At 41.6% G+C, this 115,343-nt stretch carries 108 protein-coding genes, 2 tRNA genes, 1 other RNA gene, 3 pseudogenes and 3 other annotated features (2 of these 117 running past the window's edge); of the genes and pseudogenes, 105 read left to right on the plus strand and 9 right to left on the minus strand.

The window, feature by feature from the left end:
* Positions 1–2,310, plus strand: the 3' portion of a protein-coding gene (gene pheT / locus HLI_RS17850) for a phenylalanine--tRNA ligase subunit beta (RefSeq protein ID WP_128526262.1). It extends 117 nt beyond the left edge of the window; 2,310 of the gene's 2,427 nt are visible here — the last part of the coding sequence; its start codon lies off the left edge, out of view; the stop codon is at positions 2,308–2,310.
* Between the two features lie 326 nt (positions 2,311–2,636).
* Here the strand turns inward: pheT and rnhC are convergent, their stop codons facing one another.
* Positions 2,637–3,575 (minus strand): ribonuclease HIII, encoded by a 939-nt coding sequence (rnhC, locus tag HLI_RS17855; protein ID WP_128526263.1) that lies wholly within the window; start codon positions 3,573–3,575, stop codon positions 2,637–2,639.
* A 150-nt stretch (positions 3,576–3,725) separates the two neighbouring features.
* Here rnhC and zapA point away from each other — a divergent pair, with 150 nt between their 5' ends.
* The 12 genes from zapA to uvrC all read left to right on the plus strand — a co-directional run bounded on the left by zapA (position 3,726) and on the right by uvrC (position 16,845).
* Positions 3,726–4,007: a cell division protein ZapA gene (zapA, locus tag HLI_RS17860; RefSeq protein WP_128526264.1), complete on the plus strand. Its 282-nt coding sequence runs from the start codon at positions 3,726–3,728 to the stop codon at positions 4,005–4,007.
* A gap of 4 nt (positions 4,008–4,011) precedes the next feature.
* Positions 4,012–4,554 (plus strand): CvpA family protein, encoded by a 543-nt coding sequence (locus HLI_RS17865; RefSeq protein WP_128526265.1) that lies wholly within the window; start codon positions 4,012–4,014, stop codon positions 4,552–4,554.
* Between the two features lie 185 nt (positions 4,555–4,739).
* A complete protein-coding gene (gene polX, locus HLI_RS17870; protein WP_128526266.1) occupies positions 4,740–6,455 on the plus strand; it encodes a DNA polymerase/3'-5' exonuclease PolX in 1,716 nt (571 codons plus the stop codon).
* Positions 6,456–6,480: 25 nt separating this feature from the next.
* Positions 6,481–8,823 (plus strand): endonuclease MutS2, encoded by a 2,343-nt coding sequence (locus tag HLI_RS17875; protein WP_128526267.1) that lies wholly within the window; start codon positions 6,481–6,483, stop codon positions 8,821–8,823.
* A gap of 28 nt (positions 8,824–8,851) precedes the next feature.
* Positions 8,852–9,259, plus strand: coding sequence for a DUF350 domain-containing protein (locus HLI_RS17880; protein ID WP_128526268.1), 408 nt, complete (start codon positions 8,852–8,854; stop codon positions 9,257–9,259).
* Positions 9,260–9,496: 237 nt separating this feature from the next.
* Positions 9,497–11,200 carry a long-chain-fatty-acid--CoA ligase gene (locus HLI_RS17885; protein WP_128526269.1) on the plus strand — a complete coding sequence of 568 codons (1,704 nt, stop codon included), beginning with the start codon at positions 9,497–9,499 and terminating at the stop codon, positions 11,198–11,200.
* Positions 11,201–11,300: 100 nt separating this feature from the next.
* Positions 11,301–11,891: a fatty acid metabolism transcriptional regulator FadR gene (locus HLI_RS17890; RefSeq protein WP_128526270.1), complete on the plus strand. Its 591-nt coding sequence runs from the start codon at positions 11,301–11,303 to the stop codon at positions 11,889–11,891.
* A gap of 15 nt (positions 11,892–11,906) precedes the next feature.
* Positions 11,907–12,680, plus strand: coding sequence for an enoyl-CoA hydratase (locus HLI_RS17895; protein WP_128526271.1), 774 nt, complete (start codon positions 11,907–11,909; stop codon positions 12,678–12,680).
* Positions 12,681–12,697: 17 nt separating this feature from the next.
* The gene (locus tag HLI_RS17900; protein WP_128526272.1) at positions 12,698–13,471 is read left to right on the plus strand and encodes an electron transfer flavoprotein subunit beta/FixA family protein; all 774 of its coding nucleotides are present in this window, start codon (positions 12,698–12,700) and stop codon (positions 13,469–13,471) included.
* Between the two features lie 26 nt (positions 13,472–13,497).
* Entirely contained in the window at positions 13,498–14,478 is a 981-nt protein-coding gene (locus HLI_RS17905; RefSeq protein WP_128526273.1) for an electron transfer flavoprotein subunit alpha/FixB family protein, read from the plus strand.
* Between the two features lie 138 nt (positions 14,479–14,616).
* A complete protein-coding gene (trxA, locus tag HLI_RS17910; RefSeq protein WP_128526274.1) occupies positions 14,617–14,931 on the plus strand; it encodes a thioredoxin in 315 nt (104 codons plus the stop codon).
* Positions 14,932–15,051: 120 nt separating this feature from the next.
* The gene (gene uvrC, locus HLI_RS17915; protein WP_128526275.1) at positions 15,052–16,845 is read left to right on the plus strand and encodes an excinuclease ABC subunit UvrC; all 1,794 of its coding nucleotides are present in this window, start codon (positions 15,052–15,054) and stop codon (positions 16,843–16,845) included.
* A gap of 69 nt (positions 16,846–16,914) precedes the next feature.
* On the opposite strand, the gene HLI_RS17920 is transcribed toward uvrC, so the two are convergent.
* A complete protein-coding gene (locus HLI_RS17920; protein WP_128526276.1) occupies positions 16,915–17,358 on the minus strand; it encodes a YslB family protein in 444 nt (147 codons plus the stop codon).
* Positions 17,359–17,639: 281 nt separating this feature from the next.
* Between HLI_RS17920 and HLI_RS17925 the strand changes: the two genes are divergently transcribed.
* The 16 genes from HLI_RS17925 to HLI_RS21795 all read left to right on the plus strand — a co-directional run bounded on the left by HLI_RS17925 (position 17,640) and on the right by HLI_RS21795 (position 31,223).
* A complete protein-coding gene (locus HLI_RS17925) occupies positions 17,640–18,260 on the plus strand; it encodes a succinate dehydrogenase cytochrome b558 subunit (protein ID WP_128526277.1) in 621 nt (206 codons plus the stop codon).
* Positions 18,261–18,327: 67 nt separating this feature from the next.
* Positions 18,328–20,079: a succinate dehydrogenase flavoprotein subunit gene (gene sdhA, locus HLI_RS17930; protein WP_128526278.1), complete on the plus strand. Its 1,752-nt coding sequence runs from the start codon at positions 18,328–18,330 to the stop codon at positions 20,077–20,079.
* 15 nt (positions 20,080–20,094) lie between these two features.
* Positions 20,095–20,859 (plus strand): succinate dehydrogenase iron-sulfur subunit, encoded by a 765-nt coding sequence (gene sdhB / locus HLI_RS17935; RefSeq protein ID WP_128526279.1) that lies wholly within the window; start codon positions 20,095–20,097, stop codon positions 20,857–20,859.
* Between the two features lie 276 nt (positions 20,860–21,135).
* Entirely contained in the window at positions 21,136–23,460 is a 2,325-nt protein-coding gene (locus tag HLI_RS17940; RefSeq protein WP_128526280.1) for an ATP-binding protein, read from the plus strand.
* Entirely contained in the window at positions 23,457–24,107 is a 651-nt protein-coding gene (locus HLI_RS17945) for a response regulator transcription factor (protein ID WP_128526281.1), read from the plus strand. Before HLI_RS17940 ends, HLI_RS17945 begins: the two co-directional genes overlap by 4 nt.
* A 94-nt stretch (positions 24,108–24,201) precedes the next feature.
* Positions 24,202–24,426 carry a helix-turn-helix domain-containing protein gene (locus HLI_RS17950; protein ID WP_008635211.1) on the plus strand — a complete coding sequence of 75 codons (225 nt, stop codon included), beginning with the start codon at positions 24,202–24,204 and terminating at the stop codon, positions 24,424–24,426.
* Between the two features lie 197 nt (positions 24,427–24,623).
* Positions 24,624–25,061: a MarR family winged helix-turn-helix transcriptional regulator gene (locus tag HLI_RS17955; protein WP_128526932.1), complete on the plus strand. Its 438-nt coding sequence runs from the start codon at positions 24,624–24,626 to the stop codon at positions 25,059–25,061.
* Between the two features lie 21 nt (positions 25,062–25,082).
* Positions 25,083–25,904 carry a glutamate racemase gene (gene racE, locus HLI_RS17960; RefSeq protein ID WP_128526282.1) on the plus strand — a complete coding sequence of 274 codons (822 nt, stop codon included), beginning with the start codon at positions 25,083–25,085 and terminating at the stop codon, positions 25,902–25,904.
* A 230-nt stretch (positions 25,905–26,134) separates the two neighbouring features.
* The gene (locus HLI_RS17965; protein WP_128526283.1) at positions 26,135–27,232 is read left to right on the plus strand and encodes a GerMN domain-containing protein; all 1,098 of its coding nucleotides are present in this window, start codon (positions 26,135–26,137) and stop codon (positions 27,230–27,232) included.
* A 150-nt stretch (positions 27,233–27,382) separates the two neighbouring features.
* Positions 27,383–28,141 (plus strand): ribonuclease PH, encoded by a 759-nt coding sequence (gene rph, locus HLI_RS17970; protein ID WP_128526284.1) that lies wholly within the window; start codon positions 27,383–27,385, stop codon positions 28,139–28,141.
* Between the two features lie 3 nt (positions 28,142–28,144).
* The gene (locus tag HLI_RS17975) at positions 28,145–28,738 is read left to right on the plus strand and encodes an XTP/dITP diphosphatase (RefSeq protein WP_128526285.1); all 594 of its coding nucleotides are present in this window, start codon (positions 28,145–28,147) and stop codon (positions 28,736–28,738) included.
* Between the two features lie 15 nt (positions 28,739–28,753).
* The gene (locus HLI_RS17980; protein WP_128526286.1) at positions 28,754–29,278 is read left to right on the plus strand and encodes a metallophosphoesterase; all 525 of its coding nucleotides are present in this window, start codon (positions 28,754–28,756) and stop codon (positions 29,276–29,278) included.
* A 116-nt stretch (positions 29,279–29,394) separates the two neighbouring features.
* Positions 29,395–29,468, plus strand: a tRNA-Gly gene (locus HLI_RS17985).
* 89 nt (positions 29,469–29,557) lie between these two features.
* Positions 29,558–29,631 (plus strand) — tRNA-Arg (locus HLI_RS17990).
* Positions 29,632–30,244: 613 nt separating this feature from the next.
* A complete protein-coding gene (locus HLI_RS22290) occupies positions 30,245–30,361 on the plus strand; it encodes a Spo0E family sporulation regulatory protein-aspartic acid phosphatase (protein WP_206659622.1) in 117 nt (38 codons plus the stop codon).
* Between the two features lie 697 nt (positions 30,362–31,058).
* Positions 31,059–31,223: a hypothetical protein gene (locus HLI_RS21795; RefSeq protein WP_164908598.1), complete on the plus strand. Its 165-nt coding sequence runs from the start codon at positions 31,059–31,061 to the stop codon at positions 31,221–31,223.
* A gap of 90 nt (positions 31,224–31,313) precedes the next feature.
* Here the strand turns inward: HLI_RS21795 and sda are convergent, their stop codons facing one another.
* A complete protein-coding gene (sda, locus tag HLI_RS18000; RefSeq protein WP_241655884.1) occupies positions 31,314–31,448 on the minus strand; it encodes a sporulation histidine kinase inhibitor Sda in 135 nt (44 codons plus the stop codon).
* A gap of 354 nt (positions 31,449–31,802) precedes the next feature.
* Here sda and HLI_RS18005 point away from each other — a divergent pair, with 354 nt between their 5' ends.
* The 8 genes from HLI_RS18005 (at position 31,803) to HLI_RS18040 (ending at position 41,655) form a co-directional block, all read left to right on the plus strand.
* A complete protein-coding gene (locus tag HLI_RS18005) occupies positions 31,803–32,783 on the plus strand; it encodes a tetratricopeptide repeat protein (protein ID WP_128526289.1) in 981 nt (326 codons plus the stop codon).
* Between the two features lie 149 nt (positions 32,784–32,932).
* Positions 32,933–34,219 (plus strand): trigger factor, encoded by a 1,287-nt coding sequence (gene tig / locus HLI_RS18010; protein ID WP_128526290.1) that lies wholly within the window; start codon positions 32,933–32,935, stop codon positions 34,217–34,219.
* A 326-nt stretch (positions 34,220–34,545) separates the two neighbouring features.
* The gene (gene clpX, locus HLI_RS18015; protein WP_128526291.1) at positions 34,546–35,823 is read left to right on the plus strand and encodes an ATP-dependent protease ATP-binding subunit ClpX; all 1,278 of its coding nucleotides are present in this window, start codon (positions 34,546–34,548) and stop codon (positions 35,821–35,823) included.
* Between the two features lie 279 nt (positions 35,824–36,102).
* Entirely contained in the window at positions 36,103–38,433 is a 2,331-nt protein-coding gene (gene lon / locus HLI_RS18020; protein WP_128526292.1) for an endopeptidase La, read from the plus strand.
* Entirely contained in the window at positions 38,423–39,010 is a 588-nt protein-coding gene (yihA, locus tag HLI_RS18025; protein ID WP_128526293.1) for a ribosome biogenesis GTP-binding protein YihA/YsxC, read from the plus strand. The genes lon and yihA overlap by 11 nt, the downstream gene beginning before the upstream one ends.
* 316 nt (positions 39,011–39,326) lie before the next feature.
* Positions 39,327–40,154: a transporter substrate-binding domain-containing protein gene (locus HLI_RS18030; protein WP_128526294.1), complete on the plus strand. Its 828-nt coding sequence runs from the start codon at positions 39,327–39,329 to the stop codon at positions 40,152–40,154.
* 155 nt (positions 40,155–40,309) lie between these two features.
* The gene (locus tag HLI_RS18035) at positions 40,310–40,903 is read left to right on the plus strand and encodes an amino acid ABC transporter permease (protein WP_241656018.1); all 594 of its coding nucleotides are present in this window, start codon (positions 40,310–40,312) and stop codon (positions 40,901–40,903) included.
* Positions 40,904–40,932: 29 nt separating this feature from the next.
* A complete protein-coding gene (locus HLI_RS18040; RefSeq protein ID WP_164908638.1) occupies positions 40,933–41,655 on the plus strand; it encodes an amino acid ABC transporter ATP-binding protein in 723 nt (240 codons plus the stop codon).
* An 81-nt stretch (positions 41,656–41,736) separates the two neighbouring features.
* Here the strand turns inward: HLI_RS18040 and HLI_RS18045 are convergent, their stop codons facing one another.
* Complete coding sequence (locus HLI_RS18045; protein WP_128526296.1) at positions 41,737–42,216, minus strand: LiaI-LiaF-like domain-containing protein; 480 nt, start codon at positions 42,214–42,216, stop codon at positions 41,737–41,739.
* Positions 42,217–42,468: 252 nt separating this feature from the next.
* Here HLI_RS18045 and hemA point away from each other — a divergent pair, with 252 nt between their 5' ends.
* The 7 genes from hemA (at position 42,469) to spoVID (ending at position 49,840) form a co-directional block, all read left to right on the plus strand.
* Positions 42,469–43,842 carry a glutamyl-tRNA reductase gene (gene hemA / locus HLI_RS18050; RefSeq protein ID WP_128526297.1) on the plus strand — a complete coding sequence of 458 codons (1,374 nt, stop codon included), beginning with the start codon at positions 42,469–42,471 and terminating at the stop codon, positions 43,840–43,842.
* A 14-nt stretch (positions 43,843–43,856) separates the two neighbouring features.
* On the plus strand, positions 43,857–44,675 hold the full coding sequence (locus HLI_RS18055; protein WP_128526298.1) for a cytochrome c biogenesis protein: 819 nt from the start codon (positions 43,857–43,859) through the stop codon (positions 44,673–44,675).
* 19 nt (positions 44,676–44,694) lie between these two features.
* A complete protein-coding gene (gene hemC, locus HLI_RS18060) occupies positions 44,695–45,624 on the plus strand; it encodes a hydroxymethylbilane synthase (RefSeq protein ID WP_128526299.1) in 930 nt (309 codons plus the stop codon).
* Positions 45,624–46,397, plus strand: a complete 774-nt coding sequence (locus HLI_RS18065; RefSeq protein ID WP_128526300.1) for a uroporphyrinogen-III synthase — start codon at positions 45,624–45,626, stop codon at positions 46,395–46,397. Before hemC ends, HLI_RS18065 begins: the two co-directional genes overlap by 1 nt.
* Positions 46,398–46,399: 2 nt before the next feature.
* Positions 46,400–47,377 (plus strand): porphobilinogen synthase, encoded by a 978-nt coding sequence (gene hemB, locus HLI_RS18070; RefSeq protein WP_128526301.1) that lies wholly within the window; start codon positions 46,400–46,402, stop codon positions 47,375–47,377.
* 33 nt (positions 47,378–47,410) lie between these two features.
* On the plus strand, positions 47,411–48,697 hold the full coding sequence (hemL, locus tag HLI_RS18075; protein ID WP_128526302.1) for a glutamate-1-semialdehyde 2,1-aminomutase: 1,287 nt from the start codon (positions 47,411–47,413) through the stop codon (positions 48,695–48,697).
* A gap of 135 nt (positions 48,698–48,832) precedes the next feature.
* On the plus strand, positions 48,833–49,840 hold the full coding sequence (gene spoVID / locus HLI_RS18080) for a stage VI sporulation protein D (RefSeq protein WP_128526303.1): 1,008 nt from the start codon (positions 48,833–48,835) through the stop codon (positions 49,838–49,840).
* Here spoVID and HLI_RS18085 read toward each other — a convergent pair.
* Positions 49,837–50,025: a hypothetical protein gene (locus HLI_RS18085; RefSeq protein ID WP_128526304.1), complete on the minus strand. Its 189-nt coding sequence runs from the start codon at positions 50,023–50,025 to the stop codon at positions 49,837–49,839. The genes spoVID and HLI_RS18085 overlap by 4 nt on opposite strands.
* A gap of 133 nt (positions 50,026–50,158) precedes the next feature.
* Positions 50,159–50,384: a binding site (T-box leader), on the plus strand.
* 53 nt (positions 50,385–50,437) lie between these two features.
* Between HLI_RS18085 and HLI_RS18090 the strand changes: the two genes are divergently transcribed.
* From HLI_RS18090 to yajC, 49 genes and pseudogenes are all read left to right on the plus strand, one after another.
* Positions 50,438–53,080 (plus strand): valine--tRNA ligase, encoded by a 2,643-nt coding sequence (locus HLI_RS18090; protein ID WP_128526305.1) that lies wholly within the window; start codon positions 50,438–50,440, stop codon positions 53,078–53,080.
* Between the two features lie 59 nt (positions 53,081–53,139).
* On the plus strand, positions 53,140–54,435 hold the full coding sequence (locus HLI_RS18095) for a bifunctional folylpolyglutamate synthase/dihydrofolate synthase (RefSeq protein WP_128526306.1): 1,296 nt from the start codon (positions 53,140–53,142) through the stop codon (positions 54,433–54,435).
* Positions 54,436–54,534: 99 nt separating this feature from the next.
* A complete protein-coding gene (locus HLI_RS18100) occupies positions 54,535–56,247 on the plus strand; it encodes a sensor domain-containing diguanylate cyclase (protein ID WP_128526307.1) in 1,713 nt (570 codons plus the stop codon).
* A 118-nt stretch (positions 56,248–56,365) separates the two neighbouring features.
* A complete protein-coding gene (locus HLI_RS18105) occupies positions 56,366–56,773 on the plus strand; it encodes a PulJ/GspJ family protein (RefSeq protein ID WP_128526308.1) in 408 nt (135 codons plus the stop codon).
* Positions 56,770–57,270, plus strand: a complete 501-nt coding sequence (locus HLI_RS18110; RefSeq protein ID WP_128526309.1) for a prepilin-type N-terminal cleavage/methylation domain-containing protein — start codon at positions 56,770–56,772, stop codon at positions 57,268–57,270. The genes HLI_RS18105 and HLI_RS18110 overlap by 4 nt, the downstream gene beginning before the upstream one ends.
* 96 nt (positions 57,271–57,366) lie before the next feature.
* The gene (locus tag HLI_RS18115; RefSeq protein ID WP_128526310.1) at positions 57,367–58,920 is read left to right on the plus strand and encodes a bactofilin family protein; all 1,554 of its coding nucleotides are present in this window, start codon (positions 57,367–57,369) and stop codon (positions 58,918–58,920) included.
* 16 nt (positions 58,921–58,936) lie between these two features.
* Entirely contained in the window at positions 58,937–60,430 is a 1,494-nt protein-coding gene (locus HLI_RS18120) for a hypothetical protein (RefSeq protein WP_128526311.1), read from the plus strand.
* 21 nt (positions 60,431–60,451) lie between these two features.
* Positions 60,452–61,192 (plus strand): PRC-barrel domain-containing protein, encoded by a 741-nt coding sequence (locus HLI_RS18125; RefSeq protein WP_128526312.1) that lies wholly within the window; start codon positions 60,452–60,454, stop codon positions 61,190–61,192.
* Positions 61,193–61,221: 29 nt separating this feature from the next.
* Complete coding sequence (locus tag HLI_RS18130) at positions 61,222–62,544, plus strand: VanW family protein (RefSeq protein WP_128526313.1); 1,323 nt, start codon at positions 61,222–61,224, stop codon at positions 62,542–62,544.
* A gap of 24 nt (positions 62,545–62,568) precedes the next feature.
* The gene (locus tag HLI_RS18135) at positions 62,569–64,191 is read left to right on the plus strand and encodes a GspE/PulE family protein (protein WP_206659623.1); all 1,623 of its coding nucleotides are present in this window, start codon (positions 62,569–62,571) and stop codon (positions 64,189–64,191) included.
* Positions 64,192–64,206: 15 nt separating this feature from the next.
* A complete protein-coding gene (locus tag HLI_RS18140) occupies positions 64,207–65,247 on the plus strand; it encodes a type IV pilus twitching motility protein PilT (protein WP_128526315.1) in 1,041 nt (346 codons plus the stop codon).
* Between the two features lie 3 nt (positions 65,248–65,250).
* On the plus strand, positions 65,251–66,459 hold the full coding sequence (locus HLI_RS18145) for a type II secretion system F family protein (protein ID WP_128526316.1): 1,209 nt from the start codon (positions 65,251–65,253) through the stop codon (positions 66,457–66,459).
* Positions 66,460–66,597: 138 nt separating this feature from the next.
* Entirely contained in the window at positions 66,598–67,047 is a 450-nt protein-coding gene (locus HLI_RS18150) for a prepilin-type N-terminal cleavage/methylation domain-containing protein (protein ID WP_128526317.1), read from the plus strand.
* Positions 67,048–67,118: 71 nt separating this feature from the next.
* Complete coding sequence (locus tag HLI_RS18155; RefSeq protein ID WP_128526318.1) at positions 67,119–67,877, plus strand: prepilin peptidase; 759 nt, start codon at positions 67,119–67,121, stop codon at positions 67,875–67,877.
* 12 nt (positions 67,878–67,889) lie between these two features.
* The gene (gene pilM / locus HLI_RS18160; protein WP_164908599.1) at positions 67,890–68,855 is read left to right on the plus strand and encodes a type IV pilus biogenesis protein PilM; all 966 of its coding nucleotides are present in this window, start codon (positions 67,890–67,892) and stop codon (positions 68,853–68,855) included.
* A 20-nt stretch (positions 68,856–68,875) separates the two neighbouring features.
* The gene (locus tag HLI_RS18165) at positions 68,876–69,454 is read left to right on the plus strand and encodes a hypothetical protein (RefSeq protein WP_128526320.1); all 579 of its coding nucleotides are present in this window, start codon (positions 68,876–68,878) and stop codon (positions 69,452–69,454) included.
* Complete coding sequence (locus HLI_RS18170; protein WP_128526321.1) at positions 69,451–70,284, plus strand: hypothetical protein; 834 nt, start codon at positions 69,451–69,453, stop codon at positions 70,282–70,284. The genes HLI_RS18165 and HLI_RS18170 overlap by 4 nt, the downstream gene beginning before the upstream one ends.
* A 94-nt stretch (positions 70,285–70,378) precedes the next feature.
* A complete protein-coding gene (locus HLI_RS18175) occupies positions 70,379–71,185 on the plus strand; it encodes an SPOR domain-containing protein (RefSeq protein WP_128526322.1) in 807 nt (268 codons plus the stop codon).
* A 162-nt stretch (positions 71,186–71,347) separates the two neighbouring features.
* The gene (locus tag HLI_RS18180) at positions 71,348–71,914 is read left to right on the plus strand and encodes a Maf family protein (RefSeq protein ID WP_128526323.1); all 567 of its coding nucleotides are present in this window, start codon (positions 71,348–71,350) and stop codon (positions 71,912–71,914) included.
* A gap of 61 nt (positions 71,915–71,975) precedes the next feature.
* A pseudogene (radC, locus tag HLI_RS18185) lies at positions 71,976–72,449 on the plus strand (RadC family protein); the annotation flags it as partial.
* Positions 72,450–73,010: 561 nt separating this feature from the next.
* Positions 73,011–74,822, plus strand: coding sequence for a group II intron reverse transcriptase/maturase (gene ltrA, locus HLI_RS18190; protein WP_128526324.1), 1,812 nt, complete (start codon positions 73,011–73,013; stop codon positions 74,820–74,822).
* 103 nt (positions 74,823–74,925) lie between these two features.
* Positions 74,926–75,129 (plus strand): annotated as a pseudogene (locus HLI_RS18195) (JAB domain-containing protein); the annotation flags it as partial.
* Positions 75,130–75,724: 595 nt separating this feature from the next.
* Positions 75,725–76,765: a rod shape-determining protein gene (locus HLI_RS18200; RefSeq protein WP_277750296.1), complete on the plus strand. Its 1,041-nt coding sequence runs from the start codon at positions 75,725–75,727 to the stop codon at positions 76,763–76,765.
* 11 nt (positions 76,766–76,776) lie between these two features.
* Positions 76,777–77,655, plus strand: a complete 879-nt coding sequence (mreC, locus tag HLI_RS18205; protein ID WP_128526325.1) for a rod shape-determining protein MreC — start codon at positions 76,777–76,779, stop codon at positions 77,653–77,655.
* Complete coding sequence (gene mreD / locus HLI_RS18210; protein ID WP_128526326.1) at positions 77,655–78,182, plus strand: rod shape-determining protein MreD; 528 nt, start codon at positions 77,655–77,657, stop codon at positions 78,180–78,182. Before mreC ends, mreD begins: the two co-directional genes overlap by 1 nt.
* A gap of 36 nt (positions 78,183–78,218) precedes the next feature.
* Positions 78,219–78,905, plus strand: a complete 687-nt coding sequence (gene minC / locus HLI_RS18215; RefSeq protein WP_128526327.1) for a septum site-determining protein MinC — start codon at positions 78,219–78,221, stop codon at positions 78,903–78,905.
* Entirely contained in the window at positions 78,898–79,695 is a 798-nt protein-coding gene (minD, locus tag HLI_RS18220) for a septum site-determining protein MinD (protein ID WP_128526328.1), read from the plus strand. The genes minC and minD overlap by 8 nt, the downstream gene beginning before the upstream one ends.
* Positions 79,696–79,893: 198 nt before the next feature.
* Positions 79,894–80,661 (plus strand): M23 family metallopeptidase, encoded by a 768-nt coding sequence (locus tag HLI_RS18225; protein ID WP_128526329.1) that lies wholly within the window; start codon positions 79,894–79,896, stop codon positions 80,659–80,661.
* Complete coding sequence (locus HLI_RS18230) at positions 80,648–81,505, plus strand: site-2 protease family protein (RefSeq protein ID WP_128526330.1); 858 nt, start codon at positions 80,648–80,650, stop codon at positions 81,503–81,505. Before HLI_RS18225 ends, HLI_RS18230 begins: the two co-directional genes overlap by 14 nt.
* An 11-nt stretch (positions 81,506–81,516) precedes the next feature.
* A complete protein-coding gene (locus HLI_RS18235) occupies positions 81,517–82,947 on the plus strand; it encodes a ribonuclease E/G (RefSeq protein WP_164908600.1) in 1,431 nt (476 codons plus the stop codon).
* A gap of 36 nt (positions 82,948–82,983) precedes the next feature.
* Positions 82,984–83,056, plus strand: a sequence feature (ribosomal protein L21 leader region).
* A gap of 13 nt (positions 83,057–83,069) precedes the next feature.
* Positions 83,070–83,378 (plus strand): 50S ribosomal protein L21, encoded by a 309-nt coding sequence (gene rplU, locus HLI_RS18240; RefSeq protein WP_128526332.1) that lies wholly within the window; start codon positions 83,070–83,072, stop codon positions 83,376–83,378.
* A gap of 12 nt (positions 83,379–83,390) precedes the next feature.
* Positions 83,391–83,720 carry a ribosomal-processing cysteine protease Prp gene (locus HLI_RS18245; protein WP_128526333.1) on the plus strand — a complete coding sequence of 110 codons (330 nt, stop codon included), beginning with the start codon at positions 83,391–83,393 and terminating at the stop codon, positions 83,718–83,720.
* Positions 83,721–83,734: 14 nt separating this feature from the next.
* The gene (gene rpmA, locus HLI_RS18250) at positions 83,735–84,025 is read left to right on the plus strand and encodes a 50S ribosomal protein L27 (RefSeq protein WP_035546444.1); all 291 of its coding nucleotides are present in this window, start codon (positions 83,735–83,737) and stop codon (positions 84,023–84,025) included.
* 259 nt (positions 84,026–84,284) lie between these two features.
* Positions 84,285–84,800: a Spo0B domain-containing protein gene (locus HLI_RS18255; protein WP_128526334.1), complete on the plus strand. Its 516-nt coding sequence runs from the start codon at positions 84,285–84,287 to the stop codon at positions 84,798–84,800.
* Positions 84,801–84,814: 14 nt separating this feature from the next.
* Positions 84,815–86,098 (plus strand): GTPase ObgE, encoded by a 1,284-nt coding sequence (obgE, locus tag HLI_RS18260; RefSeq protein WP_128526335.1) that lies wholly within the window; start codon positions 84,815–84,817, stop codon positions 86,096–86,098.
* A gap of 17 nt (positions 86,099–86,115) precedes the next feature.
* Positions 86,116–86,565, plus strand: a complete 450-nt coding sequence (locus tag HLI_RS18265; RefSeq protein WP_128526336.1) for an ACT domain-containing protein — start codon at positions 86,116–86,118, stop codon at positions 86,563–86,565.
* 14 nt (positions 86,566–86,579) lie between these two features.
* Entirely contained in the window at positions 86,580–87,455 is an 876-nt protein-coding gene (pheA, locus tag HLI_RS18270) for a prephenate dehydratase (RefSeq protein ID WP_128526337.1), read from the plus strand.
* A gap of 169 nt (positions 87,456–87,624) precedes the next feature.
* A pseudogene (safA, locus tag HLI_RS22295) lies at positions 87,625–87,772 on the plus strand (SafA/ExsA family spore coat assembly protein); the annotation flags it as partial.
* Between the two features lie 1,074 nt (positions 87,773–88,846).
* The gene (locus HLI_RS18280) at positions 88,847–89,806 is read left to right on the plus strand and encodes a phosphotransferase (protein WP_128526339.1); all 960 of its coding nucleotides are present in this window, start codon (positions 88,847–88,849) and stop codon (positions 89,804–89,806) included.
* Positions 89,807–89,841: 35 nt separating this feature from the next.
* On the plus strand, positions 89,842–90,579 hold the full coding sequence (gene nadE, locus HLI_RS18285; protein WP_128526340.1) for an NAD(+) synthase: 738 nt from the start codon (positions 89,842–89,844) through the stop codon (positions 90,577–90,579).
* A 70-nt stretch (positions 90,580–90,649) separates the two neighbouring features.
* Positions 90,650–91,207, plus strand: a complete 558-nt coding sequence (locus tag HLI_RS18290) for a YhcN/YlaJ family sporulation lipoprotein (RefSeq protein WP_128526341.1) — start codon at positions 90,650–90,652, stop codon at positions 91,205–91,207.
* Between the two features lie 78 nt (positions 91,208–91,285).
* Complete coding sequence (locus tag HLI_RS18295) at positions 91,286–92,038, plus strand: YebC/PmpR family DNA-binding transcriptional regulator (RefSeq protein ID WP_128526342.1); 753 nt, start codon at positions 91,286–91,288, stop codon at positions 92,036–92,038.
* A gap of 77 nt (positions 92,039–92,115) precedes the next feature.
* Positions 92,116–92,694: a BofC C-terminal domain-containing protein gene (locus HLI_RS18300; protein ID WP_241655885.1), complete on the plus strand. Its 579-nt coding sequence runs from the start codon at positions 92,116–92,118 to the stop codon at positions 92,692–92,694.
* A gap of 164 nt (positions 92,695–92,858) precedes the next feature.
* Entirely contained in the window at positions 92,859–93,476 is a 618-nt protein-coding gene (gene ruvA / locus HLI_RS18305; RefSeq protein WP_128526343.1) for a Holliday junction branch migration protein RuvA, read from the plus strand.
* An 18-nt stretch (positions 93,477–93,494) separates the two neighbouring features.
* A complete protein-coding gene (gene ruvB / locus HLI_RS18310; RefSeq protein WP_128526344.1) occupies positions 93,495–94,496 on the plus strand; it encodes a Holliday junction branch migration DNA helicase RuvB in 1,002 nt (333 codons plus the stop codon).
* Entirely contained in the window at positions 94,493–94,690 is a 198-nt protein-coding gene (locus HLI_RS18315; RefSeq protein ID WP_128526345.1) for a DUF2905 domain-containing protein, read from the plus strand. Before ruvB ends, HLI_RS18315 begins: the two co-directional genes overlap by 4 nt.
* A 197-nt stretch (positions 94,691–94,887) precedes the next feature.
* Positions 94,888–95,913 (plus strand): tRNA preQ1(34) S-adenosylmethionine ribosyltransferase-isomerase QueA, encoded by a 1,026-nt coding sequence (gene queA / locus HLI_RS18320; protein WP_128526346.1) that lies wholly within the window; start codon positions 94,888–94,890, stop codon positions 95,911–95,913.
* Positions 95,914–95,947: 34 nt separating this feature from the next.
* Positions 95,948–97,084 carry a tRNA guanosine(34) transglycosylase Tgt gene (tgt, locus tag HLI_RS18325; RefSeq protein WP_128526347.1) on the plus strand — a complete coding sequence of 379 codons (1,137 nt, stop codon included), beginning with the start codon at positions 95,948–95,950 and terminating at the stop codon, positions 97,082–97,084.
* 15 nt (positions 97,085–97,099) lie between these two features.
* Positions 97,100–97,363 carry a preprotein translocase subunit YajC gene (gene yajC, locus HLI_RS18330; protein WP_128526348.1) on the plus strand — a complete coding sequence of 88 codons (264 nt, stop codon included), beginning with the start codon at positions 97,100–97,102 and terminating at the stop codon, positions 97,361–97,363.
* Between the two features lie 46 nt (positions 97,364–97,409).
* On the opposite strand, the gene HLI_RS18335 is transcribed toward yajC, so the two are convergent.
* Positions 97,410–97,793, minus strand: a complete 384-nt coding sequence (locus HLI_RS18335; protein WP_128526349.1) for a TIGR04086 family membrane protein — start codon at positions 97,791–97,793, stop codon at positions 97,410–97,412.
* Positions 97,794–97,915: 122 nt separating this feature from the next.
* Here HLI_RS18335 and HLI_RS18340 point away from each other — a divergent pair, with 122 nt between their 5' ends.
* A complete protein-coding gene (locus HLI_RS18340; RefSeq protein WP_128526350.1) occupies positions 97,916–99,202 on the plus strand; it encodes an ArsB/NhaD family transporter in 1,287 nt (428 codons plus the stop codon).
* Positions 99,203–99,259: 57 nt separating this feature from the next.
* Positions 99,260–99,916, plus strand: coding sequence for a DUF421 domain-containing protein (locus HLI_RS18345; protein ID WP_128526351.1), 657 nt, complete (start codon positions 99,260–99,262; stop codon positions 99,914–99,916).
* Between the two features lie 20 nt (positions 99,917–99,936).
* Here HLI_RS18345 and spoVB read toward each other — a convergent pair whose 3' ends face one another.
* Complete coding sequence (spoVB, locus tag HLI_RS18350; RefSeq protein WP_128526352.1) at positions 99,937–101,493, minus strand: stage V sporulation protein B; 1,557 nt, start codon at positions 101,491–101,493, stop codon at positions 99,937–99,939.
* 115 nt (positions 101,494–101,608) lie between these two features.
* On the opposite strand from spoVB, the gene HLI_RS18355 reads away from it, so the two are divergent.
* The 10 genes from HLI_RS18355 (at position 101,609) to ssrS (ending at position 114,352) form a co-directional block, all read left to right on the plus strand.
* Entirely contained in the window at positions 101,609–101,899 is a 291-nt protein-coding gene (locus tag HLI_RS18355) for a post-transcriptional regulator (protein WP_128526353.1), read from the plus strand.
* A 177-nt stretch (positions 101,900–102,076) separates the two neighbouring features.
* Positions 102,077–104,359, plus strand: coding sequence for a protein translocase subunit SecDF (gene secDF / locus HLI_RS18360; protein ID WP_128526354.1), 2,283 nt, complete (start codon positions 102,077–102,079; stop codon positions 104,357–104,359).
* A 202-nt stretch (positions 104,360–104,561) separates the two neighbouring features.
* Positions 104,562–104,900 (plus strand): LapA family protein, encoded by a 339-nt coding sequence (locus HLI_RS18365; protein ID WP_128526355.1) that lies wholly within the window; start codon positions 104,562–104,564, stop codon positions 104,898–104,900.
* A gap of 56 nt (positions 104,901–104,956) precedes the next feature.
* On the plus strand, positions 104,957–107,284 hold the full coding sequence (recJ, locus tag HLI_RS18370; protein ID WP_128526356.1) for a single-stranded-DNA-specific exonuclease RecJ: 2,328 nt from the start codon (positions 104,957–104,959) through the stop codon (positions 107,282–107,284).
* Positions 107,274–107,786: an adenine phosphoribosyltransferase gene (locus HLI_RS18375; protein ID WP_128526357.1), complete on the plus strand. Its 513-nt coding sequence runs from the start codon at positions 107,274–107,276 to the stop codon at positions 107,784–107,786. The genes recJ and HLI_RS18375 overlap by 11 nt, the downstream gene beginning before the upstream one ends.
* A 141-nt stretch (positions 107,787–107,927) precedes the next feature.
* On the plus strand, positions 107,928–110,129 hold the full coding sequence (locus HLI_RS18380) for a RelA/SpoT family protein (protein WP_128526358.1): 2,202 nt from the start codon (positions 107,928–107,930) through the stop codon (positions 110,127–110,129).
* 20 nt (positions 110,130–110,149) lie between these two features.
* Positions 110,150–110,596 carry a D-aminoacyl-tRNA deacylase gene (dtd, locus tag HLI_RS18385; protein WP_128526359.1) on the plus strand — a complete coding sequence of 149 codons (447 nt, stop codon included), beginning with the start codon at positions 110,150–110,152 and terminating at the stop codon, positions 110,594–110,596.
* 145 nt (positions 110,597–110,741) lie between these two features.
* Positions 110,742–110,960, plus strand: a binding site (T-box leader).
* A gap of 70 nt (positions 110,961–111,030) precedes the next feature.
* Positions 111,031–112,311 carry a histidine--tRNA ligase gene (hisS, locus tag HLI_RS18390; protein WP_128526360.1) on the plus strand — a complete coding sequence of 427 codons (1,281 nt, stop codon included), beginning with the start codon at positions 111,031–111,033 and terminating at the stop codon, positions 112,309–112,311.
* 1 nt (position 112,312) lies between these two features.
* On the plus strand, positions 112,313–114,094 hold the full coding sequence (aspS, locus tag HLI_RS18395; RefSeq protein ID WP_128526361.1) for an aspartate--tRNA ligase: 1,782 nt from the start codon (positions 112,313–112,315) through the stop codon (positions 114,092–114,094).
* Positions 114,095–114,160: 66 nt separating this feature from the next.
* Positions 114,161–114,352: non-coding RNA, 6S RNA (ssrS, locus tag HLI_RS18400), on the plus strand.
* A gap of 84 nt (positions 114,353–114,436) precedes the next feature.
* Here the strand turns inward: ssrS and HLI_RS18405 are convergent.
* Both HLI_RS18405 and HLI_RS18410 read right to left on the minus strand, forming a co-directional pair.
* Complete coding sequence (locus tag HLI_RS18405) at positions 114,437–115,096, minus strand: RsfA family transcriptional regulator (RefSeq protein WP_128526362.1); 660 nt, start codon at positions 115,094–115,096, stop codon at positions 114,437–114,439.
* Between the two features lie 82 nt (positions 115,097–115,178).
* A protein-coding gene (locus HLI_RS18410; RefSeq protein ID WP_128526363.1) for a replication-associated recombination protein A crosses the window boundary here: on the minus strand, positions 115,179–115,343 show its final stretch. The gene runs 1,113 nt beyond the window's last position; 165 of the gene's 1,278 nt are visible here — the last part of the coding sequence; the start codon falls outside the window, past its right edge; it ends in the stop codon at positions 115,179–115,181.

Here is a 115,343-nt window from a genome sequence, read left to right on the forward strand (position 1 = left end):
GCAGATACGGTTACAGGTGTAGTCGTTGGGCAGGTCCGTTCCTGCGAGCAGCACCCCAACGCAGACAAATTAAACCTTTGCCAAGTAGACATTGGTGAACAAACCCTGCAAATTGTTTGCGGCGCCCCGAATGTAGCTCAAGGACAAAAAGTACCTGTTGCCACACCTGGAGCCGTACTGCCAGGAGATTTCAAAATTAAGAAAACGAAATTACGTGGTGAAGAATCGAACGGGATGATTTGCTCGTTGCAGGAACTAGGCGTAGATGAAAAGGATGTTCCAAAAGAATTCACTGATGGAATTTTTGTTTTTCCGGAGGATGTTGAGGTAGGAGCCGATGCTGTATCTCTCCTTAACCTCGATGACTTGATCATTGAACTCGGTTTGACACCGAATCGTTCTGATGCTTTAAGTATGGCGGGGGTTGCATACGAAGTAGCAGCAGCGATTGATGGTTCTTATGAGCTAGCGGAAGAAGACGTAAAACCTGCTGAAGAGAAAGCGGCAGATTATATATCAGTCTCTGTAAAAGATACAGATGCCAATCCTTACTATGGAGCTTTTGTAATACAGGATATCCAGGTCGGACCCTCTCCTCTATGGATGCGTAACCGCCTCATTGCAGCAGGCATACGCCCGATTAATAATGTTGTTGACATAACGAACTATGTTTTGATGGAGTATGGTCAACCTTTACATGCTTTCGATTACGATCGCTTTGGTTCGAAAACGGTTTTGACAAGACGGGCTGGTGAAGGTGAAACGATTAAAACTTTAGACGATCAGGAACGAATACTAACACCTGAACACTTGGTGATTACTAATGGTGAAGAGGCACACGCCATTGCAGGAGTAATGGGGGGAGCGAAATCTGAAGTACAGGATGATACTTCCACCATCATTTTGGAGGCTGCTTATTTCAATCCATCTGTGGTTCGCCAATCTTCGAAGGATCATGGTTTGCGTAGTGAGTCCAGCACTAGATTCGAAAAAGGTATTGATCCTAATCGTGTTGAACGAGCGGGTAAACGTGCATGTGAACTTCTCCAGAAATATGCCTGCGGGACCGTATTAGATGGAGTAGTGAGCCATGATGAATTAGATCGCTCTGAAAAGAAGGTCAACGTAGTGACAAGTGTGATTAACAATCGGTTAGGAACAGCAATCACGACTGATGAAATGGCAGATATCTTTCGCCGTCTGCAATTTTCTTTTGAGCAAGATGGAGAAGAATTCGCCGTCTCTATTCCTACAAGACGAGGAGATATTACCATTTTTGAAGATATGCTAGAAGAAGTCGCACGTATCTATGGGTATGACAACCTCCCTTACACGTTACCACAGGGTGCTTCTCAAGCAGGTGGATTGACTCTGGAACAACAGTTGAAACGCAGAGTGAAGCATTATTTTGAAGGCGCAGGATTGCATGAAACGATTACTTACTCACTGACACATGAAAAGAAAGCATCCATGTTAGTTAGTCCAGAAGTAAGTGGCCGTGCAAATAATCCTGTCGGGTTGGCCATGCCGATGAGTGAAGATCATGGTTACCTGCGTTTAAGCATGCTTCCGGAAATATTGCAATCCCTGTCATACAATGTGGCAAGAAAGCAGGAAAATCTGGCTTATTATGAAGTAGGTACTGTTTTCATCAGTGAAGAGCAGAAGGTGACGAAACAACCCGATGAAGTGTTGCGTGCTTCTGGGGCCATAACGGGGCAATGGGTAAGCCACCCTTGGCAGCAAGAGAAAAAACAGGTCGACTTTTTCGTCGTGAAAGGTATATTGGAAGGACTCAGCAAACAGCTGGATTTACCTTTCACATACGAGGAAGCCAAACTTCCACATATGCATCCGGGCCGGACGGCTACTGTTGCTGTTGCAGGAAAAACGATAGGATTCGCGGGACAAGTTCATCCGAAGTTGCAAAAAGAGCTTGGATTGAAAGAAACCTATGTGTTTGATGTGAATTTAGAAGAACTCTTCCAAGAATATGTAAAAGAGGAAACTTTCCAGGCGATTCCTCGTCACCCATCTGTATCAAGAGATATTGCTCTGGTCGTAAATGAGCAGGTATCTGCAGGAACCATTGAGGAGACGATTGCAGAAGCTGGCTCTCCACTCGTTAAAGATGTACAGGTTTTTGATGTATATCAAGGAGAACACTTGCCAGAAGGGAAGAAATCCTTAGCTTATAGTCTTCTTTATCTCGATCCATTACGAACATTGAAGGATCAAGAGGTAGAAGAAACGCATAACCGGATTTTATCGGCTGTCAAAGAAAGGCATGAAGCAGAGTTGCGCGGCTGATTCATAAGAAAAGAGGCTGTGACAAAAGAATTTTCCCGCTAGAAGACCCGAACGAATTCGTTCGGGTTTTCTTTATGAAGCAATTAATGCATACGCCGCTCCGGCAACATACTTCGCTTTCCGCGGGCACGGCCTCAGCCTCCTCAGAAAGCAAAGACCGCTTTTCTTCCGGGGTCTTCGCCTCGTGCTGTTCCCGCAGGAGCCTACGTATGTTGCCTACGCTCCATTGGGTCCATTCCACCCTATTGTTCGTCTTTTCCAGTGGCAGTTAGTGTTTTGTCCCAGCCCCTTTCTATTTTAAGAATATAAAAGATCAGACTGTGTATTTATTTCACTAATTTTTTTGCTTTTTGTGTGTTAGCGAAATGGACTTTGGCTAACTCTTCAAGTTTAGATTCACCATAGGCTTCAATAATAGCAGCCCCAGCTTTGTCCACTTTGGAAGAAGCACCTTTGGGTATAGGTAAACCTGTATCAAACTCTAACTGGTTCATAGCTTTTACAAAAGCTGAGCGGGCAAGGATCGATCCTGTGGCCACTGCAATGGAATGACTTTCTGCTTTTGTCATGAAATACATATTTTCCTGAAGAACCAACTTTTCACTCTTCAGATGTTTTTGATAAACATGCGGTTCTGAAAACTGGTCCACTAGTATCCCAGCTGGTTTTTCAGGTTCGATTTTTTCTAATAGACGTGTGAGGGCCTGGTGGTGAAGGATGGTTTTCATCTTTCCTTGGCTCCATCCTTTGCGCTGCCATTGATTGTATTTCTTATTCGGAAGGCGCAAGAGACTATACGGAATTTTCATTGAGACAATGTCTTTGGCCAAATCAGTGATTTGAGCATCGGACAAATTCTTGGAATCCTTTACCCCGATTGCTTTCAATTGAGGAATCTGTTCTTTTGTAACATATGCTGCCGCGACGGTTATGGGGCCGAAATAATCTCCTGTACCCGCTTCATCTGAACCGATATGAGAGCTTTGGAACAACCTATCATCAGGGTAGAATTCATGTTGGTTCACATTGCTTTTTTTCTTTTTTTGTGAAGAGGCGTTTGTCACATCCCCCCATCTCCCCGCTTCTGCTTCAGGGTTTTGCCCTTGGAACAGTACCTTTCCGGAACGGTAAGCGGTAATCATACAGTTGCTGGTTTTGGCTGCGAACAATGCATGTGAAGGAGGGTCCGCTTTTTGTTGTTTTGCGTAATGTTTTTTCATTTCCTCCAAAGTAGAGGCGGGTAATTTTAATACAACCTGGGGCATAATGAGTTCCTTTCTGTATTAGAAAATGATAAGGACAGTATAGCAAATTGGATAGGAAATGAGAACATTTGCTAAATACGGCCATATTGGTTTCCTAATTGTAAGCCTTCGTGTTAATATAAAGTTTAGGATTGAGAGAAACTAGGGGGTATGTATGTGTCGCAGTCAGACCAAGGAAGAAAAAGAATTACAGTGGAGATCAATAAACGGTCTTACACTATAGTTGGTCATGAGGAGCCCCATCATATCCGTATGGTATCTAGTCTGGTGGATCAGAAAATGCGTGAAATTCATGAAGCGAACCCTAGTCTAGATACGGCAAAGCTCGCCGTATTGACCGCTGTGAATACAATGAACGAATATATGAAATTGAAGGAAGAGTGTACAGAACTGATGAACTATATTGAAAAGAAAGAGAAAGAGGACAACTGAGATTATGATTGATTTATTGCTATTATTCATCTTATTTATCGGAGTTTTGACTGGTTTGAAAAGAGGGTTTATCCTTCAACTGTTTCATTTGATCGGTTTCGTAATAGCCTTTGTACTTGCAGTGATTTACTATGATGATCTGGCACCGAAACTGACTTTATGGGTCCCCTACCCTGAGTTGCCACAAGATTCTTCATGGGCTGTTTTCTTAGATGATCTGCCATTGGAGCAGGGTTTTTATAATGCTATTGCATTTGCCATCATATTCTTCGGAGCTAAGATCATTTTACATATTATTGCTTCGATGCTGGACTTCGTGTCAGAACTCCCGATCCTGAGTTCTTTAAATACCTTATTGGGTGGAATCCTAGGCTTCATCGAAAACTATGTCATATTGTTTGTATTATTGTACATAGCGGCACTTGTTCCACTTGCAGGTGTTCAAAGTGCTCTGGACGGGTCGATGCTTGCACAGCTGATTGTAGAACATACGCCGGTGTTTTCGGAACAGTTGAAAACATTATGGATTGAGCATGTAGCAGGCTGATTAGGGACGTTTAGAAAAGATGCAGGTAGAGCCGCTATGATTTCGATCATGGCGGCTCTTTTTCATCGTTTGGAGATGGCATGAAAAAAAGACTTCTTTGAAAGAAGCAGGAAGCTGCTAAAATGCATCTCCCCATTACCCCACTCCCTATAAAATTGAAACCATGAAAAGGAGTAGATCTTTAAATGGCTATTGATAAAAAACAGGTAATAAAATTATTAGAGAAAATTGCTGTCTATTTAGAATTGAAGGGGGAAAACCCTTTTAAAATATCTGCTTATCGAAAAGCTGCCCAGGCTTTAGAAAGAGATGACCGTTCACTCAGTGAAATTGAGGACTTCACTAAAATGCAAGGGATCGGTAAAGGGACAGCAGCTGTCATCGATGAATTTTTAGAGAATGAAGAGTCTGATACTTTAAAACAGTTACAAGCAGAGGTTCCGGCAGGTCTTGTTCCTTTACTTGACCTCCCAGGGCTTGGCGGAAAGAAATTGGCCAAGCTCTATAAGCAATTAGAAGTGACAGATGCCGAATCACTGAAAGACGCCTTAGAGAGCGGAAAAGTAGAAGAGCTTGAAGGTTTCGGTAAAAAGTCTGCTGAGAAAATGTTGAAAGCATTAGAAGATGCTCATTCCAGACCTGAGCGTCTGCCCATTGCTCACATGCTGCCATTAGCTGAAAAGATCGAATCGTTCTTGGGAGAGGCTCAAACTTTCGACCGCTATTCAAGAGCCGGAAGTTTACGACGGATGCGTGAAACGATCAAAGATCTTGATTTTATCATTGCATCAAAAAAACCTGAGGAGACAAGGGACGAATTGCTATCTTATCCAGATATCAAGGATGTAGTCGCCTCAGGGGAAACGAAAGTGTCGATTGTCGTCAATGAAGGCTATGATATCGGCATTGATTTCCGCATCGTAGCACCTGAAGAATTTGCTACGACACTGCATCATTTTACAGGTTCAAAAGATCATAATGTTGCCATGAGACAGCTTGCAAAGCAGCAAAATGAAAAAATAAGTGAATATGGAATCGAGAATGTAGAAAGTGGGAAAGTCAAAACCTTTGATAGCGAAGAAGATTTCTTTAAACACTTCGACCTTCATTTCATTCCTCCAGAGGTGAGAGAAAATTATGGAGAAGTAGATAGGTTCAAAGAACCTGTCGATTTAGTTAATTTGAAAGATATTCGTGGAGATCTCCATATGCACTCAACGTGGAGTGATGGAGCGCAGTCCATAAAAGAGATGGCAGAGCGTGCAAAATCGAAGGGGTATGAGTATATCGCCATTACGGACCACTCTAAATTTTTGCGTGTAGCTAATGGATTAAGTGAAAAGCGTCTTCGCTCACAACGTGAAGAGATACAAAAAGTTAATGAAGCGATGGATGACTTCCATATTTTTGCTGGCATAGAAATGGATATTCTTCCTGATGGAAGCCTGGACTTTGATGACGATTTCTTAGAAGAAATGGATTTTGTAATCGCATCTATTCATTCAAGTTTCCAACAGTCAGAAGATAAAATAATGGAGCGATTGTCAAACGCTTTAGAAAATCCGCATGTGAATATGATCGCGCACCCTACCGGTAGGTTGATCGGACGTAGAGAAGGATATGCCGTTGATTTAGAAGGCTTGATTCAAGGCGCGAAGCGGACAGGGACGATTCTTGAGCTTAATGCCAATCCGAATCGCTTGGACTTGAACTGGGAATGGTTGATGAAGGCCCAGGAAGAAGAGGTTGAAATAGCAATTAACACAGATGCCCACAGTTATCCAATGCTTGACCACATGAATATAGGAATAGGTGCAGCCCGCAAAGGGTGGTTGAGGAAAAGCACGGTAATAAACACATGGACCAAACAACAGTTAATGGAAAAATTCAACATTCATTAACAGCAATAAAAGGAGACGGTTACACATGAATCAACGCATCCTTCATGTATTAGAATTCAAAAAAATCATAGAGCAATTAAATGCACAAACTGCATCGTCTTTAGGGAAAGAAAAGACAGCAGGTCTGAAACCCTCCTCTGATATAGACCAGGTTCGTAAATGGCAAATGGAAACAGACGAAGCTGCACAAGTGTTACGTTTGAAAGGACATGTTCCACTAGGCGGAATTTTTGATATTAAGCCGAGTTTGAAACGGACAACCATTGGCGGGGTTCTGAGTGCGATGGAATGCCTGGATATTGCAAGTACCATATATGGCGGCAGGCAGTTGAAAAGGTTTGTGGAAGATATGGATGAACCTGAAATGCCGATTCTGAGGGAAATGATCACAGGAATCGTACCAATGAAGGATCTCGAAAACGATATTAGAAATTGTATTGATGAGAATGGTGGAGTGATGGATGGTGCTTCTGAGAGATTGAGGTCAATCCGCTCCAAAATCCGTACCTATGAAAGTCGTGTCAGGGATAAGATGGATGCTTTTACAAAGTCGAAGGCAAAAATGCTTTCAGATGCCATCGTAACTATTCGTAACGAACGATATGTCCTCCCTGTTAAACAAGAATACAGGGGATCGATCGGTGGTATCGTTCATGATCAATCGTCTTCTGGTGCTACACTTTTCATAGAACCGCAGACAGTTGTCGATTTGAACAACCAACTTCAAGAATCCCGAGTACAGGAAAAGAACGAAGTGGAAAAGATTTTAAAGGATCTTTCTGAGACCATTGCAGAAAATCATCAAACCTTATATGAAAATGTCGAAGTTTTAGGCCATATCGATTTCATGTTTGCAAGAGCGAAACTGAGTAAGCTCATGAGAGCTTCGATGCCAAACATGAACAACGAAGGCCGAATTAAGATGAAACAAGCTCGACACCCTTTGATCCCTGCAGATGAAGTGGTCCCGAATGATATCGAGCTCGGCGAAGATTATTCATCGATAGTCATCACAGGTCCTAACACAGGTGGTAAAACAGTTGCATTGAAATTGGTGGGTTTGTTTACTTTGATGGCCCAATCCGGGCTGCAAGTTCCTGCCTTGGACGGTTGTGAGCTAGCTGTATTCGATGAGGTATACGCTGATATCGGCGATGAGCAATCCATTGAGCAGAGCTTGTCCACCTTTTCTTCCCATATGACAAACATCGTTGATATCTTAAAACAGGTCGACCATAACTCACTTGTGCTATTTGATGAATTAGGAGCAGGAACGGATCCTCAAGAGGGTGCCGCGCTAGCTATGTCCATTTTGGATGAAGTAGTGCAAAGGGATGCAAGAGTTATTGCAACAACTCACTACCCTGAACTGAAAGCCTATGGGTACAATCGCCCAGGAGTCATCAATGCTTCTGTTGAATTTGACATCCAAACTCTCAGACCGACATACCGTTTGCTTATCGGAGTGCCAGGGCGCAGTAATGCATTTGAAATATCCAGGAGGCTGGGGTTGGATGAAGCTGTTATCAACTCTGCTAAAAGTCACATTGGTGTCGACTCTCAAAGTGTCGAAAATATGATTGCGTCCTTGGAAGACTCCAAACGGGAAGCTGAACAGGATTATAATGAAGCTGAGCGTCTCCTTCAGGAAGCTGAAGATCTGAGAAATGAATTGAAGGTCAAGTGGAATCAGTTTGAAGAGCAGCGTGAGAAGCTTTACGAGAAAGCGGAAGCAAAAGCAGAAAAGGCGATTCGACAAGCAAGAGAAGAAGCGGAAAGCATTGTTGGTGAAATCCGTAACATGAAATCACAGGCACAAATGAAAGAGCATGAGTGGATTGAAGCCCGTAAAATGTTTGAAGAAGCTCAGCCGGAATTAGCTAAAAAGAAACAGAAGTCTCCGGCACCTAAGAGAGATACTCAAGAACTGAACACTGGTGATGAAGTGAAGCTGCTCACATTGAATCAACAAGGAACCATTGTTGATAAGACAGGTAAGAATGAGTATCAGGTACAAGTAGGCGTTATGAAGGTGAAAGCAAAACGTAAAGAACTTGAGTTCGTAAAAGCAAAACAGCCATATAAAGAGAAGCCGATGGCGACTGTAAAAGGGAAGAGCTTTCATGTGAAAACAGAGCTCGACCTTCGAGGAGAACGATATGAAGATGCTTTGAACAAATTAGAGAAGTACATTGATGACGCGTTGCTTGCTGGTTATCCTACAGTTTCCATCATCCACGGAAAAGGAACAGGAGCACTGAGAACAGCCGTCCAAAATTTCGCTAAGAACCATCGGAATATCTCCAGCCACCGTGCCGGGGGAATGAATGAAGGTGGAAGTGGAGTTACTGTATTAGAACTCCGTTAAAATGGAAAGGTAAGGGGGAGGGCGAATTATGAGTGTTTTTTGGGAATATACGTTAGTCGAAACAGCTGCACGCTACAGTGTCGTAGTCCTTTGTCTCATCGTTTTCATGGCAGTTTTCGAAATCGTGACTTCATATAACAATTGGGAAGAAATAAAAAAAGGAAATATTGCAGTAGCTATGGCTACCGGAGGTAAGATATTCGGAATCGCTAATATTTTTCGTTTTTCGATTGAACATAATGATTCACTCATTCAAACGATGGGGTGGGGGTTATATGGTTTCGTCCTTCTGTTATTTGGCTATTTCATTTTTGAATTTCTAACCCCTTCTTTTAAAATCGATAAGGAAATAGCGGCTGATAACCGGGCGGTCGGATTTATATCGTTAATCATATCTGTAGGACTTTCTTATGTGATTGGAGCGAATATCATTTAAGGGGAGAGACATGTGGAAACTTTAGCTAAAATACTGATGGTGGTAGCCACACTATTCCTGATTGTTGGTGTACTGTTCTTCATCCTATAATTAAAAAGTTCTTTCTCCGGAAAGGACTTTTTTCATAACTCCCCCCCCTATTTATGTAAAATTTTCAAAATTTAAAATAATATTTCAAAAATGATTCTTTAGTCGTTATAATAGAATAGAAGACAACTAAAAGGGAGGCATGCATGTATGACAACCTTTCAACGTCCATGGCATAAGCATTACCCACCAGAAGTCCCAGTCAGCCTGGAATACGATAATCGTCCATTGCACGATTATTTGAAAGCGAGTGCAGAAGTTTACGGTAAAAAGAAAGCGCTTTATTTTATGGGGAAAGAGCTTACCTATGAGGAATTGTACGACCAGGCACAGTCCCTCGCCAGTTATCTGCAGAGTTTAGGCTTAGAAAAAGGTGACCGTGTTTCGATTATGCTTCCCAACTGTCCACAGTCCGTCATCGCTTATTATGGAGTGCTGATGGCTGGTGGAATCGTCGTTCAGACAAACCCATTGTATATGGAAAGGGAATTGGAGTATCAATTGAATGATTCGGGTACCAAGATGATCATTTGTTTGGATGTCCTTTATCCGAAGGCGGCGAATGTGAAACCAGACACGTCCCTAGAACACATCATTGTGACAGGTATTAAAGATTACCTGCCGTTTCCTAAAAACAAAATTTACCCGTTTATTCAAAAAAGGCAATATCAAGTGCTTGTTAAACCAGAACAATCTACAGATACACATTTATGGACACACATGTTGAAAACAAGCAGTGGAGATGTAAAGCCTGTTGAAATCGATCCTCTGGAAGACTTGGCTCTTCTACAATACACTGGAGGTACCACCGGTTTTCCGAAGGGTGTAATGCTTACACACTACAATTTAGTCGTAAATACCCAAATGTCTAAGAAATGGTTGTACAAATGTAAAGATGGTGAAGAAACTGTTTTAGCCATCCTTCCCTTTTTCCATGTATATGGTATGACATCTGTTATGAATTTGTCGGTCATGATGGGGAATCGAATGGTGCTTATGCCGAAATTCGAACCTGAAGACGTTTTGAAAGTGATTGAAAAACAACGTCCCACTTTGTTCCCAGGAGCCCCGACCATTTATATTGCCCTGTTGAATCATCCAGACTTAAAGAAATATGATTTATCTTCTATAGAAGCGTGCATCAGTGGTTCAGCGCCATTACCAGTCGAAGTACAAGAACGATTTGAAGAAGTGACCGGCGGAAAACTTGTAGAAGGATATGGGCTTACAGAAACTTCCCCTGTTACCCATTCCAATTTTGTATGGGGGCAAAGAGTCAGTGGCAGCATAGGAGTTCCATGGCCTGACACAGATGCAAAGATTTTCAAAATGGAAACGGATGAAGAATCCGATCACGGTGAAATCGGCGAAATCGTTGTTAAAGGTCCTCAAGTAATGAGGGGTTATTGGAACAAGCCTGAGGAAACAGCCCAGGTATTAAGTGAGGACGGCTGGTTCAGGACTGGAGATATGGGTTATATGAATGAAGATGGTTATTTCTATATAGTTGACCGTAAAAAGGATATGATCATTGCTGGTGGCTATAACATTTATCCACGAGAGGTTGAGGAAGTCCTTTATGAGCATTCGGAAATACAGGAAGCGGTCATTGTCGGTGTACCTGATCCATATCGTGGCGAGACAGTAAAAGCTTTCATCGTCAAAAAGCAAGGCAGTGATATTACAGAAGATGAGTTGAATGAATATTGCCGGAAGAATATGGCAGCCTTCAAAGTCCCTCGTCTTTACGAATTCCGTAATGAGTTACCTAAAACTGCTGTTGGTAAAATTCTTCGCCGCACATTAATTGAGGAAGAAAAACAGAAGTATGAGGAGTCTGAGAGTGTTCAGTAGTGTCTCTAAAAAGAAAAGTTGACAGAATATTTCCTTGATTGTAGAATAATAGGTGAATGATGATTCATTCATTTTTGGTATGGATAGGCGGAGATAGACAGTGAAAAAAAACAAACCTAAGTTCAAACAAATTATCGATGCAGCAGTCGAAGTCATTGCTGAAAATGGATACCACTCCTCGCAAGTATCAAAGATCGCAAAAAAAGCGGGAGTGGCTGATGGAACCATTTATCTTTATTTTAAAAACAAGGAAGATATCCTCGTATCTCTGTTCCAAGAAAAGATGGGGCAGTTCATAGAAAAAATCGAGCAGGAAACAACCTCAAAGCAGTCAGCTGAACAAAAACTGTTCACTCTGATCCACACTCATTTTGAACAGCTGTCTGCCGATCATCATCTTGCGATTGTGACACAGTTGGAATTGCGTCAATCAAACAAAGAATTGAGACAAAAAATCAATCTTGTATTGAAACGCTACCTTAAAGTCATTGATCAAATCGTTGAAGAGGGTGTAGAGGAAAAGCTGTTCCGCACTGGCCTTGATCGCCGTCTTGTACGTCAAATGATTTTTGGCACTATGGATGAGACGGTGACCAATTGGGTCATGAAAGACCAGCGATATAACATAGTAGACCAGGCGAAAGAAGTCCATAGCTTGATTATTCATGGATTAGCCCATAACGGTCAGTGAAAAGGAGATGTCATTTTGTCTACTTTAACATTGCAAGTCAAGGAAAACGTAGCGGAGATAACCATCCAGAGTCCACCTGCCAATGCATTATCAAGTACGATTTTGCAAGATCTTTCAAAAGAGCTGGATAAAATCGAGAAGGATTGTTCTGTAAAAGCGATATTGTTGAAGGGTGAGGGCAAATTCTTCTCGGCGGGAGCAGATATTAAAGAATTTACTTCCCTGCAGGGAGCTTCTGATTATACAGAATTGTCAGGAAAAGGCCAGGAACTATTCAACAGGATTGAACACTTCCCCATACCAGTTATTGCTGCGATTCATGGGGCAGCCTTAGGTGGCGGGTTAGAGTTAGCTATGTCCTGCCATATACGTTATGTAGCTGATGATGCAAAATTGGGCTTGCCGGAATTGAACCTCGGAATTATTCCGGGATTCGCTGGAACCCAGCGTCTTCCAAGGCATGTAGGGACAGCTAAGGCTTACGAAATGATTTTATCAGGAATCCCGATAACAGGACGAGAAGCCGTGCAAATAGGGTTGGCGAACCAAAGCTTTACGAACGAAGAGCTTTTTGTTGCAGCAGAAAAACTTGCGAAAGCCATTGCCAGTAAAAGTGGCCCCACAATAAATCATGTGATGAACTTGATTCCATTTGCTCACACTTCGCAATTTGAAACAGGTGTAAGCGCAGAGGCAAAGGCATTTGGTGAAGTCTTCGGCAATGAAGATGCCAAGGAAGGCATACAGGCATTTATTGAGAAAAGAAGTCCAGAGTTTAAAGATCAATAGTCCAGGAGGTAATATACATGAATATTTACGTCTTACTGAAAAGAACCTTTGACACAGAAGAGAAAATTTCCGTCAACAACGGGGTCATTGAAGATGATGGTGCTGAATTCATCATTAACCCATACGATGAATATGCAGTTGAAGAAGCTATCAATATCCGCGAGGAGCATGGCGGAGAAGTTACAGTCGTGACCATTGGGGAAGAGGAAGCTGAGAAACAACTTCGAACCGCTTTAGCAATGGGGGCTGACAAGGCTGTCCTGATCAATACCGAAGACGATCTTGAGGAAGGAGACCAGTTCACTACAGTGAAAATTCTGGAATCATTCTTCAAGGATCGTGAAGTGGATATCATCTTAGGAGGAAACGTAGCAATTGATGAAGCTAGTGGCCAAGTAGGTCCTCGCTTAGCAGAACGTTTAGATATCCCTTGTGTAACGACGATTACAAGTATTGACATTGATGGATCGACCGTCAATATTGAAAGGGATGTTGAAGGGGATGTAGAGAAAGTAGAAACAAGTCTTCCATTGCTCGTTACGTGCCAGCAAGGGTTGAACGAGCCTAGATATCCATCTTTACCAGGAATCATGAAAGCTAAGAAAAAGCCTTTGGATGAATTGGAAATAGACGATCTCGATCTAGATGAAGATGAGGTTGAACCTAAGACGAAGACTACTGAGATTTTCCTTCCACCGGAAAAACAAGCTGGTAAAGTGCTAGAAGGCGAAGTAGATGATCAAGTGAAAGAACTCGTTTCGTTACTGAAAACAGAAGCTAAAGTACTGTAAATAGAGGAAGGGAAAGGAGAATCGTTATGAGTAAAAAAGTATTAGTGATCGGAGAAGCTAAAGAAGGTTCATTACGTAATGTAACGTTTGAAGCTATTGCTGCAGCAAATATCGTGAGTGACGGAGGCGAAGTCGTCGGAGTCTTATGTGGTGATGGCGATTTGGACGAAATGGGTCAAGAAATGGTTTATCATGGGGCGGCACGTGTAATTACAATTTCAAACCCGGAATTGAAAACGTATACATCTGATGGTTATGGTCAAGCGGTTTATCAAGTGATTGAAGATGAGTCCCCAGAAGGAATCATTATGGGTCACACGGCTATCGGCAAAGATCTGACACCCAAATTAGCAAGTAAACTTGAATCCGGTTTAATATCGGACTCTACTGAAGTTGTTGCTGAAAGTGGCAATATCGTTTTCACGCGTCCGATATACTCAGGTAAAGCTTTTGAGAAAAAAGAAATAACAGATGGACTTATTTTCGCTACTATCCGTCCGAACAATATTCCTGCAATGGAGCGTAACGATTCATTGAGTGGAGAAGTCACTGAAAAAGATGTGGAGATCACGAATATCCGCACAGTGATCAAGGACATTCTTCGTAAGTCTTCGGATGGTATCGACTTATCCGAGGCGAAAGTAATCATTGCCGGTGGCCGCGGTGTGAAAAGTGAAGAAGGATTTGAGCCTTTGGAAAAACTGGCAGAAGTCCTAGGTGGAACCGTAGGAGCTTCGCGGGGAGCCTGTGACGCTGGGTATTGTGATTATTCCTTGCAAATTGGGCAGACAGGGAAAGTCGTCACCCCTGATTTGTATATCGCATGCGGAATTTCAGGAGCAATTCAACACTTAGCGGGAATGTCTAACTCCAAAGTAATCGTTGCGATCAATAAAGATCCAGAAGCAAACATATTCAATGTAGCTGACTATGGGATTGTAGGAGATTTGTTTGATGTCGTACCTAAATTGATCGAAGAAGTGAAAGAAATGAAAGTCAACGCATAATTTTTACCTTAAAGCCGAAGCCAAATATTTGGCTTCGGCTTTATTCCGTGTTTAAATAAGGTATAAACAAATTGTTAGTCACTAAAAATAGATAGTGATATACTCTAAACAGACTATTGGTCGAGGAGGAATTATAGTATGGCAATTGTAAAAGCGACTGATCAAAACTTTACTGAAGAAACAAAACAAGGACTTGTCCTGGCTGATTTTTGGGCTCCTTGGTGTGGCCCTTGTAAAATGATCGCTCCTGTACTTGAAGAGTTAGATGAAGAAATGAGCGATCAAGTGAAAATCGTTAAGTTGGATGTAGATGAGAACCAGGAGACAGCTGGAAAGTACGGAGTTATGAGTATTCCGACACTCCTTCTTTTCAAAGACGGGCAAGTTGTAGACCAAGTTATCGGTTTCCAACCTAAAGAAGCTCTGGCTGAATTGATTTCTAAGCATTCCTAAGAATGAGTTTTCCGTTATAAAAGCCGCGTTGCCAAGCAGCGCGGCTTTTATAATGCATAACTTTTCACCAGTGTGGTATTTTCTTTATATAAACTTCTCGAAGTGATGGAGTGAATCATTATGAATTTAACGATAAAAGAAAAACTTGCAGTATTGCCTGACCAGCCCGGATGCTATTTGATGAAAGATAAGAATGGAACCATTATATATGTAGGTAAATCCAAAGTTTTAAAAAACAGGGTCCGTTCTTATTTTACTGGAGCTCACGATGGCAAAACGCAGCGGTTAGTCCGTGAAATCATAGATTTTGAATATATAGTAACAACATCAGAGATTGAAGCTTTGATTTTGGAAATGAATTTAATCAAGAAATACGATCCAAAGTATAATGTCCTTCTTAAAGATGACAAGACCTATCCATACTTGAAAGTTACAGCTGAGCGCCACCCCAGATTGATTGTGACAAGGAATGTTAAAAAAGATAAAGGGAAGTATTTCGGACCCTATCCTAATGTTATCGCAGCCCGTGAAACAAAGAAATTACTGGATCGGTTATATCCACTGAGAAAATGCAATACCATGCCAGATCGTGTTTGTCTTTATTATCACATGCATCAATGTTTAGGTCCGTGTGAATTCAAGGTTTCTAAAAATACGAATGAAGAAATTGTCCAGAACATCACTTCCTTCTTAAATGGTGGGCATACTGAAATTAAGAAGGATCTTAAGAAAAGGATGTATGAAGCTTCAGAGGATCTTGATTTTGAAAGGGCGAAAGAACTGCGGGATCAAACCGAACACATTGAATCAGTGATGGAACAGCAGAAAATGACAATGAATGACCAAGTGGATCGAGATGTTTTTGGGTATTCATATGATAAAGGCTGGATGTGTGTTCAGGTCTTCTTTGTTCGACAAGGTAAATTGATTGAACGTGATGTCGCTCTATTTCCGTTCTTTGATGACCCTGAAGAAACATTCCTGAGCTATATTGGACGGTTTTATTTACACCAGAACCACCCATATCCTAAGCAGATTCTTGTACCGGTGGCTACAGATGTGGATGTATTAGAAGGTGCACTTGAAACGAAAGTTCATATCCCGATGAGAGGGAGAAAGAAAGAACTGGTTGAGCTGGCCATGAAGAATGCCGAAATATCATTAGAAGAAAAATTCGCATTAATAGAAAGAGATGAAGAAAGAACGATTAAAGCTGTTGAATCTTTAGGCAACCATCTTCATATTGAAACACCGCATCGCATAGAGGCTTTTGATAACTCAAATATCCAGGGGGTCGACCCGGTTTCAGCGATGGTCGTCTTCATCGACGGCAAACCAAATAAAAAAGAATACAGAAAGTATAAAGTACGGGATGTCGAAGGACCTGACGATTATGAAACGATGAGAGAAGTAGTGAGGCGCAGATATAAACGTGTGTTGAAAGAAGATCTCCCCCTTCCCGACTTGATTGTGGTGGATGGAGGAAAAGGACAAATGACAGCAGCCCTTGATGTGTTGGAAAATGAATTAGGGCTGGATGTTCCTCTGTGTGGTTTAGCAAAAGATGATAAACACAAAACGAGCGAATTACTTTATGGGGATCCACCTGTTCCAGTTGATTTGGACCGGAAATCACAGGAGTTTTATTTAGTGCAAAGGATACAGGATGAGGTGCACCGTTTTGCAATTTCATTCCACCGTCAATTGCGTGGAAAAGGGGCCATTCAATCTGAGTTGGATAACATCCCTGGTGTCGGCCAAAAAAGAAGAAGGTTGCTGCTTCGTCATTTTAAATCATTGCATGATATAAAAAATGCTGAATTGAATGAAATTACACGATTAGGCGTGCCGGAACCTGTAGCGAATACGATTCTAATCCACTTAAATCAAGAAGAAGAACCAGCGGAAGATTGACAGCTGGTTCTTCTGTGGATTGTTGAACAGTGACAGGGGTAAGTGGCCTCACTTGTTGCTGACAACCGTTCAACCTTTCATAGCTTTGATTTCAATGAAATTTTCTTTTGTATTCTTTTCTTCAAAACACTCATATGTATGTCCAGTGATTTGTTGAATGGTTTCAGATAAAAAGCCGCACTCTAGACGAAACTCGACATGAAATATCTTTTGATGAAGTCGCTTTTCTATCACATGGCCCGTGAGGTGGAATTTCATTTCTTTCTTTTTTTCCTGCACCAGTTTCAATTCTCCCCATCCCATGTACTGGAAAAATTCATAAAGCTCCTCAAAGGTGGATATGCTTGTCTGTCTAGCCATGTTTTTTCCCATGTAATAGAGTAGATAGGGAGCATCCTTTCCCAAAAAGTCAGGGAGAGTATAATAACGCATCAGGTCGAATCCTGCTCCAGTGCCTACAAGCGATGAAATGTTGCTGGTCGTTAACTTTGTAGATTCTTTCAAAACGCTCATTCCTTTCTATCCTTTATTATCACTCGAAATGGAAATCGGCGCAATGATAATTATTTCATTTAATCCAAAGGAAATAAATGTGTATTTTTGAGGATTTTATAAACGTGCTTTCTTGACGCTTATACATGATAGAAGTACAATAAACATGTCACAAATTGCACATTCGTCAGACGTGTATTAGGAAAGAGGGGCTTTTCCTATTATTTTTAAGTTGTTATAAAAGCGCTTAACTGTCTGAATAATGTTGTTTTTAATCTGCTATCATCATGAGGGGGGTAAATATGGCGGGAACACGCGGATACGTCAATCGAAGACTGCATTCACTTTTAGGAGTAGTACCTATCGGGATCTTTTTGATCCAACACTTGACTGTGAACTTTTTTGCAACACGTGGACCAGAAGCATTTAACGCAGCAGCTCATTTCATGGAGAGCTTGCCATATCGTTATGTACTGGAGATTTTCATTATCTTCTTACCACTATTATTTCATTCCATATATGGGGTGTATATTGCATTCACAGCTAAGAGCAACTTATCGAATTTCGGTTATTTCAGAAACTGGATGTTCATATTCCAACGAATTACTGGAATCATTACGCTCATTTTCATCGCATGGCATGTTTGGGAAACAAGGATTGCCATCGGTTTCGGATGGGCTGACTTGAATTACCAGTTGATGGAAGGCATCCTTACTGAGCCGTTTTTCTTTTGGTTCTACATAGTAGGGGTTATATCAACTACTTTCCACTTTTCTAATGGATTATGGTCATTTTTCGTCAGCTGGGGGATCACTGTATCTCCACGCTCACAATTGATCATGACTTATGCGAGCATCATCATTTTCGTTGCCATTTCTTATGTCGGTGTACGTACACTGATCCAATTTGCATACGGCAGTTAAATTTATATTGACTCAATTTAAGACATGTAGAGGTAGATTTTAGTATTTAAGGGAGTGAGCTTCAATCATGACAAATCGAAATATTGTTGTTGTCGGTGGTGGTTTAGCCGGCCTAATGGCAACAATTAAAGCAGCGGAACAAGGGGTTCACGTAGATCTGTTATCTATTGTACCTGTTAAGCGTTCTCACTCTGTATGTGCCCAAGGTGGAATTAACGGAGCTGTTAATACAAAAGGTGAAGGAGACTCACCATGGGAACACTTTGACGATACAGTATATGGGGGGGACTTCCTAGCAAACCAACCTCCTGTAAAAGCAATGTGTGATGCTGCACCAGGAATTATCCACTTGTTGGACCGTATGGGTGTCATGTTCAACCGTACACCGGAAGGATTGCTTGATTTCCGCCGCTTCGGAGGTACTCAACACCACCGTACCGCTTATGCAGGTGCTACGACTGGTCAACAGCTACTATATGCATTGGACGAGCAAGTTCGTCGCCACGAAGTGAACGGTTTGGTTACTAAATATGAAAACTGGGAATTCCTCTCGGCGATTGTTGATGAAAAAGGCATCAGTCGTGGAATTGTCGGTCAAAACCTGAGCGACCATGAAATCAAAGCCTTTCCAGCAGATGCAGTTATCATGGCAACTGGCGGGCCTGGAATCATTTTCGGTAAGTCCACGAATTCTGTCATCAATACAGGGTCCGCAGCGGGCGCTCTTTACCAGCAAGGGGTTGACTATGCAAACGGTGAGTTCATACAAATTCACCCTACTGCAATTCCAGGAGATGATAAGCTCCGCCTTATGAGCGAGTCTGCTCGTGGTGAGGGTGGAAGAGTATGGACATATAAAGATGGTGAGCCCTGGTATTTCCTTGAAGAGAAATACCCGGCATATGGAAATCTTGTACCGCGTGATATTGCCACACGTGAAATATTTGATGTGTGTGTAAACCAAAAACTGGGAATCAATGGCGAAAACATGGTTTATTTGGACTTGTCTCATAAAGACCCTAAAGAGTTGGACGTTAAACTTGGCGGTATCATTGAAATTTATGAAAAGTTCGTAGGAGACGATCCGAAGAAAGTTCCGATGAAAATTTTCCCGGCTGTCCATTATTCTATGGGTGGTATGTGGGTTGATTTTGACCAAATGACAAACATTCCAGGCATCTTTGCTGCCGGAGAATGTGATTATACACAGCATGGTGGTAACCGCCTGGGTGCGAATTCCTTATTATCATCTATCTTTGGTGGTATGGAGGCAGGACCGAATGCAGTGAAATATACCGAAGGTCTCGATAAAATTTCTGATGACATGACTTCAGCACTTTTTGATGAAAAAGTTAAAGAAGAACAACAGAAATTTGAAGATATCATGAACATGGATGGCGATGAAAACGCCTATCAGATCCATAAAGAACTTGGTGAATGGATGACGGATAATGTAACCGTTGTGCGTGAGAATGATAAACTTCTCAAAACCGATGAGAAGATTCTGGAACTGATGGATCGTTATAAACGAATTAATATCAACGATACCTCTCGTTGGAGCAACCAGGGCGCAATGTTCACACGTCAGCTTTGGAACATGCTTCAGTTAGCGCGTGTAATTACTCAAGGGGCGTATAACCGTAACGAGAGCCGTGGCGCACACTATAAGCCAGAGTTTCCTGAACGAAACGACGAAGAATTTCTGAAGACGACAGTAGCTAGTTATGATAAAGAAAATAACAAGCCCGTCTTCCGATATGATGAAGTGGATACATCATTAATCGAACCTCGTAAACGTGATTATTCGAAAAGTAAATAAAGGAGGTTATGCATCATGAGCGAAAATAAAACGATAACGTTTATTATCACCCGTCAGGATCATCCAGATAAGCCCTCTTACGAAGAAAAGTTTGAGATACCTTATCGTGAGAATATGAATGTCATCTCCGCTCTGATGGAAGTTCGCCGTAATCCTGTCAATGCAAACGGAGAAGCGACCACACCGGTTTATTGGGACATGGGGTGTTTAGAAGAAGTTTGTGGGGCTTGTTCTATGGTGATCAATGGTACACCAAGGCAATCATGTACTGCTCTAGTCGACCAGTTGGAACAACCGATTCGTCTTGAACCAATGACAACATTCCCTGTGAATCGCGACCTTGCTGTGGATCGCAGTCGCATGTTCGATTCCTTGAAGAAAGTCAAAGGATGGATTCCGATTGATGGAACACACGACCTTGGACCAGGACCTAAGATGCCTGAAAGTAAGCGTCAATGGGCTTACGAACTTTCTAAATGTATGACATGCGGGGTATGCCTGGAAGCTTGTCCGAACGTTAATGATAAATCTGACTTTATAGGTCCAGCTGCGCTTTCTCAAGTTCGCTTATTCAACTCCCACCCGACAGGGGAAATGAATAAGAGTGAGCGACTTCAGACAATTATGGATGAAGAAGGCTTAATGGGATGCGGGAATGCACAAAACTGTGTACAGGCCTGTCCAAAAGGAATTCCATTGACAACTTCAATTGCTGCCTTGAACCGTGATACAGCCATTGAATCTTTCAAAAGCTTCTTTGGCAGTGATCAACGGGTATAAAATTCATTTAAGAAACCTCTGTACTTTTTAAAGTACAGAGGTTTTTTCCGTTTGAAATATAATCTTTAAACACACTGTAACTGTCCGCTCATACAAGGTTTCGCTGCATTCCTTCCTGTGAAAAATGCCAATTGAAACGTGTGTGTTCGTCTTTAATTTGTTTTCTTTTAGTACAAGGGTGAAAAGTTACAATAATTTCTATAGGAGAAGGGGTTGTAGGACTTCTTATCGATAGTATAATAGACTTGATTGAATTCGTTTAAGGATGGATATAGTATGCGTAATTTCAAATGGTCCCAATGGATCGTTTTATCATTTTTCATATTATCAGCATGTTACTTGATTATACATTCCATTACTCAGCCTTTCTTAGGTATTGATGTAGATAAGCAAAAGGAAGAATGGGTCATTGTCAATGTGGAGAATGGCAGCTGGGCGGACCGTCATAGCGTCCCAGTTGGTGGAGAGATCCAGACCATTAACGGCAATAAACCTGGAGAGCATCAATCTGTAGCTATGTTTGATGAGGTGGAAAAGGCTGAATCATTTTTAGTAGAATATACAGGGAGAGAAATCTTATATGAAAACATAAATCAATCGAGTCCTTTGCATTGGATTTTATATATTATTCTTCCTGTACTCTTTTTCATCGTTATCTTAGGAATCTCCTATCTTGTTCACAAACGTGTCCCAAAGCGCTATTCAGCTGAGCAGTTAATATTATTTTTCCTGGCGGTTGCTACTGGTTATTTGAGCAATAGTGGTGCAGTGAGGGATGATTTATATAGCTTGTTCTTAAACACGAGTTTATTTTTAATCTCTCCTGTTATGTTGGTTCATTTTTTATATAATTATTTTCAAGAGTTACAAATTTACTGGTTTTCGAAAAAAATAATATATTTTCTATATGCCTTCGTACTTCTTGTCTCTTTCTTTGAAAGTTATTTTCTGATTACGAAGCAATACCCAGATTATTTCAACTCTGTCCCAGGCGCTTTACTGATGATTTTATATATTGTACTCTTTTTCATAATTTATCGGGGCCTCTTTATATATAAGAAATCTCCTGTAGGTCCAATATTCAATTATATGGCGATCGGGATGACGATTGCTTTCTTCCCTTATATATTATTGTATTTAATCCCGGCTTTGACTTTTGGCATTAAAATCATTTCCCTCGAAATAGGAGCAGTCTTTCTGATTGCCTTGCCGATTACATTCATGTATTTAGTCACTCGGGAACAATTGATTGATATAAATTTTGTCATCAGTCGTGTAAGGTATTATATTATTCTTTCTGTTATTCCCAGTTTGATCTTAACCTTTGCCATCGGATGGTTAATACCAGCATCCTTATCAGTGATCGATTATATACAAAACTATTTATTTATACATGGGGCACTGATTATTTTCTTGTCTCTTAAAGAAGTGTTGGACTTTCGTTTGCAGCGTTATCTGTTTTCTGCCCGTTATAGTTATCAGGAGAGTATGCACAGAATGGCGCAGGATATGAAAGACCAATCGAATGCTGTCGACTTGATGAAGGTGATGAGAGACGAAGTGCGGAACGTATTGAATGTGAGGGAAATTTATATTTATTCCAAACATAACGATCGTGACATGTATTGTGTATACGATAAGATTCCTCAAGACATCATAGATCACTTTCACGAACACTTGAATGATCATAGTTTTGATATCGGGTCTATCATTGAGACTGAAAAAGGTTTCGGAGTGATCGTTGGATTTTCTTTAGAGAAATTAACAATGATGTGGTGTAAAGGGAAAAAGGACTATACTACATTGAACCGCGATGAGAAAACCTATTTACAAACCATCTCATATAATGCGAACATCGCGATTGAAAACATGAATCTGATTGAAGATTTAGTGAAAGAACTGCGCACATTGAAGAATGATCAAACGCAAAAGTACCCGACTTGGCTGTCCAGATTATTATTCACGATTGCGGAGAATCAGCGAAAGCAATTATCCATTGATTTGCATGATACAGTCCTTCAGGAACAGTTGTATCTTTATAGAAGAATGGATGATTTAATCGGTCACAGGGATGATTTGACTCGGAGCCTGCATGCAGAACTTATGATGTACAAGGAGTCTCTGCTCGACAGCATTCATTTGATCCGGGAGACCTGTAATGAATTACGCCCTGCGTTCATAGAAGAACTAGGTCTCGTTCAGTCATTGAAAAACTTGATTCATCAATATCAGTTAAGATCGAATTTTACGGTGTACTTCACCAATGAAAGGTTCGATGCAGAATTGGATCAAGAACGGATTCTGGCAATCTTTCGGATTGTTCAGGAACTTTTGACGAATGCAATGAAACACTCAGATGCTAAAATAGTGAAATTATCTTTATCAAATGATGGAAATCAAGTCATGTTGTTATATTCAGATAATGGAAAAGGGATGGATTATTCCGTAAGGCGGGATCTGTTCTCCCATATTGGTCTTTCTGGAATTGAACAACGTGTAAACGGTTTGAATGGTCACTTAGAAATTGAGACAGCGCCGGGAGAAGGGTTTAAAACGATTGTTACGTTTCCTTGTACGGCTAACAAGGAGGTTCAAGTATGACGAAAGTTTTGATTGTAGATGACCACCCTGCAGTAGGGGCTGGTACTAAATCAATGTTGGAACAAGAAGCGGATATGAAGGTGGATGTCACCTATGAAAATGAACAGGTAGAACAGCTGCTGAAAAAGAATCAATATGATATATTACTGCTTGATTTATACATGCCAGGGATGAATGGAATTGAACTGGCCAAAAGTATTAGAAAAACATACCCTGATTTAAAACTGCTCATATATACTGGGTTTGATTTGAGCACCCATTTCAATATGCTGGTGGAAGCAGATATCAATGGCTTCGTAAGTAAAACGGCGACAAGCGAACAACTTGTAACGGCTATCCGTTGTGCTTCCAGAGACGAGGTAGTGATTCCCTTGAATTTGTTCAAACAATTGCGCCGTTCAGAAGCGAGCGTAAGTGAAACATCTGATTCCTCCGATTGCAATGGATTTTCGTTGAACGAAAAAGAACAATCGATTTTGAAAGAAGTCGCATCTGGTTTTACCAATCGTGAGATCGCTCAAACATTACACATGTCGCAGAGGAGTGTCGAGTACACGCTTACCGGGGTATTCAATAAACTGAATGTCCGCTCCAGAACTGAAGCCCTTTTTAAAGCTCAAGAGCTCGGGCTTGTGTCTAAATCATGAAAGCGTAGCACAGGGCAACCTTCCGACTCATACGATACATTGACTAAATAATTCCCCTTTTAATAGCTCAGAAACAACAAGGAGGGGTGCGCTTGTGAAGGAGGACGGCTATCGGCCAACACAAATTCTTACCAAGCGGGAGCGAGAAGTTTTCGAGCTTCTAGTACAGGACAAAACGACAAGGGAGATCGCAAAAGAGCTCTTTATTTCAGAGAAAACTGTGCGGAATCACATTTCAAACGCAATGCAAAAGCTAGGGGTGAAGGGACGGTCACAGGCAGTTGTTGAACTGCTACGTATGGGTGAACTGGAATTGTAATCTCCATAGAAAAGCACGGTATTGTTTTTGGAATGGGAGAAGCCTTTCAGGTATTGTGATTTTAAGCTATACCTGGAAGGGTTTTTTGTATATTTAATATCAATTACCTTGAATTTTTACCGCATAACCATGAGAATAAGGTTTACAAAGTATTTTCGTTAGGAGTGCTGAAGGTGACAAAATCACAACAGACGTCCATGGTGGCAGATGTAGAGAAGGAACTACGTTACATATCTGGAATCGTCAAACAAAGAGGACGAGTAATCTTGAATCATTACCCGATTACAGCACCGCAGTTTGTTGCACTGCAGTGGTTATTGGAAAAAGGGGATATGACGATAGGTGAACTTTCCAATTATATTCATTTAGCTTGCAGTACGACTACTGACTTGGTCGACCGCATGGAGAACAATGATTTGGTGGAACGTGTGAGAGACCCTAAAGATCGCAGGGTCGTACGTATACATGTATTAGAGAAAGGTAAGCAGATCATACATGAAGTGATTGAAAAACGGCAAAATTACTTAGAGGAAGTTCTTAAAGATGTATCGGAGGATGATGTAGATACTTTAAACCGTCTGTTGCATGTACTTCATGAAAAAATGAGAGAAACAGACCAGGAGCAGGACAACTAAGCAATAAATGAGGGATGCGAAGTGAAACAACCGATCGGAGTCATAGATTCTGGCGTTGGCGGCTTAACTGTAGCGCGTGAGCTGATGCGTCAACTGCCAAGAGAAAGATTCATCTATTTGGGAGATACGAAAAGGTGTCCCTATGGACCTCGTTCAGAAGAAGAAGTGAGAGCTTATACATGGCAGATGGTGAATCATTTATTAGGAAAAGATATAAAAATGCTCGTCATTGCTTGTAATACTGCAACAGCTTATACATTAGAAGAGTTGCAGGAAGAATTACCAGTCCCAGTGATCGGAGTCATAGAACCAGGGGCAAGGGCTGCCATCAAAGTGAGTCAAAATAAACGGATCGGAGTCATAGGCACGGAAGGTACGATACAGAGTAAGGCGTATCCTGAAGCCTTGAAGTCCATCGATCAGGCGATTCGTGTCAATGATCTAGCCTGTCCGCCTTTCGTACCTATGGTGGAGGAGGGTATTTTGGCAGGTAAAAGAGCACAAGGGATCGTTTCCAGAACATTACAGCCTTTGAAGGAAATGAATCATATTGATACATTGATACTTGGTTGCACACATTATCCATTAATCAAGGATTTGGTACAGGAAGAAATGGGAAATCATATCCAGGTCATCAGTTCAGGTGAAGAAACTGCAAGAGAAGCTAGTTTGATTCTTGCTTACCATAAAGCCCTGGATACGTATGATACTCCTCCTGAACATGAATTTTATACGACTGGTGATATGGAAAAGTTCCGCATGGTTGCAAATAGCTGGTTTGAAGAACCGATAAAAATTCTGAAATTAGTTGAATTAGAAAGTGTAAAAAGCTCAGCCCTCTGATGGCTGAGCTTTTTACATGCAGTATGACATAATTTCTTCCGCTCTTTTTCGCCTGAAGGGTACAGGCGTACATATATTACTTCATATTCAACGAAAGATCTAATCAGATTCTTTTGAACTTATTCCATTCAAGGAAGGCGTATTATACAAAGGCTGTCTGAAATTCTCTGGTCTAATCCTCCATGGGGCTCGTATATATGGTAGTACAATCTATCTCAGGAGGGAAAACTATGAAGAAGTATGGCTACAAACCCTTTTTGCTTGTAGTTTTATTATTATTGAGTACAGGGTTGCTGACAGGCTGCCTTTTTGAAGGAGAGCAATCGTTAGAGAAAATGGATACACCAGAAGAGGAGGCGACCACGACACCTGATCCGAGTAGTGAGGAACCTCAACCCGAAGGAGATGGGGAAGAAACAGATGGGGCTGGCGAAGATTCGGAAGGTGAATCTGCTTCATCCACGGTTGCGCGTGAGCTGTACTTGATGGATGCAAATGGTATGATTGCCCCTCAGACCTTAGAGCTCCCTGCATCCAAGGAGGTAGCCGCTCAGGCATTGGAATATCTAGTGAAAGATGGGCCTGTAACAAACCTTCTTCCGAATGGATTCCAGGCCGTTTTACCAGCGGGAACACAGATATTAGGTTTGAACCCTCAAGAGGATGGAACATTGGTCGTTGATGTTTCAGAGGAATTCCGAAATTACGATGCGAAAGAGGAAGAAAAGATTCTTCAAGCGATGACATATACATTAACCCAATTTGATAATGTAAACCGTATTAAGCTGTGGATTAATGGTCATGAACAAGAAGTTATGCCTGTAGACGGGACCCCAATTACAAAAGGGGTTTCCCGCTCTGACGGGATTAACCATCTTGTGGGTGTTCAAACTGATGTACTGAACAGTGAAGCCGTCACCGTATATTTCCCAGCTCAAAACGGTGACCAGGTTTATCACGTCCCTGTAACCACTAGGGTGGAGAAAGGGGAGGATGAATATGCAGCTATGGTACAAGCACTCCTCAATGGACCAGAATTAGGTGGTTCTCTGATGAATCCTTTCAATGAAGGAGCGGAAATGGTCAGTTCCAGACTTGAAAATGGCGTGTTGTCTGTATCTTTCAATGAGAAAATATTAACAGGGGCTGACAATCCTTCTTTGTCTAATGCAGCATTAGCAAGCCTTGTGTTGAGTTTGACGGATCTTTCTGATGTAGAATCCGTAGAGGTACAGGTGGATGGTGCAGAACAGGTGATGAATGAATCTGGAGAACCACTTGCAGAACCGGTTTCCCGCTCAGATATCAGCGGAGCAGAAGAAGTATAAGAGTAGTATAAGAGTTCTTGATGAGAAAGAAGCGTTCCGAAAGTTAATCCTTTTGGAACGCTTCTTCCTTTTTGGTTAAACTACCGAGCGGATGTATTTTGTGTTAAGATGGGCAAGGATAATGATGTAGAAAAAGGAGGTCGTTCATCTATGAGAAATGATGATCGTGAGGTTAACGAATTAAGAAACGTTACAATAGAAACAGACTATGTGAAACATCCAGAAGGGTCCGTACTTATCAGTTTTGGCGATACAAAAGTAATATGTAACGCTAGTGTAGAAGACCGTGTGCCTCCTTTTTTACGTAATCAAGGAAAAGGATGGATTACAGCAGAATATGCAATGCTGCCAAGAGCAACTGAACAGCGGAATATCCGTGAGTCTTCTAAAGGGAAAGTTTCCGGCCGGACAATGGAAATCCAACGTTTGATTGGACGTTCCTTACGTGCTGTCGTGGATTTAGATAAAATTGGTGAGCGTACCGTTTGGGTAGACTGTGATGTCATACAGGCAGATGGAGGTACACGTACGGCTTCGATTACAGGAGCTTTCGTTGCGGTCGTAATAGCATTAGGGAAATTAGTGAAGAAAGGCTCCATTAAAGAACTTCCCATTACAGATTTTCTGACAGCTATTTCTGTAGGTGTATTACCTGATGGCAATGAAATACTTGATTTGTGCTATGAAGAAGACAGTAAGGCTCAAGTAGATATGAACGTCATCATGACAGGGCAAGGGGAATTTGTTGAAGTGCAAGGAACGGGAGAGGAAGCTACTTTTTCAATGAAGCAATTACAAAAAATGCTTGCTCTTGCAGAAAAAGGCGTAGAAGATATTATTAAACTTCAGGATGAAGCGATCGGTGAATGGGCAGATGTCATTCGTGCAAAGTCCGGAGTGACTAAATAAACCATGAAAGAGTTATTAGTGGCCACTAAGAATGAAGGAAAAATCGGTGAATTCCGAGATATGTTCTCAAAATATAATATATCAGTAAAGTCTCTTCTCGACTTAGACGAAAGTATTGATATAGAAGAAACGGGCACGACGTTTGAAGAGAACGCCGTCATTAAAGCGCAAACAATGATGGAACAACTGAATATTCCTGTTGTAGCAGATGATTCAGGATTAGAAGTAGATGCTTTAAATGGCGCACCGGGGGTTTATTCCGCACGATATGCAGGAATAGAGAAAGATGACAATGAAAATTTACAAAAACTGCTGAACAATCTAGAAGGTATCCCGGAAAGTCAAAGAGATGCAAGGTTTGTTTGTGCTGTTGCAGTAGCTCGTCCTGGGGCTGCAACTATTGTAAAAAGAGGGACGTGTGAAGGCAGCATTGCCAACGAGCCACAGGGTAGTCACGGGTTCGGTTATGATCCTGTCTTCATTCCGAAAGGTGCTTCGCGTACAATGGCAGAGCATACTTCAGATGAAAAAAATAAAATAAGTCATCGCCATCATGCAATTAAACAAATAGAAGAATGGCTTAAGACTCAAGCTTGAAAGAGGTGTTGATTAATGCCTAAAGTACTGATTATTAGTGACACTCATGGATTAACAGAAGAAGTAGTGGAAATTAAACAAAGACATGAAAGTGTTGATGCGATGATCCACTGCGGAGATTCAGAATTACCTTACAACTCCGCTGAGTTAGAAGGGTTCTATTACGCAAAGGGAAACTGTGATTTTGAACCTGAAATGGAAAATGAGCAAGTTGTGGAAGTCGGAGACCTGACTTTTTTAGTGGCCCATGGCCATCTATTCCAAGTGAAATCCACTTTAATGCCCCTCTCATACAAGGCTGAAGAGGTGGGTGCTCAAGTGGCTTGTTTCGGCCATTCCCACATAGCAGGTGCTGAGAAAGTAAAAGACACTTTATTTATTAACCCGGGTAGTGCAAGGCTGCCAAGAGACCGGGACGAGCCCACCTACGCCATTTTAGAGTGGGAAACACTCGCTCAGGTGCAGCTTCAGTTTTATCATGTCAACGGGGAACTCATCGAAGATTTGAAATTGGAAACATCACTTGCAGCAAAGGACTGATTCTTTGCTGCAAACCTATTGACAAAGGCACTACTTCTTATATATAATTGTTCTTGTCCGCTTCGAACGGACCATGATTTTACTCATTACATAATGAAGTAAAAGATTATCAAAACGCGGGTGTAGTTTAGTGGTAAAACCTCAGCCTTCCAAGCTGATGATGAGGGTTCGATTCCCTTCACCCGCTCCATACATACTTTTTCAACTTATTGAAATATCCGAGAGTCGGGAAAGCTGCTTAGCAAAGTTGCTTCAACTATCACTTTGATATTATGTCATGTCCCAGTAGCTCAGCAGGATAGAGCAACAGCCTTCTAAGCTGTGGGTCGGGGGTTCGAATCCCTCCTGGGACGCTAAATGAAAAAACGCTGAAACCTTTGTGAGACATTGGTTTCAGCGTTTTTTATTTTGGTAGTACGTGGGCAAGAAGAATGGGGAGGAAACACAGCCGGACATTTTGTGCGCGAAATTACACGCCTACATGGCAAAGAGCTCTACTTAAAGCTTCCGCCAGTAACTTTTCGGTCATGTTTTATTGTAAGTGTCAGCATAATAATGCTGAAGATTGTAGAAAGCAAGGTACTACCTATAATCATCCAAATAACTGTGCTCGTTTTGTCATCCATAAAAAAACTCCTATTTTCATTGATGGTTAGTAACATCTGTATTTTAGTTCAAGATTATACTTTCACAAATACAGTAAAATATTCTTCGCATTTTTAGAAACATTGCAGATAAAAAATTGTTCAGTGATTAAATGGATAGAGAGTAAAAAATCTGAACATTGAAGGTGGTACGTGGGCGGGTATGATAAATACAACGGAAGCCCATTCTGATGGGAAATGATTCCAATGATTTTTTTGAATTATCCAAAGATTTTCACCCCAAAAAGGGTATATAACTTTTGGGGGTGGAATTATTACTGACCTAGAATTAGAAAAAAAAATTGAACAAATGAGACAAGAGATGCACAGACTCTTTCTCGAAGATCCTCAAAACCCCCAGGTAGTTAAAGTTTCGCAATCGTTAGATAAGCTCTTGAATGAGTTTGATCGCCGAAAAATTGCTCAAAAGAAGAAATAGGTAAATCAGGGGAATAGCAATTTGTTCGAATACGATGGCGAGTGGAAAGCCACCCCACATAGGTGAATCTATACACTTACAACAAAAAGTGTGGCTTTCCCCTTTGCTGCTTATGATTTTCTAACTACTAGGTCAGGAAATTATTGTTTCTACTAACGAATGGTGGAAGTGTTTCAGGATATTGCCTTACTTTCATCTGATATCTTTTTATGAGCTTTTAAGAAAGCTATTACAAAGATTCTCTTATATTTAGAATCTTTTTGGAAATTTTCACAAAGTGCCATATGTACCTTTCTAAATGATATCCCAACTTTAGAATTTTATGGTGGAATAGTGAAAGGGAAAGATGAAAATTTTTTCCCAGTTCACAATATGTAAATAAAAACACTAAGCGTGGACCATTCATATCTTAGTCTTATAAAGGAGTGGTTCTAGTGCTGGCGTTTACGTATATACTCTTAGGGATGTTCTTTTGTTTTTTTCAAAAAGAACCCATCCATCATAATAAAGAAGAACAGACATATTATATGTTTTTCTTACTAGCTTGGTTGTTGCTTTGGCCGATATTCCTCATAAATAAGATCATCAAAGGTAAATAAAAGCATGGGATGTGGAATTTAACTCTCATATCTTCCGTTCATTCCTCACACAATAAAGATGGCTTCATGCAAGCCAAGCGATTTGAGGAGTGGTCATGATGGAGAAGAAAAATGTCCAATGGTTGCCGGTAGTCGCTTCCATCGGTATTGGGGCAGCTACGTATAGCATGATGACAGGGCAGGCAGGCCAGCTGCAAAATGTCATACCAAGTCTAGCTAAGATGTCGGGGCAACGACAAAATAATCAAACCTCTAGTCAATAATAAAAAGCGGGCAGTCTTAATGACTGCCCGCTTTTCCCATCTAAAAAACGTTACCTGAAAAGTAACGTTTGGTGTATTTCATGTATGTAATTAGTTTTTCAAAGGCAATTCAATCGATCTTTTGTCAATTTCTTGAGTAACTAAGTGAACAAATTCATCATCTAACTGGAGTTTGACTGACTCCAAGTACGTTTCAAGTAGGGTTTGATCATCAAGCAGTGACAAAACGATACATCTCCTTAAGTGTTTAATTCGGTGAAATTTTATTCACATTTACTAATTCTAACAAAAAAATTTAATTCAGCATGAGTCTAAAGTCCTGTTTTAGAGAGGTTTATACATATTCAGATATTATTTTAAAATAAAAGTCAGGGAAGGTGTAAAAACATGTCAGCTCATGTCCTTATCGATCATAAATTGCAGGAGGTGGAATAAGATTTAGTCGAAGTGAAAGTGCATTTCATTGTATTTCGTCTGAATATACTTTAGTATATCCTAATAAGCTAAGTGTCCATAGGTTTGAAATGGGTGGTTTAGGGTAACAATGAGGGGAGTATAAACTTCAGGGAAGGGTGTCTTATGGAAAATAATAACGGGAACATAGTAATGTTCCCAAAGTGGAAAATAACACTTGAACGAGTGGGTCTTGAGGCTTTAAAAGAGAAGCGGTATAAAGATGCTGCAGAAGCCCTGGAACCTTTAGTCGAATATGATGTCGCTAGTCATGATGTGCTTACTGGATTATTGATGAGTTGGATTGAACTGGGTAAATATAATGAAGCGGAAGAGTTATGCCAAGAACAGATGAAAGAGGCTATTGAACAGTACTATCACTATTTACATATTTATATAACTATTTTATTCCAAAGCAATCGATACCAGGAAATTGTGGACCTGTTGGATGAAGTTTTTGAATCTGAGGAGATCCCCCATCAGAGCCGTACTCAACTTTGGCAGATGTATGAAGTGAGCAGAAAGTTGATGGAAGACCATAAAAGAGAAAAAGGGAATAAACTTTTCAGTGATTTCACTGAAGCATTGGAAACTGATGACATACATAAGCAGTGGCAAGCATTGGAACAATTAAAGAAGCAGGAACCGGATAGTCATTTGAACTATTTTGAAACGATGCTCGGTAAAGAGTCGGTCCACCCGATAATAAAGTCTTCCATTATTGAGTGGTTTAGAGATAGTGCTGTAGACCATAAAGTCATGCTGACGAAGTTCGGTCAACAAATTGAAGTCATCCCTGCGGATTTGACTAAGCTGCACTCCGATTACATTATTAAACAAATCCAAATGCGCCTTGGGCAGATAGAGCAAAGTAACCCGACAATGTATGAGATGATTGACCAGCTTTTATATCACTACTGTTATGTAAGGTACCCGATTTTTCCTAATGAAGAAGAGGTGCCAGCCCTCGTTGAAGCATTGAAGCAGCTTGGCCATGGTTATTTGCAGATTCCATTTAAACCGAATGAGGGTATAGCGGACGTGGAAAAGTATAAAGAAGAAATCGAGTTGTGTGAACATCACTATGTGTTGATTGTCGGTGAATAAGTTCCAATGTTGACCATGCCTTGAAAGGCTATAGGAATATGTTATAATGTAGTGGTTGCAAAAGAGATTCGTATGTAGAAGAGTCATAGAATCATCAAAACATCGTCTTATGGCGAAAATGAATGAATAGATGTTGGAGGGAATTTTTTATGTCAGCAAAATGGGAAAAGCAAGAAGGCAACACAGGTACTTTAACAGTAGAAGTACCAGCAAGTGAGTTCGATAAAGCACTTGACCAAGCCTTCAAAAAAGTCGTAAAGCAGGTTCAAGTACCTGGTTTCCGTAAAGGGAAAGTACCTCGTAAGTTGTTCGAACAGCGCTTCGGAGTGGAATCACTTTATCAAGATGCTCTTGATATCATTCTTCCACAAGCCTACACAGATGCTGTAGACGAATCAGGAATTGAACCTGTGGACCGCCCAGAGGTTGACGTTAAGCAGATTGAAAAAGGTCAGGATCTTGTTTTCACTGCTGAAGTAACCGTTAAACCTGAAGTACAACTTGGGGAGTACAAAGGTTTGGAATTTGAAGAAGTAAGTACAGAAGTTACAGAAGAAGATGTTCAAGCTGAATTGACACAAATGCAAGAACGTCAAGCGGAGTTAGTCGTCAAGGAAGAAGGAGAAGTTGAGAACGGCGATACAGTCGTTATGGACTTTGAAGGTTTCGTTGATGGTGAAGCATTCGAAGGCGGTCAAGCTGATAACTACTCCCTTGAAGTAGGGTCTGGTTCATTCATCCCTGGCTTTGAAGAACAGCTTGTCGGTAAGAAAGCAGGAGAGGAAACAGACGTTACTGTTACATTCCCTGAAGAATACCATGCTGAAGATCTAGCTGGTAAAGAAGCTACCTTCAAAGTCAAGCTTCACGAAGTAAAAGGAAAAGAACTTCCAGAGCTTGATGATGAATTTGCTAAAGATGTCGATGAGGAAGTTGAATCTCTTGAAGAGCTTAAGACAAAGACTCGTGAACGTCTTGAAGAACAGAAGAAAACAGAAGCAGAAAACAACAAGCGCGATACTCTAGTAACAAAAGCTTCTGAGAATGCAGAAGTAGAAGTTCCTGACGCGATGGCAGACACTGAACTTGACCGCATGGTCCAAGAGTTTGAACAACGTCTGCAAATGCAAGGAATGACGAAAGATATGTACTTCCAATTCACAGGTCAAGATGAAGATGCTTTGCGCGAACAGATGAAGGAAGATGCTTCTAAACGCGTGAAGACGAACTTGACACTTGAAGCAATTGCTCAGGCTGAGAATGTTGAAGTATCTGATGAAGATGTGAATGCAGAGCTTGAAAACATGGCTGGCATGTACCAGACAGACGTTGCTCAACTGACTCAGATGCTAGGTGGCAATACGGACATGATCAAAGAAGATCTGAAAGTTCGTAAAGCGATCGACGTTCTAGTTGCAAATAGTAAATCTGAATAATAAACTAAGAAGACAAGGTGCTGGAGTGCCTTGTCTTCTCATATATTTCTCTGTTACAAAGTATAAGGGAAGAGTTTTATGGGGAAGATGATTGATACTTCTCGTGGTTTTTACATACAATAATAAGGGTGTACAAATGTTTGACTTAACGGGTCCATATCTACATAATGAGGTTGATGCAAAAGAAGTTTCGCACACCTCTAAAAGGTATTGCTTTTTTGTTTGCTGTTAATTTGGTATGATGAGCAAAAGAAACGGAAGCGTTAGCGTCATATCACGAAACTTCAGTCGCAACGATTGCGTCATTATATTAAGGGGTGAAACGTATGTTTAAATTTAACGATGAAAAAGGACAACTGAAGTGTTCTTTCTGCGGTAAAAGTCAGGAACAGGTCCGCAAGCTTGTCGCAGGTCCTGGTGTTTATATATGTGATGAATGTATTGAACTATGTACGGAAATCGTTGAAGAGGAATTAGGTAACGAAGAAGAAGTGGAATTCAAAGAGGTCCCTAAACCTCAGGAAATCCGCGAAATCCTCAATGATTATGTAATTGGTCAAGATCAAGCGAAGAAAAACTTATCTGTCGCCGTTTATAACCATTATAAACGAATCAATGCAGGGGTTAAGAATGATGAGGTCGAACTGGCGAAAAGTAACATCCTCATGCTGGGACCTACAGGTAGTGGTAAAACATTGCTTGCCCAAACATTGGCTCGTATTTTGAATGTACCGTTTGCGATCGCAGATGCTACATCTCTAACGGAAGCTGGCTATGTCGGGGAAGATGTGGAAAACATCCTTCTTAAATTAATTCAATCTGCGGACTATGACGTAGAGAAAGCTGAAAAAGGGATTATTTACATTGATGAAATCGATAAAGTAGCCCGTAAATCAGAGAATCCATCAATTACAAGAGATGTGTCAGGTGAAGGTGTTCAACAAGCCTTGCTTAAAATTCTGGAGGGTACTCAGGCAAGTGTTCCTCCTCAAGGCGGACGTAAGCATCCTCATCAAGAATTTATACAAATCGACACGACGAATGTCTTGTTCGTCGTAGGTGGAGCTTTCGATGGTATCGACCAAATCATCAAACGTCGTCTTGGCAGGAAAGTCATCGGCTTTGGTTCTGAACAAGCAGCTGATGAGGAAGAGAAAAAAGAATTGCTTACAAAAGTACTTCCTGAAGACTTGTTGAGCTATGGCTTAATTCCGGAGTTCATCGGTCGTCTACCGGTTATCGGAAGCCTTGAACAACTGGATGAGGAAGCTCTTGTGGAAATACTCACTAAACCGAAAAATGCACTTGTTAAACAATATCAAAAGCTCTTCCAAATCGACCATGTCGAGTTAGAAATGGAAGAAGAAGCACTTCGCGAAATATCGCGCTTGGCGATTGAACGTAAGACAGGTGCCCGCGGCCTTCGCTCAATCATAGAAGGGATCATGCTTGATGTTATGTATGAGCTTCCTTCTCGTGATGATATTGAGAAATGTATTATCACGAAGGAGACAGTAACAGCGGAAAACGGTCGTCCTAAGCTTGTTTTGACGGATGGAACTGTCGAAGATGAGAATAAAGAATCTCCAAAAGAAAGTGCATAAAACACTTTCGGTGGATTCTTTCTTGAGAAGCCGTGCTACAAGTACATGTAGCGCGGCTTCTGTTTTATAAATGATTGTATTTAAACGGTACCAGATTCTTTACATAAGCATGAAAGGTGTTTTTCTGCTCATAATATGGATATCCTTTCTAAGATTCCCCTTGGCGCTAAGGTGTTAAGGGATTTCGGTGTTGGCATCTATTGGTATCGTTTCGTTTACTTTCCAATCACATTTATATATGATAATAATACGTATTTGCATTAAACGGAGGTGCAAGTGATGACAGACAAACAAAGAAAAATGATGCCTCTACTTCCTCTCAGGGGATTGCTTGTGTATCCATCGATGGTTCTCCATTTGGATGTAGGCCGTGAAAAGTCCGTCCAGGCATTAGAACAATCGATGATGGATGATAATGAAATCTTTCTTGTATCACAAAAAGAAGTAAATATTGATGAGCCGTCACACGAAGACCTTTATACTGTTGGGACCGTAGCACGTGTCAAACAAATGGTCAAACTCCCGAATGGGACTAACCGTGTGTTGGTAGAGGGGCTTTATCGGGCAAGTATAGAAAAGGTGACTGATGGAGAAGAATTCTATCAGGCCGATATTCTCCAGTTTGAAGATGAACATGGGGATGGAAATGAAGAAGAGGCCCTTATGCGTACTTTGATGGATCAATTTGAAAAGTTCGTCAAAGTTTCCAAAAAAGTAAGCAAGGAAACTTATAATACCGTTTCAGACATAGACGATCCCAGTCACTTAGCTGATATGGTTTCTTCTCATTTACCAATCAAGTTGAAGGATAAGCAGATGATGCTTGAAACAAGAAATGTCAAGGAGCGTCTGCAAAAGCTGATTGATATGATTGGTAATGAACGTGAAGTATTGCAAATCGAACAAAAGATCGGTCAAAGGGTAAAAAAATCGATGGAAAAGACCCAAAAAGAATACTATTTACGTGAACAAATGAAAGCAATACAAAATGAGCTGGGCGATAAAGATGGTAAATCGGGAGAAGTTGCTCAGCTGAAAGAAAAGATTGAAGAAGCAAGTATGCCTGAACGTGTAGAAGAAGTAGCATACAAAGAGTTGGGGCGTTATGAGAAAGTACCTCAGAGTTCAGCAGAAAGCTCTGTGATTCGGAATTATATCGAATGGTTGGTGTCACTTCCTTGGTCAGAAGAAACAGAAGATAATTTAGATGTAAACCATGCCGAAACGATATTGGACGAAGATCATTACGGCTTAGAAAAAGTGAAAGAACGAGTATTAGAATATTTAGCTGTTCAAAAGTTGACACAATCCATCAAGGGTCCGATTTTATGTTTAGCAGGCCCTCCAGGAGTAGGTAAAACTTCCCTGGCTAAATCAATTGCCCGTTCTATCAACAGGAAATTCGTCCGGATTTCAGTCGGTGGAATAAGAGACGAAGCGGAAATACGCGGGCACCGCAGGACTTATATAGGGGCAATGCCCGGCCGGATTATTCAAGGCATGAAAAGAGCGGAAACCATCAACCCGGTATTCTTATTAGACGAGATAGATAAAATGGCAAGTGATTTTCGTGGTGATCCTTCTTCTGCCATGTTGGAAGTTTTAGATCCTGAACAAAATGGTACGTTCAGTGATCATTTCATTGAAGAGCATTATGACCTTTCTAAAGTGATGTTCGTAGCCACAGCTAATAACATCTCTAATATCCCTGGTCCATTGAGGGACCGTATGGAAATTATAACAATCGCCGGCTACACAGAAGTTGAAAAATTACACATTGCGAAAGAGCACTTACTTTCTAAACAAGTAAAAGAGAACGGTTTGAAAAGGAACCAGATTCAGTTGCGAGATGAAGCTCTACTTAAGTTGATCCGCAGGTATACGAGAGAAGCAGGTGTACGTGGGTTGGAGCGAGAACTGGCAAGTTTGTGCAGAAAAGCAGCTAAGATTATCGTCGCAGGTGAAAAGCAACGGGTCGTAGTAACTGAAAAACAGTTGGAAGAACTATTAGGTAGACCGAAGTTCCGTTATGGACGGGCAGAGCTTGAGGACCAAATAGGAGCAGCAACTGGGTTAGCCTACACAACAGCAGGTGGAGACACTTTATCGATCGAGGTATCGATTTATCCAGGTAAAGGCAATTTGACATTAACTGGTAAATTGGGAGATGTAATGAAAGAGTCAGCACAAGCCGCTTTCAGTTATATCCGCTCCAGAGCGAAAGAATTGAATATTGATGCTGATTTTGTAGAAAAAAACGATATTCATATTCATGTACCTGAAGGGGCTACACCAAAAGATGGACCATCTGCTGGAATCACAATGGCTACAGCACTGGTTTCGGCTCTGACGGGGCGTCCTGTACGTAAAGAAGTTGGAATGACAGGGGAAATCACTTTAAGAGGCAGAGTGCTGCCTATCGGAGGTCTGAAAGAAAAATCCTTGAGTGCTCACCGGGCGGGGCTGACGAAAATCATCATCCCAGATCAAAATGAGAAAGATTTAGATGATATCCCGGAAAGCATCCGCGAAAATTTGACTTTCGTCCCTGTAAAACACTTGGACCAAGTATTAGAACAAGCATTAGTGGAGGATGTAAATGAAGGTTAATTATGCAGATATCGTCATCAGTGCGGCGAGTAAAAAGCAATATCCTAAAGCACCGATTCCAGAAATCGCGCTTGCAGGAAGGTCTAATGTGGGGAAATCATCTTTCATCAATCGGATGATTCAACGTAAGAATTTGGCCAGAACCTCATCCAAACCGGGAAAGACCCAAACGCTGAACTTTTATATCATTAATGACAAGTTTCATTTTGTGGACGTCCCGGGTTATGGCTACGCCAAAGTCTCTAAAAAGGAACGGGCTAAATGGGGAAGGATGATGGAGGAGTATTTTGCAGAACGTGACCAAATCAAAGCGACTGCACTCATCATCGATATTCGTCATAAACCCACAGAAGATGATAAGTTGATGTATGATTATTTAAAACATTTCGAGCTCCCTGTCATGGTTATAGCCACCAAAATGGATAAAATCAAAAAAGGCCAACGACACAAACAGGTGAAAATGGTTCGTGAAGTATTGGAAATGGAAGAAGAGGATACCCTTATCCCATTTTCTGCTGAGACAGGAGAAGGAAAAGACGTAGCCTGGCGGACAATGCTTTCTCACCTTAACATGTAATGTTCTGTTATATAGTATATTAAAGTAGATTCTTTAAGATGTTTTGAAAGCCACTTCTCGCAATGAGTGGTGGTTTTTTTATACATGAATAAGCGTATTTTGAGCATATTAATACAAATTCAGATTATTTTTAAGAAATTACGTGTATTTGTAAGGAAGGACAAGTATTAGATCATCCAGAGGGGGTGTTTACATTATTTTGACTATATTTGACCCCTCTTTAATTTTGGGAATAATTAGATAATTATATATAATTTAAAGTGTCGCTATTATTACAGAAAGATGACAAACCTATGAAGGGAAGAGTTTAGTGATTATGAAGAAGTATTTATTAATGATCACCCTAAGTATTTTAACTATTTTTGCGCTTGCCGCTTGCGGAAGCAGCGAAGATGATGGTGAAACAACGGGAGATACTAATGAAGATACGACAGAAGGGTCAGCAGATACGGAATATAATTTAGTTGAAGATGGGAAATTTACTTTTGCTGCATCTGGAGAGTTCCGACCATTCAGTATGACAGATGCTAGCGGAGAAATGACCGGCTACGACATTGACGTTGCGAATGCAATTGCCGAAGAGCTTGGTTTAGAGCCAAATCCACAAAAACAGAAATTCGCCAGTATTGTGGAGGGCGTAAAGACTGAACGTTTCGATGCAGCAGTTGCCAGCCATACCATTACTGAAGAACGGCAGAAGGAAGTCGACTTCTCCACACCATATTACTACTCAGGAGCTCAAATCTTTACTCGTCCTGATAGTGATGTTCAATCTCTTGAGGATTTAGAGGGTATGGAAATTGCCATTTCAAAGGGTTCTACCTATAGCAAATACGCTGAGGAAGTAACCGACAATGTAAAAACATATGACAGTGATGTCGTAGCTTTGCAGTCTTTAGCTAAAGGACGTCATGATGCAGTCATCACAGACTTCCTGACAGGTAAAGAGGCTTCAGGTGAAGGTCTTGAAATCGAAGCAAAAGAAATGATTGAGCGTAGTGAGCAGGCGATAGCCGTATCTAAGGAAAACGAAGCATTACTGGAAGAAATCAATGCAGCTCTAGATAAACTTCGCGAGAATGGAACTCTTACTGAAATAAGTGAAGAATACTTCGGAGAAGATATTACGACCGTTCCTGAATGAAGTCGCTGTTTTAGAAGAGAACGAAGTCAAAAGAGTGCGCAGCTGCGTACTCTTTTTTGACCTTATGGAGGAGTTGAAGGGAATTGTATTTAAATTTTATTAACTTTTGGGATTCGTTAGTAAGCAGCCGGGGGATTTTCTTCGAGGCTGCCCAGATGACGTTGGCATTGACTGCTGTTTCTATTTTTATTGCGATTTTTATCGGTTTAATGTTTGCCTTTATGAAAATTTCAAAGATTAAACCACTGGAATGGATCGCAAATATTTATATCTATGTGGTCCGCGGAACTCCTTTGATTGTGCAAATCTTTGTGTTCTATTATGGGCTTACTGAAATATGGATGATCAGTGGCTTCTGGTCCGTAGCTTTAGGACTAGCTTTCCACAACGGTGCCTATATAGCTGAAATCTTCCGAGGTTCCATCCAATCAATTGGAAAGGGCCAATCAGAAGCGGGTCGTTCGGTAGGGATGAGCAGAACATTGACGATGCGCCGTATTATATTGCCTCAAGCTTTCCGTCGCGCATTGCCTCCTTTGGGGAATCAGTTTATCATTGGTTTGAAGGATTCGTCTCTTGCCGCCTTTATCGGGGTCTCAGAGATATTCGCCGTAGCTACAACACAAGGTGCGAATACATTCGACTATATGACCTGGTTGCTCGTGAGTGCTGTATGGTATTTGATTCTTGTATTCCTACTGACTCTTGCTGTCGGTATGATTGAGAAGAAAATGGCTGTAAGTGATTAATAGAGGAGGAAATTATTTTGGCAGAGCAAATGATCCATGTAAATAAATTAAATAAATACTTCGGTGATCTGCACGTACTCAGGGATATTGACTTTCATGTGGAAGAAAGCGAAGTTGTCGTACTTATCGGAGCTAGTGGTTCTGGGAAAAGTACGATGCTCCGCTGCCTCAATTTTCTTGAAATGAAAAATAGTGGCGATCTATTTATCAAAGGAAAAGAAGTGGACCCAAAGAAAGACAATTTAAATGAAGTACGTCAACAAATCGGGATGGTTTTCCAACACTTTAACTTGTTTCCCCATAAAACAGTTTTAGGTAACGTGATAGAAGCGCCAATGCAAGTGAAAAGAATTCCAAAAGCCCAAGCAAGAAAAGAAGGGAAAGAATTACTTGAGAAAGTCGGCTTAGCTGAAAAAGCAGATGACTACCCTTCTCGATTATCAGGTGGACAGAAGCAAAGGGTTGCGATTGCTCGTGCCCTTGCGATGAAACCTGAAATCATGTTGTTCGATGAACCCACATCAGCCCTGGATCCTGAACTTGTCGGAGAAGTATTACAAACGATGAAAGACCTTGCCCAGGAAGGGATGACCATGGTAGTAGTTACACATGAAATGGGCTTCGCTCGTGAGGTGGCAGACCGGGTTGTTTACATGCACGATGGTAAGATCGTTGAGACAGGAGCACCTAAGGACATCTTCGAAAACCCTCAAGAAGAGCGTACGCAAGCATTCTTAGGATCTATATTATAAAAGGGATTAATGACCATGTTTCCACTTTCCTATCCATTTAAGAACCAAAAAAGGAGCGCGACATTCACTGTCGTGCTCCTTTTATTTTTTCTTCAATAAATAAATTCCAAAACCGATTATTACAAGCGGCCAAAAACTCTCAATTAAATCGAATATCTGTTGGACCCATAGTAACCACATTGGAGTGGTAGGTGTAAACAAGGCAAATAAACCGAGCCCTAATAATACAAGTGCTGGAATCAGGTTATGTTTTGTTTTCTGATAATGCAAAAGAAAAGCGATGCCAATGATCAGTAAGTAGGACGCCCAATGGTCGATCCAAAAGGGAAAGTGCTGTACTGCTAAGAAATGGAGACCGAATCCGAAGAGCAGAGCACCTGTGAAAAGGTTTGTGTAATCCTTAGCAATATAGCTATGTAAAAGAAATGAGCCGCCGATAACCAAGATCAGCGAGGGCCATGAGTAAAATGGACTCAACTCGGGTATATTGAGATGACGAAGGAAAAAATAGGCACCTAATCCGATTAGTAAAAAACCGAGTAAAGAATTTTGCTTGTTCAAAGTGATCACTTCCTGACTGACATGATTTCCAATCTCGTTTCCTTGCGCTTTGCGGCTTGTTTTGATATATTACAATCGGATTATAATTAAAAGTGTTTATAAATTGTTCGTTATGATTTATTATTCAATGTAATCTTATCCTATCATAACAGTTTCAAAACCTGTTCATATTTCAATAAAAAAATTGTCGGGATTTTGTGCTATAATAATGGATAAGTGCTAAGTGTTGAACGTTAAATGGGGGTAGATGAAATGCATATTTTAGCTGTTGGTCTTAATTACAGAACAGCCCCTGTGGAAATTCGGGAAAAGCTCACATTTTCTGAGGGTCGCCTGGAAGAAGCTATGTCACAGCTTAATACACAGAAAAGTGTATTGGAGAATGTGATTATTTCTACATGTAATCGTACTGAAATTTATGCCGTCGTGGATCAGCTCCACACTGGCCGTTATTATATTAAGCAATTTTTAGCAGATTGGTTCAATGTCGAAAAGAATCAGTTTTCTCCTTTTCTCTCTATTTACGAAACGGACGGGGCGATTGAACATTTGCTTCGTGTGACCTCAGGGCTTGATTCCATGGTTCTTGGAGAGACGCAGATTTTAGGACAGATGAAACAATCTTTTCTCCGTGCTCAAGAAGCGGGTTCCACAGGTACGATTTTCAATCAATTGTTCAAACAATCGGTTACAATGGCAAAGAAAGCCCATAAAGAAACGGAGATTGGAGATAATGCGGTTTCTGTAAGCTATGCAGCTGTAGAGTTAGCTCGCAAAATTTTCGGAGATTTAGTCCACAAGCATATCGTAATTCTTGGGGCTGGAAAGATGGGGGAGCTTGCTGCTAAAAACCTGCATGGTTCAGGTGTGCGGAAAGTTTCTGTCGTGAATCGTACGTTGACCAAAGCCCAACAGGTAGCAGACCAGTTCAGTGGAGACGCCAGAACAATGGACGAGTTGGAAGATGTTTTAAGAGATGCTGATATTGTCATTAGTTCCACTGGAGCCTCGGAATATGTTATCACACGGGAGCTGATGGAACCGATTCACCGTAAACGAAAAGGGAAGCCTTTATTCTTCGTGGATATAGCTGTTCCCAGGGATTTGGATCCAGCAATGGAAACACTCGAAAGTGTCTTTTTATATGATATCGATGACCTGCAGGGAATCGTCGATGCGAATTTAGCTTTACGTAAACAGGCAGCAGAAGAGATTGAAGTCATGATTGAAGCGGAAATCGTTGAATTCAAACAATGGCTGCAAACTATCGGTGTTGTTCCTGTCATATCAGCTTTGAGATCAAAAGCTTTAGGTATTCAAAATGAAACGATGAAGAGTATTGAACGTAAAATGCCTGACTTATCTGACCGTGAACGGAAAGTACTCAATAAACATACGAAAAGCATTATTAACCAAATGTTGAAAGAACCGATTTCTCAGGCTAAGGAGCTGGCGGCCCAGCCTGACTCAGAAGAGTCCTTGCGCTTATTTACTCAGATTTTCGGTATTGAAGAACAAGTTGAAAAAGAGGTAGAAGAACAGGAAAAGAAGAGCAACGTGACAGTGAAACACAGTTCAGAGGCAAGTGAACCTATTTCGATCATCAACCCCATGGTCAATTCATAAGGGTGGACATGTAAATGCTTGAATTCAAATGGGTTTATGAACTCATTCTATTCCTCTACGGGCTCAGTCTAATTGGATACTTCATCGACTTTGTACAAAATAACCGGAAGGCTAATATCGCTGCCTTCTGGTTACTTAGTATGGTCTGGATTTTACAAACGTTTTTCCTGTTATCTCAAGTGTTCATTAAAGAAAATTTTCCGATTATGACGGTTTATGACGGACTTTATTTTTACGCGTGGATTCTGGTTACGTTTTCTTTGATCATCAATAAATTGTTCCGGGTAGATTTTCTTGTCTTTTTCACTAACGTAGTAGGGTTTCTAATTATGATTATCCATATATCGACAAGAGCACAGAACATTTTAGATAATCGTGGTGTCGCTCTCGTCAATGAACTCTTAGTGATTCATATCAGTTTAGCCATCGTTTCTTATGGCTTTTTCACCTTATCGTTCATTTTCTCGATAATGTATTTACTGCAGTACCGGCTTTTAAAAAAGAAAAAGTGGAATGCAAAGCTGTTTCGGCTGGGAGATTTGACGAAGCTCGATCATTTTTCTTACATTGCCGTCATTCTGGGTGTTCCTTTACTGCTGATTGCGATTATACTTGGAGTAGTCTGGGGTTATGTATCAACAGACGTATTCTATTGGTATGACTCTAAGACTCTGGGTTCATTGTTGGTATTAACCGTTTATATCATTTATCTGATATTGCGTGTCGTCAAGGGTTATCAAGGAAGAGCCATTTCGATTTTCAATTCAGCTGCGTTTCTATTTTTATTAATTAATTTCTTTTTATTCGGTTCATTATCTAATTTTCATTTCTAGTAATTGAGGAGGAACTCATGTGAGAAAAATCATCATTGGTTCACGTAAAAGTAACTTGGCCATCACTCAAACAGAATGGGTGATAGAACAGCTGAAAAATATCGACCCATCTTATGAGTTTGAAATTAAGCGGATTACTACGAAAGGAGATCAAATCCTGGATGTTACGCTTTCAAAAGTGGGTGGGAAAGGTCTTTTTATCAAAGAAATAGAACAAGCCATGTATGATGGTGAAATTGATATGGCCGTCCATAGTATGAAGGACATGCCTGCAGTGGTGGCTGAAGGACTGACTGTTGCTTCTGTACCGATCCGGGAAGATCACAGGGATGCCTTTGTATCGAATGATGATGTCCTGTTGAAAGACTTGCCTGAAGGCAGCATTGTAGGGACAAGCAGTTTGCGTCGCGGTTCTCAAATCAAAGCTGTCCGGCCAGATCTGGAAATCAAGTGGATCCGTGGAAATATCGACACACGTCTTAGAAAGTTAAAGGAAGAAGACTATGACGCCATCGTACTTGCAGCAGCAGGTCTTAAAAGGATGGGCTGGGATGATAACCTGGTCACCGAATATTTAGAGCCTGATGTATGTGTTCCTGCTGTCGGACAAGGTGCCCTGGCGATTCAATGCCGTGAAAATGATTCTGAGCTTAGAGACTTCCTCATGAAGCTTAATCACGAATACACACAAACCACCGTAGCAGCTGAACGTAAGTTCCTCCATGATTTGAATGGAGGATGTCAGGTTCCAATCGGGGGATACGCATATCGTCAAGGAGAAGAGATCACTTTGAATGCTTTAGTAGGTACCCCGGATGGCAAAACGATTCTTCATGAAACAGTGACTGGAAAAGATCCATTAGCAGTGGGGAAAGAAGCAGCTGATCGACTGAAGGCTCAAGGCGCTCAAGAAATCGTCGATGATGCCAAAGAGGAGTATGGACAATAATGAATGCATTGCAAGGGAAGAGCATTCTCATTACGAGAGAAAAATCCCAGGCAGAGCCATTTACTGAACTGATTGAAGGGCATGGAGGGGTCGTATATCAGGCTCCTCTATTGACCTTCCAATTGAATGACTCAGGGTCTAATCGTCAGATCCTCTATCATCTTCACGACTATTCTTGGGTTTTTTTAACAAGCTCTAATGGCGTGAAGTTTTTTTTCGAGCTGCTGAGTAATAGTGATGTTGCTGTTCCGGCGCACCTTCGCTTTGCAATCATAGGAGAAAAGACAGAACAAATGCTGATTCAACATGGTCACAGGGCTGATTTCATGCCAGATCGTTTCAATGCTTCCTCAATGGTGAGTCAGTTTTTTGAACGGTATCCACGACCTGGGAAGCTCCTATACATACGAGGCAGCCGTTCAAGGGATGTTATACCAGGGGCCTTTAAGGAGAAGGGCGTTTTTTTTCAATCCATTACCGTGTATGATACGCTATTAGTAAAAGATGAACACGAACAAGTAAAGGGCTGGCTTGAAAAAGACATTCTTGATGCTTTGACTTTCACAAGTCCATCAACTATTCATGCATACATGTCAATTGTAAGAAATATAAAACTGAATGGGCTTGACCTGCCATGTTTTTGTATAGGCCCGACCACTGCTGAAACAGCTAGGCGTTATGGTTTCAAACATGTCTTTACCCCGGAACTCTATACTGTGGACAGCATGTTTGCCCAACTTGTCCATTACTTTTCATATGAAGGAGAACGATAACGATGAGAGACATAGACTTTAAGCGACACCGGCGTCTGCGCAGAACAGAATCAATGAGAGCGTTAGTAAGAGAAACACACCTTCGTACAGAAGATTTGATTTTCCCTATCTTCGTGCTTGAAGGAGAAGGAATAAAAAATCCAGTAGCTTCTATGCCTGGTGTCCACCAAGTGACATTAGACTATTTAAATGAAGAGATGAAAGAACTCGTGGATTTAAATATCCGCTCTGTCATTGTGTTCGGGGTGCCTAATGAAAAAGACGAAGTAGGTAGTCAAGCTTATCATGAAGATGGAATCGTTCAAAGGGCCATCCGACAGATAAAAGAGGACACGCCATCACTGACGGTGGTTGCTGATACCTGTCTTTGCCAATATACAGATCATGGCCACTGTGGAGTTGTACGTGAGGGAGATATCGCAAATGATGAGTCCCTATCTTATATCACGAAAACTGCTGTCACTCAAGCACAAGCAGGAGCAGACATCATTGCTCCTTCTAATATGATGGACGGTTTCGTTGCTGCCATCCGTAAAGGGCTGGATGAAGCAGGGTTCTGCCATGTTCCGGTCATGTCTTATGCTGTGAAATATGCTTCCTCATTTTATGGTCCATTCCGTGACGCTGCTCACAGCTCCCCACAATTCGGTGATCGTCGCGCCTATCAAATGGATCCATCAAATCGTCTTGAAGCGATTCGTGAAGCAGAGTCAGATGTAGACGAAGGGGCGGACTTTTTGATTGTTAAACCAGCTTTGGCCTACCTTGATATCATGAGAGAAGTGAAGGATCGGTTTAATTTACCATTAGTCGCTTATAATGTGAGCGGAGAGTATTCGATGATCAAAGCAGCTTCTCAAAATGGATGGGTCAATGAGCAAGAAATCGTCCTTGAAAAACTGACAAGCATGAAACGGGCTGGAGCAGATCTGATTATCACTTATTTTGCTAAAGATGCAGCACGTTGGCTGAATCAATAAACGATACTCAATGGTTAGAAAGGATGCGTGGTTATGAAAGAATTTAAACGTTCTTCAAATGCATATAAAAAAGCAGTAGACTTAATGCCTGGGGGAGTCAATTCACCTGTTCGGGCATTCACTTCCGTAGAAATGGATCCGATTTTCATGGAAAAAGGTTCAGGTTCGAAGCTTTATGACGTGGATGGAAATGAGTATATCGATTATGTCCTGAGTTTTGGTCCTTTGATTTTAGGTCATGCAGATGAAAAGGTGACAGAGTCGTTGAAGCAAGTCACTGCTAATGGGACGAGTTTCGGTGCGCCGACAGAAATAGAAAACCAACTTGCTGAACTTGTAAAAGAGCGGGTACCTTCAATTGAAATGTTACGTATGGTCAATTCAGGTACAGAAGCGACGATGAGCGCGTTACGAGTGGCCCGAGGTTATACTGGTCGTGACAAGATTTTGAAATTTGAAGGCAACTACCACGGACATGGGGATTCTTTGCTGATCAAAGCAGGTTCAGGTGTAGCAACACTCGGTCTCCCCGATTCACCTGGGGTACCAGAATCAATTGCCCAAAATACGATTACAGTTCCTTATAACGACCTTGAAAGTGTGCGCTATGTATTTGAAGAATTCGGTGATGACCTTGCAGCGGTCATTATTGAACCAGTTTCCGGTAATATGGGAGTGGTACCACCGAATGAAGGCTTCCTTCAGGATTTACGACAGCTTACGGATGACAATGGAACTGTGCTGATTTTTGATGAAGTCATGACAGGCTTCCGTGTTGGTTACCATAGTGCTCAAGGCCACTTCGGTGTTACCCCGGACATGACCTGTCTAGGTAAAGTGATTGGCGGTGGACTGCCGGTCGGTGCTTATGGTGGGAAACGTGAAATCATGGAGCGTGTAGCCCCGGTAGGAGATATCTATCAGGCTGGAACTTTATCAGGTAATCCTCTTGCGATGACCGCTGGATACGAGACGATTTCAGCAATGACCAAAGATGCTTATGCAACGATCAATAGGAAAGTGGATCGTCTTATTGAAGGTTATCAGCAAGCAGCTGAGAAGCATGGAGTTCCTTTGACAGTTAATCGTGCGGGTTCCATGGTCGGTTTCTTCTTTGCAGATGAACCTGTGACTAATTTTGAAACAGCAAACCAATCCGACTTAGCAATGTTCACCCGCTACTTCCAGGGGATGGTTCAGGAAGGTATTTATTTACCGCCTTCTCAATTTGAAGGTTTGTTCTTATCAGTCAAGCATTCAGATGAAGACATTGAAAAAACAATTGAAGCGGCAGAAAAAGTATTCTCCACAATTAAATAAGAAAAAAGCGCATGGAGTTTTTTTGCTCTCATGCGTTTTTTTGGCTTCTATATTGACTTGATGTATATAAATCCAATCTCCGCATAAGGTGATAATAGAGAATAGTTTTTATGATCTTAGGGAGGGGACTAAAAATTGCAAAACAAACAAAATGTATTTTCATTTTATTTAGATGAATCGATATGGTTTAAGGAAGGACAGGGAGTACGTGAGTTGATAGGAATATCGCTTGAGCCCGAAATAACCATTGAAGAGCTGGGGGATGAAGTACGGCTGAAAGGCACAGTGGAACTGGCCGGCGAATATATACCGACTGGAGAAGCTTCCAATCAAGAGGATGGGTCATACGCTCAGTCTGTACGGGTTATGGATCATGTAGAGCCTTCCGAAGAAGGGGTTCACTTGTTTACGCATGCCTTCCCTGTGGAAATCACGGTTCCTTTAGAAAGAGTTTCAAATTTAGAAGATGTATTGATCGATATTGAAAGCTTTGACTATGAACTACCTGCAAATCGTCAACTTCGGCTGCATGCCCACTTGAATATCAATGGAGTAGAAGAAAAGCAGACGCCGGCAGCCAATCCGCATGACTTCGATGAGTCTGCAGGGGTTGGACCAGTCAACATGGATGTGCCAGCTCAAGAAGATCGCCCAGTTTTTCCAGAACGTGAAGCACCGGTATTTCGGATTAACGACGAAAACGATGCTGCAAATCCGGATGATCAGGGTGATGATGAAGGTGGGAGATGGCTTTATAAGAAAACGCAAAGCTTTCCTGAGTTTTTTGGCCATGCCCCTGATATGCATCAACAAAGCCCTCCACCCGAAGAGAACTCCTATGAAAATACTGAGAACTGGGGGGAAGTGAACGTTGAAGATATGAATCCTTCTTCTTCTGAATCTGTTTCATCACGAGAGAGCGCAGAAGCCCCAGGAGGTATGGATGGGATCAAGCAGATCTTTAAGCATCTGTTCCCGAACAGAGAAGAAACGTACACTCAAATGAAGATGTATATTGCCCAGGAAGAGGAAACCATGTCCTCTATTGCTGAGAAGTATGACGTTTCTGTAAAACAGTTGGAGCGCGTCAATGATTATGCAGAAGATGTATCTCCTGGACAGATCGTTTATATTCCAAGTTAAAGCCATTTATATTTGAAGGCAAGGAAGATACCCAACACCAGACCCAGCAGGAAAATATCGAAGGTGGTGGGGAAAATAAGGGTTCTGATCGCTTGGAAAATTACGATTGGCAACATCGATTTTTCAATGACATAAAGCCAGTTTCTACACCATGGTGGCAAACGGTAACGATAAAAGCGGCTCACTCACAGCACCTCTTTTCTGACAGATTCAAGGATGGCTCCTGGATATTCGTCCAGGGGCTTTTGTGCATTTTTTGATCCATAGTTGACTAAATGAGTCATTTCTATATACAATATGTAATATAGTCTTTATACGTGAAATGCTTAGATAGGGAAGAGTACGTTAACAATTCCTTCAGAGAGGAAAACATTTGGTGAGAGTTTTCCAGGAACCCTGTTGATGGAAGGTCGCCCTTGATGCAGCTTCTTTGAACAATGAAGTAGGAGAAGCCGGTTAGAAGCCGTTATCTTAGTCGAGTGTACAGGAGTGATTCCTGTAAATTAAGGTGGTACCACGGAAATGAATCCCTTTCGTCCTTTTTTGGATGGAAGGGATTTTTATTTTGATAAAGAAAATAGAAGGAGGAAGGTCGAAATGAGTCAAGAAGATCTTTCGATGCCCACGAAATACGATCCTGCCACAATTGAAAAGGATCGGTATCGATATTGGGTAGATGGTAAATTTTTTGAAGCTACAGGTGATAAGAATAAGGAACCTTATACAATCGTCATTCCGCCCCCGAATGTGACAGGTAAACTTCACCTTGGTCATGCATGGGATACGACATTGCAGGATATCCTTACTCGTGTGAAACGAATGCAGGGCTATGATGTATTATGGCTTCCTGGTATGGACCATGCAGGGATTGCAACTCAAGCGAAAGTGGATGCGAAACTGCGTGAAGAAGGGGTATCACGTCATGATCTTGGCCGTGAAAAATTTCTTGAAAAGTCGTGGGAATGGAAGCATGAATATGCGAAGTTCATCCGCGCTCAGTGGGAAAAAATGGGCCTTGGTTTAGACTATTCCCGTGAGCGCTTCACACTTGATGACGGTTTATCTGACGCTGTAAAAGAGGTTTTCGTCACCCTTTATGAAAAGGGGATGGTTTATCGCGGAGAATACATCATCAATTGGGATCCCGCCACTCAAACGGCGCTTTCGGATATTGAAGTAGAATACAAAGATGTCCAGGGTGCATTTTATCATATGCGATACCCGTTGAAGGATGATGAAGGCACCATTGATATCGCGACCACTCGTCCAGAAACAATGCTTGGTGACACAGCCATTGCTGTACATCCAGAAGATGAACGTTACAAACATTTGATTGGTAAAAAGGCTGTATTACCAATCATCGGCCGAGAGATCGAAATTGTCGCTGACGATTATGTGGATATGGACTTCGGCTCTGGTGCGGTGAAAATCACCCCTGCCCACGATCCTAATGACTTTGAAATCGGAAACCGTCATGACTTAGAGCGAGTTCTCGTTATGAATGAAGATGGATCCATGAATGAAAACGCTGGAAAATATAAGGGTATGGATCGGTTTGAGTGTCGTAAACAAATCGTCAAAGATCTTCAAGAACAAAGCGTTCTTTTTGAAATTGAAGACCATATGCACTCTGTAGGGCATTCTGAACGTAGCGGGGCAGTTGTTGAGCCTTATCTATCCACTCAATGGTTCGTCGACATGAAGCCACTTGCAGATGCCTCCATTGAATTGCAAAAAGGTGAAGACAAGGTCCATTTCGTGCCTGATCGCTTTGAAAAACCATACTTACATTGGATGGAGAACACACGTGATTGGTGTATTTCCCGTCAATTATGGTGGGGGCACCGGATTCCAGCTTGGTATCATAAAGAAACCGGTGAGGTTTATGTTGGCAAAGAAGCACCTGAAGATCTGGAAAACTGGAAACAAGACGATGATGTTCTAGATACTTGGTTTTCTTCTGCCCTATGGCCATTTTCGACTATGGGCTGGCCTGATGAGCAAAGCGAAGATTACCAACGCTATTTCCCGACCAATGTACTTGTTACAGGCTATGATATTATCGGTTTCTGGGTCAGTCGGATGATTTTCCAATCGCTCGAATTCACTGATGAGCGTCCTTTTGAAGACGTATTGATTCATGGCCTTGTCCGTGATGCGGATGGACGTAAAATGAGTAAATCGTTAGGCAACGGTGTTGATCCGATGGATGTCATTGATAAATATGGAGCTGATTCACTTCGTTATTTCCTATCCACTGGTTCTTCACCAGGGCAGGACTTGCGGTTCCATTGGGAAAAAGTAGAATCTACTTGGAACTTTGCCAATAAAATATGGAATGCTTCCCGGTTCGCACTTATGAATATGGGAGACTTGAAATTTGAAGATATCGACCTTTCTGGTGAAAAGTCAGTTGCTGACCAATGGATACTCACTCGGTTGAACCAGACGATAGAACAGGTGACTACCAATATCGATAAATACGAATTCGGAGAAGCCGGTCGTCACTTGTACAACTTCATATGGGATGACTTCTGTGATTGGTATATTGAAATGGCGAAACTTCCTTTATATGGCGAAGATGAAGAGCGTATATTAACAACACGGTCAATTCTCGCCTATACACTGGACCAAATCATGCGTATGCTACACCCGTTTATGCCATTTATTACTGAAGAGATTTGGCAGCACTTGCCTCATGAAGGGGAGTCGATCACTCAGGCGGCATGGCCGGAAGTACGTGAAGATTTCCATAATGAGCAAGCGGTCCAGGAGATGGAACGACTCGTGTCCATTATTCGATCAGTCAGAAATATCCGGGCTGAGGTAGATACACCAATGTCTAAAGAAATTCAGTTAATGATCCAGACGAAAGACGAAGAAGTGTTGAATGAACTTGAGAAGAACCGTGATTACTTGGAGCGGTTCTGTAATCCAAGTGAATTGACGATGGCTACGGACATTCAGGCACCTGAAAAAGCAATGTCTGCTGTTGTAACTGGAGCAGAGCTGTACCTTCCATTAGCAGGGCTGATCAACATTGATGATGAAATCGAGCGCCTTGAGAACGAATGGAAGAAATGGGATCAGGAAGTAACACGCGTCCAAAAGAAACTTTCCAACCAGGGCTTTGTCAGTAAAGCACCAGAGCATGTTGTTGAAGAAGAACGTGAAAAAGAAACAGACTATCTTGATAAACGTGCGAAAACAGAAGCACGCATCAAAGAGTTAAAAGCATAATTGGTATGGGAGGGTATTCTGCGGAGTACTCTCCCATTTTTGAAATGAGGGATGAATTGATGAACTACCAAGATGCAATTGACTGGATCCACTCAAGAGAGAAATTCAAAGTAAAACCTGGGTTAAAGCGAATGTCGTGGATGATGGAAAAACTGGGTCATCCAGAAGCAAAACTCCGTGTCATCCATATCGCTGGTACAAACGGTAAAGGATCAACGGTTTCTTTTTTGCGCCACTTGCTCCAAGCACAAGGCTATTCAGTTGGCACGTTTACGTCGCCCTATATAGAAAAATTCAATGAAAGAATCAGTATGAACGGGCTGGCGATTTCCGATGAATCCCTTGCTCTCCTTGTAGAAAGAATGAAGCCTTTAGCTGAAGAACTGCAGCGTACACCACTTGGCGAACCAACAGAGTTTGAAATCATCACAGCTATGGCGATGGTTTATTTCTCACACCAGCATTTAAATTATGTTCTGATTGAAACGGGCTTAGGAGGAAGGTATGATTCGACCAATATTGTAACGCCTATCCTTTCAGCTATTACGAATATCGGTCTTGATCATATGAACATCCTCGGGTCCACGATAGAACAGATTGCAGAAGAAAAAGCTGGCATCATTAAAAAAGGGGTCCCTGTTGTGACAGGAGTCAAGCAAGCGGAGGCTTGGAAAGTCATTCACCAGCAAGCTGAAAAATGTGATGCAGATTTGTACACCTTAGGAAAAGAGTTCTATGTTGAACATAGCGGAAGCATTCCTGATGGAGAAGTATTCTCTTTCAAGAATAAAGAATATACTACAGACGAATTGTTAAGTTCAATGAAAGGCCCACATCAAGTAGAGAATGCTGCATTAGCACTCCAGACAATGGAAATTATGAAATCTCAAGGTGTGCTCATAGATCGTAGCCTGTATGGAATTGGAGTCAAACAGACAACTTGGCCGGCACGATTTGAAAAAGTGATGAACACGCCTTTGACTATCATCGACGGCGCTCATAATGAAGAAGGGACCCGAGCCCTTGTTGAGACAGTGAAAAGCCACTACGACGGCAAAAAAATCGCTTTAGTATATGCCGCTTTAGAGGATAAACCCGTCAAAAAAATGTTGAAACAACTGAGTGATATAGCAGATGTGGTTTATGCTACGACCTTTGATTTTCCGAGGTCTTTATCTGCCCCCGACTTAGCTGAACTTTCCCCCATTAAAGAGACTTTTGCAGTATCGCAATATTCTGAGGCGATTGAACTAGCTGCAGAAGAGGTGGGACAAAATGGTGTATTATTGATTACAGGCTCCTTATATTTCATCTCAAATGTAAGGAAATATTTTGAATCAAGAGCAGCTCTATGATAATATGTTAATGTTCTGAATTTTCACATGGTAAAAAAGTCTTAACTATATACAGGGCTAAGGGATGGGGTGGTGAGGTTGACGAAGGGGAAAATATTAATGGTGTGGCTCACATGGATACTCGTGTGGCCGGTCAGCCTCTATGGACTTTACACATGGCTGGATCCTGTCGTCTCAGGTAACGCAGTTGAAATTCTTTCATTTATCATTCTTGCGTCCATCGTCGCTTTGTTTCCTTTACAGGTAGGGGACAACCCTGTATTTTTCACTCATGGTATTGCGTTTGCAGTATTTCTATACTATGGATTGTTCATTGAAATCATTGTCTCGCAGATAGCCATCTTCGCATTGATGGCTAAAATGAGGGTAGGAAAAAGTCAATCCCATCGCATACCGCTCAATCTTCTTATGTTTTTACTCATCTCTGTCGTCTCAGCACTGATTTACTATGGTTTAGGCGGCACACATGGGGAAGCAGCAGTGAACAGCATTACAGATGCTGTTCCAATAGTATCATACGCTCTTTCTCAATTGGTCCTTAACCAATTTACCATCAAAGTGGTCGCTAAAGTACTATATAGAAAGAAAGTGAGCTGGTTAGATAAAGGTTTGGTTTGGGAGATGATGACAGCATGTCTTGTCCTTCCGATCGGCTTCGTGCTGTACATGGTTTTTTCTGAATTCGGAGTAAGCGGCATTTTCTTTGTCGGTATTCCGTTCATTTTCATATCTGGTATGCTGATGCTTTATCACAATAGTAATCAGATCAATACATATTTGAAAGAGACAAGTAAAATCGGCCATGAATTGACAGGTGAACTCGGTGTGAAAGAAGTCCTGGATATTTTCGTTGACAGGCTCAGTAAATTACTGCCAGTTGATTATATCTTTGTTTATGATGTTTGTTCTCCAAAGAAGATGGATTTGATCCGATTCTTCGATCGTTCAGGCGAAATCGATTTCCCTGACATCCAGTTGAATAAGGGAGAAAGTATAAGTGGTAACACATGGAAAGATGGAAATAGTGTGTTCTTTAAGAAAAAAGCCGAGTGGTCGCATCTTGAAAACCGTTTCACACCAGATCATGCAGAAAGTGTACTTTCTGTTCCCATTGAAAGAAAAGGTGAAATCGTCGCAGTCATTTCGATTTATTCTAATAAAAGAAGGGCTTTCCTACAGTTTCAGTTTATGATCCTGAACATTTTAGGGAGCTATTTAGGTGTCGCCATAGACAATGCTCGCCACTATGAAAAGACCAAAGCTGAAAGTGAACGTTGTGCCTTGACGGGTTTATATAATTATCGTTACTTCGAAGATTATTTAGAAGGAGTGTTCACAACTTGGCAAAATGAGCACCCAACCGAACCCATCTCTCTTGTTTTACTAGACATCGATCATTTCAAAAAAGTGAATGATACGTATGGACATGGAAGCGGAAATGAAATTTTATCAAAGCTGGCAAAAAGACTTGAAAACGTAGTGGGAAGTGAAGGTACTCTTGCCAGATATGGAGGAGAAGAATTTGTTCTATTACTTCCATATTACGATGCTACAGCTTCGAAACGTGTCGCAGAGCAAATTAGGTCCAGTATTTTTGAAGAGCCTTTTACTTCTTATGAACATATTTTTGATGATCGGTCACCTGTTTCGATCTCTATTACGGCAAGTATCGGGGTGGCTACCTATCCTGATCACTGTGAGGAAGCATTGGATCTCATACGCCAGGCGGATCGTGCTATGTATGTCGGTGCGAAACAGAAAGGACGTAATAAAGTGGCTGGTTATGAAGAAATGGTACAAACTGTTCAATGATTTTCAATTGGACAGTTTTTTTGTGTCTAAAGTATGGTTTTTGTCGAATGATTACAGGACAAAGACCTATATTTGCGTTATAATTTAGCCAATAGGTGAAAAATGGAGGAGAAAGTTAATGTCGAATTTTGCTGATGAGAAAGGGTATTCCCTTGTAGAAGTGATCGTTGCAATGGCATTACTTTTAATCGTATTTATCGTATCTACTCAGATTGTCATGAATACAATAGCCCAATCAGAGAAGATCGACAAAGGTTTTACTAGTACGGAGGTTGCCGACGGAGTCCTTACTATTTATCAATCGAAGTCCCTGGATGAACTGAAGAGCCAATTAAATTCGGATGTTAATGTCGATATCGCGGATTTATTACAAGTCGAAAACCCCTCAAGTGTCGAAGATTATACCGCAAGTGTAAAAGTTACATACCCTGACTCTATGGATCTCAAAAACCATTTACTCAAAGTAGTTGTAACAGTCGAATCTAATATTAATCGAACAGAATTAGAAGGATATGTAGAATTATGAGATTGAACAATGAAAAGGGCTTGACACTCGTAGAAGTATTGGCCGTCCTTAGTCTATCCATGGTTGTGATGATTGCTGCTTATCAGGCATTTTTTTTCATTACAAATTCTATTGAAATGTCTGCCGAAAAAACTGAACTCAGGAAAGAAGCGAATATCATAACTTTAAGCTTAGAAAACCGTTTGATCAATGTCGATTCTATTGAAACCGATAGTGGAAAAAGTACTTTTACAAAATTCACAGGCTCCATTACTCGCTTGAATGGAATGGATGAAGAAACAACTGCTTTTACATACATCGAAGAAGAAGTCGTTATCACAATTGATGAGGGTAACCTTTACATTAATGGCGTCCAGCAAAATGCAAGTGATATGAACTTATCCAACACAACATTCGAGTTGAATGGAAATAAGTTGACAGTGAATCTTGAAATAATGAAAGAAAATACAAATGAACGGTACAGCCTGGTGAAAATTTTCAGACTAGGGAATGGATAACTTATGAATTTCTCCTTTCTAAAAAGGCAAGATGGTTATGTCCTTATCACTGTCTTAATCATGTTTACGATCTTCAGTATATTAGGTTTGGGCTTAATGAGTTATACCATTGGATCCTATCAATTTACTAAGGCCAATACTGACTTTGTTGAAACGAAGTCCGATGCTGAAATGAAAGCGCAAGAAGCTCACGCTCGTATTCTCAAAGGCGTGGAAGAGATCAATACAAATCTTTCAAACGGAACGCTTGATTTAGACAGCGTAATTGATCGTATCGATGGTGTTGTAAATGAAGCCAGAACTCAGTTGGGACAAGCAGGAGTGCTAAAAGAACAAGTACTTAAAGATGGTTCCAACGGTATTTTTTTGCAGCGCCTTGATATTGAGGTGGATGTAGAAGGTTCGAATAAGAGGTTGGTCCGAACGTTTACCATTTCGACGATCGCCGATGTTTTCCGTTATAGTGCGGTGACTCCTGGCGATTTAACTTTGAATGGTGCTTCTTATCTGCAGGGGGATGTTCAAGTGGGGAATGATCTTTATATTGATGACCACGGATATTTCACAGCAGGTTATGGAAAGCATTGGGTTCAATCATTCTATCCAGGAATTGAGGGAGATTTAAGAGTAGTTGGCGACTTCAATAAAAAATCTCAAGATAGAAGAATCCATAAATTCAATCCAACATCTGAAAATTTAAACCGATACTTTAACATAGCTCCGAGAGCAATCAGTGATACAACTACTATTGAGCCATTACAGGTAGAAAGCCTGATTAACGAAAAAAGGTACAACGATATCAGGCATGGAAATGGCTTCTATGAAGTGTCCGGGAATAAATCAATGGATGGTACTTATAACCACGATCTTGCTATTAGAGACTATTATGATTGTGGGTATTATCGGAAAAGAAGATGTTGGGATCCTGCCAGTCTTGAAATAAAAAACTCACAGGATGCTCATGTAAAAGGAGATTTACTGGTAGAAGGTGATCTTGAGGTGTATGGGTCACTTAAAGTAGATGGTTCTATATATATTGAGGGCGAAGCAGAGCTTGAAGGCGACTTAATACTAAATAACAATCAATTCATCTATATTGATGGCGAAACTCAGATTGATAATCTGAATTTTAATGGTTCGATGTATATCGACGATTATTTATATATCAATGGTGATGTGAATACAAATGGGACGATTTATACGAGGTCAGGTGGAAGAGTTGAGGGGATGGAAAATGATTCTGGAACTATAGTCGTTCTAAGTGAGGGGCCTTTAACGATAGCCAATAATAACTTATACACAGATCCAGATTCCCCGGCTCTGCAGGAAATGAATGCTTTCTTCTATACGAATAGCGACCTGGAAATGTTCGGAGTGGGTTCGAATCTCGTTATCAATGGAGGGATTTATGGTGAAAATATTGTGATGAATGCTGTGAAGGGTGAAACGAGAAAAGGTGGATATCATTACAATTCCCACTTCAGGGTCTATGATTTATGGTTCGAAAGAGGCCAGGACGATTTGTCGATCCATCAATCCCGTTTCCAAATCAATTATAAAGAAGAACTCATTTTGAACCCGCCTGAAGGTATTCCTACAATCGAAAAAATTACGGTTAAGGAAATTGATTCCCATTACTATGAAAACTGATGGAAGGAGGTAAGCAATGGTTGATTTAATTGTATGGGTGTTTGTCATCATAGTCGCTTTTATTGCCTTGAAATATGTGCCGATGAATATGACGAAAAAGGGTAAGTTGTTGGTGTGGCTCAGCGGGTGTCTCGTTAGCTCATTGGCACTGCTTGCTGCAATTACTTACACTTTTTGGATCGGGGTATCGGCCGCCATGTTACTAAGTTTAGTCCTGTCCATATTCATGCAAAATAGAATCTCTCCTGTTCCAGCAGATACTAAAGAAAATCCTATGATGGAGGAGATTACAGCAATGGAGAATTCTTCGGCTGAAGTGAAAGGATTTGAAGAATTCGACCACGCAGATGATTTAAAATTTGAACAACCTGCACCCTTGGTAGAAAAGCATGAAGAATCATCATCCGATGTTGGTCAAACAGAATTCGAGGAAGAAGTCGAAGCGGATGTCAATCCTCAGAGAATAGATGAAGACCTGGAAGATATGAAGGGGAATGATTCTGACCTTAGTGAATCATCGGCTGCTATTGAGTTGCCTCCTGAAGATGAGATTGAAGAGATAGTGACATATCCTGATACAGATAGTGAAAGCCTGGAAGATTTTAAAATAATAGGTGGAATATACGAAAATAACGAAACTTCGGGAGAAAACCTTCTTCCAGAAGAGGAATTGGCAGCCAGCAGGTCAAATGCAGAGACCGATATTGCATCTGATAATGAAAAAGTATTCGAAGGTGAGGATGAAAATTTTGAAACTGAGTCTCAAGGAAATCTGAATCTTGAAGAACAGGATGTACCTGAGGAAGGGATCGATCTTGAATCAATGAAACCGGAAGAGAAATTAGCGGCAAGCAGAGAGTTGGGAGAGGTGGCGCCAGGAGGAAAGGAAGCAGATAATGAAGCAGAAGTCACCGAAGAAGAACTGATTGACGAACGAAATAAGCAATTAAATGATGCCATTGATTTTACTATGAAATATGAAGAAGAGTTTGAGGATATGGAATTGGAGGAGAAAGAGAATTCTCGTGATGGAAAAAACTTCACCAAGGATATTTCCGAGGAAATGGATTTGAGTAAACAAAGTGTTCAATCGGAAGAGTTGGACAAAATCATTATTGATCTGCCGATAAATGATTGCAGTAGTCCTGCCGATATAGAAGATGATGAAGATAGTCTCCTTTTAGAGGAGAAACATAAAGATTCGTTAGTAGCTGATGAAGAACTCCGGAAACAATTGCTTGATGTGATGATTGAAAAAATATCTTATATGGAAAAGCAGTTAGACCCTGACAAATACGAGAAGTATATTAAAGCGCATTTATCTAGCAATCTACCAGACTTGGAGTATTATTCAATTGCGCAATATTTGTTGAAGTTTTACATGAAACAGGGGAAAACAGATGTCTTGAGTGTATTCGTAGAAGTGTTAATTGAAAAAATGGCTCCTTATCCGCTGATTTTAGATGAGTTGAACTATTTACGTCACCAACAAGTGATTGATACTAAATAATGAATGGGTGTGTAGTTACATATGAAAAGAAGTGTAGAAATTATCGGTTTTCCAATCATCAGTATTTCCGCTGGAGAAGAAATCGGACGGGTCAAATCAATCGTCGTCAATCCTGAGAAAGGCTCCGTAGATTTTTTGACAGTTGAACACGAAGATTGGCAAGTGAGTGTAAAGGCGATTCCTTTTCAAAAAATCATCGGAATCGGCAAGTATGCGATTACTGTGGAGAGTCAACATTCCATATTAGACCTGAATGAAATACCTATTGCGAATCAATTGATCAATAAAAAGGTTTCCATAAACGGAGCGCAAGTGATGACGCGTGTCGGAGAACTAGTGGGGGAAGTTAAGGAGTTCTATGTAAACGAAAAAAATGGCCAGGTCCTTTCTGTAGATTTTTTTACAGAACATGAACAAATCGTTGGAGTCTCTTCAGACTACATCATTACTTATGGAGAGAAATTATTAATCCTTAACGAAGAATTTTTATCTGGTGATGTGTTAATGGAAGAACCGGAAAAAAGTTCGCAAGTACAACCAGAAAAGAAGTCTTTTAATTTTACAGCTAACCAGAACCGTGTGGATGACCTCGATCGTAAACAAGAGGAACTGTTAGAAGGAAAGCAAGCCACCAAAAACATCGTCAATGGCCATGGAGAGACTGTAGTGTCGGAAGGAACCATTTTGACAAAGTCTGAAATTGATGAACTGAAGCAACACGGACCAAGTGTAATGGTTGAGCTTAGTATGAGCGTTAAATAAAGGATGGTCTGTAAAGGAAGTGCGTATGTATGAGGCAACCGTTTAACCTGAGGCTTATTTCACTGATTGTACTAGTTGGAATGTCCATGTTCCTTTTTTCCATAGGCAGTTCAGCAGCAATACAATACGTAACAACAGGCCAACATATACTTCCAGAAAATACGGTAGTAGCTTCTATTGATCTTTCCGGTAAAAGCCAGGAAGAAGCAATCCAGCTAATTAGCGAGAGAACTGATGAATGGAAGGGAAACAGTGAACTGGTCGTGAATTTGGATGGGAAGAGTTTGAAAATAAATCCAGAGGTCATTCAGTTTAATGTAAAAGCCTCTATCGAGCAAGTGTTAGAAACAGGCAATGCTGATTTGATCGTAGAGCTCGACGAAAGCTATATTCCGGAATTGAAAAATCATATGGGTGAGCAATTAGCCGGTGAATTTTCTGAACAACGATTTATTGAGACATTGAAAAATGATGCCCGTCAGTTACCGGATCATGCCCTTGAATACAATGCCTATACTTTTGTGAAAGCAGATGCAGATTCCTTATATAAGGAAATAGGCGGGTTCACACTTGAAGTGCCAGAAGGTGTGGATATGGAAAGAGTCATAGAGATATTCAATGATTCAGCCGTTCCTCAAGGCAGAACTTTCTCATACCTTGAATTTCTTACTGAAGAGGGAGTATATGATGAGACTTCACTGAACGTTCTTGCCTCTTCCGTATATGGAGCAAGTTTGAAAGCGGGTTTAATCATTCAGGAAAGGCATATCAGTCACAGGCTACCGGCGTATGCACAAATCGGTTTAGAAGCGACCGTAGACTTGAAAAAGCATCAGGATTTGAAGGTGTACAACCCACTTTCAAATGAGTACAAGCTATCTGTGGATGTAGAAGGTTCTAAGCTGACAGTTAAGTGGCTCGGCTACCCGACCAATTCTGATTTTCATTTGAAATTCAGTGATGTCGAAAAAATTTCTCCTAAAACCATCATCCAATATTCTTCACTTGTGACTGAGGGTCCTTACAATCTACTGCAGGAGGGGGAAGACGGGGAAGTCGTGTCTGTTTTTCGTCTTGATCGTTCTTCTCAGGAGGGCGTGGAAGAATTTATCTCGGAAGATTACTATCCCCCTGAGCCGCGAGTGGAAGAACATCCGTCTGTAACAGATGGTGGGTCAGTCCAAGGTGGGGCAAATGATAGCGACCATCCCCACGAGAGCACTCCAAGCGGTACGGGGAGCAATGGTGAAGCAGATTCTTCTGGTTCGGAAGACGGGGAATCACCAGATTCCAGAAATGGTTCAGCAAAAGAGAATGTTTGGGAAGAAGTCCCTGAAAGTGAAACGAAGTGACTGTTTAAAAAGGATGTGCCCAAAGTGATTAAGAGAAAACGTTTAGGAGATCTATTAAAAGAAGCAGGCATCATAGAGGAAGACCAGGTTCAAGAAGCTTTACTGGTGAAAAAAGCTGAACAAAAGCTTGGGGACGTTCTCGTTGAGAAGGGCTTCGTAACTGAAAAACAGTTGATCGAGGTATTGGAATTCCAATTGGGGATCCCTCACGTGTCTCTCTTTCACTTTCCTATCGATCCCAGTGTCATAACAATTGTAAGTAAAGAATTTGCTTTGAGAAACCTGCTTGTTCCTATTGAGCGAAAAGGTGAAGAGTTGACCGTAGCTATGGCAGACCCTATGGATTATTTCTCCATTGATGATTTGAAAATATCGACAGGCTTCAAAATATCACCAGTCATCGCAACTAAAAATGAAATCTTGCAAGCAGTGAATCGTCATTATAATTTAAATGACACAGAAATTGATGAAGAAGTGAAAGATGCTGACGAAGCTCCTGCTATTAAACTTGTGGATCAACTTTTGCAGGCTGGTGTCCAACTGAAATCAAGTGACATCCATATCGATCCCCAAGAGTCCAGGGTTTTAATCCGCTATAGGATCGATGGAGTACTTAGAACTGAAAGAACACTACCTAAATCTTACCAAAACAGTTTAATCGCCCGTGTGAAAATCATGGCTAATTTAAATATCACAGAAACACGTCTCCCCCAGGACGGACGGATAAAGACCAATGTTGACAAGGCACCGGTTGATTTAAGGATCTCGATTTTACCTACTGTTTACGGGGAGAAAGTGGTGATCCGTATATTAGATTTGTCAAATGCTTTAAGTACCATAGAAGATTTAGGCTTCAATAAAATCAATGCTCAAAAGTATAAAGGGCTGATTGAACAGCCGTCTGGACTGATCTTGATCACAGGTCCGACCGGGTCGGGGAAATCATCCACCCTGTATGCATCCTTAAATCGGTTGAATACAGATGATGTGAACATAATTACTGTAGAGGACCCTGTCGAATATCAAATCGAAGGCCTGAACCAGGTACAAGTGAATGCTTCCATCGGTCTTACCTTTTCAAAAGGATTGCGTTCCATCCTGCGTCAAGACCCGAACATCGTCATGGTCGGGGAAATAAGGGACTCGGAGACAGCGGAAATTGCTATTAGAGCTTCTTTGACCGGCCACCTTGTCCTGAGTACATTACATACCAATAGTGCGATCGCCACTATACCTCGTCTCTTTGATATGGATATTGAACCATATCTGGTTGTGTCTTCATTATCAGGTATCGTCGCTCAAAGATTAGTCAGAAAGATATGCCGAGATTGTCGCCGTGCGTCCAAGTTGACAGAAATGGAAAAAAAGCATTTTCAAAAACGTGGAATGGAAGCAGAAACGATCTACAAAGGTGAAGGCTGCAATAGCTGTCAAAATACTGGCTATCGGGGGCGTATGGCGATTCAAGAGGTTTTAGTCATCGATGACGAGATCCGCCATATGATGATGAACAATGGAAGTATGGACCAGGTCCGGAGGTACGCGTTGAAAACGGGTATGCTTTTCCTATTGGATGATGGGCTGTTGAAGGTGAAGCAGGGAATGACCACATTAGAAGAAGTGCTGCGCGTTGCAAAAGTAGATTAGTGGGGTGTCGGATGTATGCAAGACAAATTTGATAAGCTCTTAACTGCTGCCAATGAATATGGAGCTTCTGATATCCATTTGACAGTTGGAGTGCCACCGATTTTCCGGATTCATGGTGATCTTAAAAAGTATGGCAAACAGACGTTGAAGCCGGAAGATACAGACGGTATGACCAAAGCAATTCTTACTGGGGACCTCTTAGCCCAACTTGAAGAGACAAGGGAAGTGGACGTATCTTATGGAATTTCAGGTGTGTCACGGTTCCGGATCAATATTTATTATCAACGTAACTGCCTTTCTATGGCGGTAAGGATTGTACCTCGGGAAATTCCTTCCATTGAAGAATTGTACATGCCTGAGGTTCTTAAAAAAATCAGTACATTTGCTCAAGGTCTGGTTCTTGTTACAGGGCCGACCGGCTCAGGGAAGTCAACGACTCTGGCATCGATCGTAGATTACATCAATCAAACTTCACGTAAACACATCATAACTTTAGAAGACCCGATTGAATACACGCATAATCATAAAAACTGTATCGTAGACCAACGGGAGGTCGGCTTTGATACTCGTAACTTCGCCAATGGATTGCGCTCATGTCTGCGACAGGATCCAGATGTGATACTAGTCGGAGAGTTACGTGATTTTGAAACGATTTCCACTGCACTGACGGCAGCGGAAACTGGCCACCTTGTTCTTGGGACGCTACACACGACGAACGCTCCTGACACGATCGATCGGATCATCGATGTTTTTCCACCGAATCAACAAGGCCAGGTCCGGGTTCAATTGGCAAACGTTTTGAAAGCCATCATATCTCAACGGCTATTTCAAAGAGTTGACCGCAAAGGGCGGAGAGCAGCCGTAGAAATACTGCTCAACACATCGGCGGTCAAAAATTTGATTCGCAATGAAAAAATCCATCAAATTAAAAATGTGATCCAAACCTCAAAAGCTATCCATATGCAGACGCTGGAGATGTCCATCAATGATTTATTGGCTGAAAATCTGATTGATGAGCGGGACGCTGCCCCGTATTTGAAGGAAGGGGGAGCTTAGTCCATGCCATATTATACTTACCAAGGCCGTAATCCTTTAGGAAAAACACAAAAAGGCAGGCTGCGAGCCAATTCCAGAAAAGAAGCTGTTTCAACCTTGAAAGAAAAAGGGATTACAATTTCAGATATCAAAGAATTGGACAGTATTTTCTTGAAAGATATTCAAATTGGCAAACCGGTGAAACCCAAGGACTTTGTCATCTACTTGCGCCAATTCGCAACCCTGATCCGAGCGGGCATATCACTATTAGAAACCACAAGAATCCTTGCAAAACAATCGAGTAGTCGTGCGATGAGTGAAGCCTTGCAAGATATCGGGGAGCAGTTGGAGAGCGGCAGGTCATTTTCTGATGCGGCTAGCTCCCACCCTAAAATATTCACAAACCTGTTCATCAACATGGTCCGGGCCGGAGAAGTGGGGGGTAATTTAGAGGAGATCCTCGAGCGTTTAGCGGCATATTACGAGAAACAGTTTGATACGCGCCAAAAAATCATCTCTGCTCTCACCTACCCATTAGTCGTGGGAATCATCGCAATCGGCATCGTAATTTTCCTGTTAACCTTTGTGGTACCGAGATTTGCCAGTATGTTCGATTCTTTAGGAGGAGAACTACCTCTGATCACGCAAATGACATTGAACATGAGTCAGTTTTTTCAGCAATTCTGGTATATAGCTCTGCTTATTCCAATTCTTATCGTAACGCTATATAAATTTACCATTATGAAAAATGATAAGTTTCAGTACTTCATGGATCATTTGAAACTGCGCATGCCGATTTTCGGGCCTTTGCTCCAAAAAGCTGCTCTTGTGAGAATGACCAGTACGCTCAGTTCTTTGATCAATAGTTCTGTGCCCATCTTACAATCCCTGCAAGTGACGCAGCGGGTCGTCGAGAACAAAGTGGTCGAAAATGCGATCGCGAACAGTTACAGATCATTAGAAAAAGGCAACAATCTATCAGATCCACTGCGACAATATACTATTTTTCCGCCCCTTGTCATCCAGATGATGGCCGTAGGTGAAGAGACTGGTTCGCTTGACTACATGTTGTCTAAAGTGGCTGAGTTTTACGAATCGGAGCTTGATTATACGACAGAGCGGCTGAAAACATTGATTGAACCCTTGATGATTCTGACATTAGCTGTCGTAGTCGGCGGCATAGTAGCAGCCATTGCCATTCCGATGTTTTCTATTTTTGATACGATCAATTAATTTTAGAAAAGAATATGCTAATATGCTAGTTTCCATGACAGGTATCCTTTATAATGAACATAGGTAATAATGCTAGTGAAAAAAGTATTACATATTCGATGGCATTTATACGAAAGTACTACAAAAGGAGAGAGGCAAATGAAGAAATTGAGAGAGTTGTTGAAAAATGAGAAAGGTTTCACGTTGATTGAGCTTTTGGCCGTTATTGTTATTTTGGGAATTATTGCAGCGATTGCTGTCCCTGCTATTGGTAACTTGATTGCGAGTACGGAAGATGATGCACATGATTCGAACGCATTATCTTTGTTAGAGTCAGCGCGTTTAGCGAATGTAAGTGGAGAAACAGTTAACTCCATTGCTGACCAAGACGTAGATGGATTTTCAGCACAAGAGCTAGTAGATAGTGGATTTTTAGATTCTGTTCCTCAGGACCCTGAAACGGATGCCCCCTACGGCACGGCTTTTGTAGAGGTAGAGGAAGATGGAGGGTCATTTACTTATAGGGTTACTTTAGGTTCAGGCGGCACAAATTATATAGAGGATGATACAAAATCAGAATTAAACGGGCAAGAAGAATCAACTGGTTAAAGCTTAAGTTGTTATTTTTAGAGACCCCGGAAACACGGGGTCTCCCCTTATAACCTCCAAAGGAGAAAAAAATGAACGCAATTCTACCTTTATACATATTCATAAGCGGAACCATCTTAGGGTCCTTTTTCAATGTCGTCGGTCTGCGATTACCTAAAAAAATCGATTTCACTAAATCACGCTCCGCATGCCCTCACTGCTCCACAACTTTACAAGCTCGAGATCTCATCCCACTAATTTCTTTCCTCTTATCCAAGGGTAAGTGCAGACATTGCGAAAGCAGGATTTCAATCGCTTATCCGATTGTTGAATTAAGTACAGGGATTTTGTTCTTGTCTGCTTATATGCATTTGGGAATATCTTATCCTTTTTTAGGTGCTTGTCTGCTCATATCCCTTGCTATCATAGTGACCGTGGGGGACTTGAAATATATGATTATTCCTGACCGTCTCCTTCTGTTTTTTGCAGGTATGTTCATCATTTACCGTTTCTTCTATCCACTTGAACCCTGGTATGTTTCAGTATTAGGAGCTCTTACCGGTTTCGGTTTGATCATGCTTATCATTGTTGTAAGTAAAGGTGGAATGGGAGGAGGAGATATGAAACTTTTCGGTATCTTGGGGATATTATTAGGTGTCAAAATGACCCTGCTTACTTTTTTCCTGGCTACCATAATTGGAACAATTGCCAGTCTTCTGCTTCTGGGGTTTAAAGTAATTGGTCGAAAAGATCCATTTCCCTTTGGTCCTTCCATCATGCTGGCATCTATCATCAGTTATCTATATGGTAATGATCTTCTCAATTTTTATTTCGAAACTTTTTACATATAGGAGGGACTTCTGTTGTTCAATCTTTTCAAGGTGAAAGGTCGTTTGAACTTCATTATCAAAAATCACTCGATCCGTTATGTGCATAGTAAATCATCCAATATCAATCAAATCGAACAAACAGGAGAGATCATCCTTCCATACCACGTAATGGAGGATGGGAAAATCAACGATTATAGAGAGCTCACCTCCATCATTGAAGATTTTATTGAAAACAAAGGGTGGAAAAATAAATCCTTGTACTTCACCGTGCCTGATCATTCTGTAGTTATCCGCCCATACAAAGTACCCGCGACATTGAAGGCGGATGAGATCAAAGGCTATCTTTATATGCAACTTGGTGAAACATTACATTTGCCTTTTGAAGACCCTGCTTTTGATTACAGCATCCTTGAAAATGGTGAAAAAGAAACAGAACTTCTGCTGTTTGCCTATCCGGAAGAACAGATACGAAAGTTAGAACAAGTCTTCAAGGATGCTAAGCTGAAACCGAAAGCGGCTGATATTAGTGCTCTCTCTGTTTACAGGTTTTACGAACATTTAGGAATGGCAGCAAAAGAAGAGCACCTCCTATTAATTGATTGGAATATGGATGGGTGTGTGTTGACAGTCTTTAAAGAACATTTGCCAGCTTTTATCAACCACACTAAAAGTCCTTTAGCATTGAATTTGTGGAAACGGGAAAATGGCCGATACATATGGCAGGGCGATGAAGGGGATCCTTCTGATTTTACTTATGATCAAGTGAATGAGATAGAAAGGATCATGGATTTCTATCGATTTTCTCTCATGAACGGAGAAGCAGGAGTATCAAAAGTATTATTAACAGGTGATTGGCCAGAAAACGAGCGAGCGCTGTCTCTGCTTGAAGAAAAGGCGATTCATGTAGAAACCTTAATGGAACCGAGCTTATTCATAGAAACAGAACATCCGGTTTCAGTAGAGTGTGTAGATGCAATCGGATTATCGATTAAGCAGTAGTGGAATTGGGGTTGAATTGTATGGTAGTAGAAATAAACTTACTTGAACAAAAAGAAAAAAGAAATGTACTGCCTTTTATAATTCTAGGTTTCTTTGTGCTTGTCTCTTTAATCATTGTTGTGACACTTGGGTTTCAAAGGTCTCAATTAGTTGCACAAACAGAAGCGAAGGAAGAAAGAATCCAACAGATACAACAAGACCAGGAAAAATTCACTCAACCTGTAGACAATGAAGGAACGGAGAGGGATCAATTGAAAGATTCCCTTGATCAATTAAAGGCTACCATTGTACCGACCATTCCTTTTGTAGAAAGATTAGTATCTCTTTTGCCTGAGCGTGGGTTTTTTGAGTCCTTTACTTTAACGGGGGCATCTGAAGTAACAGTAGTTGCAAGGTTTGATACGATACAGCAGGCTGCGAAATTCACAAGCACATTGAATCAAGAATCCGTTATATCGAATGTGGAACTTGCAAGTGTCGAAACGAGTGTGGTGGATGAAACAGAGTATCTATATGATTATCAACCAAGATATATTGCCAGTTATTATCTTGTCTTAAATGAATCAACGCTCCTCTCAGAAAAGGGGTTGAGTGAATGAAGATGGAATGGAATCGCTTGAGTATCCTTTCACTTCTGTTTGGTATGTTACTTTGTTTTTCAATAGCCGTTTTCGGTATCCAGGTTATTGTTCATCCCTTGCAGCAAGGGGTGAAAGAAAAAGAGAAGGTGGTAGAACAAGAAGAGAAAGTTCTTTCAGCTATCGAAGAGAATAGCAATGAGAGTGAAAGGGACTTACTTCTAACTTCCCGTACGATTCAGCAGCAGTTACCTGTGGTTCCTCTCTTAGATCAATTATTGATCGGGTTGGATCGTGCTGCGAACTCATCAACCAGCTTAATCAACAATATCGGTATTTCAGATTCCGAGTCGATCATCGCTCTCGCTGATGAAGAAGTCGAAGGGTTGGATGAAGAGGATGGAGAGGAAGAAGAGTTAAAACCCGAATCAGGAGAGAGTGAAGCTCAACAGTTGATCGAGGGCTTACATACCTTGCAATTTTCAATAGATGTTACATCTGAGAACTATAGTGAGATGATGAAATTCATGAAAGAAATACAATCATTACCAAGAATCACACAGATAGAATCCATACAATTCGAGGCCCCTGATAATGACAGTGAGTTAGGCTATTCGATTTTATTGAATAGTTATTATCAGCCTTTATATGCGGGTTTAGCAAATGAAGCACCTCAGTATCATTATGGCGGAAATTCAGACAAATTGAACCCTTTTTCGATTGAGCAATGGCAAGAGGGTACGGGGAGTCTGAATGAAAATGATGAAGCTGAAACTGATGAAACATCAGAAAATGCAAAGCAAGAAGAGGATACAGAGGAAGACAGCAGTGAAACGGAAGAGCAGCTTTAAGCCGAATTTGTCGAAGTAGTACTGACAAATTTCAGCGTAGTTTTCATCACACCTGTGATAGGGTTGGGACAAACCTAGCAGGAGTGATTAATCCATGGATTCCAAAAAGAAAATATCAATTTCATTCCGAAATGAACATCAGAAAGACTCGAAACGGGAAGTTGTAAGGACGCAAAGTGAACAAGCGGCCGCCGCTGAAGAGAAAAAGGACGAGCAGCGGCCGTCCACTCCCGTTTACCAGCTTCCTTTGAAAAAGAAGAAAAAGTATTTCTCTTCTTTTAAACCATTGATTGCGACGTCGCTCACTGCTTTATTCGTAAGTCTTGGACTCGGTTTTCTGCTCTTACGCATGTTCGTATCGCTGACAGATGATACCTCCATGGGCAGCCAGGCAAATGACACCATGCCAGTTACGAGTCCTGGTGAACAGCAAACCGCAGAAAATAGTCCAGATTCGCTTCCCGTAGGTGCTCTTCAAACATTTAACGCGTATATAGTCCAGGCAGGGGCTTTTTCTACAGAAACGAAAGCGTTGGAATGGAAGAGTCGTTTGACAGCTCAATCGGTTTCTTCTGTTGTATGGGAAAGAGACGGGCAATTTTATTTATATGTAGGGAGCGGGGCTACTAAACAAGAAGCAGATCTTATTGCAAGCGAACTGGCGGCTGAAAGCATTGAAACATATGTGAAACCGTGGGTAGTAAATGTAGAAAAGCAGGTGCCGGATAAGGTTTATCAACATTTAGATGCTCATTCACTAGGAGACTTTTCAGAAAGCGATCGACAGAAAGTGATGGAAGAAATTGGGAAAAACACTCCGCTTGCGCAAGCTCTCTCGGAATGGGAAGCACAAGACGATACGAACGTTAATTGGTTGAAAGTTGCAAAATCGCTTGAATAAACGATACTTGTACGATCCATGGATAGAAAAGGGAGTTTCTTTAAATAGTACTCCCTTTTTTATTTGGTTTCTTTTATGAAACTGCTGCTTTGCTTTACCCTGGTATTATATGAATTCTTGTAAAATAGAATTAACCCCATGTGAAGAAAGGATGTCTTTAGAGTGTGCAACTTAGTTTTAGGTTCTCAATCACCAAGAAGAAAAGAATTGTTGGAATTGGCTGGGTATCGTTTTGTAGTAAGAAGCTCAGAAGTGGAGGAAGTAATTGAAGAAGGTATGACTCCTGAAGAGGCGGTCCTTCATTTATCACAGGTGAAAAGTGAATCGATAGAATTATTAGAGGATGAGGTTTTACTCACTTCTGACACTGTTGTTTCAGTTGATGGGCGAATTTTAGGGAAGCCTGCGAACTTTTCTGATGCCCGTTCTTATTTGCAACAACTAAGTGGGCGGACACATGAGGTGTTCACAGGTGTTTATTTGCGGACAAATGAGGAATCATGTACGTTTTTTGTGCAAACAGATGTTACTTTTTATGACTTGTCAGACAACGAGATTGAGTGGTACTTATCAACTGGTGAAATTTGGGATAAAGCAGGTGCTTATGGTATTCAGGGGAAAGGAGCCTTGTTTGTAGAAAAAATTGATGGAGACTATTACAGTGTAGTCGGATTGCCGATTTCCAGGGTTTCCCGTGAATTGAGAACATTTAACGTTTCTTCAGGCTGATTTCTTTTACATGGGGAATCAGTAGGAAAGGAAGCTGGAAAATTTGTCTCACACAAGCATCATGATCAAGGATGTTCCGAGAGAAGATCGTCCCAGGGAGCGGCTCTTAGATTTGGGTGCCACCCATTTATCGAATCAAGAACTTCTTGCGATTTTGTTAGGGAGCGGTACTAAACAGGAATCAGTAATGGAACTTGCCAACCGTTTATTGGTTCATTTTGAGGGGATCGTATTACTGAAAGATGCGACAATTGAAGAATTGACGGCAATCAGAGGAATCGGTGTGGCGAAGGCTGTATTGATCATGTCCGCAATTGAAATGGGAAAAAGAATGCAGAAAATGAAACCGGTTGAAAGGTATATGATCAGAAGTCCGGAAGATGGAGCCGACTTCGTCATGGAAGAAATGCGCGGCTTGAAACAAGAACATTTTATCTGCTTGTTTTTAAATACGAAGAATCAAGTGCTTCACCGACAAACGATCTTCATTGGCAGTTTGAATGCTTCCATCGTCCACCCCAGGGAAGTTGTGCGCCCATAAGGGCATTTAGAAAATCTGTTTTGGCAAAACAGTAGGGAAATATCACATTCAATACCCTATCATCAGCCAACTTATCCGTGAAGGAAACCAAGCGGTGAGTGTAGCATGTTGGCAAAGCCATAAGTTTCCTAGTTACCAAGGAACGACTGAATGGCGAGATGAAAGTTCGTAGACAAGGATGAAAGCTGAATTGCTTGAATGATAGCTCAAGGAGGACCACGGGGACCTTCAGCGGGAGGTAACGATTAACGCTGTATGAAGTAAGCATGTTTCTTAAAAACTTCGAGAAACATGAAGTGATACTACTTCGTCCAACTTCTATATCGAAGAAACGAGTGAAAGTCACATCCGAAACTATGAAATGCTATGTTTCTATATATCTAAATGGGGATTGCCTATGTTGGAATGCCAAATATGGCTATGACAACTGTGTCTGAATATCCGATATGGCAACGGAGTTCTCGTAGTAGTCCGAGATAGGGAAAGCCTATCACATGGCGAAGGAGAACAGTTTATCTGGTTTAATTACCAAATTGGGAAGGAGCGTGAGGCTCCATGAGAAATCCAAAAGTAGTGTTAAACAGTCTAACTTTCAAAGCACAAGATGATACGTATATCTTCGAAAGATTATATCGAAATCTGTATAATATCGAGTTCTATCTAGAAGCCTATGCCAAGCTTCACCCTAATAAAGGGAGTAACACAAAAGGTGTTAACAATGACACAATCGATGGTATGAGTTTAGAAAGAATCGAGCGTTTAATCGAAAAACTAAAGGAACAAACATATCAACCAAATCCAGCACGCAGAACATATATTCCAAAGAAAAACGGTAAAACACGACCTTTGGGTATTCCGACTTTTGAGGATAAACTAGTGCAAGAGGTTGTTCGGCGAATTTTAGAAAGTATCTACGAACCTCAATTTTCAAATCATTCACATGGTTTTCGACCAAATCGTAGCTGTCACACTGCCTTAAAAGAAATACGCAATACTTTTACGGGTACGAGATGGTTTATTGAAGGTGACATAAAAGGTTTCTTTGATAACATTGACCATCATGTATTAGTTGGACTTTTACGGAAGCGCATTAAGGATGAAAAATTAATTAATTTAATTTGGAAATTCTTAAGGGCAGGTTATGTAGAAGATTGGACTTTTCATAAAACCTACAGTGGGACACCCCAAGGTGGAATCATTAGTCCGTTACTTTCGAATATTTATCTGCATGAATTAGATAAATACGCTGAAGGATATGCGGAATCCTTTATCAAAGGTGAAAAACGTAGGCATAATCTGGTTTATCATAACCTAGCATCAAAAATTAATCATTGTAAAAGTAAAAATAAACGTGATTGGGAACGACTAACCAAAGAAGAAAAAGCTGAAAGGCTTGGAGAATTAAAAGCTCTGTACAAAAAACTGCAAAGCCATCATAGCAAAGACCTTTTTGACCCAAACTATCGTAGAATGAAATATATAAGGTACGCGGATGATTTTATTATCGGTGTCATTGGTAGTAAAAAGGAAGCTGAACAAATCAAGATAGATTTAACAGAATCCCTTGCAGAAAAACTCAAGTTGGAATTGAGTGCTGAAAAAACGTTGATAACATATAGTGATAAAAACGCTAGATTTTTAGGATACAATATACGAGTAGCAAGAGATTGGCACAGAATGAAAATGCCAAATGGCACAAAGAAACGAAAGTTTAACTATCAAACAAAAATATTCGTTCCTCATGAAAAATACATCAAAAAACTCATCGATTTAGGTGCATTGAAAATTGGCAGTAACAGCGGCTGGAAACCTGTTCATCGTCCCTATCTAGTGCATAATGATGACCTTGAAATTCTTCGTACGTATAATGCGGAGATTGAGGGATTATATAATTACTATCGCCTAGCAAGTAATGATCATGTCCTTCAGTCTTTTAGGCAAACAATGAAATACAGTATGATTAAAACGTATGCCAATAAATACAAAAGTACCGTCAGCAAAATTATTACAAAATTTAAAATAAACGGGAAATTAGGTATACGTTATATAACGAAGGATGGTCCTAAAATTGCCTATTTTACGGAACAGCGAATGGAAAAGAACTCGGAAATCAAAAAACAGTCAATGGATATAATCGAAAATACAATCGTTTACGGTGGCAGAACAAGTCTCATTGAACGCCTTTTAGCTGAAAAGTGTGAGTGGTGTGGTGAAGAAAATGTTCCATTGGAGATGCATCATGTCAACAAGCTCAAGAATTTGAAAGGCAAGAAACGATGGGAACAATTCATGATTGCAAGAAATCGCAAGACTATTGCAATGTGTGTGAAATGCCACCTTGATTTACACAATGGAAAGTTAGATTGATAAATGGAAAGCCGTATACTCTGAGAGGAGTACGTACGGTTTGGAGGGAAGTTCTCGGAAACCTGCTAAGGTAACTAAGCAAGGCGCCGGGTGCTTACCCTACTTTAAAGAGGCTGTAAAACGATCTGCTGCCTCAATCATATGTGCCCACAACCATCCCTCAGGAGACCCGACACCTTCTCAAGAAGATATCCAAGTGACAAGGCGTTTGAAAGAATGTGGAAAAATGATCGGGATCGAATTGCTCGATCATTTAGTGATCGGTGACCGAAAATTCATCAGCTTGAAAGAAAAAGGATACCTGTAATGTTTCTATGATCTCCCTGATGCTTACCAGAGTATGAGTGCTGTTTAATGATCAATCCTATAAGAGCTTATGAACTTAAATACTAACAGCATCCCTTCTCTATATAAATCAGATAGAGAAGGGATTTTATTTATTATTTATATCGAATTCTTCCATATGCCTCAATTTAATTTTACTGATTCACAAAGTTGCATCATAAAACCCAGGGAGATTAAGGTTAATTTGTGGTCTGCGTGACTGGCATCGTAAATGCAAGCTATTAGTTACGTATATTGAAAGATGAGAAATCTGGAAACTTCACATAAATCTCATAAAAGGAAGAAATGAATGAGTGAAAAGAAGCTATATACACTCATAAGGGGATAAGAGTTGCTCAACGTAATGAAAGCTGAGGAAGACGAACTTCAAAAAAACGAGCATATGATAGTTGTACCACTATCTATTTTTGTAGATTTTTCGTATAATTGAATAGATGGAATAGAAAGGCGCCATTTATAGGAGATTTCTTATAAATTGGCGCTTCTTCTAATCATGATAATAATGGGGATGCTTAACCCGTCTGAGAGAAAGCGGGCTTTTAGAAAGGAAGATATTATTGGGGATTTTTGGATTCTCTCAAGATTTAGGAATTGATTTGGGAACTGCGAATACACTAGTTTTTTTGAAGAATAAAGGGGTCATTGTAAGAGAACCCTCTGTAGTAGCTAAAAATACACAAACCGGTGAAATTGAGGCCGTTGGTAATGATGCAAGGAACATGATCGGCCGTACACCAGGCTACATAAATGTCATCCGTCCGATGAAAGACGGAGTGATTGCTGATTATGATACAACAGCTCAAATGATGAAATATTATATTAGGAAGGCACTCAAAACAAGGTCGTCTTTCGCTAGTAAACCGAATGTAATGGTCTGTGTACCCTCTGGAATTACGATGGTGGAAGAAAGAGCAGTCATAGATGCTACCAAGCAAGCAGGGGCAAAAGAAGCATATCCGATTGCTGAGCCTTTTGCTGCCGCTATTGGAGCAGGGCTTCCTGTATGGGAACCGACCGGAAGTATGGTAGTCGATATTGGTGGAGGAACTACAGAAGTAGCGATCATCTCCCTCGGCGGAATTGTCACAAGTCAGTCTATCCGTATTGCGGGGGATGAAATGGATGATAGTATCATCCAACATGTCCGTAAGCGTTACAATCTGATGATCGGGGAACGTACCGCTGAAGAAACGAAGATGGAACTTGGTGGAGCAGGAGAAGTGAACGAGATTGACGAAATGGATATAAGAGGACGCGATTTACTTACAGGTCTCCCGAAAACCATCACAATCAAAAGTGATGAAATTGTAGGTGCTATGAAAGATACCGTCGATTCCATCATTGAAACCGTGAAAAATACATTAGAAAAAACACCTCCAGAACTGGCTGCTGATATTATGGAACGCGGCATAGTTTTGACTGGGGGAGGCGCATTGCTCAAGAACATCGATACAGTCATCAGTGATGAAACAAATATGCCGGTATTTATAGCCGACGAGCCTCTCGATTGTGTGGCCATAGGTACAGGTAAATCTTTGGAATACATCCATCATTTCCGCTCTCAGCCAAATGTGGCAAGTCGAGCTAAAATGGATTAGGCGAGTAAGTTATGCCTTCATTATTTCGTAGAAAAAGACTGATGGTTGTATTGGTAGGTTTTATTTTACTTGTTGCACTGATCGGCTATTCGATCCGTGATCGGGATTCGTTAAGCACTCCTGAGAAATTCCTGCAAGATTCAGTCGGTTGGATGCAGACGATCTTCCATAAGCCGGTAAGTCTTGTAGATAATACGATAGAAAATATTCAGGACATGTTCGAAGTCTATGAGCAGAATCAAGTATTGAAAGCCCGATTGTCTGAGTATAAGGGAGTCATACAAGATAATCAGCGCTTGAAAAGTGAAAATAGCGAATTACGTGAGACTTTAGAAAAAACGGAAGGTTTGAGCGACTATTCGCCGATTCAAGCTACAGTAATCGCCAGAAGTTCTGATCGATGGTTTGAGCAAATGACGATTAATAAAGGTGAAGAGCATGGCATTGAAAAAGATATGGCGGTTATGACGAGTGACGGACTGGTCGGTAAGGTTAAGTCTGCAGGCGCATTTCATTCTACTGTGCAGCTTTTAAGCGGCTTTGATCGTTCGAATAAAATTTCTTCATGGGTAGTCCGGGAAGGTCAGGATGAAGCATTCGGCTTGATTGAGGGTTACGACGATGAAACAGGACAACTTCTTTTGGAGGGCATCAAACTTGAAGAAGAACTTAAACCTGGAGACACAGTTATTTCTTCTGGATTGGGCGGAGTTTTTCCGAGTAACCTTCGAATCGGTACAGTCGAAGAAGTGACGAATGATCAGTTCGGCCTGACCAAAACGGCATATGTCGAGCCTTTTGCTGATTTGTTCGATATTAATCATGTGATGGTTGTTGATCGTGCTGTGGAAACAGTAGAAGACAAAAGTCCAAGTGAGGGCGATGAATAATGAGTCGTTATGTAATTGCTCTGATTTGCTTGTTTCTTCTCGTCATGCAGGGGATGGCAATGAGCATGTTGCCAGCAAACCTAGTTTATTCTGATTTGTTGATCACACCTCACTGGGTATTGATTTTTCTTTTTATCATCGCTATATTTTTTGATAGAGATGAGACCTATCACGCGGTCTGGTATGGTCTTGCCTTCGGTTTACTGATTGATGTGGTCTACACAGGTGTGTTGGGGGTTTATATGGTGACCTATGCACTTGTTATCTATATCATTCATGGCATAAATAAATCGCTTCATGCGAATTTCATAGCGGCCTCTTTACTGGCCATTGTGGGAGTTGCGTTGGCAGATACGCTGTTATATGTCATTTATTCCTTTGTGCAAATTACTTCTTTGTCTTGGGGAACTTACGCTTTGTTAAGGTTATTACCGACCTTGGCAGCGAATATGATTTTTTTCATCCTGCTTTACCCATTAGTGAAGGAGCGCGTCCACTATTGGTCCGAGGAAATCAATAATGCTTAGAATGATGGAAATGTCTAAGGTTTGAGGTGAAAGCCTATGGCGGCAAATGGTCAGAAAATCATGATAAAGGGGACAAGGGATGGATTGACGTTGCGTTTAGACGATCAATGCTCTTTTGACTCCATAATAAAAGAGTTGCAAGAAATGTTGGCTCAGAATGGAATCACTGACGAACAACCGATGATTCGTGTAACGATTCAATTGGGGAAACGATACTTGACTGAAGACCAAAAAGAAGAGCTTGCTTCTGTTGTTCGTGAGAAGCAAAAGCTTGTGGTCGACCGTATTGAATCAGAGGTTCTTACTAAAGATGAGGCCTTGGAGTGGAAAGAAAATACGGAAATCACACCAGTGGCCAAAACCATAAGGTCAGGACAATTGGTAGAAGTGCGTGGCGATTTATTACTGATCGGTGATGTCAATCCTGGTGGGCAAGTGAATGCCACAGGTAATATCTTCATCATGGGCAGCTTGAGAGGGATTGCTCATGCAGGTTACGAAGGGGATAAAAAAGCTGTGGTGGCCGCATCTTACATGCAGCCGAGCCAGTTGAGGATTGCAGATCAATTGAGTCGTTCACCTGACTATGAGTCGGAAGGCGTCTATATGGAATGTGGATTCATAGATGACACACATGAGAAAATCCGAATTGAGCGCTTACAAGAAGTTGTAAAAATCAGACCGGATCTCGTCAGTTTTGAAAGGAGAATGATCAATGGGTGAAGCGATAGTGATTACCTCCGGAAAGGGAGGGGTTGGGAAAACGACAACTACTGCCAATCTGGGGACCGCTTTGGCCTTACAGAATAAAAAGGTTTGTCTCGTTGATACTGATATCGGTCTCAGAAACCTTGATGTTGTAATGGGCCTGGAAAATCGCATCATATATGATATCGTGGATGTAGTCAATGAGCGATGTAAAACAAAGCAGGCTTTGATAACGGACAAGCGGTTTGACTGCCTTCATTTACTTCCGGCTGCCCAGACTTCGGATAAGTCGGAAGTGACCCCTGAAGGAGTCAAAGCTATTGTAGATGAGCTGAAACAGGACTACGATTACATTGTCATCGATTGTCCTGCTGGTATAGAGCAAGGCTATAAGAACGCTGTGGCTGGGGCAGATAAAGCGATCGTCGTGACGACACCTGAAAAATCAAGCGTGCGTGATGCTGATCGCATCATCGGTCTTCTGGAACAGGAAGAAATCGAGTCGCCAAAACTGGTCATCAATCGTATACGTAATCACATGATGAAAAGTGGCGATATGCTTGATGTAGAGGAAATCGTCAATGTACTTAGCATTGATTTGGTTGGAATCGTTATCGATGACGATGCTGTCATTAAGGCTTCTAATAGTGGTGAGCCAGTAGCCATGAAGCCGAATTCAAAAGCTTCTCTGGCATACCGTAACATCGCGAGGCGTATTTTAGGGGAAACGGTACCCCTTATGAACCTTGATGAAAACAAAGGCGTATTCGCCAAAGTGAAACGATTCTTCGGGATGCGGACTTAATAAAAGAGCAAGGACCTGTTATTACTGTGGCAGGTCCTTTTTGTATTTCTGTTATTTATTAATATTTTTGTCTGGGATGACCGGGAGCATGCGCTATTGTTCCGGGCTGTTTATCTTTACTTCTGATAAAAGAATAATATTTCGTACCCTCGTCCCATAGACTGATAGAAAAAGACGGGAATAGAGAGGGGATTAATTGTGAAAAGAAATATACGCGACGTACGAAAGAATATAGCAGATCGTAAAAAGAGGAAAATTAATGGACAAGGGTCTAATTCTCCTCCAAGTTTTTCTCCCCCCCAAGATGAAGAGATGCATGGATACCCTCCATTAGTAACAGGGTATGGAAAGAAAAAAGAACCGATAACACAAACTTCAAAGGGAACAAGCCAATTTGCGTGGCAATTGCTCTTAGCTGTAATGCTCTTTGCTATTGTAGCTTTAGGCAAAAATACTGACTTTGCTTTATTAAATGGACCAGGAGATTGGGCGGCAAGCCAAATGCAAGATGAATTTCCCTTTGCCAAAGTGACGACATGGTACAGCGATCGTTTTGGAGACCCTCTCCAGGTGATTCAGCCGGAAAATGAGGGAGAACAAGAGGCTTTGGCGATGCCAGTCAATGGTACAGTGACCACTTCTTTTCAAAAGGATGGAAAAGGAATTATTATGACCACTGAAAACGATTCGCAGGTCAAGGCTATTCGTGCCGGAACGGTGATTTTTGCGGGCAATGATCCAGACACGTCCAAGACGGTAATCATTCAACATGAAGATGGCAGCAAAACCACCTATGGCTATTTATCGTCGATTGACGTTCACTTATACGAGCATGTGCAAACAGAGAATGCATTAGGTTCTGTGAAACCGGAAGAGGGGCAGGCGGCTGAATTTTTCTTTGCGATTGAGAAAGACGATACTTTCTTAGACCCAGTACAGGTCATTAAAGTGAATGAAGGTTCTTAAATTACGAGAAACCATCCATATTCACCCCCTTTTCTTTTTGCTGGCCATCTCTGCATTTTTAACAGGTGCAATCTATGAATTTATTGTTATATTTTCAATCGTTTTCATCCATGAACTTGGACATTTTTTGGTGGCTAAACATTATAACTGGCGGATAACAAAGATGGAAATATGGCTCTTCGGTGGGGCGGTGGTCAGCGAAGAGCACAACACGCGTCCATTTAAAGAACAAGTCCACGTCATACTTGCAGGTCCGTTTCAGCATGTTTGGATTTTCGTTCTGCTCTTCATCATTCAATTTACAGCAGGTCCGCATTCTTTAATCTCGACGGCTGTCCTTTACAATGGCATCATCCTCCTCTTCAATCTTCTGCCGATTTGGCCTTTGGATGGAGGGAAGCTTCTCTTTTATATCTCCAATCAGCTATTAACTTTACGTCAGAGTCAAATTGTCACTCTGATGTTTTCGCTGGGGATCATGTTTATCGCTGGTGGGTGGCTGTTTCTGGAAAGCCGCTGGACTCTTGCAACAATACTTCTCACCGCTTTTTTGTTCATTGAAAATGGTTTGGAATGGAAGAGGCGCTCCTATACACAGATGAGATACTTACTTTATTGTGCTTATCAAGAGCGTCCACCAATGAAAACGAAATATATTAAAGTTGAACAAGACACGCTTGTCAGGGATGTTTTGAAGAATATCCGCTGCAACTGCCATCACAAGTATGTCTTGAAACAGCCGCCTCGTTTCTATATAGTAGATGAACAAGAGTGTCTTCGAGCTTTCTTTGAAAGGAAGCAGGCTCAGCTTAGAATAAGGGACATTCAAAAAGTCGCTTTATAATGAGGGGTTTTATGAGGAAGCTGTTCATACATACAAAAACAACTGAAAAGACTGGTGTGGTCATTGAACAAGGGAAAATCCAAGAATATGTGGTAGATCGGCCCGGAGTGAAAGTGATTTCGGGCGCTATTTTTTGTGGAAAAGTCATTCGTGTGGATCAAGGGTTGCAAGCTGCCTTCATCGATATAGGTGTGGGACGGGAAGCCTTTTTGCGAAAAGAAACCATTCCTTGGTGTGAAGATGAAATTTCCTCAGCAGTGAAGGTTGGGGAATTTTTGTTTGTTCAGGGAATCAAAGAAGAAATTGGTCATAAGGGAGCTCAGGTTTCTGCAGACCTTACTATCCCCGGGCTTTATGTTATATATCAACCTTACGGGAATAAAGTATCACTTTCAAAAAAGCTGGGAGCTGAATCGAAAGAAAAACTAGAAACGGCCCTCCGTCCTTTTTTGGGAGGCATGGAAGGTGTAATCATCAGAACAGCGGCTGATGTAGCCGATCTTACCGTAGTTGAAGAAGAACTCTTATTATTAAAAGAACAGTGGGAAGAAATAATAAAAGACAATGACAAAAAGGCGGGGCTGTTATGGTATGAGCCTCTCCTTCCGAATCAGCTGATGAGAAGATACCCTATCTCCTCAATGGAAAAGATAATCGTGGACGACGCGAGTGTCGTGCAATACTTGAAGAAGCAATTTCCGTCAGCATCTGCAAATATAGAGTGGAAAAAGAATGGTTCACAGGAAATGCCTATCTCTATAAATTCACTTGAGGAGCAGATCACGGAACCGATTGTGGAGCTTGATAAAGGTATACAGATAGTCATCGATCATACGGAAGCGATGACCGTCATTGATGTGAATAGTCACAAATATAAAGGGAAGGCTTTCTCTAACTCTCAGGCGTTTCAAGTAAATATGGAGGCTGCTGAAGAAATCCAGCGGCAAATTCGATTAAGAAATATTTCCGGAATTATCATCATCGATTTTATCTCCATGAAAGATTCTTCTAAAGAAAAACATCTGCTTTCTGAAATGAAAAAGCTATTGAAAAAAGATGTTGTCAAAACGACTGTATTTGGAATCACACGTTTGGGTTTATTAGAAATGACCAGGAAAAGGGATTGGGCGAGTCCGGTCTCTTTATTGGCTGAGGAGCGGGAGTCATCTTTCACAATGGAAACATCGGTTTATCGTCTTGAACGCGATTTATTGGAAGCTTCGTCAAGCGAGGCAGAAGCTTATCTGGTTGCTGTCCATCCAGACTTGAACGACATAAAAAAACAATTGCTTTCTGAGCCGATCTCTAGTAAAATTCCACAGGAGCTGTTTGTTAGACAGGATTCTACAATCCAGAGCTATCAAATAGAGCTTGGAGGGTCTTTGGACATGATCCGGGATGCTGTTCAGCGCCGCGGATATCATGTTGACAACTTGTTTTGATTTGTGGTAACATTATTTTGTTATTCTAGTAGCACTCCGTGGCTACAACCGCGCAGAACAGGTTTTCAAACCGATTTCCGGTACCTGAATGGCGAGTCTTAGTAAATTGAGGAGGTGCAAGTATGTACGCAATTATTGAAACTGGTGGTAAACAAGTGAAAGTTGAGAAAGGCCAGGAGATTTACGTTGAGAAAATGGACGTAGAAGCTGGTGGTTCTGTTACTTTTGACAAAGTTCTTTTCGTAGGTGGAGATAACACGAAAGTGGGCGCTCCTTTTGTTGATGGTGCTTCTGTAACGGCTAAAGTTGAGAAACAAGGCCTTCAAAAGAAATTGACTGTCTTCAAATATAAGCCTAAAAAGAACTACAAGCGTAAACAAGGTCATCGTCAGCCATACACGAAACTTGTCGTTGAAGATATCAACGCGTAAGGGTCGTAACGGATGATTAATGTATCTATGTTTCGCTCACAAGGTTCCATCACAGGCTTTGAAATATCCGGACATGCAGAGAGTGGTCCTTATGGACATGATCTCGTATGTGCAGCCGTTTCAGCTGTATCTTTTGGGACAGTGAATGCCATTATGAGCCTATGTGAATTCGAACCTCATGTTGAACAGGGCGGAGAAAGTGGTTACATAAAAATCACTTTGCCGGATGATCTCAAAATACCGGATCATTCGAAAGCTCAGACCCTTTTAGAAGGCATGCAGGTGTCATTGGAAACGATTGAACATGATTACGATCAATATATTAAAATTTCCCATCGATAAGGAGGTGAAGACTCATGCTACGTCTTGATTTGCAGTTTTTCGCCCAGAAGAAGGGTGTAGGTAGTACAAAAAACGGCCGTGATTCCGAGTCTAAACGTCTTGGAGCTAAACGTGCAGACGGACAACAAGTAACTGGTGGTTCTATCCTTTACCGTCAACGCGGAACTAAGGTTTACCCAGGTGCTAACGTTGGCCGTGGTGGAGATGACACATTGTTCGCGAAAGTGGATGGTGTCGTTAAATTCGAACGTTACGGACGTGACCGTAAAAAAGTCAGCGTTTATCCTGTAGCACAGGAAGCGTAAGTCAATAAGTTCGTGTAGCCATAAAAGCCGCGCTTTGCTATTCGCAGAAGCGCGGCTTTTTTATATCCAATGCTGCTTTAATAAATAGATGAAGCAGTCTATCTAAGAACACAGTCTTATAGTAAAGTAAGACAGAGCAGTGTTTCTTCTTAAAAATATATTTTCAATGAAATGCGCTCCGTTTATCGGGTAGATTTTTTGTTTCCTTGAATTTTTGCTATACTTTTTATTATTATGGGTGAACGAGGGAGCTGAAATGATGGACGAAAAAGAAATCATTGCACTACTCAGACATAAGCGTCATGACTGGATGAATCAAATTCAACTGATTCAAGGCTATGCTTCATTAAGAAATCAGGATCGATTAATGGTACAAATTGAAGAAGTGAAAGAGGAGGCGGAAGAAGAGCGGAAATTGTTGAACAGTGATGCTGAACAGTTCCCCCTCTGGTTGTTTACATTCAATTGGGTACATAGGTCATACCGAATCAGGTATTTCTTGAAAGAAGAAGTTGATTTATCCCGTCATGATCATAAGCTTAAAGCTTATGCAAAACGGATGCTGGAACTGATGGATGGGCATATAGAAGAAGATGAACTTTATGAAGGTACAGTTACGATTTATGTAGGTGGACAAGCTGCAGTGGGGATGAGTTGGGAATGGGATGGCCCTTTCCGTCATCCAGCTGACTTGAAAAAGAAATTAAACGAAGAAGGATTCATTGCAACAATATTTGATAGTAGAGAACTTTCTATCGAGATGACGATAGAATGAAGAGGTGAATGGATATGTTTGTCGATCAGGTCAAAGTATTTGTAAAAGGCGGCGACGGTGGAAATGGTCTAGTTGCTTACCGTCGTGAAAAATATGTGCCAATGGGTGGTCCAGCTGGCGGCGATGGCGGCGACGGTGGAAACGTCATATTTGAAGTCGATGAGGGTCTTAATACATTAATGGATTTCCGTTATCAGCACCATTTTAAAGCAGCTAGAGGGCAAAATGGTATGAATCAGAAGCAGCATGGTAAAAATGCTGAACCACTGGTAGTCAACGTACCACCAGGAACTATAGTCAAAGCAGCTGATTCGGATAAAGTGATTGCTGACTTGACTGAGCACAAGCAGCGAGCTGTTATTGCCAAAGGGGGCCGTGGTGGTCGTGGGAATGCCCGTTTTACAAGTGCGCGTAACCCGGCGCCTGAAATTGCTGAAAATGGCGAACCAGGAGAAGAATTGGATGTAGTCGTGGAATTGAAGTTGTTGGCGGATGTCGGATTAGTAGGGTTTCCAAGTGTAGGAAAATCGACATTATTGTCTGTAGTCACCGCAGCTAAGCCCAAAACTGCAGATTACCACTTTACAACCTTATCTCCTAATTTGGGGGTTGTAGAAAGTCAGGATCAACGTAGTTTCGTTATGGCTGACTTACCCGGATTGATAGAGGGAGCTCATGAAGGGATAGGCCTTGGGCATCAATTCTTACGACATGTAGAGCGGACAAGATTATTACTTCACGTCATAGATATGTCAGGGATGGAAGGCCGCGATCCTTATGAAGATTATGTGACCATCAACAATGAGTTATCTTCTTATGATCAGCGTCTTGAAAACCGACCGCAGATTATTATTGCGAACAAAATGGATATGCCAGACTCCGAAGAACACCTTCAATTTTTTAAAGAACAATTAGGCGATAAAGAGGTAGAGATTTATCCTATTTCTACTTTGAAAAGAGAAGGTATAGATGAATTGTTATATGCAGTAGCCGATCTTCTTGATCAGATTCCGAAGCAAGAAGAGCAAGTGGAGGAAGTAGACGAACGCGTTATTTACAAGTATGAAAAAGAAGAAGCACCATTTAAAATCACGCGTGCAGATGATGGAGCCTATGTTTTATATGGTGAAAAAATCGAATCCTTGTTTAAGAGAACAGACTTCTCAACAGATCAATCCATCAATCGATTCGCCCGTCAAATGCGAAGCATGGGTGTGGATGAAGCGCTTAGGAAACGCGGCGCTAAAGACGGAGATACTGTTCGACTGCTTGATTACGAATTTGAATTTGTCGATTAACGAGGGGAGGGACCGCTATGGCGGATTATAATGAAAAGTTTTATTTAGTCCGTAGTGATATTCTCCCTGAGGCAATGATGAAGACGATAGATGCTAAAGCGCTGCTCGAAAGGGGCAAGGTGGAATCGATTTTTGATGCTGTCCAAAAGGTCGGCTTGTCGCGAAGCGCCTTTTATAAATACCGGGATGCAGTCTTTCCCTTTCAGGCGATGGTGAAAGAACAGATGATTACTTTATTCTTCCATTTGGAGGATAGAAAAGGGACATTGTCGAACTTGCTGATGACAGTGGCAGAATCAGGTTGCAATGTCCTTACGATTCATCAAACCATCCCTTTACAAGGGAAAGCGAATGTCACTCTTTCCTTGAATACCTCGGGAATGGTTGATAGTATAGAGAAACTTTTGCAACAACTGCATAAGTTAGACTTTGTCGATCGGGTAGAAATATTAAGTACAGGAGCTTAACTGGAGGGGAAATCATGTCGGAACAAAAGATAGGATATTTAGGGCCTAAAGGTACTTTTACTAAAATGGCAGTCGACGCCCTTTTTGATGGAGGGTCCTATGTCAGCTATGATAATATTCCTGCTTGCTTGGATGCAGTAGAAAGTGGAGAAATAGGCACGGGGGTTGTACCATTAGAAAATGCAATTGAAGGCTCGGTTCATTTGACCATAGACTATTTAGTTCACCAGGTCAGCCAATCCATCATTGCAGAGCTTACGGTCCCCATTAAGCAGCATCTTCTTGTCCATAATCAACATCACGGGGAAGAAATTGCAAAGGTATATTCTCATAGTCATGCTATTGCCCAATGTCATCAGTATTTGCACAAAAACTATCCTGGAGCGGAATTAGAATATACAGCTTCTACAGGAAAGGCGGCTGAAATCGTTGCTTCCGCTGGTCCTGGGGTAGCAGCAATCGGAAATCACCTGGCCGCAGAAGAAAATGGCTTGAAGATGTTGGATGCTGAGATCCATGATTATGACAACAACCACACACGGTTTGCTGTCGTTCAAAAAACACCCCATACCTTGAAAGTGAAAGATCATCCTGTCAGCAAGCATAAGACGACGGTCATGGTCACCCTGCCAAAGGATTATGTAGGGGCATTGCATCAAGTACTGGCAGCGTTTGCCTGGAGAAAAATGAACTTATCCAAAATTGAGTCAAGACCAATGAAGACGGGTCTTGGCAACTATTTCTTCTTAATAGATGTAGACCAACCATACGATCAAGTCCTGTTTCCTGGCGTTCAGGCAGAGCTTGAGGCGTTAGGATGTCAGCTGAAGGTCCTCGGTACTTATCCAAGTTACCAAATTGACGTTCCGACGCCTGTCCAAAAAGCATAATTAATATGACCCCTGAATCCTGATATAAATTGGGATTCAGGGGTTTGTTTATATTTTTTGAAAAATATTATAGGCTTTTTCATCAATCTTTCGGTTTGTGTTGCATAGAGTGTTATGAAGCTATTATTGTCTTATCGTTTCTTAGAATCACAGGAAGGGAGTTGCAGATGTGAGAATTCACATTGTACAAAAAGGAGATACACTCTGGAAGATAGCTAAAAAGTATGGGGTCGACTTTGAAGAGTTGAAATCTGTAAATACCCAGCTTTCCAATCCTGATATGATCATGCCGGGTATGAAAATCAAAGTCCCTCAAGGAAAAAAACAAGTGAAAAAAGAAGCGCCTAAACAAACAGCGAAAACACCGAAGAAGGAAATGCCTTCTGCCCCACCTTATAAAGATACTTCACCAAAACCGATTCCATCCATTAAAGAGGATGAGAAGAAGCCGGTGAGTAAAGGGGTCATGGAAAAACCGATGCAGCCGATGCAGCCAATGCAACCGATTAATATGAGCATGCCGATTTCCATGCCAAGTATCGATCAGCAAATGCAAAATTATTATACAACATTCCATTTACCTCAAATGCCGATGCCGCAACAACCGAAAGAGGAAGTGAAGGGCGAGGCATCAAAAGAAGAGGTCAAAGGAGAACAGTATGCACCGATGCCGCAGCAATCACCAATGCCGCAACAGGCACCAATGCCACAGCAATCACCAATGCAGCAGGCGCCGATGCCTCAACATCAACAACCATATGGGCAGCCAATGCAGCCTCAGCTCATTAATACTGATTTCTATTGCTGTCCGCCTCACCATGTCATGATGCCAATGCATATGCCGATGCATCAGCAGCCAATGCACCAGCCCATGGCTCAACAACCGATGCAGATGTGGGATGATGATGATTCAGGAGATGACATGGTTCAGGGCGCCCAGTCAGATTCGGACTGTGGCTGTGGAGAAGGGCAGGGGCCTCAAGCATATGGCCCGATGATGGGATATGGACCACCGCATGGTTTTCAGGCACCCTGGCAGCAGCCTCACCATGGACCGATGCAACAGCCGATGGGATGGGGGCAGCCCCCACAACAAGGATGGGGCCCACCGAACCCGCAAATGGGAGGGAATCAACAGCCTCAACAAGGATGGGGCCCACCGAACCCGCAAATGGGAGGGAATCAACAGCCTCAACAAGGATGGGGCCCACCGAACCCGCAAATGGGAGGGAATCAACAGCCTCAACAAGGATGGGGTCCGCCGAACTCTCAGATGGGATGGGGGCAACAGCCTAAACAAGGATGGGGTCCGCCAAACCCTCAAATGGGACCATGCGATCCGCAACAAATGGACCAAGGATTCCCACAGCCTTGGAGGGACGATGATGTAGATGAAAGCTGAACGACGGAAGGGCGATTCATATACGGATCGCCTTTTTCATTGGCTGCAAATGGAAGAAAAGCTGCCTATCGAATATGAAAAAACGATTAAACCCAAGGTATATAAAATCCGTTTTCAGAATAAGCCATTCATATTGAAAGGGTATCGAAGGTTACATGTCATCCAGCAGCAAATAGAGTTTTTCCAACATTGGAATTATGCATATAAAATTGCTGCCCGACCTTTTCCGTTTGAAAATGGTGTGTACACGAAAAGTAAGCTGGGATGTGACTGGTCTTTGTTCGAAAGAATAGAGGGAAGGCATGCAGAATTTGACAATCACAATGACCGCAAGAAAGCCGTGCAAATTCTTCACCAATTCCACCGGACGACCAAGGGAATTGCGGTACTCTCTATCCCAAAAGACCCTCTGTATGTGAAATGGGAAAAACGGCTTGAGCACTTTGAAGAAACGAGAGATATCTTCTCAGACTTCAGAAAAAAAGGGATGTACCAGGAATTGAGGTCTTGTATGATGGACCGTCTTGAAAAGTTTTCGGCTCACCCCTGGGGGGAGATTGAAGAAAAAGCCTGGGAAAATCATGAGTGGCTGCATGGGGATGTGGCACATCATAACTTTATCATCAGTCCTGACAAAAGCATCAAGTTAATCGATTTCGATCTTTTGCATACAGGGCCGAGGATTTATGATCACATTCAATTAGCACAAAGATTTCTTCCTTATGTAGAAAGCCAGCGGTCTACCTTACTTAAATATTTTCCCCATATAAAAGACCGCGATATTTGGTGGGAGGGAGTCCTGGTCCCTGCTGATTTATTAAGGGAATGGCTTTATGGATATAGACAAAGTTTAAGGGAAGAATCCACTCTCATCCGTCACATGCGTAAATTGGAGAAATCGTGGGAGACCCGGAAGAAGTTTGTCCGATATGCTGAACATATGCTATGATTATATATCATATGTGTGAAAGGATGAGCAATCCGGTGGAACAAAATGTGATCAAGATAGTATCGTGGCTTCAAAAACAGGTCGAACAAGCGAATGTAGATGGACTGCTAGTCGGTGTCAGTGGCGGAATCGATTCTGCAGTTGTAGCGAATTTAATTAAAAGAGCATGCCCTGAAAGCTCTCTGGGAGTCGTCATGCCTTGTAAAAGCCAATCAGATGATCAAAAACATGCAACAAGTGTTTTGAAAGCATGTGGTCTACCTTCCATAACAGTGGATTTGACCGAAACGCACGAAGTGATGTTTTCGAACATCCAACAGCAATTGAAAAGCACCAATCAACTAGATGAAAACCAATTGAAATTGGCTGATGCAAACTTGCGAGCGCGCTTGAGGATGAGCACGCTTTATACGGTGGCGACCAATCATAAATATTTAGTGGTAGGAACAGATAATGCTGCTGAATGGTACACTGGCTATTTTACAAAGTATGGCGATGGAGGCGTGGACCTTGTTCCACTTGTGAATCTTACTAAAGGGGAAGTCCGTGAAATGGCTGAGTATCTTGGTGTCCCTGGTGAAGTCATTCATAAACAGCCAAGTGCAGGTTTGTGGGAAGGTCAAACAGATGAAAATGAGATGGGAACCAGTTACGCGAATATCGATCGTCACCTTGAAGGGAAGGAAATTCCTGAGAAAGACCGTGAAATCATAGAAGCCATGCACACACGTTCGGCTCATAAACGACAGCTGCCGCCTGCTCCTCCTAAATAAGCATGGCGAATATTGTCAGACTAAAACATTCTTCTTGGACCCATAGTAAGGGTAAAAGGAGAATGTTTTTATGTGGAAAATAATATTTATGTATTTAATGGTTTGTACCACCTTATTAGCTTGTCAAGCTGAAGATGCAGCTGAACCAGAACCAAAAGAAGAGGAGTCCTTTTATGAACCTTTGGAATACAAAGCGGATGAAGGCGTAAAAAGAAGAGGGAAGATTCCAACTGGGAAAGATAGTTATTTTAAGCGTACAGCAGAGGAAGAATTTAAAAATTCCCGTTATAATCAAACGAACCGCTCCCATGATAATGACTTTAATAACGAAGATGCAATGGAAATCGTTGAGAAGGTTCATGAATTAGAAGAGGTGACAATGGCACAGGCTTTTTCCACGGATGATCATGTATATATAGCCGTTATGGTCAATCCTTATGATAGAAGAGATCAATCTGTTCCAGAGAAGATCCAGACAAAGGTTGAAGAGCTGACCGATAAAAAAGTGACAATCTATACAAACAACAACAATTGGGATCATATGAAAGATTTGAATAGCCGCTTGAAAGCATCTCAAGCTCCGGATCGGCTTAAAAACCAAATCAGGGATTTCTTCAAACAACAGTAGAAAAGCACTTCTTTTAAGGCAACTGGGGATTATGATATATTGAAGTAGAAAAGATTTGCTTGGGAGAGGAGAATGTCCATGGCTGGCCATTCAAAATGGAGTAATATCAAGCATCGGAAAGGTGCTCAAGACAAAAAGCGGGGAAAACTTTTCATGAAGCTTGCCCGTGAAATTTTCATGGCAGCGAAACAAGGTGGGGGGGATCCGGATACGAACCCTCCTTTGCGTATAGCTGTCGATAAAGCGAGATCCAACAATATGCCGAATGACAACGTGGATCGTGCGATTAAGAAAGCCACGGGCGATTTAGATGGTGTCAATTATGAAGAATATACGTACGAAGGGTACGGGCCCGGCGGTGTAGCCGTCATGGTAAAAGTGTTGACGGATAATAAAAACCGTACAGCGGCGGATGTCCGACATGCATTCAATAAAAATGAAGGGAACCTTGGGGAAAATGGTTGTGTAGCATTCATGTTCAATCGTTCAGGCTACCTGGTCATTGACCGTCCCTCGATGGAAGCTGACGAAGAATCGGTTATGCTGGAGGCTATTGAAGCAGGAGCAGAGGAAATGGAAACAACAGCCGAAAGATTTGAAATCTATACAGAGCCTGAATCCTTTTCAGATGTCAAAGCTTCCTTAGAAACAAGTGGGTATGAGTTCGTTACAAGCGAAGTGACGATGATACCCGAGACTTATACCGAACTTGATGAAGAAGGCGTTGAAAAAATGCTTAAATTGATTGATATGCTTGAAGATAATGATGACGTCCAGGAAGTCTATCATAATCTTGATGCCGATGAATCGATTCTGGAAAAATTAGCGTAATTCCCCTTTTCTATGATAATAACTTCTGTTTCTGGACACACTAGGAACAGAAGTTATTTCTGTTAGGGGGAATGATCATGAAGAGGTGGTTGTTGGTAGCGGGGGCAGTCATGGGCTTGTTAGTTTTAAGTTGGGCATTTGTTTCAAACTCCCAACCGGAGCCTTTAGCTGCTGAAGACAACTCTACACAGCGTATAATCCAAGGGAAAGGCAGTCAGAGCACAGACACTGTCAAAACTCTCGTGAAGCCTGAACCTTTGAAACTTAAGGTGATATTAAGAGAACATTATATAGACGGTGTAACAGAGACAACCAAAAAAGAAGAAACCATATGGTCCATGATGGATTTCTGGGCCACTTATGAAGATTGGACGGTAGAAGAACAGCATATAGATACAGTAGTCTTCCAAAGGCATGTAGAAGATATTTCTCCACTGACGAAGCAGCAAGGTTACTTCGGGCTGACAGAGAATGGAGAACTAGCTGTTTTTCAAGGTCTGCCGGATAATGGGAAAGTGATGGAATCCTTCAAGCCTATTCCTGTTAAACCCTTAGAGTCCAAACGGGAAAAAGAATTGGAAACAGGGATAAAAATCAAAGATCAACGACATTTTGAGCAAGTTCTCCAACAATACTCAGATGAAGGCGAAGTATAATCGACGAAACAGCCACAGATGAAAAGTGGCTGTTTTTGTTGTGGTCCACTAAGAAGCATTATGCGGGTACTGAGGCTGAAAGTTCCTTGACATGATTATGGGCGAACATGTGCTTGTATGTTACAATATTAAGGATAGAATAAAGGTTAGAGAGGATTACTTCAATGATTAGTTATGTGAAAGGTCAGTTGACGACCATTGATGAGGGGTCGGTCATTATAGAAACGAATGGTATTGGCTATGAAATCTTATGTGCCAACCCTTTTCATTTTCAAGATGCTTTAAACAATGAAGTGAAAATACATACATACCATTATATTAGAGAAGATAACCAGTCTTTATATGGTTTCAAGAAAAAAGAAGATAAGCAGTTATTCGCTCAATTGCTAAATGTGTCAGGAATTGGTCCGAAAGGTGCGCTCGCCATACTAGGAACGGTGAGCGTACCTGAATTCGTTTCAGCGATTGAGCAAGAAGATGATAAATATTTGACGAAGTTTCCTGGAGTCGGGAAAAAGACAGCACGGCAGATGATTCTCGATTTGAAAGGCAAACTGGTGGTTTGGTTACCAGATGAAGAAAATGAGGATACACTGTTCTATAAAGATGATTTACCTTCAAATGAAAAGCGTCAACGTGTAGATGATGCCATTGAAGCGCTGAAAGCCTTAGGTTATACCGATAAAGAAGTGAAATTTGTCAGGACTGAACTTGAGAAAGCAAACAATGGAAATGTGGATGATTATGTTCGCCAAGGCCTGCAACTGCTGATGAAAACCTAAGAATAAGGAGGGTTATAGGTGGATGATCGTATGATATCTGGTGAACAACAAGAAGCTGATCAGGATATTGAACTAAGCTTACGGCCGGAAAGACTTAATCAGTATATTGGTCAGCATCAAGTGAAGAACAACCTTCGTATTTTTATAGAAGCAGCAAGGATGCGGAATGAGCCTCTCGATCATGCTTTGTTGTATGGACCACCTGGTTTGGGTAAGACAACTCTTGCATCAATTATCGCAAATGAAATGGGTGTGCAATTTCGTACCACTGCAGGACCGGCTATTGAAAGAGCGGGAGATTTGGCCGCAATCCTATCGTCATTAGAACCCGGCGATGTTCTCTTTATCGACGAGATACACCGTTTGCCACGTTCAGTGGAAGAGGTTCTGTATCCTGCAATGGAGGATTTTTGTTTGGATATCGTAGTAGGAAACGGTCCGAGTGCTCGTTCCGTCAGGCTGGATTTGCCTCCTTTCACTTTAGTCGGAGCTACGACTAGAGCGGGTTTACTTTCAGCCCCATTAAGGGATCGCTTCGGTGTCCATAGCAGGTTAGAATATTATGAAACCGATGCATTGTGTTCTATTGTGGAAAGGACAGCTGAAATTTTCCATGTCGATATTGATTATGATGCAGCCGTGGAAATAGCGCGGCGTTCGAGAGGGACCCCGAGAATTGCCAATCGTTTATTGAAGCGTGTCAGGGACATTGCTCAAGTTAAGCGAGAAGATGGCATTTCTAAAGAAACCACTCAAGAAGCCCTTAAAATGCTCCAAGTCGACGATGAAGGACTTGATTTTATTGATCACAAATTGCTTAAAGGGATTATGGACGGTTTCCAAGGCGGCCCCGTCGGTCTGGATACGATCGCGGCAACGATTGGAGAGGAATCTCAAACAATCGAAGATGTATATGAACCATTTCTGCTGCAGATCGGGTATATCCAAAGGACGCCACGCGGCCGGGTAGTGACCCCCAAAGCTTATGCCCATTTCAATAGGGAGGTGCCTGGCTCTTGACGGGGTTTGGTAAAATCTTTATTGTTATAGGGATTGTGTTTATTGTGATCGGATTGTTATGGAGTATTTTTGGCAAACTACCTGGTGACTTAAGCTTTAAAAAGGGCAATGTCACTTTTTACTTTCCTATTATGACATCGATTATAGCAAGTATCGTTCTTTCATTGATTTTTTTCTTATTCAGGAAATTTTGAGAGGACGGATTTCTGTGCGCGCAACATAGGTGCATGTACTTATGGATTATCCAGGGTCAGCGCTAGCCCTCCGCAATCGTAAGCAGACTCTTGATCAAGTAAGACTTGTCATCTCAATGTTCTGCATAAGTAACTGGGGGAGAACGTGGCGCTTACTTTTTTATCTTAAAATAAGCTAGGAAGAATAGGGGATTTATATGGATATTAAGCAGTATGATTTTGAGCTGCCTGAAGAGTTGATTGCACAAGTGCCTTTAGAAAATCGCTCTTCTTCTCGTCTTATGGTTTGTAATAGGCGAACAAATGAGATTGAACACCGGCACTTTTCTCAGATCACGGAATATTTGAATTCCGGCGATTGTCTTGTGTTGAATGATACGAGAGTTTTGCCCGCCCGCTTATATGGTGCAAAAGAAGATACCGGCGGGAAAGTCGAAGTTCTATTGCTCCATCAAACAGAAAAGGATGAATGGGAAGTCCTTATCAAACCTGCCAAAAAGGTGAAGGTGGGGACTCGAATTGTGTTCGGAGAAGGTCAATTGACAGCTGAATGTACAGAAATTCAAGAGCATGGCGGCCGTAAAGTGAAATTCAGCTACGATGGGATTTTTCTTGAGGTACTGGACTCCTTAGGTGAGATGCCACTCCCTCCTTACATTAAAGAACAGCTTCCAGATCGTGAACGTTACCAAACGGTTTACGCGAAGGAAGAGGGGTCGGCAGCTGCCCCCACCGCAGGTCTGCATTTTACAGAGGATCTCCTGGAGGAGCTGCAAGCAAAGGGAATTGAAATGGCTTATCTGACCTTACATGTAGGGTTAGGTACTTTTAGACCAGTGAGTGTAGACAATGTCGAAGAGCATGATATGCATGCAGAGTTCTATCAATTGAACCAGCAAACGGCAGATCAGCTGAATGAAGTGAGACAGCGTGGGGGCAGGATTATTTCTGTCGGTACAACGTCTACGAGAACTCTCGAAACCATTATACGCGATCACGGTACATTCACGGCAGCGAGTGGATGGACGGACATTTTCATTTATCCTCCACAAACACTGAAAGCGATCGACGGGCTTATTACGAATTTCCACTTACCAAAGTCAACGTTGATCATGCTCGTCAGTGCATTCGCTGGACGGGATTTCATTTTAGAGGCATACCGAAAAGCTGTAGAAGAAAGGTATCGTTTCTTCAGTTTTGGAGATGCGATGTTCATTACATGATGTTGAAGATCAAAAGTCAGAAAGGGTAGAAAAAATGGCAGTAACCTATGAGTTGATAAAAACATGTAAGCAGACAGGTGCCCGTTTAGGTAAAGTACACACACCACACGGGTCATTCGAAACCCCTATGTTCATGCCGGTGGGGACTTTGGCAACTGTTAAAACAATGAGCCCTGAAGAATTAGAGCGGATGGGAGCTCAAATCATCCTATCGAATACCTATCATCTCTGGCTCCGTCCTGGGGAGGACATTGTACAGGAAGCTGGTGGATTACACGATTTCATGAATTGGAATGGATCGATTTTGACTGATTCCGGTGGCTTCCAGGTGTTCAGTTTGAGTGACTTGAGAGAGATCGAAGAGAAAGGTGTCCACTTCCGTAATCACATTAGTGGGGAAAAGCTTTTCTTATCGCCTGAGAAGGCGATGCACATTCAAAATGCTTTAGGTGCAGACATCATGATGGCTTTTGATGAATGTCCTCCTTATCCGGCAGAACACAAATATATGAAACAATCTGTAGAACGTACGAGCCGTTGGGCTGAGAGGTGCCTTGAAGGTCATCAGCGCCCTGATGCTCAAGGGTTGTTCGGTATCATTCAAGGCGGGGAGTATGAGGACCTTCGCCGTCAGAGCGCCCAGGATTTAACTTCAATGGACTTCCCTGGGTATGCTATCGGTGGTCTGTCTGTTGGAGAACCCAAAGATGTGATGAACCGTGTGCTTGATTTCACGACTCCATTGCTTCCAACACAGAAGCCTCGTTATCTCATGGGTGTAGGGTCACCTGATTCATTGATCGATGGGAGTATTCGCGGGATTGATATGTTTGATTGTGTTCTGCCAACAAGGATTGCCCGCAATGGAACACTTATGACATCTGAAGGCAGATTGGTCGTACGTAACGCGAAGTTTGCCCGTGATTTCCGGCCGATTGATGAAAATTGTGATTGTCATACATGTCGGAATTATAGTCGCGCTTATATCCGCCATTTGGTAAAAGCGAACGAAACTTTCGGTTTCAGACTTACGACTTATCATAATCTTTATTTTCTGTTAAAATTAATGAGGCAAGTGCGTGAGGCCATTAGAGAAGATCGACTCGGTGACTTTAGAGAAGAATTCTTTGAGCAGTATGGTTTCAACAAACCAAATGCTAAGAACTTTTAGAAAGGGGGAAAATAAATGGATACATTAGTAGGATTATTACCTATTATTCTAATGTTCGTCATTTTCTATTTCCTGTTGATTCGACCTCAGCAAAAGAAACAGAAGAAGGTCCAACAGATGCAGTCTGATCTGCAAAAGGGTGATAGAATTATCACAATCGGAGGAATGCACGGTACGATTCATGCTATAGATGAAGGTACGCTTGTTGTTTCTGTACAAGACGGTACACAAATGAAATTCGACCGCTCTTCCATCCGAGAAAAGCTGAACCAGGATTAAAGAGCAATCCCGTTACATTTATTTGTAACGGGATTTTCTGTATTTCTCATCTTTTCACCGTTCGTCTTGGTAAGTTTACACCGATCATTCCACCTAACCATGCTGCAAGCACTAATCCACCAAAATAACTGAGTTGTGGTAAAGAGACCAGCTGGTTCTCAAAGATGATTTGGAATAAGATCATTGCACTTACAAAAATGAGTCCTGTCATACCTCCAGATAACCATCCCTTTTGTTCTCCTTTGTACGCCGCGAGCATGCCACCGAATGCAAGGATACTGATGCCTGCAATCAATGCCATTTGATTGAGCGTTTGATATTCCATCCCGGTAAACCTTAGTAATAAAGCCAATACCCCTGCGAAAACAATCATGAGAATGAAGATAGAACCTATTCCATACCCTAAAACTCCCTGTAATAAATTTTTCATATCATCCCCCCTAAAAAGCTTGTCTTTAAAACTATATGCATCAATTCTATCGTTATAGAAGCAGATATTTTCCTTTTTACTTGAATAGATATAAGTAAAGTCCGTGTAAAAGGGGAAGATCTATGTCAACTGTACTTGCATTGCTCATATTCGTGGCTAGTTATGTACTGATTATGACTGAAAAGTTGAATCGGGCTCTTGTGGCCATAGCAGGTGGCGTACTTCTATTGGTAACTAAAGTTTATGCATGGGAGGAAGCTTTTGGGTTCATTGATTGGGAAACAGTCGCATTGTTATTTTCGATGATGGTCCTTGTATCCATCACAAAAAAGACGGGGATATTCACCTTCATGGCGATCCGGCTGGCTCAAATGGTACAAGGCCGTCCTGTGCCATTACTGATGGTAACTGCTTTATTCACAGCAGTCGGTTCGGCTTTTTTAGACAATGTTACGACGGTCCTTCTATTTGTTCCTGTACTTTTGTCTTTGGTCGAACGTTTGAAACTTCCCGCTTTTCCGTATTTAATTACAACGATTTTCAGTTCGAACATCGGAGGTACAGCTACATTGATCGGTGACCCACCTAACATCATGATCGGACAAGCCGTTGAGCATTTCAGTTTTGTTTCTTTTTTATACCACCTCGGTCCAGTAGTGTTGATTATTTTTGTAGTAGTTATTGGCAGTACGATTCTGTTGTTCAGAAAAAGCTTGAGCTATGATGAGAAGCTGGCTGCTGCATTAATGGAGATGGATGCCAAAGAACATTTGAAAGTTTCCCGACTGCTTGTTCAGTCCATATCCGTCTTACTCCTTACCATCACCGGTTTTATGATGCACCCGTTCATCCATATGGACATTACTACGATTGCAGTAAGTGGAGCGTTGTTGTTGTTATTCTTGTCTGAGAAAGAGTTGGATGTTGAGCATGTATTTCAGGAAGTAGAGTGGGTCACTTTATTTTTCTTCATGGGGCTTTTTATGTTAGTGGGAGGCTTGGAAACCGTTGGAGTCATTGATGAATTGGCCAGGGGCATGGTCTGGATTTCAGGAGGTGACATGCCTGTTACATCACTGGTCATGTTATGGAGTGCAGGAATATTGTCAGGTGTTGTAGATAATATCCCGTTTGTGGCAGCCATGATTCCAGTGGTGCAGGAACTGCAAGGGTATGGCATGATGAACGTTGATCCAGTGTGGTGGTCATTAGCCCTTGGTGCATGCCTTGGAGGGAACGGAACATTAGTGGGTGCTTCGGCTAATGTCGTTGTTGCAGGTTTAGCGGCAAGTCATAATCAACCCATTCCTTTTTTGAAGTTTTCCTTTTACGGTATCCCAGTATTATTATTATCTCTGCTAATTTCCACGGTTTATGTGTGGTTCCGCTATTTACTTCCCTTCCTCTAATAAATTTAACAAAATAGGTGATGTTAACAAGAGGCAAACCTTTAAGGAAGGTAGTGGATGGATGTGCTTGTACTTTCCGTCATGTTTCGTACTCTTATCACCTATTTGATCATTTTGCTCGTATTCCGGTTTATGGGTAAACGTGAAATCGGTGAATTGAGCGTCATGGACCTGGTTGTTTTCATTATGCTCGCAGAAATAGCTGTTTTCTTGATTGAAAAACCAGACGCTCCTTTATGGCAAGCGATTGTACCTATGGCTATATTACTGACCATTCAATTAGTCAGTGCGTGGGTCTCTTTGAAAAATCAACGATTCCGTAATTGGTTTGATGGAAAGCCCTCAGTGATCATTAAACATGGGAAAGTGGATGAGCATGAAATGAGACGGCAGCGTTACAATTTTAATGATCTGCTTCTTCAGTTACGTGAACACGGCATTCAACAAGTCGATGATGTAGCCTATGCGATTTTAGAACCTTCTGGTAAACTATCCGTTTTTGAGAAAAAAGAAAATGGAGGTTCTGATTATGCTGTCGTACTTATCGCTGATGGAAAAGTTCAATATAGCGGTTTGAAGACGATTCGAAAACATAAACAATGGCTGTTAAACGAAGTTCGTAAACATGGGTTTCAGTCGTTTGAGCAAATATCCTTATGCACCATCAATGATCAAGGAGAACTAAAAATCGATGAAAATAATGAATACACATAAAAAATAACCGCAGGAGGCGGTTATTTTTTATGGAATAAGCGATTCCAAGGAATTAATTTCCATTCTTCCTTACTTAGCAATTTGAATAGGAACAACAGGAAGATATAAAGCAGGGAAAGAGCGATCCCCATTGTTAACAGTTGTGATAAAGGTTTGCTGGCAAGTAACCAGTGATGTTTCCATTGAAAACCGATATAGCCAGTGATGCCTATGACCATTATGAATTTCATGAACATCTGAATCGGAAAGGAGACCACTTTATATTTCATCAAGACTCCTAAATGTAATAATGTTACGATGACTACACCCACAACCATGGCTATGGCCACGCCATGAATACCGAATTCCGGACGTGAGCTTAAACTTACTAATACTGCAAATTTAATGATTGCTCCTATCAGCGTATTCCACATTGCCGGTCGGGCAAGGTCCAAGGCTTGCAGGGTTGCTTGCAACGGTGTTTGGATATAATGAAGCAGAAAGAATGGCGCCATGAATTGCAGCATGAATGCCGCATGACTTGTCCCATATACGGTCGTTAGGATTACAGCTGGAAAAATCATAAATACGATGGTGATCAAACCGCCGGAAGCAATCGATAAACGGATTGATTGCATAATTCTATACTGTATGGTCTCATATTGTCCTTTGGCTGCCGCTTCACTAATCGATGGGACTAAAGCAATGGATAAAGCGTGCGTCAAAAAGGTAGGCAAAAACAAGAGTGGCAACACATAACCAGTCAGTTCTCCATATTGTTTGGTGGATTCGATTGCTGCTATACCAGCGAACGCTAAACTTTGTGCCACAAGTATCGGCTCAAAGAAATACGTTACTGAACCAATGAATCTGCTGCCTGTGGTCGGAAGTGCAATCGTCATCAGCTCATTCAATGTCCGACGCCCTTCCCCTAAATGCTTTTTCCATGATTTTCTTAGACGGAAACTCTTATGAACGTTAAACTGACGCATCATATAGAGCAAGGATATGAATTCACCTAAAACAGCAGAAGCCATTGCACCGGCAGCGGCAAACTCGACGCCATAAGGATAGAGCATTTTCGTAAGGAAAATGACTGATCCTATACGTACAACTTGTTCAATCACTTGTGATAATGCTTGTGGTTTCATATTCTGTCTGCCCTGGAAATAGCCTCTTATGACAGAAGAAACCGCGATGATAGGGATGATCGGTGTGACGGCCAAAAGTGGGTATAGGGCCCTCGGATCTGTAAGGAAGAAGGTAGCGACTATGGGTGCAAGTAAAAAAAGTCCGATCGTAAAGAGAATACTTAATGTACCAGTCACGGCTAAGGAAACGACAAGGATGCGCTTGATTTTACTCTCATTCCCTGTAGCCTCGGCTTCGGAGACCCGTTTCGAGATTGCGACGGGTAAACCGAACTGAGTAATAGTGATAGCCAGAATCAATGTAGGCAGGGCCATCATGTAAAGGCCGACTCCTTCTGGCCCCATGACTCGAGCTACGACGATCCGATTGATGAACCCTAATAATCGAGTGATCAGTCCAGCTGCTACGAGGATGAGAGCCCCCTGCAGAAAAGTTTGTTTTGACATATGTTTAATCCGCCTTCTCAAAGAATTAAAATTCAGCTACAATGAATTATATGCGTGAAGATGGACAAGGCATGACAAACGATTATGGGAAATGACTAGAGTGAGGAGCAGCTAAATGGAACAATATAAAAATGTCAGCGGATGGCGGGAAGAAGTGGCACTTGTATTGAGGAGTAAGGTAGAAGAATTTCACCTCTTAGGTTATAAGAGGGCAACTGAGCGAGAGTTGTGGGATTGCTTAGTGAAGAAAGTGTGGAAAGACGACACGGAAAAAAGGCTTTACCAAGTGGTCCAGGACATTTTTCACCTTTCCACGCACACCTATACCAGTTACTTGACGACGGAAGCCTATCAGAATGACGATTTGCTTGCTTCCCTTGAAGCCCTCAATAATTCAACGGATTAGTTGTATCTGGTCTGCAAGTTTCTTTATTGACAGGCTTATTGTTGCGAAAAGTAAAAATAGTAGTAGAATAGGTACGGGGATTGGTTCCTTGATCCTGTAATTGAATTTATACATAAATACGTTACAAGCGGTTAGATATGTCGCATGTGTCAACACATAAAGGAGGAAGAAACAGGTATGGTGAAACGAGGGCGGATCGTCGCCTTTTTCATTGTAGTCTTATTACTAGCGGCTACGATTGGGACGACCATTACAGGTGTAACAAAAGATATTAAATTAGGACTGGACTTGCAGGGTGGCTTCGAAATCCTCTATGATGTCGAACCACTGAATGAGGAGCAAGAGGTTAATGATCAGGTGCTGGAAGCGACAGCTGAATCATTAAGTGAGCGTGTCAATACATTAGGAATCAGTGAAACAAACATCTCCATTGAAGATCAGGGGAGAATACGTGTCCAGCTTGCTGGTGTGGAAGATCAACAAACAGCAAGGGAACTCCTGTCTACGACTGCTGAGCTCTCTCTGCGCGGCACGGATGGAAAAGAATACATGGATGGGTCTGATTTAGTTGAAGGAAGTGCACAGCAATCTTTCAATCCTGATACGAATGAACCTATCGTGACATTGAAGGTGAAAAGCGCTTCAGAGTTTTACGATGTCTCTGAAGAGATCTATAATACACCGGATGATCCGAGTACGCCATATCCTGACGATTTATTAGTGATCTGGCTTGATTACAATGAAAATACATCATTTGCTGAAGAGTATGGCAAGGAAGATCCGGCCTACATTTCAGCACCATCTTTCCGGCAGAACGGGCCGATCCGGAGTAATTCGATCCAAATCAGTGGAGACTTTACCGTTGAATCAGCTAAACAGCTGGCAGATATTCTGAATGCAGGTTCCTTGCCGGTCAACTTGGAAGAGACCTATTCGACCTCTGTAGGGGCACAATTCGGTGAGCAGGCTATGAACAAAACGATTCTTGCTGGATTTATCGGTATTGCAGCGATTTTCATATTCATGATTGCTTACTACCGTTTCCCGGGCATTATCGCAACCATTACATTGTCTGTCTATGTCTATTTGATACTGGTCGTCTTTGAGCTTATGAACGGTGTCCTTACGCTGCCTGGTATCGCTGCATTGATTCTCGGTGTTGGTATGGCTGTGGATGCGAATATCATCACATATGAAAGAATTAAAGAAGAGCTTAAGTCAGGGAAGACTTTACTCTCTGCTTATAAAGCCGGGAATAAACGCTCACTATCTACGATTTTAGATGCGAATATCACAACCTTGATCGCAGCGACAGTACTCTTCATCTTTGGAACAAGCTCGGTCAAAGGTTTCGCCACGATGTTGATTGTCAGTATTTTAGTCAGCTTTATCACTGCGGTATATGGGACCCGGTTATTCATGAGTCTATGGGTGAAGAGCCGTTACCTGAACAAACGTCCTAAGTGGTTTGGTGTGAAACCAGAGGATATTCATAACATCGAAGACGGAGCCGAGGTGGAAGCGACATTTGCCAAGCGTAAATTTGACTTTGTCAGTTTACGTAAGCGTTTCTTTGCTATATCGATTATCTTAGTGTTGGCAGGAGTATTGGCTCTCGCTGTATTCCGCTTGAATCTAGGCATCGACTTTTCTAACGGTTCACGCGTTTCGATTTTGTCTGATGGGAATATTAGTGCTTCCCAAGTTGAGGAAACATTGGAACAGGAGTTTAATGTGAACCCTGAAAAAGTGATCATCTCAGGGGACAATAACGAAATTGCAGTTGCCCGTTTTGATGGGGAGTTGGAAAAAGACACAGTTGGTGAAATTCAAAGCTACTATGAAGAAAAATATGGAAACACTCCGAACATAAGCACGGTTTCACCAATTATTGCTAAGGAACTAGCAAAAAATGCAGCACTAGCTGTCTTGTATGCATCGATCGGAATCATCATTTATGTGACGATCCGATTCGAGATTTTCTTTGCTTTGACAGCGATCATTGCATTATTACATGACGCTTTTTTCATTATTGCGTTCTTCAGTATTACAAGGCTGGAGTTTGATATTACAATCATCGCTGCTATCTTGACCATTGTCGGTTATTCCGTCAACGACACCATAGTAACCTTCGACAGGATCAGGGAAAACTTGAGAATGAAGAAGAAAGTCAAATCATTCAAAGAGCTCGCGCAAATTGTCAATGACAGTTTGATGCAAACCTTAGCACGTAGTTTCAATACTGTTATTACGGTAATATTCGCAGCAGCTATGCTGTTATTCTTTGGAGCATCGTCAATCACGAACTTCTCTTTCGCTCTTGTAATCGGATTGCTTGCAGGTACGTATTCATCCTTGTTTATTGCCTCCCAACTGTGGTTGGTCTGGCGTGGACGTAACATTAAGGATAAACCGATCAACTATGTGAAAAAGAAAAAAACAGACGGCCCGCAAGTGTAAAACCATGGGATTAAATCAGGTTGCTTGAACCCTGAGAAATAAGAATGGAAAGTTATCGTTAGAGCGTTATCCCGGTGAATAAACAATTCAGTGAAAGGACCTTACCTTAAAGATGGTAAGGTCCTTCTTGGTTAGACAGCCCTCATCAAGGGTATATAAATAAAGATCATATATTTTTTCATTCAGAAAGGAGAGGCTCAAAGTGAAAGGCCAAACATACCTTATCCTGGCATTCATTTTTGCTTTATTGATTGCTATTTTTGCTGTCATCAATGTCGACCCTGTACAGGTTAATTACTTATTCGGATCGGGGGAGGCACCTTTGATCCTTGTTATTTTGATTTCAGTCTTGTTAGGTGGCCTGGCGACGGCATCTGTAGGAGCTGTACGATATTTTAAATTGAAGCGTGAAAATCGTACTTTAAAAGAAAAATCTTCTGCCGATGCCCCTGTTTCCTCTTCTCCCGCGTATGCAGAGGAAAATCGTGATCAAACAGAAGAGACGGCAGATGAAGATGATTCGCCTCCAAAGGTGACATGATTGAGTTTGCTACCCCTGGGTCGCTCTTGTATAATAGACGGGTCAGGGGTGAACTTATGATACAAAGTAAGATGAAATGGAATTTTACATATAGGGATCTTTCTCAAACATCGGAAGGATTAGCTGGTGTGACACCACTTACCCGCCAATTGCTTGAGAAAAGAGAAATCTATGATGCACAGACAGCGGAGAGTTTTTTGCATCCGTCTTTAGATGATTTACACGATCCTTTTCTTATGGATGGGATGGAGAAGTCTATTTCCCGTGTTAAAGAGGCAATCGCGCAGGAGGAACCGATATTAGTTTTTGGTGACTATGATGCTGATGGTGTCAGTTCAACAACTTTGATGGTAGAAGCTTTAAGGAAAGCAGGAGCAGATTGTGACTTCTATATTCCTAATCGCTTTACAGAAGGATATGGACCGAACGAAGCAGCGTTCCGATTTGCCAGTGATTCAGGTTACGCTGTAATCATAACTGTCGATACAGGTATCGCTGCGATACCAGAAGCGGCATTTGCAAAAGAACTTGGTATTGATTTGATCATAACGGACCACCATGAAGTTCAGGAGGTTCTTCCGGAAGCATTTAGTATCATTCATCCGAAAACTTCTGCGGATTACCCGTTTCAGGAACTGGCTGGTGTAGGCGTCGCTTTTAAGTTTGCTCAAGCTTTGCTTGGCCGCTTTCCGAAAGAGTTTCTCGATCTCGCAGTGATAGGTACGATTGCTGATCTTGTTCCTTTGAAGGGGGAGAACCGGATTTTAGCAGCTGTCGGTCTCCAAGCAATCTCTCGGTCCAACCGACCAGGTATACAAGCTTTAAGAGAGGTTTGTTCCATCGAAGGGGACATGAACGAAGAAACGATTGGATTCACAATTGGTCCGCGTCTCAATGCTGTCGGCCGTCTTCAAGATGCTTCTCCAGCCGTGGATTTATTATTGTCCGAGAGTCTTGAAGAAGCTAAGGAAATCGCTGCTTTCATCAACCAATTGAATCAAGAACGGCAGAAAATCGTAGCGGCTATTGCCAAAGAGGCAGAAGAGATGGTTATGAATCAGGAAGGCGATACAGATAATGTTATAGTCGTAGCTAAAGAAGGCTGGAATCCAGGTGTGTTAGGAATTGTTGCTTCTAAACTGGTAAGGCAATTTGATCGTCCTTCCATTGTACTTGCGATAGATCCTGAAAAAGGTGAAGCGAAAGGTTCGGCACGAAGCATCGCTGCCTATGACCTCTTTGCAAATTGTATGGAAGTCCGTGGACGGTTTTTGCATTTTGGAGGACACGCACAAGCTGCGGGAATGACACTCAAAGTTGAAGAAATCGAAGGCTTGAGGAGAGATTTGATTCAGCTTGCTGAGGAAAAACTTTCAGAGGATGATTATCAGCAAGTCCTTGAAGTAGAAACTACAGTAGCATTAGAAGATATTTCTTTAAAACAAATTGAAGAAGTGGACCAGTTACGTCCGTTCGGTATGGGGAACCCTAAACCACTGTTTCATCTTAAACATACTCCTAAAGAAGTCCGGCTGATTGGAAGTAAAAAAAATCATCTGAAATTCCAATTCCAAAGTGAACAGGCACGTGTCGATGGAATTGCTTTTGGAATGGGCGATCTCTATTCTCAACTTTCTCCGCAGGCCACGTTGGATATTGTAGGAGAGTTGGGTATCAATGAGTGGAATGGGCGGAAAAACTTGCAAGTCATGATCAAAGACATAAGAGTAGATGAGTGGCAGTTGTTTGATTATCGTGGATCTAAACACATAGAAAAGAATCTTGTCATACCTCCTGCAGAGTCGTATACGGCAGTCAGTTTCCGTAATCAAACAAAAGCTCCTTTAGACTTACCGGTTTTCCGAGCGGAAGATTTGCCTCGTGAAGGTGATATGGATGGTCTCCTGCTCATAGACTTACCGCAAACCATGAGTCAATTGAGTGAACTGTTAGAACGTTTGCAGGTGAGAAAGGTATTCGCCTGCTATCATTTGGAAGAAAGCACCTTCTTAAAAACCTGGCCTTCGAGAGACCATTTCAAATGGTTTTATGGTATGCTATTGAAGCGTGGGAGTTTCAACATAGAGAAGGAGAGTGATCTTCTTGCCGATCGCAAAGGATGGGATCGTTCTATGGTGGAATTTATTTCAGAGGTGTTTTTTGAACTGGACTTTGTTAAAATAAAGAATGGGATTATTACGGTTGCATCACAACCTTCACAAAAGGATTTGAATGAATCATCGCTTTATCGTGAAAGAGAAGAACAACTTCAAATGGAGCGAACGTTATACTATTCCACATATAAAGAATTAAAAGATTGGTTTGATCAACATCTGAACCAACCTTCTAAGCATGTCAAGGAGGAAGTAGTTTATGGATTATAAAGAACATATCGCGATCGTTGAGGATTGGCCAAAAGAAGGGGTCCAGTTTAAAGATATCACCCCATTGATGGATAATGGCCCAGCCTTTAAAGCAGCGGTCGATGAAATTGTAGAATATGCAAAAGATAAAGAAATTGATATTGTTGTAGGCCCTGAGGCGCGTGGCTTTATCGTCGGGTGCCCAGTCTCTTATGCTTTGGAAATCGGGTTTGCTCCGGTCCGTAAAGAAGGGAAACTGCCGCGTGATACCATCAAAGTCGATTATGGCTTAGAGTATGGAAAAGACGTGTTGACCATTCATAAAGATGCAATCAAGCCAGGTCAACGTGTGTTGATCATTGACGACTTGCTGGCTACGGGTGGTACGATTGAAGCGACCATCGATCTTGTCGAGCAGCTGGGTGGAGAAGTTGCGGGTTGTGCTTTCTTGATTGAACTCACATATTTAGATGGGCGCAGCAAGCTGAATAACCATGATGTGCTAACTTTAATGCAATACTAATAATGAAAGAGTGCCCTTATCAAGGGCGCTCTTTGTTTTACAGATAGAGGAAAAGTTTTTCGCTTTACAAGAGAAACGCTTTTTTTGATAATAATAACCAAATAAACTTTGGGAAAGTTTTAAAGAAACTAGGGTGATTGAATGGCGAAAGATACAGTTCTAACTGCAGAAGAAGTCATAGAACAAGCAAGCCAGTATTTGAATGAGTCGGATCTGGCCTTTATTCGTCGTGCTTATGAATTCGCTGAACATGCACACAGCAATCAATTTCGTAAATCTGGTGAGCCTTATATTATCCACCCCATACAAGTTGCAGGGATACTTGTGAATTTAGAGATGGATCCAGAAACGATTGCTGGAGGATTTCTTCATGATGTGGTAGAGGATACGGAAGTCACGCTGGAAGAAATAGAGAAAGCATTCAGTGAAGAGGTGTCCATGCTTGTAGATGGAGTAACGAAGCTGGGCAAAATCAAATATAAATCTAAAGAAGCACAACAGGCAGAGAACCACAGAAAGATGTTCGTAGCAATGGCTAAAGATATGCGTGTCATTTTGATCAAGCTTGCCGATCGCTTACACAATATGCGGACATTGAAGCACCTGCCTGCTGAGAAACAACGTCGCATTTCCAATGAAACACTGGAAATATTCGCACCGTTAGCTCATCGTCTTGGTATTTCGACCATCAAGTGGGAACTGGAGGATACAGCCCTTCGTTATTTGAATCCTCAACAGTATTATAGAATCGTACACTTGATGAAGCAGAAAAGAAACGAGCGGGAGCATTACATCGAAGAAGTGATTGATGAGATTCATCAGCAGTTGAAAGAGGTCAATATTGAGGCAGACATGAATGGTAGACCGAAGCATTTATATAGTATCTACCGTAAGATGGTACTGCAAAATAAACAATTCAATGAAATCTATGACTTGTTAGCCGTTAGAATTACAGTGAACAGCATTAAGGATTGTTATGCGGTCCTGGGAATCATCCATACTTGCTGGAAACCGATGCCGGGCAGGTTCAAAGACTATATTGCAATGCCTAAGCCTAATCTTTATCAATCCTTGCACACTACGGTCATCGGGCCAAAGGGTGACCCTTTGGAAGTTCAGATTCGTACTCATGAAATGCATGAAATCGCTGAGTATGGGATTGCTGCCCACTGGGCTTACAAAGAAGGAAAACAGACTTCTGAACAAACGTTTGAAGAGAAATTGACCTGGTTCCGTGAAATCTTGGAATGGCAAAGTGAAACGCATGACGCTGAAGAGTTCATGGAGTCACTTAAAGTAGACTTGTTTTCCGATATGGTGTATGTATTTACTCCAAAAGGGGATGTCATAGAGCTTCCGTCTGGTTCTGTACCCGTAGATTTTGCTTACCGCATCCACACAGAGGTGGGGAATCAAACCATCGGCGCTAAAGTGAATGGGAAAATGGAACCACTGGACTATGTGCTGGACACTGGTGACATTGTCGATATCATGACATCGAAACATGCGTATGGTCCATCAAAAGATTGGATCAAGCTAGCGCAAACCTCTCAAGCAAAAAACAAAATTAAACAGTTTTTCAAAAAACAGCAAAAAGATGAAAATATTTCAAAAGGTAAAGAACTTGTAGAACGTGAAATCCGCAATTTCGGTTTACAGCCAAAGGATGTCTACTCGACCGATAACTTGAATCGTGTTTCTGAGAAATTCAACTTTGCCAACGAAGAAGACATGTTTGCAGCTGTAGGTTATCAAGGGATTACAGCAGCTCAGATTGCTACACGTTTGACAGAGAAAATAAGAAAGCAAAAGAAACAAGCGCAAGACTTAGAGCAAACCCTTGCTGATGTGAATACAACAGAAATAAAAACACCACCAAAGACCAATAAGAAAGATTCCGGCGTCAGAGTTGAAGGGGTAGACAATCTCCTTGTCCGTTTGTCGAAATGCTGCAATCCAGTTCCGGGTGACGACATTATCGGCTATATTACGAAGGGGAGAGGCGTGTCCGTACACCGTACTGATTGTCCCAATGTACAAACAGAAGAAGCTCAAACCCGACTGCTGCCAGTCAAGTGGGAAACATCCGTTACGGATTCTAAACAGTATCACGTAGACTTGGAGATCTGGGGTTACGATCGAAGAGGTTTGCTAAATGAAGTATTGCAAGCAGTGAACGAAACGAAGACGAATATCACCGCTGTATCCGGCAAGTCCGATCGTAATAAGATGGCGACGATCCATATTACGATTTTGATTCAAAACACGAATCATTTACGGAGAATTGTAGAACGTATCAAACAAATTCAAGAAGTGTACACGGTTCGTCGTGTCATGCAATAGTTGAAAAAGGGGATATTATCATGAAAGCAGTCGTCCAACGTGCGGTGGATGCTTCCGTAGTTGTGGAAGGTGAATCTATCGGAAGCATTGATTGTGGCCTCGTGGTATTGCTAGGTGTTACCCATGAAGACACCGAAGAAGATGCCCGTTATTTAGCCAAGAAAATTCCTTACCTTCGTATTTTTGAAGATGAAGATGGAAAAATGAATCGCTCGCTTGTCGATATTGGCGGGCGCATGTTGTCGATTTCTCAATTTACTTTGTATGGGGATTGCCGAAAAGGTCGTCGGCCGAATTTCATGCAAGCGGCTAAGCCTGCTGAAGCTGAAGAACTATATATCAGCTTTAATGATAAGGTAGTGAACGAAGGTGTAGAAGTAGAAACAGGGGAATTCGGAGCAATGATGAATGTTCAATTAACGAATTCCGGTCCTGTGACTTTGATTGTTGACAGCAAAGAACGATAACGTAAAAGCAGCTCAGGGAACCTTATCGCAAAAAGGATTTAGTACCCTGCTGGGGATACAAATAATTTCACAAGTAATTTCAAGTACAGCTTGACATTTAGTTGAGTGAAGCTATATGATAGTAATCAATTCTAAAATGAATCGAATAAAACCATTGAGGGAAAAAGTAATCAGTATCCATACGACCAGAGACAGAATGCCTTAGGCTGGAAGCATTCATTCGTGCTGCACTGATGAAAGACGTTTCTTAGGTTCTGCATCGAACTCCACAGTAGGTGCAGACGTTCACAGGCGTTAACTGTTTTGAGCGGGAGCAGCAATGCTCCAATCAGGGTGGCAACGCGGGTTTAGTCCCGTCCCTTTTCCGATCGTCGGAAAAGGGACGGGACTTTTTTTATGAGAAATGATGGTTTAAATCTTAAGGAGGAGATTGAATGAATATCAACGCCCCGAGAGGTACACAGGACATTCTTCCAGGTTCTTCAGAAAAATGGCAATTTGTTGAACGACAATTAGCGGATTTATGCCGCCGTTATCACTATAAAGAAATCAGGACACCTATTTTTGAGCATACAGAGCTTTTTCAACGTGGTGTTGGAGATAGTACAGATATTGTTCAAAAAGAAATGTACACATTTGAAGATCGCGGGGGAAGAAGTGTTACGTTAAGACCTGAAGGCACAGCTTCAGTTGTTAGATCTTATGTGCAAAATAAAGTGTACGGGCTGCCGAATCAGCCTACAAAGTACTTTTACATGGGGCCGATGTTTCGGTATGAACGACCTCAACAGGGTAGACAGCGCCAATTCATCCAGTTCGGGATAGAAGCTTTAGGCAGTGATGATCCAGCCATTGATGCAGAAGTGCTGTCTCTGGCATTGAATTCATATCGTGAGCTTGGTCTGCAGTCATTGAAATTGGTATTGAATAGTTTAGGGGATAAGGAGAGCAGAGAAGCCCACAGGCAGGCTCTTATCCGTCATTTCGATCCATATAGAGATGAACTTTGTTCTGATTGTCAAGTGCGTTTGGATCAAAATCCGCTGCGCGTACTTGATTGCAAGAAGGATAGAGATCACCCGGCAATGGCGACGGCGCCTTCGATCCTGGAATATTTGAACGATTACTCCAGCGATTATTTCGATAAAGTGAAAGAGTACTTAGATGTGATGGGCATTCAATATGTGATTGATCCCAATTTAGTAAGAGGATTGGATTATTACAATCACACTGCTTTTGAGATTATGAGCGAAGCGGAAGGATTTGGAGCTATCACTACGTTAAGTGGCGGGGGACGTTATACAGGTCTGGTGCAAGAGGTAGGCGGCCCTGAGACTTCAGGAATCGGTTTTGCTATGAGTATTGAACGTTTATTGATGGCACTGGAAGCAGAAGGCATCGAATTACCGCTGGATGAAGGTTTGGATTGCTATATGATCGCTATGGGTGAAGAAGCCGATAAAGTAGCTGTCAGGCTTACCGATCAATTGCGAGGGGCCGGCGTACAAGTAGATAAAGATTACCTTGGCAAAAAGATGAAAGGACAGTTTAAAACAGCAGATCGGCTAAATAGTAGATATGTCCTCGTATTAGGAGCGGAAGAGTTAGAAAACCAAGTGATCAATGTCAAAGAGATGGCATCCGGAGAGCAGAAAGAAATATCCCTTGATGCGATCATTGATTATATGAAAGAACAATTAGCAGGAGGCGAATGATATGGAACGACTCAACTGTGGAACATTACGAAGAGAACATTTGGATCAGGAAGTCACCCTCAAAGGATGGGTGCAAAAACGGCGCGACTTAGGTGGATTGATTTTCATTGATCTGAGAGATCGTTCCGGATTAGTCCAGGTTGTATTCAATCCAGAAACATCTGGTGAAGCTTTGCAGACAGCAGAGAATGTTCGGAGTGAATATGTATTGGAAGTAAAAGGGGTAGTAGTAGCCCGTGACCCTCAAACAGTGAATTCAAACTTGGGTACAGGGGATGTGGAAGTCGCAGCACATGGTTTGACAATTCTTAATAAAGCGAAAACGCCACCGTTCATGATTGAAGAACAATCAGAGGTTTCCGAGGACCTTCGTTTGAAATATCGCTACCTGGACTTGAGACGCAAAGAGATGCAGGAAACTTTCAAACTTCGTCATCAGACGACGCAGTCGATCCGAAACTTCTTGAATGAGGAAGAATTCCTTGATATGGAAACACCGATGTTAACGAAGAGTACACCGGAGGGCGCAAGGGATTACTTGGTGCCTAGCCGTGTACATGAAGGAGAGTTTTATGCTCTTCCTCAATCTCCGCAGCTTTTCAAACAGCTTTTGATGATGTCCGGGTTTGAAAAATATTATCAAATCGCCCGCTGTTTCAGAGATGAAGATTTACGTGCAGACCGCCAACCAGAATTCACTCAGGTTGATATCGAAACTTCTTTTCTGTCTAAAGATGAGATCATGACATTGACAGAGCGGATGATGAAACGAGTGATGAAAGAAGTTAAAGGACTGGAAATTGAAACTCCTTTCCTACGCATGCCATATGAAGAAGCTATGGAGAGGTTCGGTTCTGACAAACCGGACACCCGCTTTGGTCTTGAGTTGGTGAATATATCTGAGGATGTAAAGGATTCTGGGTTCAAAGTATTCAGTGGGGCCGTATCTTCCGGCGGGCAAGTGAGTGCCATCAATGTTCAAGGAAAATCGGATGATTTTTCCCGTAAAGACATTGATAAAATGACGGAAGATGTGAAAGTATATGGAGCGAAAGGTCTAGCTTGGTTAAAAGTAAAAGATGGTGAATTCAATGGTCCGATCGCCAAATTCTTCTCAGAAGAAGAAACGGCAGCTTTGAAAGGAAAGTTGTCTGCTGAAGAGGGGGATTTACTCCTTTTTGTTGCTGATAAAACTTCGGTTGTCCAGGATAGTTTAGGAGCACTGCGCCTGAAGTTAGGAAGAAGATTGAATTTGATAGATGAATCACAGTTCAACTTCCTTTGGGTTACAGATTGGCCATTATTCGAGTACGATGAGGAAGAGGGACGCTACCACGCGGCTCACCATCCTTTCACAATGCCTGAAGGTGGAGACATAAAGCAGTTGAAGCGGAACCCTGAAGATGTGCACGCTGAAGCCTATGATATTGTGCTTAACGGATATGAATTAGGTGGAGGGTCTCTTCGTATCCACCAAAAGGAAATTCAACAAGAAATGTTTGAAGTGCTCGGCTTTAGTCAGGAAGAGGCGAATGAACAGTTCGGGTTCTTACTGGAAGCACTTGATTATGGTACTCCACCACATGGTGGAATAGCTTTCGGATTAGATCGTTTAGTTATGCTGCTGGCTGGACGTACGAATTTACGCGATACAATTCTTTTCCCTAAAACAGCTTCAGCAGCCGACCCGATGACGAATGCCCCAGGGCCGGTAGATAAAGCTCAATTGGATGAACTTCATCTGCAGTTGAAGTTAGCTGAGCAGTCTGGATCAGATATTTAAAACTGGTGTTTACTTCTTGATAAGCTTATTTTTATATGCTATGATTACCTTACAAAATTAAAGAAGCCAATCCTGATGTGTACGTTGTTCGAATGTACGTTTTGACCGAACATTTTTGAAACGGGAGCCTGGGTTTCCACACGGAATGCACGCCTCTTAACCATCACTGATGGGAGGACGCAAGAAGTGTGGAACAGGGCACCCACCTGCCTGGAGCGGGTTCAAAACTCATGATACGACGGCACAATTGGGATTGGTTTTTTAATTTAAGCTTTTTACATAAATAAACGAAAGGAGTTTTCCGTTAAATGGGAAACTCCTTTCGTTTTGTATGAATGTTGTTTATCGAGCGACGTTTTCCAGGTTTCCATTCTTTTCCATGCGAAACTGTGGTTTATAATTTTGGTCCTGCTCGTCGAACATCACCATTTTTCTGGCCCGATCCATAATATGGATGAGAGCTTGGTAGTCTTCTGTCATCGACTCTAATTGGCTGTTCAAATATTTATTTTGTTCCAGTAATTCCTGGTTCTGCAGCTCTAATTGGGAAAACTGGTGTCGGATGTTCCCAGAAGCTGTCGTTTCCTGTTGTAAGGAAGTTAAAAATTCAATGACATCTTCTAACTGAAGCCCCGAATGACCTGTTTCTTCCTGCTGTATGACAGGTGTCTTACTCGGTTCAGGTAATAAAATGTCTTCTTCTTGTTTTTCGGCCTGATAAACAACTGGCTTGTGCTGTCGTTGCAAAAGGGGCTGCTGTTTTGCTTCATTCCGTTTTTTCTCTTTACGCTGTTTCTTCGCGAGTTCTACAGCTTGTTCATACTTTTGACGAACTTCTGCATTCCAGCGAAAACCACACGCTGCTGAAGTCCTGTTAAGAATATCACCGACTTCCTCAAACGCCAACAATTGTGTGCTGCCTTCACGGATGTGCCTAAGCACTGTTTCAGCCAGCAATAAATCATCTTCATGAGACCATGCATCTTGCCTTACTTTAGGCATATTCACCACTCCTATTTAATTTTGAAAGATAATAGTTTGTCAGATTTAGTAGTAGTGTAGCCAAGTAGGCATTGAAATATACTCAAGTAGATTTTTGTTTTTTGATTTTACTATGAACCTGTTCTAACGCTTGTTCAAATTTACCTGTTCGTTTTGGCTCGTAATACTGTCGGTTCTTTATACTGGACGGGAGATATTGCTGATCCACCCAACTATTATAATAATTATGAGGGTATTTATATTCTAG

This window comes from Halobacillus litoralis, assembly GCF_004101865.1.
GTDB lineage: Bacteria > Bacillota > Bacilli > Bacillales > Halobacillaceae > Halobacillus > Halobacillus litoralis_A.

Excerpts from the sequence above, each read along its gene's own strand:
- HLI_RS18095 (WP_128526306.1), top strand. The coding sequence starts at position 53,140 with ATGAACTACCAAGATGCAATTGACTGGATCCACTCAAGAGAGAAATTC.
- minD (WP_128526328.1), top strand. The coding sequence starts at position 78,898 with ATGGGTGAAGCGATAGTGATTACCTCCGGAAAGGGAGGGGTTGGGAAA.
- HLI_RS17905 (WP_128526273.1), top strand. The coding sequence starts at position 13,498 with ATGAGTAAAAAAGTATTAGTGATCGGAGAAGCTAAAGAAGGTTCATTA.
- hisS (WP_128526360.1), top strand. The coding sequence starts at position 111,031 with ATGAATATCAACGCCCCGAGAGGTACACAGGACATTCTTCCAGGTTCT.
- HLI_RS18125 (WP_128526312.1), top strand. The coding sequence starts at position 60,452 with ATGAAAAGAAGTGTAGAAATTATCGGTTTTCCAATCATCAGTATTTCC.
- zapA (WP_128526264.1), top strand. The coding sequence starts at position 3,726 with ATGTATGTGTCGCAGTCAGACCAAGGAAGAAAAAGAATTACAGTGGAG.
- HLI_RS18375 (WP_128526357.1), top strand. The coding sequence starts at position 107,274 with ATGGATTATAAAGAACATATCGCGATCGTTGAGGATTGGCCAAAAGAA.
- obgE (WP_128526335.1), top strand. The coding sequence starts at position 84,815 with ATGTTTGTCGATCAGGTCAAAGTATTTGTAAAAGGCGGCGACGGTGGA.
- HLI_RS18090 (WP_128526305.1), top strand. The coding sequence starts at position 50,438 with ATGAGTCAAGAAGATCTTTCGATGCCCACGAAATACGATCCTGCCACA.
- HLI_RS18145 (WP_128526316.1), top strand. The coding sequence starts at position 65,251 with ATGCCATATTATACTTACCAAGGCCGTAATCCTTTAGGAAAAACACAA.
- HLI_RS21795 (WP_164908598.1), top strand. The coding sequence starts at position 31,059 with ATGGAGAAGAAAAATGTCCAATGGTTGCCGGTAGTCGCTTCCATCGGT.
- HLI_RS17920 (WP_128526276.1), bottom strand. The coding sequence starts at position 17,358 with ATGAGCGTTTTGAAAGAATCTACAAAGTTAACGACCAGCAACATTTCA.
- trxA (WP_128526274.1), top strand. The coding sequence starts at position 14,617 with ATGGCAATTGTAAAAGCGACTGATCAAAACTTTACTGAAGAAACAAAA.
- HLI_RS18120 (WP_128526311.1), top strand. The coding sequence starts at position 58,937 with ATGGTTGATTTAATTGTATGGGTGTTTGTCATCATAGTCGCTTTTATT.
- HLI_RS18140 (WP_128526315.1), top strand. The coding sequence starts at position 64,207 with ATGCAAGACAAATTTGATAAGCTCTTAACTGCTGCCAATGAATATGGA.
- yajC (WP_128526348.1), top strand. The coding sequence starts at position 97,100 with ATGGATACATTAGTAGGATTATTACCTATTATTCTAATGTTCGTCATT.
- HLI_RS17900 (WP_128526272.1), top strand. The coding sequence starts at position 12,698 with ATGAATATTTACGTCTTACTGAAAAGAACCTTTGACACAGAAGAGAAA.
- HLI_RS18335 (WP_128526349.1), bottom strand. The coding sequence starts at position 97,793 with ATGAAAAATTTATTACAGGGAGTTTTAGGGTATGGAATAGGTTCTATC.
- HLI_RS18380 (WP_128526358.1), top strand. The coding sequence starts at position 107,928 with ATGGCGAAAGATACAGTTCTAACTGCAGAAGAAGTCATAGAACAAGCA.
- HLI_RS18295 (WP_128526342.1), top strand. The coding sequence starts at position 91,286 with ATGGCTGGCCATTCAAAATGGAGTAATATCAAGCATCGGAAAGGTGCT.
- HLI_RS17885 (WP_128526269.1), top strand. The coding sequence starts at position 9,497 with ATGACAACCTTTCAACGTCCATGGCATAAGCATTACCCACCAGAAGTC.
- HLI_RS18165 (WP_128526320.1), top strand. The coding sequence starts at position 68,876 with ATGGTAGTAGAAATAAACTTACTTGAACAAAAAGAAAAAAGAAATGTA.
- HLI_RS18110 (WP_128526309.1), top strand. The coding sequence starts at position 56,770 with ATGAGATTGAACAATGAAAAGGGCTTGACACTCGTAGAAGTATTGGCC.
- HLI_RS18170 (WP_128526321.1), top strand. The coding sequence starts at position 69,451 with ATGAAGATGGAATGGAATCGCTTGAGTATCCTTTCACTTCTGTTTGGT.
- clpX (WP_128526291.1), top strand. The coding sequence starts at position 34,546 with ATGTTTAAATTTAACGATGAAAAAGGACAACTGAAGTGTTCTTTCTGC.
- HLI_RS22290 (WP_206659622.1), top strand. The coding sequence starts at position 30,245 with ATGCACAGACTCTTTCTCGAAGATCCTCAAAACCCCCAGGTAGTTAAA.
- minC (WP_128526327.1), top strand. The coding sequence starts at position 78,219 with ATGGCGGCAAATGGTCAGAAAATCATGATAAAGGGGACAAGGGATGGA.
- HLI_RS17865 (WP_128526265.1), top strand. The coding sequence starts at position 4,012 with ATGATTGATTTATTGCTATTATTCATCTTATTTATCGGAGTTTTGACT.
- secDF (WP_128526354.1), top strand. The coding sequence starts at position 102,077 with ATGGTGAAACGAGGGCGGATCGTCGCCTTTTTCATTGTAGTCTTATTA.
- HLI_RS17880 (WP_128526268.1), top strand. The coding sequence starts at position 8,852 with ATGAGTGTTTTTTGGGAATATACGTTAGTCGAAACAGCTGCACGCTAC.
- HLI_RS18245 (WP_128526333.1), top strand. The coding sequence starts at position 83,391 with ATGATTAATGTATCTATGTTTCGCTCACAAGGTTCCATCACAGGCTTT.
- HLI_RS18235 (WP_164908600.1), top strand. The coding sequence starts at position 81,517 with ATGAGGAAGCTGTTCATACATACAAAAACAACTGAAAAGACTGGTGTG.
- HLI_RS17945 (WP_128526281.1), top strand. The coding sequence starts at position 23,457 with ATGACGAAAGTTTTGATTGTAGATGACCACCCTGCAGTAGGGGCTGGT.
- HLI_RS17955 (WP_128526932.1), top strand. The coding sequence starts at position 24,624 with ATGGTGGCAGATGTAGAGAAGGAACTACGTTACATATCTGGAATCGTC.
- HLI_RS18300 (WP_241655885.1), top strand. The coding sequence starts at position 92,116 with ATGAAGAGGTGGTTGTTGGTAGCGGGGGCAGTCATGGGCTTGTTAGTT.
- lon (WP_128526292.1), top strand. The coding sequence starts at position 36,103 with ATGACAGACAAACAAAGAAAAATGATGCCTCTACTTCCTCTCAGGGGA.
- hemA (WP_128526297.1), top strand. The coding sequence starts at position 42,469 with ATGCATATTTTAGCTGTTGGTCTTAATTACAGAACAGCCCCTGTGGAA.
- HLI_RS18005 (WP_128526289.1), top strand. The coding sequence starts at position 31,803 with ATGGAAAATAATAACGGGAACATAGTAATGTTCCCAAAGTGGAAAATA.
- HLI_RS18345 (WP_128526351.1), top strand. The coding sequence starts at position 99,260 with ATGGATGTGCTTGTACTTTCCGTCATGTTTCGTACTCTTATCACCTAT.
- polX (WP_128526266.1), top strand. The coding sequence starts at position 4,740 with ATGGCTATTGATAAAAAACAGGTAATAAAATTATTAGAGAAAATTGCT.
- ltrA (WP_128526324.1), top strand. The coding sequence starts at position 73,011 with ATGAGAAATCCAAAAGTAGTGTTAAACAGTCTAACTTTCAAAGCACAA.
- queA (WP_128526346.1), top strand. The coding sequence starts at position 94,888 with ATGGATATTAAGCAGTATGATTTTGAGCTGCCTGAAGAGTTGATTGCA.
- HLI_RS18405 (WP_128526362.1), bottom strand. The coding sequence starts at position 115,096 with ATGCCTAAAGTAAGGCAAGATGCATGGTCTCATGAAGATGATTTATTG.
- HLI_RS18155 (WP_128526318.1), top strand. The coding sequence starts at position 67,119 with ATGAACGCAATTCTACCTTTATACATATTCATAAGCGGAACCATCTTA.
- HLI_RS18055 (WP_128526298.1), top strand. The coding sequence starts at position 43,857 with ATGCTTGAATTCAAATGGGTTTATGAACTCATTCTATTCCTCTACGGG.
- HLI_RS18175 (WP_128526322.1), top strand. The coding sequence starts at position 70,379 with ATGGATTCCAAAAAGAAAATATCAATTTCATTCCGAAATGAACATCAG.
- HLI_RS18265 (WP_128526336.1), top strand. The coding sequence starts at position 86,116 with ATGGCGGATTATAATGAAAAGTTTTATTTAGTCCGTAGTGATATTCTC.
- rpmA (WP_035546444.1), top strand. The coding sequence starts at position 83,735 with ATGCTACGTCTTGATTTGCAGTTTTTCGCCCAGAAGAAGGGTGTAGGT.
- tgt (WP_128526347.1), top strand. The coding sequence starts at position 95,948 with ATGGCAGTAACCTATGAGTTGATAAAAACATGTAAGCAGACAGGTGCC.
- spoVB (WP_128526352.1), bottom strand. The coding sequence starts at position 101,493 with ATGTCAAAACAAACTTTTCTGCAGGGGGCTCTCATCCTCGTAGCAGCT.
- HLI_RS18040 (WP_164908638.1), top strand. The coding sequence starts at position 40,933 with ATGATCCATGTAAATAAATTAAATAAATACTTCGGTGATCTGCACGTA.
- HLI_RS18280 (WP_128526339.1), top strand. The coding sequence starts at position 88,847 with ATGAAAGCTGAACGACGGAAGGGCGATTCATATACGGATCGCCTTTTT.
- HLI_RS18150 (WP_128526317.1), top strand. The coding sequence starts at position 66,598 with ATGAAGAAATTGAGAGAGTTGTTGAAAAATGAGAAAGGTTTCACGTTG.
- uvrC (WP_128526275.1), top strand. The coding sequence starts at position 15,052 with ATGAATTTAACGATAAAAGAAAAACTTGCAGTATTGCCTGACCAGCCC.
- HLI_RS18035 (WP_241656018.1), top strand. The coding sequence starts at position 40,310 with ATGACGTTGGCATTGACTGCTGTTTCTATTTTTATTGCGATTTTTATC.
- HLI_RS18065 (WP_128526300.1), top strand. The coding sequence starts at position 45,624 with ATGAATGCATTGCAAGGGAAGAGCATTCTCATTACGAGAGAAAAATCC.
- tig (WP_128526290.1), top strand. The coding sequence starts at position 32,933 with ATGTCAGCAAAATGGGAAAAGCAAGAAGGCAACACAGGTACTTTAACA.
- HLI_RS17980 (WP_128526286.1), top strand. The coding sequence starts at position 28,754 with ATGCCTAAAGTACTGATTATTAGTGACACTCATGGATTAACAGAAGAA.
- HLI_RS18030 (WP_128526294.1), top strand. The coding sequence starts at position 39,327 with ATGAAGAAGTATTTATTAATGATCACCCTAAGTATTTTAACTATTTTT.
- HLI_RS18230 (WP_128526330.1), top strand. The coding sequence starts at position 80,648 with ATGAAGGTTCTTAAATTACGAGAAACCATCCATATTCACCCCCTTTTC.
- recJ (WP_128526356.1), top strand. The coding sequence starts at position 104,957 with ATGATACAAAGTAAGATGAAATGGAATTTTACATATAGGGATCTTTCT.
- sdhA (WP_128526278.1), top strand. The coding sequence starts at position 18,328 with ATGACAAATCGAAATATTGTTGTTGTCGGTGGTGGTTTAGCCGGCCTA.
- yihA (WP_128526293.1), top strand. The coding sequence starts at position 38,423 with ATGAAGGTTAATTATGCAGATATCGTCATCAGTGCGGCGAGTAAAAAG.
- sdhB (WP_128526279.1), top strand. The coding sequence starts at position 20,095 with ATGAGCGAAAATAAAACGATAACGTTTATTATCACCCGTCAGGATCAT.
- HLI_RS18255 (WP_128526334.1), top strand. The coding sequence starts at position 84,285 with ATGGACGAAAAAGAAATCATTGCACTACTCAGACATAAGCGTCATGAC.
- HLI_RS17965 (WP_128526283.1), top strand. The coding sequence starts at position 26,135 with ATGAAGAAGTATGGCTACAAACCCTTTTTGCTTGTAGTTTTATTATTA.
- hemB (WP_128526301.1), top strand. The coding sequence starts at position 46,400 with ATGAGAGACATAGACTTTAAGCGACACCGGCGTCTGCGCAGAACAGAA.
- dtd (WP_128526359.1), top strand. The coding sequence starts at position 110,150 with ATGAAAGCAGTCGTCCAACGTGCGGTGGATGCTTCCGTAGTTGTGGAA.
- pheA (WP_128526337.1), top strand. The coding sequence starts at position 86,580 with ATGTCGGAACAAAAGATAGGATATTTAGGGCCTAAAGGTACTTTTACT.
- mreD (WP_128526326.1), top strand. The coding sequence starts at position 77,655 with ATGAGTCGTTATGTAATTGCTCTGATTTGCTTGTTTCTTCTCGTCATG.
- HLI_RS18100 (WP_128526307.1), top strand. The coding sequence starts at position 54,535 with ATGGTGTGGCTCACATGGATACTCGTGTGGCCGGTCAGCCTCTATGGA.
- HLI_RS18115 (WP_128526310.1), top strand. The coding sequence starts at position 57,367 with ATGAGTTATACCATTGGATCCTATCAATTTACTAAGGCCAATACTGAC.
- HLI_RS18290 (WP_128526341.1), top strand. The coding sequence starts at position 90,650 with ATGTGGAAAATAATATTTATGTATTTAATGGTTTGTACCACCTTATTA.
- HLI_RS17975 (WP_128526285.1), top strand. The coding sequence starts at position 28,145 with ATGAAAGAGTTATTAGTGGCCACTAAGAATGAAGGAAAAATCGGTGAA.
- HLI_RS17925 (WP_128526277.1), top strand. The coding sequence starts at position 17,640 with ATGGCGGGAACACGCGGATACGTCAATCGAAGACTGCATTCACTTTTA.
- rplU (WP_128526332.1), top strand. The coding sequence starts at position 83,070 with ATGTACGCAATTATTGAAACTGGTGGTAAACAAGTGAAAGTTGAGAAA.
- aspS (WP_128526361.1), top strand. The coding sequence starts at position 112,313 with ATGGAACGACTCAACTGTGGAACATTACGAAGAGAACATTTGGATCAG.
- HLI_RS18355 (WP_128526353.1), top strand. The coding sequence starts at position 101,609 with ATGGAACAATATAAAAATGTCAGCGGATGGCGGGAAGAAGTGGCACTT.
- HLI_RS17875 (WP_128526267.1), top strand. The coding sequence starts at position 6,481 with ATGAATCAACGCATCCTTCATGTATTAGAATTCAAAAAAATCATAGAG.
- HLI_RS18130 (WP_128526313.1), top strand. The coding sequence starts at position 61,222 with ATGAGGCAACCGTTTAACCTGAGGCTTATTTCACTGATTGTACTAGTT.
- hemL (WP_128526302.1), top strand. The coding sequence starts at position 47,411 with ATGAAAGAATTTAAACGTTCTTCAAATGCATATAAAAAAGCAGTAGAC.
- HLI_RS18105 (WP_128526308.1), top strand. The coding sequence starts at position 56,366 with ATGTCGAATTTTGCTGATGAGAAAGGGTATTCCCTTGTAGAAGTGATC.
- rnhC (WP_128526263.1), bottom strand. The coding sequence starts at position 3,575 with ATGCCCCAGGTTGTATTAAAATTACCCGCCTCTACTTTGGAGGAAATG.
- mreC (WP_128526325.1), top strand. The coding sequence starts at position 76,777 with ATGCCTTCATTATTTCGTAGAAAAAGACTGATGGTTGTATTGGTAGGT.
- HLI_RS17940 (WP_128526280.1), top strand. The coding sequence starts at position 21,136 with ATGCGTAATTTCAAATGGTCCCAATGGATCGTTTTATCATTTTTCATA.
- ruvA (WP_128526343.1), top strand. The coding sequence starts at position 92,859 with ATGATTAGTTATGTGAAAGGTCAGTTGACGACCATTGATGAGGGGTCG.
- rph (WP_128526284.1), top strand. The coding sequence starts at position 27,383 with ATGAGAAATGATGATCGTGAGGTTAACGAATTAAGAAACGTTACAATA.
- HLI_RS18340 (WP_128526350.1), top strand. The coding sequence starts at position 97,916 with ATGTCAACTGTACTTGCATTGCTCATATTCGTGGCTAGTTATGTACTG.